The sequence below is a fragment of the Nocardioides sp. Root682 genome (assembly GCF_001427795.1).
In the GTDB taxonomy this organism is placed as follows: Bacteria; Actinomycetota; Actinomycetes; order Propionibacteriales; family Nocardioidaceae; genus Nocardioides.
The window spans coordinates 1,407-115,248 of sequence record NZ_LMHJ01000005.1 but is presented as its reverse complement, the minus strand read 5'-3'; the positions used below and the strand labels follow the sequence as shown (position 1 = coordinate 115,248).

Annotated in this window: 109 protein-coding genes and 4 pseudogenes (1 of these 113 running past the window's edge); 38 read left to right on the top strand and 75 right to left on the bottom strand. The window is 67.7% G+C overall.

What is annotated here, in order from left to right; translation table 11 throughout:
• The 4 genes from ASD84_RS23310 to ASD84_RS23295 all read left to right on the top strand — a co-directional run.
• Positions 1-538, top strand: the final stretch of a protein-coding gene (locus tag ASD84_RS23310; protein WP_200954702.1) for an acetoacetate--CoA ligase. 1,466 nt of this gene lie to the left of the window's left edge; 538 of the gene's 2,004 nt are visible here — the last part of the coding sequence; its start codon lies off the left edge, out of view; its stop codon occupies positions 536-538.
• A 76-nt stretch (positions 539-614) separates the two neighbouring features.
• Positions 615-1,082, top strand: a complete 468-nt coding sequence (locus ASD84_RS23305; protein ID WP_056716470.1) for a tautomerase family protein — start codon at positions 615-617, stop codon at positions 1,080-1,082.
• Positions 1,083-1,214: 132 nt separating this feature from the next.
• On the top strand, positions 1,215-2,432 hold the full coding sequence (locus ASD84_RS23300) for an acetyl-CoA C-acetyltransferase (RefSeq protein WP_056716466.1): 1,218 nt from the start codon (positions 1,215-1,217) through the stop codon (positions 2,430-2,432).
• 120 nt (positions 2,433-2,552) lie between these two features.
• Positions 2,553-3,350: an enoyl-CoA hydratase/isomerase family protein gene (locus tag ASD84_RS23295; RefSeq protein WP_056716463.1), complete on the top strand. Its 798-nt coding sequence runs from the start codon at positions 2,553-2,555 to the stop codon at positions 3,348-3,350.
• A 9-nt stretch (positions 3,351-3,359) separates the two neighbouring features.
• Here the strand turns inward: ASD84_RS23295 and ASD84_RS23290 are convergent, their stop codons facing one another.
• From ASD84_RS23290 to ASD84_RS23240, 11 genes are all read right to left on the bottom strand, one after another.
• A complete protein-coding gene (locus tag ASD84_RS23290) occupies positions 3,360-3,830 on the bottom strand; it encodes a hypothetical protein (RefSeq protein WP_056716460.1) in 471 nt (156 codons plus the stop codon).
• Positions 3,827-4,369 (bottom strand): hypothetical protein, encoded by a 543-nt coding sequence (locus tag ASD84_RS23285; RefSeq protein ID WP_056716458.1) that lies wholly within the window; start codon positions 4,367-4,369, stop codon positions 3,827-3,829. The genes ASD84_RS23290 and ASD84_RS23285 overlap by 4 nt, the downstream gene beginning before the upstream one ends.
• Positions 4,330-5,655 (bottom strand): MCE family protein, encoded by a 1,326-nt coding sequence (locus ASD84_RS23280; protein ID WP_056716455.1) that lies wholly within the window; start codon positions 5,653-5,655, stop codon positions 4,330-4,332. Before ASD84_RS23280 ends, ASD84_RS23285 begins: the two co-directional genes overlap by 40 nt.
• Positions 5,655-6,866, bottom strand: coding sequence for an MCE family protein (locus tag ASD84_RS23275; RefSeq protein WP_056716451.1), 1,212 nt, complete (start codon positions 6,864-6,866; stop codon positions 5,655-5,657). The genes ASD84_RS23280 and ASD84_RS23275 overlap by 1 nt, the downstream gene beginning before the upstream one ends.
• A complete protein-coding gene (locus ASD84_RS23270; RefSeq protein WP_162251589.1) occupies positions 6,863-7,933 on the bottom strand; it encodes an MCE family protein in 1,071 nt (356 codons plus the stop codon). Before ASD84_RS23270 ends, ASD84_RS23275 begins: the two co-directional genes overlap by 4 nt.
• Positions 7,934-7,941: 8 nt before the next feature.
• Complete coding sequence (locus tag ASD84_RS23265; RefSeq protein ID WP_056716442.1) at positions 7,942-8,931, bottom strand: MCE family protein; 990 nt, start codon at positions 8,929-8,931, stop codon at positions 7,942-7,944.
• Positions 8,928-9,956, bottom strand: coding sequence for an MCE family protein (locus ASD84_RS23260; protein ID WP_162251588.1), 1,029 nt, complete (start codon positions 9,954-9,956; stop codon positions 8,928-8,930). The genes ASD84_RS23265 and ASD84_RS23260 overlap by 4 nt, the downstream gene beginning before the upstream one ends.
• Positions 9,957-9,958: 2 nt before the next feature.
• Positions 9,959-11,143, bottom strand: coding sequence for an MCE family protein (locus tag ASD84_RS23255; protein ID WP_056716436.1), 1,185 nt, complete (start codon positions 11,141-11,143; stop codon positions 9,959-9,961).
• A 4-nt stretch (positions 11,144-11,147) separates the two neighbouring features.
• Positions 11,148-11,951 (bottom strand): MlaE family ABC transporter permease, encoded by an 804-nt coding sequence (locus tag ASD84_RS23250; RefSeq protein ID WP_056716433.1) that lies wholly within the window; start codon positions 11,949-11,951, stop codon positions 11,148-11,150.
• A 1-nt stretch (position 11,952) separates the two neighbouring features.
• The gene (locus ASD84_RS23245; RefSeq protein ID WP_414858612.1) at positions 11,953-12,711 is read right to left on the bottom strand and encodes an MlaE family ABC transporter permease; all 759 of its coding nucleotides are present in this window, start codon (positions 12,709-12,711) and stop codon (positions 11,953-11,955) included.
• A 334-nt stretch (positions 12,712-13,045) separates the two neighbouring features.
• The gene (locus ASD84_RS23240) at positions 13,046-13,576 is read right to left on the bottom strand and encodes a TetR/AcrR family transcriptional regulator (RefSeq protein WP_156392263.1); all 531 of its coding nucleotides are present in this window, start codon (positions 13,574-13,576) and stop codon (positions 13,046-13,048) included.
• A gap of 123 nt (positions 13,577-13,699) precedes the next feature.
• Here ASD84_RS23240 and ASD84_RS23235 point away from each other — a divergent pair, with 123 nt between their 5' ends.
• A complete protein-coding gene (locus ASD84_RS23235; RefSeq protein WP_056716427.1) occupies positions 13,700-14,527 on the top strand; it encodes an oxidoreductase in 828 nt (275 codons plus the stop codon).
• A gap of 20 nt (positions 14,528-14,547) precedes the next feature.
• Here ASD84_RS23235 and ASD84_RS23230 read toward each other — a convergent pair whose 3' ends face one another.
• From ASD84_RS23230 to ASD84_RS23210, 5 genes are all read right to left on the bottom strand, one after another.
• Positions 14,548-15,336 (bottom strand): enoyl-CoA hydratase/isomerase family protein, encoded by a 789-nt coding sequence (locus ASD84_RS23230; protein WP_056716422.1) that lies wholly within the window; start codon positions 15,334-15,336, stop codon positions 14,548-14,550.
• 114 nt (positions 15,337-15,450) lie between these two features.
• Positions 15,451-16,215, bottom strand: coding sequence for a methyltransferase family protein (locus ASD84_RS23225; RefSeq protein ID WP_200954701.1), 765 nt, complete (start codon positions 16,213-16,215; stop codon positions 15,451-15,453).
• Positions 16,199-18,205, bottom strand: coding sequence for a fatty acid desaturase (locus tag ASD84_RS23220; protein ID WP_056716420.1), 2,007 nt, complete (start codon positions 18,203-18,205; stop codon positions 16,199-16,201). Before ASD84_RS23220 ends, ASD84_RS23225 begins: the two co-directional genes overlap by 17 nt.
• Positions 18,206-18,298: 93 nt before the next feature.
• Entirely contained in the window at positions 18,299-19,573 is a 1,275-nt protein-coding gene (locus tag ASD84_RS23215; RefSeq protein WP_056716417.1) for a PucR family transcriptional regulator, read from the bottom strand.
• Between the two features lie 82 nt (positions 19,574-19,655).
• Positions 19,656-21,200 (bottom strand): MFS transporter, encoded by a 1,545-nt coding sequence (locus ASD84_RS23210; RefSeq protein WP_056716416.1) that lies wholly within the window; start codon positions 21,198-21,200, stop codon positions 19,656-19,658.
• A gap of 85 nt (positions 21,201-21,285) precedes the next feature.
• On the opposite strand from ASD84_RS23210, the gene ASD84_RS23205 reads away from it, so the two are divergent.
• Positions 21,286-21,942 carry a TetR/AcrR family transcriptional regulator gene (locus ASD84_RS23205; protein ID WP_056716413.1) on the top strand — a complete coding sequence of 219 codons (657 nt, stop codon included), beginning with the start codon at positions 21,286-21,288 and terminating at the stop codon, positions 21,940-21,942.
• On the opposite strand, the gene ASD84_RS23200 is transcribed toward ASD84_RS23205, so the two are convergent.
• The 3 genes from ASD84_RS23200 to ASD84_RS23190 are packed head-to-tail and all read right to left on the bottom strand — an operon-like array spanning position 21,928 to position 24,612.
• On the bottom strand, positions 21,928-22,827 hold the full coding sequence (locus ASD84_RS23200) for an alpha/beta fold hydrolase (RefSeq protein ID WP_056716411.1): 900 nt from the start codon (positions 22,825-22,827) through the stop codon (positions 21,928-21,930). The genes ASD84_RS23205 and ASD84_RS23200 overlap by 15 nt on opposite strands.
• A complete protein-coding gene (locus tag ASD84_RS23195) occupies positions 22,824-23,726 on the bottom strand; it encodes a M24 family metallopeptidase (protein ID WP_056716409.1) in 903 nt (300 codons plus the stop codon). Before ASD84_RS23195 ends, ASD84_RS23200 begins: the two co-directional genes overlap by 4 nt.
• Before the next feature lie 37 nt (positions 23,727-23,763).
• Positions 23,764-24,612, bottom strand: a complete 849-nt coding sequence (locus tag ASD84_RS23190) for an SDR family NAD(P)-dependent oxidoreductase (protein ID WP_056716406.1) — start codon at positions 24,610-24,612, stop codon at positions 23,764-23,766.
• A 70-nt stretch (positions 24,613-24,682) separates the two neighbouring features.
• Between ASD84_RS23190 and ASD84_RS23185 the strand changes: the two genes are divergently transcribed.
• Positions 24,683-25,744 (top strand): AraC family transcriptional regulator, encoded by a 1,062-nt coding sequence (locus ASD84_RS23185; RefSeq protein WP_200954700.1) that lies wholly within the window; start codon positions 24,683-24,685, stop codon positions 25,742-25,744.
• Here the strand turns inward: ASD84_RS23185 and ASD84_RS23180 are convergent.
• Complete coding sequence (locus ASD84_RS23180) at positions 25,734-26,327, bottom strand: TetR/AcrR family transcriptional regulator (protein WP_056716403.1); 594 nt, start codon at positions 26,325-26,327, stop codon at positions 25,734-25,736. The genes ASD84_RS23185 and ASD84_RS23180 overlap by 11 nt on opposite strands.
• 147 nt (positions 26,328-26,474) lie before the next feature.
• Between ASD84_RS23180 and ASD84_RS23175 the strand changes: the two genes are divergently transcribed.
• Positions 26,475-27,707, top strand: coding sequence for a serine hydrolase domain-containing protein (locus ASD84_RS23175; protein ID WP_056716398.1), 1,233 nt, complete (start codon positions 26,475-26,477; stop codon positions 27,705-27,707).
• Positions 27,708-27,755: 48 nt separating this feature from the next.
• Here the strand turns inward: ASD84_RS23175 and ASD84_RS23170 are convergent, their stop codons facing one another.
• Genes ASD84_RS23170 through ASD84_RS23155 form a run of 4 tightly spaced genes read right to left on the bottom strand, consistent with a single transcriptional unit; the run spans position 27,756 to position 33,066 of the window.
• The gene (locus ASD84_RS23170; RefSeq protein WP_056716395.1) at positions 27,756-29,261 is read right to left on the bottom strand and encodes an aldehyde dehydrogenase family protein; all 1,506 of its coding nucleotides are present in this window, start codon (positions 29,259-29,261) and stop codon (positions 27,756-27,758) included.
• The gene (locus tag ASD84_RS23165) at positions 29,258-29,659 is read right to left on the bottom strand and encodes a hypothetical protein (RefSeq protein WP_156392261.1); all 402 of its coding nucleotides are present in this window, start codon (positions 29,657-29,659) and stop codon (positions 29,258-29,260) included. The genes ASD84_RS23170 and ASD84_RS23165 overlap by 4 nt, the downstream gene beginning before the upstream one ends.
• Positions 29,652-31,604, bottom strand: coding sequence for a primary-amine oxidase (locus ASD84_RS23160; protein ID WP_056716388.1), 1,953 nt, complete (start codon positions 31,602-31,604; stop codon positions 29,652-29,654). Before ASD84_RS23160 ends, ASD84_RS23165 begins: the two co-directional genes overlap by 8 nt.
• A gap of 22 nt (positions 31,605-31,626) precedes the next feature.
• Positions 31,627-33,066: an APC family permease gene (locus ASD84_RS23155; protein WP_056716387.1), complete on the bottom strand. Its 1,440-nt coding sequence runs from the start codon at positions 33,064-33,066 to the stop codon at positions 31,627-31,629.
• Positions 33,067-33,350: 284 nt separating this feature from the next.
• Here ASD84_RS23155 and ASD84_RS23150 point away from each other — a divergent pair, with 284 nt between their 5' ends.
• Both ASD84_RS23150 and ASD84_RS23145 read left to right on the top strand, forming a co-directional pair.
• Positions 33,351-34,805, top strand: a complete 1,455-nt coding sequence (locus ASD84_RS23150) for an APC family permease (protein WP_056716384.1) — start codon at positions 33,351-33,353, stop codon at positions 34,803-34,805.
• A complete protein-coding gene (locus tag ASD84_RS23145) occupies positions 34,802-35,560 on the top strand; it encodes an IclR family transcriptional regulator (RefSeq protein ID WP_056716381.1) in 759 nt (252 codons plus the stop codon). The genes ASD84_RS23150 and ASD84_RS23145 overlap by 4 nt, the downstream gene beginning before the upstream one ends.
• A gap of 65 nt (positions 35,561-35,625) precedes the next feature.
• Here ASD84_RS23145 and ASD84_RS23140 read toward each other — a convergent pair whose 3' ends face one another.
• The 15 genes from ASD84_RS23140 to ASD84_RS23070 are packed head-to-tail and all read right to left on the bottom strand — an operon-like array spanning position 35,626 to position 50,263.
• Positions 35,626-36,156, bottom strand: a complete 531-nt coding sequence (locus tag ASD84_RS23140) for a hypothetical protein (RefSeq protein WP_056716378.1) — start codon at positions 36,154-36,156, stop codon at positions 35,626-35,628.
• A 15-nt stretch (positions 36,157-36,171) separates the two neighbouring features.
• Positions 36,172-36,720, bottom strand: a complete 549-nt coding sequence (locus ASD84_RS23135) for a hypothetical protein (RefSeq protein ID WP_056716375.1) — start codon at positions 36,718-36,720, stop codon at positions 36,172-36,174.
• A 4-nt stretch (positions 36,721-36,724) separates the two neighbouring features.
• Entirely contained in the window at positions 36,725-38,113 is a 1,389-nt protein-coding gene (locus tag ASD84_RS23130) for an MCE family protein (RefSeq protein ID WP_056716374.1), read from the bottom strand.
• Positions 38,110-39,252 carry an MCE family protein gene (locus tag ASD84_RS23125; RefSeq protein ID WP_056716371.1) on the bottom strand — a complete coding sequence of 381 codons (1,143 nt, stop codon included), beginning with the start codon at positions 39,250-39,252 and terminating at the stop codon, positions 38,110-38,112. Before ASD84_RS23125 ends, ASD84_RS23130 begins: the two co-directional genes overlap by 4 nt.
• The gene (locus ASD84_RS23120; RefSeq protein WP_056716368.1) at positions 39,249-40,454 is read right to left on the bottom strand and encodes an MCE family protein; all 1,206 of its coding nucleotides are present in this window, start codon (positions 40,452-40,454) and stop codon (positions 39,249-39,251) included. Before ASD84_RS23120 ends, ASD84_RS23125 begins: the two co-directional genes overlap by 4 nt.
• Positions 40,454-41,545, bottom strand: coding sequence for an MCE family protein (locus tag ASD84_RS23115; RefSeq protein ID WP_056716365.1), 1,092 nt, complete (start codon positions 41,543-41,545; stop codon positions 40,454-40,456). The genes ASD84_RS23120 and ASD84_RS23115 overlap by 1 nt, the downstream gene beginning before the upstream one ends.
• On the bottom strand, positions 41,542-42,609 hold the full coding sequence (locus ASD84_RS23110) for an MCE family protein (RefSeq protein WP_056716362.1): 1,068 nt from the start codon (positions 42,607-42,609) through the stop codon (positions 41,542-41,544). The genes ASD84_RS23115 and ASD84_RS23110 overlap by 4 nt, the downstream gene beginning before the upstream one ends.
• Positions 42,606-43,922, bottom strand: a complete 1,317-nt coding sequence (locus ASD84_RS23105; RefSeq protein WP_056716358.1) for an MCE family protein — start codon at positions 43,920-43,922, stop codon at positions 42,606-42,608. The genes ASD84_RS23110 and ASD84_RS23105 overlap by 4 nt, the downstream gene beginning before the upstream one ends.
• Positions 43,922-44,764: an MlaE family ABC transporter permease gene (locus ASD84_RS23100; RefSeq protein ID WP_056716354.1), complete on the bottom strand. Its 843-nt coding sequence runs from the start codon at positions 44,762-44,764 to the stop codon at positions 43,922-43,924. Before ASD84_RS23100 ends, ASD84_RS23105 begins: the two co-directional genes overlap by 1 nt.
• Positions 44,764-45,561: an MlaE family ABC transporter permease gene (locus ASD84_RS23095; protein ID WP_056716352.1), complete on the bottom strand. Its 798-nt coding sequence runs from the start codon at positions 45,559-45,561 to the stop codon at positions 44,764-44,766. The genes ASD84_RS23100 and ASD84_RS23095 overlap by 1 nt, the downstream gene beginning before the upstream one ends.
• Before the next feature lie 23 nt (positions 45,562-45,584).
• Entirely contained in the window at positions 45,585-46,829 is a 1,245-nt protein-coding gene (locus ASD84_RS23090) for an acyl-CoA dehydrogenase family protein (RefSeq protein ID WP_056716349.1), read from the bottom strand.
• 4 nt (positions 46,830-46,833) lie between these two features.
• Entirely contained in the window at positions 46,834-47,712 is an 879-nt protein-coding gene (locus ASD84_RS23085) for an SDR family oxidoreductase (protein WP_056716347.1), read from the bottom strand.
• 4 nt (positions 47,713-47,716) lie between these two features.
• Positions 47,717-48,583: a MaoC/PaaZ C-terminal domain-containing protein gene (locus ASD84_RS23080; RefSeq protein ID WP_056716344.1), complete on the bottom strand. Its 867-nt coding sequence runs from the start codon at positions 48,581-48,583 to the stop codon at positions 47,717-47,719.
• 1 nt (position 48,584) lies between these two features.
• Positions 48,585-49,016 carry an SRPBCC family protein gene (locus ASD84_RS23075; RefSeq protein ID WP_056716341.1) on the bottom strand — a complete coding sequence of 144 codons (432 nt, stop codon included), beginning with the start codon at positions 49,014-49,016 and terminating at the stop codon, positions 48,585-48,587.
• A 26-nt stretch (positions 49,017-49,042) separates the two neighbouring features.
• A complete protein-coding gene (locus ASD84_RS23070; RefSeq protein WP_056716338.1) occupies positions 49,043-50,263 on the bottom strand; it encodes a lipid-transfer protein in 1,221 nt (406 codons plus the stop codon).
• 204 nt (positions 50,264-50,467) lie between these two features.
• On the opposite strand from ASD84_RS23070, the gene ASD84_RS23065 reads away from it, so the two are divergent.
• From ASD84_RS23065 to ASD84_RS26060, 4 genes are read left to right on the top strand one after another with little or no spacing between them, the layout of a single operon-like run.
• A complete protein-coding gene (locus ASD84_RS23065; RefSeq protein WP_056716336.1) occupies positions 50,468-51,283 on the top strand; it encodes an alpha/beta fold hydrolase in 816 nt (271 codons plus the stop codon).
• A gap of 8 nt (positions 51,284-51,291) precedes the next feature.
• On the top strand, positions 51,292-53,064 hold the full coding sequence (locus ASD84_RS23060) for an AMP-dependent synthetase/ligase (protein WP_056716333.1): 1,773 nt from the start codon (positions 51,292-51,294) through the stop codon (positions 53,062-53,064).
• On the top strand, positions 53,061-54,176 hold the full coding sequence (locus ASD84_RS23055) for a CaiB/BaiF CoA transferase family protein (protein WP_056716331.1): 1,116 nt from the start codon (positions 53,061-53,063) through the stop codon (positions 54,174-54,176). The genes ASD84_RS23060 and ASD84_RS23055 overlap by 4 nt, the downstream gene beginning before the upstream one ends.
• A gap of 20 nt (positions 54,177-54,196) precedes the next feature.
• Positions 54,197-54,817, top strand: a complete 621-nt coding sequence (locus ASD84_RS26060) for a TetR/AcrR family transcriptional regulator (protein WP_056716328.1) — start codon at positions 54,197-54,199, stop codon at positions 54,815-54,817.
• Between the two features lie 8 nt (positions 54,818-54,825).
• Here the strand turns inward: ASD84_RS26060 and ASD84_RS23045 are convergent, their stop codons facing one another.
• Positions 54,826-55,845: an AraC family transcriptional regulator gene (locus ASD84_RS23045; RefSeq protein WP_056716326.1), complete on the bottom strand. Its 1,020-nt coding sequence runs from the start codon at positions 55,843-55,845 to the stop codon at positions 54,826-54,828.
• Between the two features lie 92 nt (positions 55,846-55,937).
• Here ASD84_RS23045 and ASD84_RS23040 point away from each other — a divergent pair, with 92 nt between their 5' ends.
• Genes ASD84_RS23040 through ASD84_RS23025 form a run of 4 tightly spaced genes read left to right on the top strand, consistent with a single transcriptional unit; the run spans position 55,938 to position 60,629 of the window.
• Complete coding sequence (locus ASD84_RS23040) at positions 55,938-57,449, top strand: flavin-containing monooxygenase (protein WP_056716323.1); 1,512 nt, start codon at positions 55,938-55,940, stop codon at positions 57,447-57,449.
• Positions 57,446-58,333, top strand: coding sequence for an SDR family NAD(P)-dependent oxidoreductase (locus tag ASD84_RS23035; RefSeq protein WP_056716320.1), 888 nt, complete (start codon positions 57,446-57,448; stop codon positions 58,331-58,333). Before ASD84_RS23040 ends, ASD84_RS23035 begins: the two co-directional genes overlap by 4 nt.
• Complete coding sequence (locus ASD84_RS23030) at positions 58,330-59,844, top strand: aldehyde dehydrogenase family protein (RefSeq protein ID WP_056716318.1); 1,515 nt, start codon at positions 58,330-58,332, stop codon at positions 59,842-59,844. The genes ASD84_RS23035 and ASD84_RS23030 overlap by 4 nt, the downstream gene beginning before the upstream one ends.
• A complete protein-coding gene (locus tag ASD84_RS23025; RefSeq protein WP_056716315.1) occupies positions 59,841-60,629 on the top strand; it encodes an alpha/beta fold hydrolase in 789 nt (262 codons plus the stop codon). Before ASD84_RS23030 ends, ASD84_RS23025 begins: the two co-directional genes overlap by 4 nt.
• Before the next feature lie 17 nt (positions 60,630-60,646).
• Here ASD84_RS23025 and ASD84_RS23020 read toward each other — a convergent pair whose 3' ends face one another.
• Positions 60,647-62,017: a discoidin domain-containing protein gene (locus tag ASD84_RS23020; protein ID WP_056716312.1), complete on the bottom strand. Its 1,371-nt coding sequence runs from the start codon at positions 62,015-62,017 to the stop codon at positions 60,647-60,649.
• 156 nt (positions 62,018-62,173) lie between these two features.
• Here ASD84_RS23020 and ASD84_RS23015 point away from each other — a divergent pair, with 156 nt between their 5' ends.
• From ASD84_RS23015 to ASD84_RS22980, 8 genes are all read left to right on the top strand, one after another.
• Positions 62,174-63,184, top strand: a complete 1,011-nt coding sequence (locus ASD84_RS23015) for an AraC family transcriptional regulator (protein WP_156392259.1) — start codon at positions 62,174-62,176, stop codon at positions 63,182-63,184.
• A gap of 125 nt (positions 63,185-63,309) precedes the next feature.
• Positions 63,310-64,491 (top strand): lipid-transfer protein, encoded by a 1,182-nt coding sequence (locus ASD84_RS23010; RefSeq protein ID WP_056716307.1) that lies wholly within the window; start codon positions 63,310-63,312, stop codon positions 64,489-64,491.
• Positions 64,492-64,494: 3 nt separating this feature from the next.
• Positions 64,495-64,953: a MaoC family dehydratase N-terminal domain-containing protein gene (locus tag ASD84_RS23005; protein ID WP_056716305.1), complete on the top strand. Its 459-nt coding sequence runs from the start codon at positions 64,495-64,497 to the stop codon at positions 64,951-64,953.
• A complete protein-coding gene (locus ASD84_RS23000; protein ID WP_056716302.1) occupies positions 64,950-65,348 on the top strand; it encodes a MaoC/PaaZ C-terminal domain-containing protein in 399 nt (132 codons plus the stop codon). The genes ASD84_RS23005 and ASD84_RS23000 overlap by 4 nt, the downstream gene beginning before the upstream one ends.
• Positions 65,349-65,360: 12 nt before the next feature.
• Entirely contained in the window at positions 65,361-66,188 is an 828-nt protein-coding gene (locus tag ASD84_RS22995; RefSeq protein WP_056716300.1) for an SDR family NAD(P)-dependent oxidoreductase, read from the top strand.
• Between the two features lie 21 nt (positions 66,189-66,209).
• On the top strand, positions 66,210-67,388 hold the full coding sequence (locus ASD84_RS22990; protein ID WP_056716297.1) for a TetR/AcrR family transcriptional regulator: 1,179 nt from the start codon (positions 66,210-66,212) through the stop codon (positions 67,386-67,388).
• Positions 67,389-67,708: 320 nt separating this feature from the next.
• Entirely contained in the window at positions 67,709-68,296 is a 588-nt protein-coding gene (locus ASD84_RS22985; RefSeq protein WP_056716296.1) for a nucleotidyltransferase domain-containing protein, read from the top strand.
• Positions 68,293-68,694, top strand: a complete 402-nt coding sequence (locus ASD84_RS22980) for a hypothetical protein (RefSeq protein WP_056716293.1) — start codon at positions 68,293-68,295, stop codon at positions 68,692-68,694. The genes ASD84_RS22985 and ASD84_RS22980 overlap by 4 nt, the downstream gene beginning before the upstream one ends.
• Positions 68,695-69,216: 522 nt before the next feature.
• On the opposite strand, the gene ppc is transcribed toward ASD84_RS22980, so the two are convergent.
• The 5 genes from ppc to ASD84_RS22955 form a co-directional block, all read right to left on the bottom strand.
• On the bottom strand, positions 69,217-71,937 hold the full coding sequence (gene ppc / locus ASD84_RS22975; RefSeq protein ID WP_056716290.1) for a phosphoenolpyruvate carboxylase: 2,721 nt from the start codon (positions 71,935-71,937) through the stop codon (positions 69,217-69,219).
• A gap of 211 nt (positions 71,938-72,148) precedes the next feature.
• Positions 72,149-73,147 carry a type I glyceraldehyde-3-phosphate dehydrogenase gene (gene gap, locus ASD84_RS22970; protein ID WP_056716287.1) on the bottom strand — a complete coding sequence of 333 codons (999 nt, stop codon included), beginning with the start codon at positions 73,145-73,147 and terminating at the stop codon, positions 72,149-72,151.
• Complete coding sequence (locus ASD84_RS22965; RefSeq protein ID WP_235531239.1) at positions 73,144-74,070, bottom strand: AAA family ATPase; 927 nt, start codon at positions 74,068-74,070, stop codon at positions 73,144-73,146. Before ASD84_RS22965 ends, gap begins: the two co-directional genes overlap by 4 nt.
• Entirely contained in the window at positions 74,060-74,476 is a 417-nt protein-coding gene (locus ASD84_RS22960; RefSeq protein ID WP_056716278.1) for a ribulose bisphosphate carboxylase small subunit, read from the bottom strand. Before ASD84_RS22960 ends, ASD84_RS22965 begins: the two co-directional genes overlap by 11 nt.
• Positions 74,477-74,487: 11 nt before the next feature.
• Positions 74,488-75,936, bottom strand: a complete 1,449-nt coding sequence (locus ASD84_RS22955) for a form I ribulose bisphosphate carboxylase large subunit (protein WP_056716276.1) — start codon at positions 75,934-75,936, stop codon at positions 74,488-74,490.
• A gap of 115 nt (positions 75,937-76,051) precedes the next feature.
• Between ASD84_RS22955 and ASD84_RS22950 the strand changes: the two genes are divergently transcribed.
• Together ASD84_RS22950 and ASD84_RS22945 are read left to right on the top strand one after the other, a co-directional pair.
• Positions 76,052-76,942 carry a LysR family transcriptional regulator gene (locus tag ASD84_RS22950; protein ID WP_056716273.1) on the top strand — a complete coding sequence of 297 codons (891 nt, stop codon included), beginning with the start codon at positions 76,052-76,054 and terminating at the stop codon, positions 76,940-76,942.
• A 43-nt stretch (positions 76,943-76,985) separates the two neighbouring features.
• Positions 76,986-77,987: a class I fructose-bisphosphate aldolase gene (locus ASD84_RS22945; RefSeq protein WP_235531238.1), complete on the top strand. Its 1,002-nt coding sequence runs from the start codon at positions 76,986-76,988 to the stop codon at positions 77,985-77,987.
• An 81-nt stretch (positions 77,988-78,068) separates the two neighbouring features.
• On the opposite strand, the gene ASD84_RS22940 is transcribed toward ASD84_RS22945, so the two are convergent.
• Together ASD84_RS22940 and ASD84_RS22935 are read right to left on the bottom strand one after the other, a co-directional pair.
• On the bottom strand, positions 78,069-79,262 hold the full coding sequence (locus ASD84_RS22940; RefSeq protein WP_200954699.1) for a GAF domain-containing sensor histidine kinase: 1,194 nt from the start codon (positions 79,260-79,262) through the stop codon (positions 78,069-78,071).
• A 7-nt stretch (positions 79,263-79,269) separates the two neighbouring features.
• Complete coding sequence (locus tag ASD84_RS22935) at positions 79,270-79,962, bottom strand: response regulator (protein ID WP_056716268.1); 693 nt, start codon at positions 79,960-79,962, stop codon at positions 79,270-79,272.
• A gap of 112 nt (positions 79,963-80,074) precedes the next feature.
• Between ASD84_RS22935 and tkt the strand changes: the two genes are divergently transcribed.
• Together tkt and ASD84_RS22925 are read left to right on the top strand one after the other, a co-directional pair.
• Positions 80,075-82,084 carry a transketolase gene (gene tkt / locus ASD84_RS22930; protein WP_056716265.1) on the top strand — a complete coding sequence of 670 codons (2,010 nt, stop codon included), beginning with the start codon at positions 80,075-80,077 and terminating at the stop codon, positions 82,082-82,084.
• Positions 82,084-83,064, top strand: a complete 981-nt coding sequence (locus tag ASD84_RS22925) for a phosphoribulokinase (RefSeq protein ID WP_056716262.1) — start codon at positions 82,084-82,086, stop codon at positions 83,062-83,064. The genes tkt and ASD84_RS22925 overlap by 1 nt, the downstream gene beginning before the upstream one ends.
• 10 nt (positions 83,065-83,074) lie before the next feature.
• Here ASD84_RS22925 and ASD84_RS22920 read toward each other — a convergent pair whose 3' ends face one another.
• From ASD84_RS22920 to ASD84_RS22845, 16 genes are read right to left on the bottom strand one after another with little or no spacing between them, the layout of a single operon-like run.
• Positions 83,075-83,869 (bottom strand): DUF6390 family protein, encoded by a 795-nt coding sequence (locus tag ASD84_RS22920; RefSeq protein ID WP_082574148.1) that lies wholly within the window; start codon positions 83,867-83,869, stop codon positions 83,075-83,077.
• Positions 83,862-84,998 carry a hydrogenase formation protein HypD gene (gene hypD, locus ASD84_RS22915; RefSeq protein WP_056716259.1) on the bottom strand — a complete coding sequence of 379 codons (1,137 nt, stop codon included), beginning with the start codon at positions 84,996-84,998 and terminating at the stop codon, positions 83,862-83,864. The genes ASD84_RS22920 and hypD overlap by 8 nt, the downstream gene beginning before the upstream one ends.
• Complete coding sequence (locus tag ASD84_RS22910) at positions 84,995-85,294, bottom strand: HypC/HybG/HupF family hydrogenase formation chaperone (protein ID WP_235531237.1); 300 nt, start codon at positions 85,292-85,294, stop codon at positions 84,995-84,997. The genes hypD and ASD84_RS22910 overlap by 4 nt, the downstream gene beginning before the upstream one ends.
• Positions 85,295-85,309: 15 nt before the next feature.
• A complete protein-coding gene (hypE, locus tag ASD84_RS22905) occupies positions 85,310-86,422 on the bottom strand; it encodes a hydrogenase expression/formation protein HypE (RefSeq protein ID WP_082574146.1) in 1,113 nt (370 codons plus the stop codon).
• Positions 86,419-87,087 (bottom strand): SIS domain-containing protein, encoded by a 669-nt coding sequence (locus tag ASD84_RS22900; protein ID WP_056716254.1) that lies wholly within the window; start codon positions 87,085-87,087, stop codon positions 86,419-86,421. The genes hypE and ASD84_RS22900 overlap by 4 nt, the downstream gene beginning before the upstream one ends.
• Positions 87,084-87,830: a hydrogenase assembly protein HupF gene (locus ASD84_RS22895; RefSeq protein WP_056716251.1), complete on the bottom strand. Its 747-nt coding sequence runs from the start codon at positions 87,828-87,830 to the stop codon at positions 87,084-87,086. Before ASD84_RS22895 ends, ASD84_RS22900 begins: the two co-directional genes overlap by 4 nt.
• Complete coding sequence (locus tag ASD84_RS22890; protein WP_056716248.1) at positions 87,827-88,120, bottom strand: HypC/HybG/HupF family hydrogenase formation chaperone; 294 nt, start codon at positions 88,118-88,120, stop codon at positions 87,827-87,829. Before ASD84_RS22890 ends, ASD84_RS22895 begins: the two co-directional genes overlap by 4 nt.
• Positions 88,120-90,453, bottom strand: a complete 2,334-nt coding sequence (hypF, locus tag ASD84_RS22885; protein WP_056716243.1) for a carbamoyltransferase HypF — start codon at positions 90,451-90,453, stop codon at positions 88,120-88,122. The genes ASD84_RS22890 and hypF overlap by 1 nt, the downstream gene beginning before the upstream one ends.
• Positions 90,450-91,652: an NHL repeat-containing protein gene (locus tag ASD84_RS22880; RefSeq protein WP_200954698.1), complete on the bottom strand. Its 1,203-nt coding sequence runs from the start codon at positions 91,650-91,652 to the stop codon at positions 90,450-90,452. The genes hypF and ASD84_RS22880 overlap by 4 nt, the downstream gene beginning before the upstream one ends.
• 10 nt (positions 91,653-91,662) lie before the next feature.
• Positions 91,663-92,568, bottom strand: a complete 906-nt coding sequence (locus ASD84_RS22875; RefSeq protein ID WP_056716242.1) for a NifU family protein — start codon at positions 92,566-92,568, stop codon at positions 91,663-91,665.
• Entirely contained in the window at positions 92,565-93,869 is a 1,305-nt protein-coding gene (locus tag ASD84_RS22870) for a hypothetical protein (RefSeq protein WP_200954697.1), read from the bottom strand. Before ASD84_RS22870 ends, ASD84_RS22875 begins: the two co-directional genes overlap by 4 nt.
• 47 nt (positions 93,870-93,916) lie before the next feature.
• A complete protein-coding gene (locus ASD84_RS25620) occupies positions 93,917-94,213 on the bottom strand; it encodes a hypothetical protein (protein WP_200954696.1) in 297 nt (98 codons plus the stop codon).
• A gap of 32 nt (positions 94,214-94,245) precedes the next feature.
• Positions 94,246-95,049 (bottom strand): hydrogenase maturation protease, encoded by an 804-nt coding sequence (locus ASD84_RS22860; RefSeq protein ID WP_056716239.1) that lies wholly within the window; start codon positions 95,047-95,049, stop codon positions 94,246-94,248.
• Positions 95,050-95,065: 16 nt separating this feature from the next.
• Positions 95,066-96,673, bottom strand: a complete 1,608-nt coding sequence (locus tag ASD84_RS22855; protein WP_056716237.1) for a nickel-dependent hydrogenase large subunit — start codon at positions 96,671-96,673, stop codon at positions 95,066-95,068.
• 19 nt (positions 96,674-96,692) lie between these two features.
• Complete coding sequence (locus tag ASD84_RS22850) at positions 96,693-97,652, bottom strand: hydrogenase (protein WP_056716234.1); 960 nt, start codon at positions 97,650-97,652, stop codon at positions 96,693-96,695.
• Between the two features lie 25 nt (positions 97,653-97,677).
• Positions 97,678-98,217 carry a DUF1641 domain-containing protein gene (locus tag ASD84_RS22845; RefSeq protein WP_056716230.1) on the bottom strand — a complete coding sequence of 180 codons (540 nt, stop codon included), beginning with the start codon at positions 98,215-98,217 and terminating at the stop codon, positions 97,678-97,680.
• 264 nt (positions 98,218-98,481) lie between these two features.
• Between ASD84_RS22845 and ASD84_RS22840 the strand changes: the two genes are divergently transcribed.
• The 6 genes from ASD84_RS22840 to ASD84_RS22815 all read left to right on the top strand — a co-directional run bounded on the left by ASD84_RS22840 (position 98,482) and on the right by ASD84_RS22815 (position 103,375).
• On the top strand, positions 98,482-99,543 hold the full coding sequence (locus tag ASD84_RS22840) for an AraC family transcriptional regulator (RefSeq protein ID WP_056716227.1): 1,062 nt from the start codon (positions 98,482-98,484) through the stop codon (positions 99,541-99,543).
• Positions 99,544-99,561: 18 nt separating this feature from the next.
• Positions 99,562-99,930: a hydrogenase maturation nickel metallochaperone HypA gene (locus ASD84_RS22835; RefSeq protein WP_056716223.1), complete on the top strand. Its 369-nt coding sequence runs from the start codon at positions 99,562-99,564 to the stop codon at positions 99,928-99,930.
• 12 nt (positions 99,931-99,942) lie between these two features.
• A complete protein-coding gene (gene hypB, locus ASD84_RS22830; protein WP_056716220.1) occupies positions 99,943-100,779 on the top strand; it encodes a hydrogenase nickel incorporation protein HypB in 837 nt (278 codons plus the stop codon).
• The gene (locus ASD84_RS22825) at positions 100,725-101,618 is read left to right on the top strand and encodes a hypothetical protein (protein ID WP_200954694.1); all 894 of its coding nucleotides are present in this window, start codon (positions 100,725-100,727) and stop codon (positions 101,616-101,618) included. Before hypB ends, ASD84_RS22825 begins: the two co-directional genes overlap by 55 nt.
• A gap of 79 nt (positions 101,619-101,697) precedes the next feature.
• On the top strand, positions 101,698-102,627 hold the full coding sequence (locus tag ASD84_RS22820; protein WP_056716217.1) for a class I fructose-bisphosphate aldolase: 930 nt from the start codon (positions 101,698-101,700) through the stop codon (positions 102,625-102,627).
• Positions 102,628-102,784: 157 nt separating this feature from the next.
• Complete coding sequence (locus ASD84_RS22815; protein ID WP_056716214.1) at positions 102,785-103,375, top strand: hypothetical protein; 591 nt, start codon at positions 102,785-102,787, stop codon at positions 103,373-103,375.
• Here ASD84_RS22815 and ASD84_RS22810 read toward each other — a convergent pair.
• Positions 103,341-104,408, bottom strand: a complete 1,068-nt coding sequence (locus ASD84_RS22810; RefSeq protein ID WP_056716212.1) for an HAD-IIA family hydrolase — start codon at positions 104,406-104,408, stop codon at positions 103,341-103,343. The two genes, ASD84_RS22815 and ASD84_RS22810, sit on opposite strands and share 35 nt — an antisense overlap.
• A gap of 205 nt (positions 104,409-104,613) precedes the next feature.
• Here ASD84_RS22810 and ASD84_RS22805 point away from each other — a divergent pair, with 205 nt between their 5' ends.
• Together ASD84_RS22805 and ASD84_RS22800 are read left to right on the top strand one after the other, a co-directional pair.
• Positions 104,614-105,687, top strand: a complete 1,074-nt coding sequence (locus tag ASD84_RS22805; protein WP_056716210.1) for a class 1 fructose-bisphosphatase — start codon at positions 104,614-104,616, stop codon at positions 105,685-105,687.
• Between the two features lie 11 nt (positions 105,688-105,698).
• Positions 105,699-106,574, top strand: a complete 876-nt coding sequence (locus ASD84_RS22800; RefSeq protein ID WP_056716207.1) for a phosphoribulokinase — start codon at positions 105,699-105,701, stop codon at positions 106,572-106,574.
• A gap of 25 nt (positions 106,575-106,599) precedes the next feature.
• Here ASD84_RS22800 and ASD84_RS22795 read toward each other — a convergent pair whose 3' ends face one another.
• The 10 genes and pseudogenes from ASD84_RS22795 to ASD84_RS25895 form a co-directional block, all read right to left on the bottom strand.
• Positions 106,600-107,316 (bottom strand): HAD-IA family hydrolase, encoded by a 717-nt coding sequence (locus ASD84_RS22795; RefSeq protein WP_056716204.1) that lies wholly within the window; start codon positions 107,314-107,316, stop codon positions 106,600-106,602.
• Positions 107,317-107,318: 2 nt separating this feature from the next.
• Positions 107,319-108,011, bottom strand: coding sequence for a ribulose-phosphate 3-epimerase (rpe, locus tag ASD84_RS22790; RefSeq protein ID WP_235531235.1), 693 nt, complete (start codon positions 108,009-108,011; stop codon positions 107,319-107,321).
• Between the two features lie 112 nt (positions 108,012-108,123).
• Entirely contained in the window at positions 108,124-109,434 is a 1,311-nt protein-coding gene (gene nuoN, locus ASD84_RS22785; protein ID WP_321164051.1) for an NADH-quinone oxidoreductase subunit NuoN, read from the bottom strand.
• 34 nt (positions 109,435-109,468) lie between these two features.
• Positions 109,469-109,825, bottom strand: a pseudogene (locus tag ASD84_RS25925) (NADH-quinone oxidoreductase subunit N); the annotation flags it as partial.
• Positions 109,825-110,394 (bottom strand): proton-conducting transporter membrane subunit, encoded by a 570-nt coding sequence (locus tag ASD84_RS25920; RefSeq protein WP_056914093.1) that lies wholly within the window; start codon positions 110,392-110,394, stop codon positions 109,825-109,827. The pseudogene ASD84_RS25925 and the gene ASD84_RS25920, both read right to left, overlap by 1 nt.
• Positions 110,395-110,422: 28 nt before the next feature.
• Positions 110,423-110,873 (bottom strand): annotated as a pseudogene (locus ASD84_RS25915) (proton-conducting transporter membrane subunit); the annotation flags it as partial.
• Between the two features lies 1 nt (position 110,874).
• The coding region (locus ASD84_RS25910; protein WP_321164050.1) for a proton-conducting transporter membrane subunit at positions 110,875-111,353 on the bottom strand (479 nt) is incomplete at its 3' end.
• Between the two features lie 298 nt (positions 111,354-111,651).
• A pseudogene (locus ASD84_RS25905) lies at positions 111,652-112,605 on the bottom strand (proton-conducting transporter membrane subunit); the annotation flags it as partial.
• A 1-nt stretch (position 112,606) separates the two neighbouring features.
• A pseudogene (locus ASD84_RS25900) lies at positions 112,607-113,211 on the bottom strand (proton-conducting transporter membrane subunit); the annotation flags it as partial.
• A gap of 1 nt (position 113,212) precedes the next feature.
• The coding region (locus tag ASD84_RS25895; RefSeq protein ID WP_414858611.1) for a proton-conducting transporter membrane subunit at positions 113,213-113,790 on the bottom strand (578 nt) is incomplete at its 3' end.
• Positions 113,791-113,842 lie beyond the last annotated feature (52 nt).

Sequence of the window (113,842 nt, the reverse complement as noted above, 5' to 3'; positions counted from 1 at the left end):
GGCCTTCTGGAACGACAACGACATGGAGCGCTACCTCGCGGCGTACTTCGACATCTACCCGGGGATCTGGCGCCACGGCGACTGGGTCACGGTCTCCGATCGCCAGAGCGTCGTGATCCAGGGCCGTTCGGACGCCACGCTGAACCGCGGAGGCGTCCGGATCGGTACGGCCGAGTTCTACAACCTCATCGAGGCGCTGCCTGAGGTCGAGGACAGCCTGGTGGTCCATCTCGAGGACCTCACGGGTGGGCCCGGCGAGCTGATGTTGTTCGTGCAGCTGGCCGAGGGCCACGAGATGGACGCCGACACCGTGAAGGCGCTCAAGACCATCATCCGCAGGGAGCTCTCGCCACGCCACGTTCCCGACCTCGTGGCCGCAGTTCCCGCGGTGCCACGCACCCTCACGGGCAAGAAGCTCGAGACCCCCATCAAGAAGATCCTTGCCGGCGCTCCGCCGGAACGGGTCGTCTCGCCGGGTTCCGTCACCAACTACGACGCCATCGAGGCCTACCGGATCGCGGCCCTGAAGACGGTGTGACGACCCACCCCGACCCGACGGGTCGGCCCCACCAGACCGCGTGACGGGCTGGACCACTCACAAGGAGGAATTTGCAATGCCGTACTGGGAGATCTTCACCCCGAAGGGCGCCTTCACGCCCGAGGACAAGCAGCAGCTGTCCAAGGACCTGACCAAGGTCTACGTCGACTTCGTCAACCTGCCGGAGTTCTACGTCGTCATCCGTTTCCACGAGATGGCCGAGAACGAGATGTACGTCGGTGGCGTTCCGCAGACGAACTTCGTCCGGTTCGTCGTGGACCACATCGCCCGCCAGATGGACGACCCGGAGTTCCGCAAGCTCGCCATGTCCGTCTTCGAGGCGACCATCGCCCCCTACGTGCGTGATCGCGGCTACAACTGGGAGATCCACATCGACGAGACGCCGATCGACCTCTGGCGCGTCCAGGGCCTCATCGGTCCTCCCGAGGAGTCCGAGATGGAGAAGCTCTGGGCGAAGGAGAACCGTCCGATCCCCTACGACGAGACCACCATGCTCCCCCTCGAGCCGGTCCCTGCCTCCTGACCGAGGCTCCCGTGACCGAGGCCCTGGGGCGCGGCACGCACTCCGTGCCCCGGGGCCTCATCCACCCGTTCCATCCCCACCGGTCCACCGACCGACAACGACGCAGCACCCACACGACAAGAGAGTGATCCCATGCCCGAAGCAGTCATCGTCGCCCACACCCGCTCCCCCATCGGACGCGCCTTCAAGGGCTCCCTGAAGGACATCCGCGCCGACGACCTCCTCGCGCAGGTCGTCGAGTCCCTCCTCAACGACCTTCCCGGGCTCGACCGCGACGAGCTCGGTGACCTCCTCCTCGGCTGCGGCCTGCCCGGCGGTGAGCAGGGCTGGAACATGGCTCGTCGCGTCGCGGTGCAGCTCGGCATGGACCGGCTTCCGGGCACGACGATCACCCGCTACTGCTCCTCCTCCCTCCAGACGACCCGCATGGCCTTCCACGCGATCAAGGCCGGGGAGGGCACGGCCTACATCTCGGCCGGCGTCGAGTCCGTGTCGAGCTTCGCCCGCGGAAGCTCCGATCACTTCCCCGGCACCGAGAACCCGTTCTTCGCCGACGCGATGGAGCGGACTGCAGGCCGCAAGGTGAGCAACGCACCGTGGACCGACCCTCGCACGGACGGTCTCGTTCCCGACGTCTACCTCGACATGGGCGAGACCGCAGAGAACGTCGCTTCGGTCACCGGCATCTCCCGGCAGCGCCAGGACGAGTGGGCGTTGCGCTCCCAGCAGCGCGCCGAGGCAGCCATCAAGCGCGGGCACTTCGCGTCCGAGATCACCAGCATCACCCTCGCCGATGGCACGGTCGTGTCCGACGACGACTGCCCGCGGTTCGGCACGACGTACGACGCGCTGGCGGGACTCAAGCCCGTGTTCCGTGAAGGTGGATCGGTCACCGCAGGCAACGCGTGCCCGCTGAACGACGGCGCCGCCGCACTCGTGGTGATGTCGGACGCATGTGCTCGCGAGCTCGGCCTCACCCCGCTCGCCCGGATCATCTCCACCGGAGTCACCGGCCTCTCCCCCGAGATCATGGGCCTCGGTCCGATCGAGGCGACGAAGCAGGCGCTCGCCCACGCGGGCATGAGCGTCGGTGACATCGACCTGGCCGAGATCAACGAGGCCTTCGCGGTACAGGTGCTCGGGTCTGCTGACGAGCTCAAGCTCGACGAGGACACGCTGAACATCAACGGTGGCGCCATCGCCCTGGGCCACCCCTTCGGCATGAGCGGCGCTCGCATCACCGGGACCCTGATCAACAACCTGCGTTCCCAGGACAAGACCATCGGCCTGGAGACCATGTGCGTGGGCGGCGGCCAGGGCATGGCCATGCTCATCGAACGCCTCGCCTAGGACCTGTCCTCATCGGTCATGTTCCCGCTCTCCGGAGCGGGGGCATGGCCGACCTTTTTCTGCGCCGCGAGCGAATGTTCCCGCGAGGCCGGCCGGACCACCACGACAAGGAGAAGCAACATGCCCGAGCACATTCATGACCGGATCACCTACGACCTCGTGGACCGGGTCGCCCGGATCGAGCTGGTGCACACTCGAGCACACAACAGCCTGGACCGGCAGATGGGTCGGGCGCTGCGCACCGCAGCCGACATGGCTGCCGCGGACGCAGCCCGCGGCGACGCTCGCGTCGTCGTCGTGAGCGCCCAGGGCCGGGTGTTCAGCGTCGGCGGCGACCTGGCGGAGTTCGGTAGCGCGGCAGACCGCGGCGCTGCCGTGAAGGCGACCGCCGACGACCTGCATGCCGGGCTGGCCGCCCTCCGGGCGCTGGACGTGCCCGTGGTGTCGGTCATCAACGGCACCGCAGCCGGGGGCGGGCTCGGGCTCGCGCTGAGCGGCGACATCGTGATCGCCGCAGCGGAGGCGAAGCTGGTCCTGGCCTACACCGCGTCCGGCCTGACACCCGACTGCGGACTGACCTGGGTGATCCCGAACCGCATCTCCTGGGTCCGCGCGATGGACCTCGTGCTCACCAACCGCGTCGTGACCGGTGCGGAAGCCGCTGACTGGGGACTGGTCAGCCGAGCCGTCCCCAGCGAACAGCTCGCAACGGTCGTCGAGTCCGTGGTGGCCACGCTGCTCGACGGCGCATCCGACGCCCTTGCCCACGCGAAGCGGCTGATGGCTGAGTCCGCCGGCCGCACGCTGACTGCCCAGCTCGACCAGGAGTCGTCGACGATCGCACGCCTCATCGCGGAGACCGACGGCATCGAGGGCGTGGACGCGTTCCTCGCGAAGCGCACGCCGTCGTACCGCTGACCAAGGCCGTCAGACCGGCTCCAACCCGGAGATCTTCCAGACCTCGTCGACGCGCTCCATGGCCACCTCGACCCTGCTTCCCGAGACCGAGGACCGGTCACCCGTTGCCGTCGTCGTCTGCGTGAGGAAGACGAGCACGACCACCTCGTCGGTGCCGCCGGACACGACGCCCGCGGCACTGACGGAGGCCTTGGTGGTGATGCCGCGGCTCTTGGCCGTCGGCTCGACGACGTCGGCGAGGATCTTGCGATAGTCGTCAGCGAAGTCTCCCGTGGTCTGGTCCAGGGCCCGATCGAGGTCCCGCTCCAACGTGCCCGCGTCGTAGCTCAGCAGGTCCGGGACCCGCGTCCTGGCAGCCGACAGGGCGTCCACCCGTGCCGCCGCCCTCTCGGCGGATCGATGCGCCTGCCATCCGGCGGCGAGCACCGCAGTGAGCCCAACCAGCACCGCGACGACGGCGAGCAGACGGAACGGCTTCATGCCACGAACTCCAGTCCTGAGACGAGCCACTGGTCGCCCTGCTGCTGCAGGTCGACGCGCAGGCGGTAGTTGCGGGGCTCCGCCGCCGCGGTCTTCGTGTTCGACACGGTCCCGGTCGCCGCGACGATCACCGTCGCCCGGCCGTCGTCGAGCTTCACGACGCCGGCGGACACGACGTCCCCGGTTGCCATGACCTTGTTCTTCTTCAACGCGGTGCGCAGGCGGTCGGCCTGGGCCTCGAGCTCGGTCCGGAAGCCCGCTGTGGCGCCGTCCAGGAGGCTCGTCAGGGCCTCGTCAGACGTGTCGTTGCTGACGGCGATCAGGCCGTTCACCTCGGTGGTGGCGGCAGCAGCAGCGTCCTTCGTGTCCGTGAGGTGCTGACGGTCCTCCTGCCAGGCAAGTGCCCGTTCGCCGGCGAGCGCCAGCAGTGCTCCCACCGTCACCGCGGCGAGAACGGGCTTCCACGAGACCCGTGCGCGGATCTCGTCGAGCCGTTCCTTCAGCCCACCGACAGCGGTGCCAGGACCAGGATCTTCCACAGCTCTTCTCCCTTGCCTTCGGTGACGTCGAGGTCGTGTGCATCGTCTTGTCGACCGATCGCGAGGTCGTAGGCCACCGTGCCGCTGGTGTCGGGCCAGACACCCCGGCGGAAGTGCAGGCCGCACGACGCCGGCAGCGGCCCGCGGCGCGTCGAGCTCGGACACGGCAGGTTGCGCGCACCGCGTACGGCGATCGGGTCGTCAGCCGGGATCTCGCAGTGCGCCAGTGGATCTGCGTCCCGGCGGCTGGTGTCGCTCGGCGCACGACGAGCACGAACTGGCGTGTAGCCCGCCTTGCAGCTGGGCGGGTCGTTCAGCGCAGCGCGCAGGTCGAACTCGGCATCGCCCAGGCCGGCACGGGGGTTGATCGCTCCCTGCAGCCGGGCGATGGTCGCCGGATAGACGACGAGGGTCTGCTTGATCCCCGGCAGGTACGTGTTGAGGACGTCGGCGTTGGTCGTCGCGTTGGTGAGGAGCATCGGCAACGTCGGCTGCAGCTCGGTGACGATGTCCGTCGATGCGTCCAGTCCGCCCGGGCCGTCCCGGAGCAGGGCGCTCAGGTCCGCACTGCCGTCGGCCGCCATCGCGGCTGTCAGTGCATTCAGGGCGGAAGCGTGGGTGCGCGTGCTCGTTGCGAGATCGACCTGGGTGGCGAGTACGGGACGAAGGGCGGTGAGCAGGGAGGTCGTGGTCTCGATGTTCGCCTGTGCCTCGGTCAGCAGCTGTCCGGACGAGTCGATGATCCCCGCCAGGTCCGCGGATCGCCCGCCGAGTCCGTCGCCGACCTGGTCGAGCACCCGGCGGGTCTCCTGCTTCGGCACGGACGCCAGCAAGCGGTTGACCGCCTCGAGCACGGGCGTGATCTGAGGCATCTCGACCGCGCGCTCTCTCGGGATCCTGGCTCCGTCCGACAGGAACGGCGCCCGCCCCTCGGCGGCGGCGGGCGGCACCAGGTCGACGTACTGCTCGCCGATCGCCGAGGTGCTGTGCAGCTCGGCCGCCGAGCCCTGGGGAATGTCGGCATCGTTGTCGATGCGCAGCGTCGCCACCGCGCCGTCGTCGGTCACCTCGAGATCGACGACCGTGCCGACCTTGACTCCGCGGTAGGTCACCAGGGCCTTGGGGTAGAGGCCGCTCGCGTCGGCGTAGTCGACCGTCACGTCGTACACACCGATGCCGACCATCGACGGAACCTTGGCGTAGGCAACGAAGGCGAGGCCGAGCGCCAGCGCCGAGAGTGCAGCAAAGATCCGCAGCTGCCACGTGATCAGGCGGGTGAGCAGCATCAGCAGAGTCCCAACAGCGAGAGGAGGCAGCCGTGGGCGGTGCTGCCGCCTTCGTCCTGCCCCAGCGGAAGATCCAGCGGAAGGTCCAGCAGGTTGCCCAGCTGCTCGCCGAGGCGGTCGCCCGGATCGGGACGGGCACCGTCACCCGCGCTGTCCGGAAGGGCCAGCGGGTCCTCGAGCGGGTTTCCGGCCTGGAGCTCGGGAGGGACGCCTCGCAGCCAGGCCTCGTCGAGGGTCGATGTCCGCAGGTCGAGGGTGGTGAAGAGGTTGAAGTAGTCGCCCTTGATGGCGTTGTGGGTGGTCATGGCCGGCCACGGGATCGTCAGGCCCAGCTTCAACGCCTCAGGCAGCGCCTCACTGACCTTGCCGAGGTTGGTGAGGATCGGGCCCAGGGCGTCGAGGTTGGCCATCAGCGCAGGCTCGCTCACCCGAATCACTCGCGCCGCGCGATTGCTGACCCGGGCGGTGTCCGTCACTGCCTTCACCAGGTGCTCGCGCTCCTCCTCGAGGAGCCGGAGGCCGGGACTGATCCGCTTGACGGCGTGCACGAGCTCCGCCTGGTCGCTGCGCAGGCCGGCACCGAGCGCGTCGAGGGATTCGAGGGCCGAGACGATCTCGTTGCGGTTGGAGTCGAGTACGGCGAGCAGCTGGTTCGTATGACGGATCAGGCTCCTGGTGTCGGGAACCCGGCCGGCGAGCGCGGTCGACAGCTCCCCGGTGATGGTGCTGATCTGGGAGAGCCCGCCGTTGTTGAGCAACAGGGCCACGGCACCGAGGACCTGCTCCGTCGCGGGGTACGCGCCCGTCTGCTCGACACCGATCACGTCACCCTCGCGAAGCACGGCGGGCCGGGCCGCGGTCTCCGCGGCGGCTGTCGACACCTCGACGTACTGCGCGCCCAGCAGGGTCTTCTGGCCGATCGAGAACATCGCGTCCGCGGGCAGTGGAGCATCGTCGAGCAGGTGGAGCTCGACGACCGCCTCCCAGCCGTCGACCTCGATCTTGCCGACGGTGCCGATCACCACGTTGTCCTTCTGGACCGTCGAGTTGGGGACGAGGTTCTCGATCTGGTCGAAGTGGACGCTGACGGTGTAGCCGTCGTCACCGACCGCTGTCTGTCCGGGCAGCGTGTTGTCGTTCGGCTGGATCGCACATCCCGAGGTGAGGAGGGTGGCGATGACCGCGACGCCCCAGAGAGCTCTGGCCCTCATGACGGACCGCCCGGTGAACGCTCGAGCAGGTCGAACAACGGGTCGAGCGTGTTCTGGCACTGCTGGGTGGTCCCGCCGATGCCGAGCAACGCGCCGCACAGCAGGTGGCCGATGCTGTCGAACCCGGCGGCGCTCGTACGCGTCATGACCCCGTTGTCCTCGATCGCGTTGTGGAGACCGATGAGGGCGTGCGGGCCGACGTGGAAGATCCCCGCGAGCTCGTTCGACCTGTCGGCCACGGCGGCCATCAGGAGGTTGAGGTCGCGGACCGTGCTGGTGAGTCCCGTGTGATGGCGTCGCGCGTACTTCCTGGTCGTCGCCAGTACGTCGGCGAGGTCTCGCAGGGCACCGCGCAGCGTGCTGCGGTTGTCGGCGAGCACCGTGCCCACCGCAGCCAGCTCGTCCGTGAAGCCTCGAACTGCCGCATCGTTGAGAGCCAGGTTGCGGGTGAAGCGGTCGAGGTTCCGGACCGTGCTGAACAGGTCGGACCGACCGTCCGAGAGGGCTGCCGCGGCATCGTGCAGCTCGATGACCGCCTTGCGGAGCAGTCCTGAGTTCCCGCCCCTCAGGCTCTTCTCGAGCGCGACGATGGTCGTGGCGAGGGCACCGCCCTGCTCGCCCTTCTGCGGTCCGAGAGTCGTCGCCAGATCGGTGAGCTGCGCCTTCACGTCGTCGAAGGTGACGGGCACGGCCGTGCGCTCGATGCCGATCGCGTCGCCGTCCTCGAGCCGGTCGCCGGATGTCCAGACGGGCGCGAGCTGGACGAATCGTCCGCTGACCAGGCTGGGCGCGACGATCGCGGCCCGAGCACCTTCCGGGATCGGCTGGTCTCCGTCGACCTCCAGGGTCACGACGACGTCGTCGCCCTCGTTCTCGATGGCAGCGATCTTGCCGACGCTGACGCCCAGCACCTTCACGTCGTCGTTGACGTTCAGTCCCTCGGCACTGGTGAAGTGCGCGCGGATCGTCGTGTGGCTGTCGTCGTTCCACCAGCTCCACGCACCGACGACGAGCGCAAGGGCGACCAGCGTGGTCAGCATGCGCGGACCGGGTCTGTACGAGCTCACCCGGCGCCTCATCGTCGTGCCCCCGACAGGACGGGAAGGAGCGTGCCCGGTGAGGTGAGGTTCTGGATGTAGATGTCGAACCAGGGTCCGCTCGCGAGGGACTCACCAACGCCCGTGGTGTAGCCACGGAGGCCGGTGATCGTCGCCTGCAGGTTGTCCTTGTTCTTGTTGAGTACGTCGACCACCTTGTCGAGCTCCCTGAGCGCGGGACCCAGCACGTCGTCGGTGTCGCGGATGGTCAGTCGCAGCTGCGCGGACAGCCGTCGTGCGCTGCGCAGCAGGCTTACGACGACGCGCTGCCGGGAGTCCACCTCGGTGAGGAGCGACTGGCCCGCGCCCAGCAACGAGGCGAACTGTCCGTCGCGACTGGCGAGGACTCCGGTCACCCGATCTGCCCGGTCGACCAGCGACGTCAACGCGTCGTCGTTCGCGGCGACTGCCGACGACAGGTTCATGATCCCCTCGAGGGCCGGACCGATGTCCGATGTCGCACCTTGCAGCATCGAGGAGGTCTCCCCCAGCGCATCTGCGAGCTCCTGCTTGTCGATGGCAGCGGTGGTCTCGGTGAGCTGGTTCAACGTGCTCGTCAGGTTGTACGGCGACGAGGTGCGCTCGACCGGAATGGTGCCGCCCGGGCTGAGATCCCCCCGCCCCTGTGGGTCGAGCGCGACAGCTGCCCTGCCCAGCAGCGTCATCGTGACGATCCGGGCCTCTGTTCGATCACCGATCTCGACGTCGCCGTCGGTGATCACGATGTCCGCGACGACGTGCTCGCCGTCGAGCCGGACTGCTCGGACCCTGCCGACCTGGGCGCCGGAGACCAGTACTGCGTCGCCGTTCCTCAGGCCGCCCGCCTCGGCGAACGCGACGTGGAGGACGTCGTTGTTGCCGATCAGCGGCAGCTTGTTGAGGTTGAGCCCGGCGAGCACGACCATGACGAGCGCGAGCGTGCCCACGACTCCCCGGATGGCCAGCCGGTCGCGGCCGTCGTTCCTCATTCCTGGCACCTCGTCACCTCGGACCGGACCCACGGTGTGGTCCCCAGGTCGGTCTGCAGGCGGACGCCGCACAGGAACGTGTTGAAGAAGTTGCCGTAGGACGCCGTGGCCTGCAGCGTGCGGTAGTGGACTGGCAACACGGCCAGGACCTCCTGGAGTGTGGCGGACTGGCGGTTGATCCCCCGGGCCGCGACTGCGAGCGCCTTCAGGTCCTGCCGGAGGTCACCTCTCGCGCCGGCGAGCAGGTGCGTCGTCTCCTGGGCGAAGGTGTCGATCTGGGCCGCGGCGTCGAGCACCTGGGTGTCCTGCTCGTCCAGACCGACCGTCAGCGCCTCGAGACCGTCGACGAGTTCACCCAGGGAGCCGGAGTTCTCGTCAACTGCCCCCACGACGCTGTTGAGGTTGCGGATCACGCGGCCGATCAGTTCTTCACGGCTCCCGATCGTCGTCGTGGCCGCCGCGACATGATCGACGAGGGCAGCGACGGCTGACTGCTGACCCTGCAGCACCTGCACCACCTGGCCGGACAGCTTGTTGATCTCGGAGGGGCTCAGACCGGCGAAGAGGGGCCGGAAGCCATTGAGCAGGGTGTCGAGGTCCAGTGCCGACGCAGTCCGCGACACCGGGATCACCTCGTCCTCGGCGAGCGCAACGGCCTCGGCGCCACTGTCGATGACCTGGGTGAGCTGGACCACTCGGTCGCCCGTCAGGTTGCGGTACTGGATCGCAGCGTGGGTGGCCGTCGTCAGGTCGTGATCGCTGTCGACGTCGAAGCCCACCCGCACGGTGTTGTCGTCCTGGACGTCGATGCTCTTCACCTTGCCGACGTCGACGCCCGCGATCCTCACCTCGTCGCCCGTTGCCAGGCCTGAGACGTCGCGGAACACGGCGACGTACGAGTCCCGGTCCCCCGGGCGGTACTCCCCCGTGACCGCCGAGATCCACACCGCGACCACGGCCGCCAGACACAGGAACGCACTGAACTTGATCAGGTCCGAGCGCTGGCGCTTGCGTTCGATGCTCACCTTCACGGCAGGTTCACTCCCCCGGCGAGCAACCCCAGCAAGGTGTCGAGCGTCGCCTGGCTGGGCGTGGGCTGCGGGCCGACGTACGGATTGGCCCCGGTGCGCAGCGTGGGCGGCGGCTGGGCGGCCTCGGCGGCACTCACCTGCGGAAGGCCGAAGCAGACGGGTCCACGGTCCTCTCCGATGAGGGGCAGGTTCTCGCCGTACCGGTACGGCGAGCGGCCCGGCATCACCCGGGTCTGGGTCGTCAGGCCGTTGCGGGTGCCGCCCACGGCGTCCTCCAGCGGCTTGTTGACCGCGGCGAGGCCGAGCACGACACAGGGCAGCTCGGGTGAGTACCGCTCCAGGGTGCGCGTCACCGGCTCGAGGAGGGTGAGGGAGGTGACGATGCCCTTCTCCGAGCTGCGGAGCAGGAGATCGGCCTCGTCGCTGAAGCTGGTGAGGCTCCGCTCGAACGCGCCGAGCGAAGCGCGTTGCCGCACCAGCGCATCGGAGATCTCACCGGTCTGGGTCAGGGTGGCGATCAGGTCGGGCCGCGCTGCGTCGTACACGTCGAGGACGTCGTCCGCGGCGCGAAGGTCGGAGCTCAGCGTGGGCAGGGCAGCGTTGAACGACACCAGGTACGCATCGGTCCGGGTGATCAGGTCACCGATCAGTGCACCCCGCTCGTCGAGGGCACCGGCGCCCGCTGTCAGCGCTGCGTTGACCTCTGCCGGCCGGGCCACGTCGAGCACCTTGGTGAGGTTCTCGAAGGCCTCGTTGACCTCGACGGTCACCTTGTCGGCCGGGATCACCGCACCCGCCCGGATCCGGTCGCCCGTCCCGTCATCAGCCGCGGTGAGCTGGACGTACTTCGCGCCGAAGGCCGTCGGCGGCACGATCTGCGCCGTCACGTCGGCCGGCACTCGTTCGACGACGTCGCTGTCGATCCTGAGCTGGATCGTGACGGTCTCGCCGGTGCCGTCCACGTCCCCGACGGTCCCGATCTCGACGCCGTGAAGCTTGATGGGTGCCCCCTTGGCCAAGGTGAGGCCGGCCCGGTCCGAGACGACCGTGACCACGACGGTGTCGTCGAAGGCGCCGCGGTACTTGGCGATGGTGCCGGCGATGACCAGTCCGATCAGGGCGATGAACAGGAAGCCGTACACGACCTGGCGGTCGATCCGGTGGGAGTGTGTTGTGGTCATCTCGTCACCCCGCGATGTGGACCGAAGGTCCACCCCAGACAGCGATCGCGAAGATCAGGTCGATGAACATGATCGCGATCAGCGCCGAACGAACGGCCTTGCCGACGGCTTCGCCCACGCCAGCGGGGCCGCCGGAGGCGCGGAAGCCGTGGTAGCAGCAGATCGAGACGATGACGAGCGCCATCAGGATCACCTTCACCATCGCGAGGAACAGGTCGCCCGGAATGAGGAACGTGCTGAAGTAGTGCTGGTAGGTGCCCGGGGCCTGGTCGTACCCGACCGTGACCACGAGGTACGTCGCGAGCCAGCACATCATCAGCGCGATCGCGAACAGCGGTACGACGGCGATCAGTCCCGCGATGATCCGGGTCGTGACGAGGTAGGGCACCGGCGGGACCGCCATCACCTCGAGCGCGTCGATCTCCTCCGAGACCCGCATCGCACCGATCTGCGCGGTGAATCCCGCGCCCACCGTGGCGGTCAGGGCGATGCCGGCGATGATCGGCGCGACCTCGCGGGTGTTGAAGTACGCCGAGAAGAATCCCGACAGCGTGGACACGCCGATGTTGTCGAAGGACGTGTAGGCCTGCAGCCCGACCTCGATCCCCGAAGCAGTGGTCAGGAAGCCGATCACCATGACGGTGCCGCCGATCAGCGCAAGCGCACCGGAGCCGAGCGACACCTCGGCGAGCTGTCGGAGGATCTCCTTCGGATAGTGCCTGAGGGCACGCGGTCCGTGGGCGTACGCGTTGCCGTGGAAGCTGAGCTGATCGCCCAGGTCGCGCAGCGTCTTCGCGGGGGACGCCATGTCAGGCACCCGACTTGATCTGGAAGAACAAGGCCGTGATGACGCTGTTGGCGGCGAAGAGCAACATGAACGCGAACACCACCGTCTGGTTCACGGCCTCGCCCACGCCCTTGGGCCCACCCTTGGCGTTGAGCCCCAGATAGCACGCGGTCAGACCAGCAAGCAGACCGAAGACAGCCGCCTTGATCTCGGAGGCGAGGAAGTCGGGGAGACCGATGAGGAGCGTGAGGTCGGCGAGGTACAGCCCGGGGGTGGCGCCCTGGAGGACGACGGAGAAGAAGTACCCACCGAGCAGGCCGACCACGGTCACCATGCCGTTGAGGGCCACGGCGACGACCGTGGATGCCACGACCCTCGGCACCACGAGTCGTTCGATCGGATCGATGCCGAGCGTGACCAGGGCGTCGATCTCTTCGCGGATCTTGCGCGAGCCCAGGTCGGCACAGATCGCCGTCGCGCCCGCACCGGCCACGACCAGGACGCTGACGATCGGGCCGATCTCACGGACCACGGCCACCCCCGCCCCGGCGCCGGCGAGGTCGACCGCACCGATCTGGATCAGGATCTGGTTGATCTGGAAGACGATGACGACGCAGAACGGGACGGCAACGAGGAGCGCGGGCGCGAAGGAGACAGTGGTGATGAACCACGCCTGCGAGACGAACTCCCGGAAGCGGAACCGTCGCGTGAACATCTGGACGAAGACGGTGCCGACGAAGCCGTAGAAGTCGCCGAAGGTCGAGAAGGTCTTGAACGGCATCGATGACCGCACGGCTTCGCGAGCGACCCGCCGAGCGTCGGGGCTCATGCCATCGGGCCCCCGACGATGCGGTCCCTGGTTCTTCGGATCATTGACGGCCGCCCACACCTCCGGAGACAGTCCGCCAGCAGCTCGTGACATGGTCGTCCCGGCCTTTCGGTCAGCGGTGAGTCTCTGTGGTGACTTCATCGGCTCTTTCCCGTTCGCGCCGCCCTCGCCCTCGGCCGTTCCACAGTAGGAACGGTGTGACCGGCGTCTCTAGAACGATCGCGCCTTGCCGTGGGACCGCCGCGCCAGTGGCGTGCCGGACCGTCCGGCACGCTCCCGGGCCACGTCAGCGATCGGCGAGATTGCGCTCCAGGATGCGCCGGAGATGCTCGCGGGACACAGGTCCGAGGACGCCCTGACTGGCAAGCACCGCGAGTCCGTGGATCCCCGCCAGGACGCTGATCTCCTGAGGCGTGGCCTCGTGCAGTGGCTCTTCGACCGCGCCGTCCAGCAGGAGCACGAACGCCGCAAGGCAGTCGCCGTGGACCATGTCGCTCCTGAACATCAGCTCGAAGATCCCGGGGCGCTCCCGGGCGAAAGCGACGTACTCCATCGCGCGGCTGACGACCAGGTCGTTCCGGGTGGCCTCGAGCTGCGGCACCACGGCCACCAGGAGCTGCCGCAGCGCTCTGTGCCCGCTGGCGGCCACCTCGGCCAGCAACGCATCGCGGCCCGGGAAGTGCCGGAAGGGAGCCGCGGGCGACACGCCCACCCTTCGGGCGACCTCTCGGGCGGTGAAGCCCGCGAGCCCGACCTCCTCGAGGAGCTGGGTGGCGTGCGCGACCAGGAGTTCCCTCGTGGGCTCGTGCTTCGGCATCTCGCTCACGCTAGGAAGTCGCGGCGGGGCGCCGTAGAACAATCGCGCCTGTCCATGGGACACCTGTGCCTCGAACCGCCGTACCGCTGGTCGAGGATCGACGCGGCCCGCAGGATTGTTGCCATGCCACACACCCCTCGCTCGGACCGTCCCGTCGCCCTGGTCACCGGGGCTTCCTCCGGGATCGGCCGCGCGACCGCGCGAGCGCTGGCCGACGCGGGGTTCGCCGTGGCCGGTACGAGCAGGAATGCCGAGAACGCCGTACCGACCGACGGGGTGACCTTCTTCGACCTCGACGTCACCCGGGACGATTCGGTCGACGCCGTGGTCTCCGAGGTGCTCCAGCGGTTCGGGCGAATCGATGTGCTCGTCAACAACGCTGGCGCAGGCACGGCTGGGGCTGCCGAGGAGAACTCGATCAGCCAGACCAGGGCGGCGTTCGAGACGAACGTCTTCGGCACCATCCGGATGACGACAGCGGTTCTGCCGCACATGCGGGCGCAGGGCGCCGGCCGCATCATCAACGTGTCCTCCGTGCTGGGCTTCATCCCGGCGCCGTTCATGGCCGTCTACGCCGCGACGAAGCACGCGGTGGAGGGCTACTCCGAATCCGTTGACCACGAGGTCCGCGAGCACGGTGTACGGGTGCTGCTGGTCGAACCGGGCTACACCAGCACCGGGTTCGAGGACAACACGGTGTGGTCCGACTCCCCCCTCCCCGCATACGCCGACCAGCGCGCCGTCATCCGCGACGTCATCAGCACGGCCATGCGGAAGGCGGACGACCCCGCTGTGGTGGCGAAGGTGATCGTCACCGCTGCCACTGCCGCAAGGCCCCGGGTGCGCTACCCGGCGGGCTCCATGGCATCGCGGGTGAGCGTCCTGCGGCGCCTGGTGCCGTGGCGTGCGTTCGACAGGCAGATCCGCAAGCTCAACCGGCTGGCCGACTGACGTCAGCGGCCGGAGCGTCCTCAGCGGCCCTGGAACTCCAGCTCGGGACGCGGACGACCTGCGGCCATCGCCTCCACGGCCAGACACATGGCCATCTGTGCGTCGTCGCTCTCGAAGAGTGGCATCGAGATGTCGAACATGGCCTGGTCCGCGGCCGCGACACCGCCGACGGACCACGTGCGCAGGAGCGCCTTGTGTGCGGCGTGGGCCCTGGTCGGACCGTGCGCGAACTTTTCGGCCAGCTCCAGCGCCTCCTTCATCAGGAGGTCGTCGGCGACCACGCGGTTGACCACGCCGGCGTCTGCCATCGCCTGGGCAGGGACCCGTTCCGAGGTCAGCGCCCACTCGATCGCACGGCCCCGGCCGGCTCGCTCGGCGACGCGATGGATGCCGCCCATGATGGTCGTGATCGCGATGCCCTGCTCCGGGTGGCCGAAGTGCGCGGACTCCCCGGCAAGGATGATGTCCGCCCGCAGCGCCAGCTCGAACCCGCCTCCCAGGCACATGCCCTGGACGGCCGCGATCACCGGCATCGGCAGCTGCTCCAGGCGGTTGAAGACGTCGAGGTACCGGGTGAACGCCGCGCGGAGCTCGTGGTTGGCCAGGTCCGGCCAGGTCCTGATGTCGCCTCCGAAGCAGAAGTCGGGACCCTCGGCGCGCAGGACCACTGCCCTGGCGCCAGCGCGCTCGATCGCGTCGAGCGACTCGGCCAGCTCGGTCACCATCTGGTCACCGATGCGGTTCTGGGGCGGGTGCTCGATGGTGAGCACGGCAACGTTGCCGTCGAGGTGGTGGGTCAGATGGGACATCGTCTGCTGCTCCTGGTTCGGGACACGTCGGGTCAGGCACCGCGACAGTGAAAGAACCGTATGAGGGTCATCTCCTCCAGATCTAGAACCAGACTGCCAAGTAGTGGAAACGGGTCAGAGGACGAACGGGATGACCCGTCGGGTGCGGGACTCGTAGGCCGCCCACTCGGGGTACCTGCTCATGCTCGCTTCCTTGGCCAGCATGTTCGCCGTGAAGAGCCCGAACCACACCCACGCCAGAACGACGAACGGCAGCCAGTGCCAGACCAGCAGGGCGAAGCCGAGGTAGATCATCATCTCGCCGGTGTAGTTCGGATGCCGTACGAAGCGGAACATGCCGTCGGTGATCAGTCCGCGCTGCACCCGCAGCGTGAAGTACTTCTGCGCGTCGGCCGCGATCATCACCACGGAGCCGAGCACGACCAGCGTGATGCACACGGCGAACCACGGCCTGTCCGCGATCGGGTAGTCGCCTCCACGACCGGAGACCAGCAACCACCCGAACAGCCAGTACCAGCCCAGGACGAGCAGGATCGAGTTGACGGCTCCCGGCACGGTGAGCCGGTGTTGCCAACCATGGTCCGGGAACGTCTTGTCCTTGAGGTACCAGACCAGTCCGTACGAGCCGTGCAGGGCCAGGTAGATCCAGGCTGCATCGCTCGTGGCCGCAGGCGTGCGGTCGTCGTACCACCACATGAGTGCGCCCAGGTAGGGGAACATCAGGCACTTCTGGAAGTTGATCACCGTCGCGAAGGCGACGATGCGCGGTCCCCCGGCCATGTCGAGGACGAGGCGCTGCTGCACTCCGCGGACGAGGCATGCGTAGCGCGGCACCGGTCGGGCCACCCCGGCGCTGGGCAGGTCAGGCGTCGTAGTCAACGTGCACCTCTTCGCTGGTCGGGTGCGACTGGCAGGTGAGGACGTGGCCGGCCTCCACCTCGGTCGGCGACAGTGCGAAGTTCTGTTCCATCGCCACGGATCCGAGCAGGACCTTCGCCTTGCAGGTGCCGCACGCTCCACCGAGGCAGGCGTACGGCGCCTCGAGGCCGGCCTTCAACGCGGACTCCAGGACCGTGTCGCCGGCTGCCAGGGGGACTTCGCGTTGCTGGCCGCGCAGGGTGACCGTGACCGTCGCCGGTGTGAAGTCGTCGGCGACCCTGGGCTTCTGGTAGCCGTGGAACAGCTCCACGTGGACGCGTTCGGGTCGGGTGTCGCGCTCCAGGAGCAGGTCACGGAGGTCGGTCACCATCTCGACCGGTCCGCACAGGAACCACTCGTCGACGGGGACGGCGACCTCGAAGGCGAGCAGCTGCTCGAGCCTCGCCCGATCGACGCGGCCGCGGAGGTGCTCGGGGTGGTGCGGGTCGCGGGAGCGGACGTGGATGACCTGGAGCCGGTCGGCGTACCGCGCCTCGAGGACCTCGAGCTCCTCGCGGAACATGGTGCTGTCCGCGTCCCGGTTGCCGTAGACGAGGGTGAACCGGCTCTCGGTCTCCACGGCGAGCGTGGTCTGGAGGATCGAGAGCGCCGGAGTGATGCCGCTGCCGGCGACGAGCGCGACGTAGTTCTTGGTGGCGAGCGGGTCGAGTGCGGTGCCGAACGACCCGGTCGGCGTCATCAGCTCCAGGCTGTCGCCGGCGCGGAGCTGCTCCAGTGCGAAGGTCGAGAACGCACCGCCGGGGATGTGCTTGACGGCGATCGCGAGGGTGTCGGAGGTGGCCGAGGAGCAGATGGAGTAGTTGCGGCGGACGCCCTCGCCGCCGAGGTCGGTCCGGACGGTGACGTGCTGGCCCGGCTCGAAGGAGAACTCGTCGCGCAGGTCAACGGGCACGTCGAAGCGGATCAGCACGCTGTCGTCGGTCAGCCGGTCGACGCTGGCCACAGGCACGGAGTGGAAGACCGCGGCGCGGGCGGAGGACCGCTTCGGCATCCGGACCGGGAGCAGCCGGGCCAGTTTGCCGTTGAGCTGCTTCCAGTCGCGGTACTCGTCGGCATCGAGCTGCTGGCCGAAGACGGTGCCGATCGCGGCATCCCGCTCGAGGTAGGCCTCCTCGTTGCGGCGCCACGTGGCGACGTACCGGTGGAACGGGATCGAGGGGTGCAGGTGGTGGACCAGGTGATAGTTCTGCGAGAGGAGCAGCGGCGTGAGGATCCACTCGGAGCCGACGCGGTTGCGGGTGGCGCGGTAGCGGTTCTCCTGCTGGGTGTCCTCGAGGTCGTGGTGCGGCAACCAGTCGAACCACCAGGCCAGCACGAACATGCCGATCCGCTCGGGGATCAGGTACAGCACCGCGAAGGTCCACAGGTGGCCGGTGAGTGCGCAGGCGACGATCACCGCGACGGTGGCCGTCATCAGGAACACGGTCTCCAGGACCTCGGCGCGGGGACGGCGCCGTACGTTGCGCACCAGGAAGCCCAGGTACGGGATGTCCATCAACGGGAACCGCAGGGGAAGCTGCCACATCGGGGCACCGCTGACGAAGTGGTCGGGGTCGTTGTCGTCGTCGTTGGTGTTGCGGTGGTGCTCGATGTGGATGAACGCGAACGACTTGAACGAGATCAGCGGCGAGACGAAGAGCATCGCGACCCGACCGAAGGCCACGTTCACCCAGCGGTGCGTGCTCACCGAGTAGTGCGCCGCGTCGTGCAGCACCGTGAAGAGCACGAAGATCGCGGCCGCACTGAGCAGCACGGTGACCGGGACCGGAAGGACGTCGGTCAACGCGGCCCACGTCGAGAAGGCGAAGGTCGCGATGGCACCGAAGAAGATGCCGACCACGGGCCACGAGATCGTCGGGACCCGCTCCCCCGGGTCGGGAAGCGCATGACGAGACGCTGCGGGCGCGGGCTGCTCGATCGTTGCTGACATGCCCGCAACCTACGAAGAGCGCCCCACCCGCAACCAGTGCCGCGCAGCCCACGAGGATGTGCGCTCAGCACATGCCGGCCGGAGGTGGATGGGTCAGGCTCGACCGGGCTCGGGGTCGAGCACCACCCCCCCGAGCACGTCGACCATGCGCAGCGCGGCATGCAGCTCGACCACACGCTCGGAGGACGGGCGGCCGCGACGGTCCTCGGCCCGACGCACCCGCTGCAGCACGGTGTTGCGGTGCACGCCCAGTTCCTCGGCCGCGGCCGCCAACCCACCCTGTGCGTCGAGCACCGCCAGCAGCGCGCGCCGCTCCTCGTCCTCCCGGCGACCGGCGACCGCCAGGGCGCCGAGCTCGGACGCGACGAAGGCACGGGCCAGGTCCAGGTCGCCGCTCATCGTGTCCACGAGGGCGACATCGGCGTACGACGTCACGGGACCTCCGCGGCCCGAGAGCTCGACGATCCGGACGCCGCGCTGGGCCTGGGCGTGGGAGTCTCGAAAGCCCTCAGGGCCCTGCGCCGGCGTACCGATGGAGACCCGGACCGTCCCGGGCACCTGGTCGGCCAACGGGGCGAGGTTCTCCGAACCCACACCGGGCGCACGTGTCGTGGACACCCAGCCCCACAGCGCCCGGACTCCGTCCGGCACGAGCAGCGGATGAGCCGAACCCAGGTGGGCACCGACCGCTGTACCCACGCGCGCCAGGTCGGAGTCGTCACGATCGGTCCAGCAGACGAAGGCGGTCTGCCATCCGGTGAGGCGGTGCGACAGGGCGCGTTCGGCACGCCCCAGGTCGAGCTTGTCGCCCGCGATCAGGGCGCGGACCGCATCGGTCCGGGCCGCGCGGGCCCGGTTCTGCATGCGGTCCAGCTCGGCGACGTACTCCGCGGCGACCTCGCTGCCGATGCGGTCGGTGTAGGCGAAGGCGTAACGCTGCAGGTCGGCGACCACCGCGAGGGCGAGGGCCGGATCGGCCACCAGGTCGGAGATCCCGGCGAGGATGCGCTCACTGAAGTAGCTGTGACCGACGCGGTAGAAGCGCAGCATGATGTCGACGCTGTAGCCCCGTGCCGCCATCGCGCGCGCGTGCTCGAGCGCCGTGACCGGAGCCGTTGCTGCGCTCACGTCGATGCCGTGGCGGACCATCGACAGCGCTGCCTCGAGGTTCGAGGAGCACGACCCCAGCGTCAGGCCACGGAGGTCGTCATCCGCGCTGGCCTCGGGGATCCGCTCGAGGATGTACTCGAGCATGTCGTCGGCGTACGCCGTCACGTTCCCCAGCAGCTGGGTGGCGGTACGGCGGAGCTCGGCCACCACCGACTCGGGCAGGTCCGCCGTACCGCCCGCCCTCACACCCGTGACCATGGCGCGAGACTACCGACGGTCGGGTTCACCCGCGTCTCCTTCGGCCTGACCGTGCCCACCGCCCGACTCTGCCTTCGCCGGGTCAGCGGATGGCCTGCAGGACCCGCGCCTCGTCCGGGAGCTCGTCCTGCTCCTCGGCCTCCCGTGGTTCGAAGCCCCGACCGGGCAGTGCCACGAGTGCCGCGACGGCGCCGACCAGGCAAAGGATCCCCACCGTGATGCAGCCGAGCGCCAGCCCGTCGAGGAACGCGGCGTCGACAGCGCTCGCCAGGCCGGGCACCCGAGCCGCCACGGCGTCGGCGTAGCCGACCGAGTCGAGAGCCCTCTCGGTGTTCACGGCGTCCAGCCGGCCCTCGATGGCCGGTCGGAGCCCGTCCGCGTAGGCGGACGCGAAGAGCGAACCGACGACAGCGACCCCGAGCGTGCCGCCGAGCTCGCGCGTGGCGTCGTTGACGGCTGACCCGACGCCGGCCCTCGACGGGGGCAGGACCTGCATGATCGACTCGGTCGCCGCGGTGCTGACCAGACCTGTTCCCAGCCCGAGCATCACCATCTGGGGAGCAACCACGGTGGCGTAGTCGACGCCGGAGGTCAGCGCGGAGATCCAGAGGAACGCCGCACCCAGGAGCACCAGGCCCGCGGAGACGACCAGCTTGGTCCCGATCCGAGGTGCGAGCTGGCTGCCCACGATCGAGGCAACCGCAATGGCAACGGCGACCGGCAGGAACCGCACGCCGGTCTCGAGAGCTGAGTAGTCACGCACGAACTGGAAGAACTGGGCGATCAGGAAGATGAACCCGAACAGCGCGAAGAAGGCGATGGTGACCGCGCCACAGGCCGCACTGAACCGGCGATCCAGGAACAAGGTCACGTCGATCATCGGGTTGGCCACCGATCGTTCGACCAGCACGAACATCGCCGTGAGCACGGCGGCCACGACGAATCCGATCAAGGTCGCAGCGCTGCCCCAGCCGTGCTCGGGAGCCTCGATGATCGTCCAGGTCAGGCTCCCGACGGCCGCGACCGAGATCAGGAAGCCGGGTCGGTCGATCCGGGGCACCTCCGGGTCACGCGATTCGGGAACGAAGGCGAAGGCGAGGGCCGCAGCGGCGAGGCTGAGCGGCACCAGCGCGAGAAAGACGCTGTGCCAGCTGAAGTGGGCCAACAGGAATCCCCCACTCACCGGGCCGAGCGCGACGCCAGCGCCGACGGCTGCTCCCCACAGGCCGAGCGCGCTGGCGCGTTCGCGGCGCTCGGTGAAGGTGTTCGCGATGATCGACAACGTCGTCGGGAAGATCAGTGCGGCGAACATGCCCATGACGAACCGGATCACGATCAGCGACGTGCTGCTGTCAGCGAGCACCGCCGAACCGCTGCTGGCCGCGAACCCTACGAGGCCGACGATCAGGGCCGGACGACGCCCGAACCTGTCCGAGAGGCTGCCCATGGCCAGCACCAGTGCGGCGAACGCCAGGTTGTAGCCGTCGACGATCCAGAGCAGGTCCTTCGTCGTGGCGTCGAGATCGGTCGCCAGCGTGGGCAGTGCGATGTTCACGATCATCGCGCTCAGGTTGATGGTGAGCGTCGCGAGGCACACGGAGAGAAGGATCAGGGACTTGCGCGGCACGGGCAGCTCCTTAAGTTGCTGTTGTCAACATTGAGCCTGACCGCGGCATGTTGACACTGTCAAGATCAAGGCCCACGATTGCCCTGTGACGCTGCCCACCTCCTCGTACCACCACGGCGACCTGCGGGAAGCACTGATCGAAGCCGCGGTCGCCTCGGCACGCGAGAAGGGTCCCGAAGGACTGGTCCTGCGCGACCTCGCGCGACAGGTCCACGTCTCGCACAACGCTGCCTACCGGCACTTCGCCGACCGGGAGGAGCTCGTCGCCGAGGTCGCCGGACGAGTCATGGGCACCGTGGTCGCCACCATGCAGGCCCGCCTGGCGAGGGTGCGCACGCGCGACCCGGTCCTTCGTGCGCGGCGGCGCCTGGCCGCCACCGGTCGCGGCTACGTCGACTTCGCCGTCACCGAGCCAGGCCTGTTCCGCCTGGCTTGTTCGGCCCTGTCGGCGGTCTCCTCCGCCATCGTCGTCCCTGAACGCGACCCCTTCGTGTTGCTCGGTGGCGTGCTCGACGAGCTCGTCAGCGTCGGCTTCCTGGCACCAGACGCCCGGATCGACGCGGAGATCACGTGCTGGTCTGCCATGCACGGGTTCGCCGTCCTGAACGTCGACGGCCCCATGCAGGGCTCCACGGAGAAGGTGCGCGCCGCCGCCCTCCAGCGGGTACTGGTTGCCATCGACCGGTCCTACGCGGCAACCACCGGAACAGCCGTCGGCCCGCGGGACCTATTCCCGGCCTGATCGTGGCGTCAAGTGGTGGGCACGCAGGTGGCCCAGGACGAGGGGCTCGACCAGGTCCGGGCGCTCGAGGAACGACCAGTGCCCAGCGCCTGGAATGACGTGGATCTGTGCAGACGGGAAGGGCTCCCGTTGCCTCTGGGCCTGGATGGCTGGCAGGTAGACGTCCTTGGGGCCCCAGACCACCAGGCAGGGCAGGTCGCGGTCGCGCAGGGGTTCGACGAGCGCCTCCATCATCGTGGGGGTGGTGGAACGATAGAGCCGCAACACCGCGCGACGGGTCCCCCAGGGCCGGAGGTGGTTGGCGATCCGAGCGACCCAGTCGCCGTGCAGGCCGGGGTTGTCGTGGGCCAGCAGCGCCGTGAGGAGTCGGCGCGACGCGAACCGTTGGACGATCTCTCCCACCATCGGGATCCGCCAGATCCGGGCGACCCGGTGCCACGTGTAGTCCAGCATGACGCCGGTGTTGATCAAGGTGACGCTGGCAACGAGGTCGGGGTGCGCCGCGGCCCAGGTGAGTGACCAGGGGCCGCCGAAGTCATGGGCGACGATGTGGACGCGGGTCAGGCCGAGGGCGTCGATGAGTCCGCCCAGGTGCTTGCCGTAGCCGGGGAGTGTGTAGTCCTGGTCCGCGCGCTTCTCGGCTCCACCGAAGCCAGGCATGTCAGGGGCGATGACCTGCGCAAACCTCGCGGCTGGTCGCATCAGGTCGAGCCAGTCGGAGCCGGCGCCAGGGTTGCCGTGCACGAACACAACGGCCTCGGTTGAATCGCGGGGCCCGCCGCGGAGCACCGGGATGCGGACGTCTCCGACGACGACCTGTTCGGTCCGAAAGTCAGACGTGCCGGGTTCGCTGCGGTCCAGGGACGCAACGAGATGCGCGGTCACGCCGGGTCCGTGGCGTCGAGGTGGCTGGCCCAGTAGCGAACGTGGGGCAGGTCGTCGTCGAGCCAGTAGGCGTCGTCTTCCGTGACGACCATCATCTCCTCGAACTTGACGCCGATGTCGCCCTTGCCGATGTGCGGCTCGATGGCCCACAGGCCCGGCTCGCAGGGGGCGTCGGAGCTCTCGTTCCAGATCGGGGTGGCGTTCCTCGCGGGTCGCAGGAGTGACTCGAAGACGTGGCCGGACAGGTAGGCGATCGCCTGGGGGCTGAAGTTCTGCACCCGGAACGTGGGCAGGCCCACCCCGGGAACCCTGCCGATCTTGTGCGCGACGACCGAGCCCGGGTAGTAGCTGTGGATGTTCTCGTAGCCCTGATCGGCGATCAGCTCGTCGAGGGCCTTGTAGATCGTGCCCTGGGACTCGCCGCGCTTCACCATCTCCAGGATCAGCCGCCGGTAGGGCTCCAGCGCCATCCGGGCGGTGTGGAACTCCTCGTTCTCGTCACCCGGCAGGGTGCAGGAGTAGCCCATGTCCGAGGCAGCTCGTCCGAGGACCGGGCCGATGTCGAGGATGACCGCGTCGCCCTTCTTGAGCTGACGATCAGTGGGGAGGAACTGCTTGCCGAAGTGCGCCATCTTCGGGCTGAGCAGCTGCTTGAGGGCGTTGCCCGAGGGCTTCTCGAAGTTGCGGAACCGGGTGCGGTCGCCGAACCAGGCGAAGCCGTAGTGGAAGAACCGGCTCACACCTCGCTCGCGGAGCCAGTCCTCGAGCATGGTCGCGGCTTCCTTCTCGGTGATGCCGACATACAGCTGTGCCTCGACCGCCGCAGTGGCGTCGTAGGCGAGCCGCTGCACTGCCTTGAACTCGGCGACCTGCGCCTCGGTGAACTCTTCGCGTGACACGGTGGATCCCTTCGATCGATGAGGTGTGGTGGTGGTGCTACTTGCCGACAGACGCCATCCGGCCCTGAGCCCACCGCGCCAGCGGCGGGGCGACCCGGGAGACGCCGTACATCAGGTGGGCTTCGAGGGCGATGGGCGCGACCGCCTTGTCCTGGTGGACGGCCTTGAGGATGTTGTGCGCGACCCGTTCGGGCGTGTACCCGCGCTTCTCGTAGATCGCGGTGACCTTCGCCCGGCGCTGGTCGGTGTCACCGGCTCCGCGCAGCTGGGTGTTGCGGGTGATCGGAGTGTTGATCACCCCCGGACACACCGCGGTCACACCGATGTGGTGGGGCCGCAGCTCGGTCCGGAGCGCCTCCGAGAGGCCGACTACGGCGAACTTGGTTGCGCTGTAGGCGCCCAGGTCCGGATTCGCGAGCAGCCCGGCGACGCTGGCGACGTTGGCGACGTGTCCGCCCCTCCCCTGCTCGATCATGGTCGGCAGGAACGCCTGACATCCGTTCACCACACCCCGGACGTTGATCGACCAGAGCCAGTCCCAGTCCTTCGCGGTGGTGTCCAGGAAGCCGCCCATGACGGCGACACCAGCGTTGTTCACCACGAGGTCGACAGAGCCGAACTGCCCATGGGCTGCTTCGGCAAAGTCGGCCATCTGGGCCTCGTCGGAGACATCGACCCGACGGGTGAGGACTGTGCCACCCAAGCGCTGAGCCCTCTCAGCCGTGGCCGCCAGGCCGTCCTCGTTGATGTCGCAGAGCGCCACGTTGGCCCCGCGGGTTGCGCACAGCAGGGCCAGCGCCTGGCCGATGCCACTACCGGCACCGGTGATGGCGACGGTGCCGCTGGCAAGCCGTGCAGCGTCGACGCGCGGGTTTGAAGGATTCATGTGGACGAGTGTGCGTTTCACCGGCTGCTAGAACTTGACATGAAGCGACATCTTCTTGACACTCGGCGACATGACGACGATCCGTGGGACGTCTCTCCAGGGCTACCAGGAGCTGGTCCAGGAGCTCGGCGGTGACGCGAACACGGTGCTCACCGAGGCCGGCATCTCCCCGGCAGCCGTCGGCAGCCACGACGAGTTCATCGACTACCGGCGTGTCATCCATGCCCTCGAAGGTGCTGCCGCCGCGACCGGCGCCTCCGACTTCGGCCGCCAGCTCGCACTTCGCCAGGGCGTGGAGATCCTCGGCCCCGTGGGCGTGGCCGCGCGCACGGCACCGAACGTCGGGGCAGCGCTCCAGGCCATGGCGCAGTACATGTCGGTCTACAGCCCAGCTGTCAACATCCAGGTCCTCGTTGGAGACGACGGCATTGCCCGGCTCGAGTGGGCCATCCGGGCACACCGGCCACCAGCTCACCGGCAGGGCGCAGAGCTCAGCCTCGCGGTCTCGCTGAGGATCATCCGGCTCCTTGCGGGCGACGACTTCAGACCGATCCTGGTCAATCTCCGGCATGAACCGCTGGGCCCACAGGCGGACTACCGCCGCTACTTCGGTACGTCGGTGCGGTTCTCCGCGCCCGGATACGGCTTCACATTTCCGGCTGGCGTGCTCGAACGGCGACTCTCCTCCGACAGCGCCGTCCACAAGGTGGTGCAGGAGTACCTCGCCACCGTCGTGACCACCCTCGATGACAGCCCCGCGCAACCGGTGCGGATGCTGGTGCGCCGCATGCTGCCGACCGGCGGCCTCGCCCTGGACCTGATCGCTTCACATCTCGCGGTGCATCCGCGCACGCTGCAGCGGCAACTGGTTGCAGAGGGACGCACCTTCGCGGAGATCGTCGACGACGTACGCCGCGACGAGGCGCAGCACTACCTGCGCCACACGCGCATCCCCCTCGGGCAGCTCGCCGGACTCCTCGGCTACAGCGAACAAAGTGTCCTCTCACGCGCGTGCCAACGCTGGTTCGGGACCTCCCCTTCGAACTACCGACGAAAGCTCCAGGATGAGCCTCGGTCGTCCATGGTCCTCACAGCGAGGCAGGACCCTGAGGCGGCGGGACTCAGCGGCTGAGCAGCCGATATGAGCTCTGCATCGCACGATCGACTCGCTCCCGGTCACCGGTGACGAGGAGGTCGAGCTGCAGGCCGCGGATCTGTGCGAGGACCAGGGTGGCGACCGGTTCGGCGGCCTGGCGCGTCCAGCCGTCCTCCACGAGGCGCCCGACGAGGAGCTCGATCCAGTCGAGCACGAGAGACTCGGAGAGGTCGGGATCACCCTGGCCGCGCGCGGGGTGCCGGCCGAGCAGCTCGAAGAGCAGGAGGAACTGACGCTGTTCCTTCGGCTCGCACAACAGTTCCCACAGCCTCGCAACCAGCTCTGCGGTCGATTCCGCCGACGCGAGCTCAGGGTCGTTGCTCATCCTCGCCGCGAGGTCGGTGCGGATGTGAACGAGCACGGCGGCGAGCAGCTCCTCCTTGGAGGCGAAGTGACGGAGCAAGGTTGCGTGGGAGACCCCGACCCCCTCGGCGACGGCTCGTAGCGCCAGGTTCGCGATGCCGTGTTCCAGGACGAACTCGGTGACGCCACCGAGGAGCTCCGGGCGGCGGTGCTGGTATCGCACGGCGCGGCCGTCCGGCTGACGATCTGTGCTCACGACGATCCTTCCGCATTCGGCACCAGGGGTTGGTCAACGCCCCCAGATAGGCGTACCGTCTGGTACGTCAACCATTTGGTACGCCTAGTCTGCCACAGCCGCCGTCCGGCCACGCAGCGCGTACAGAGTTCCCGAGGAGAATGCCAGATGCCGCGCAAGAACCGCGCCAACACGATTCCGTTCGTGGCGCGTTACGTAGCCAGCAAGGTCCGCCCGGGCGGAGGGCCGGCGTCGCTGATGGACATCGGGCTCTTCACGGGTGTCCCCCAGCACGACAACTTCGCCCGTGTCCGCGATCTCGCGCCCACCCGACGGATGCCTGCAGCCACCCGGCCCTTCACCTGGCCGACGGGTCCGACCATCGAGCTGCCACCGACCTACCCGTTCCGGGGAGAGGAGCGCTCCAGCGAGCAGTTCCTCATGGACACCGACACCGCGGCACTGCTGGTCCTCGTCGACGGCACGATCCGCTCTGAGCGCTACCTGCTCTCGGGTGGCCCGAACGTCAACTGGCTGTCGATGTCGGTGGCAAAGAGCTTCGTGTCCTGCCTGGTCGGGATCGCCGTGGACGAAGGCAAGATCCGGAGCATCGACGACCCGATCAGCGACTACGTGCCCGTCGAGCCCGGGTCGGCGTACGACGGGGTCCCGATCCGGACCGTGCTGCAGATGTCCTCGGGCGCCCGGTGGAACGAGGACTACAACGACTCCCAGTCCGATGTCCACCAGATCTCCCGGGCCATGCTGGGTCTGGGCGGCGGTCTCGACGGGTTCGTGGCGCGGATGGCGAGGGAGAGCGAGCCTGGGACCGTGTGCCGCTACAACTCCGGGGAGACCCAGGTTCTCGGTGCGCTGATCGCGCACGCAACCGGTCAGAACGTGTCCGACTACATGCACGAGAAGCTCGTGGAGCCGCTCGGCTTCGAGTCGCCCGGCTTCTGGATCACCGACATGCGCGGCGTCGAGATGTCGTACGCCGGCCTGAATCTCACTGCCCGCGACTTCGCCAAGCTCGGCGAGCTCTACCGCAACCGCGGCGTCTGGCAAGGACGGCGCATCGTGTCCGAGGACTGGGTGAAGGCTTCCACCACCATCGACTCCCCGATCCGCGAACCCGGCCGCCCCATCGTCGGCGACCACGGCTTCGACCTGGGCTACGGCTACCAGTGGTGGATTCCGGCGGGCGGCCGGGGCGACTACAGCGCCATCGGCATCCTCAACCAGCTCGTCTACGTCAACCCCATCACTCGCACCACCATCGTCAAGCTCTCCGCGAACCGGCTGTACGGCACCTCCACCGAGGAGGCAACCAACCGTGACGTCGAGAACGTCGAGTTCCTGCGCACCATCGCCCAGCACGTCGGCAGCTCGACCCCGTGACGTGGTGCCCGGCCCGAGCAGCATGAGCGCGTGCCCGGGCCGGGGGCCTCACAGCAGGACGTTGACCGACTTGGTCTGCGTGTACATGTCGATGGCGCTGGCGCCGAGCTCGCGTCCCCAGCCGGACTGCTTGTAGCCGCCGAACGGGAGGGCAGCGTCGAACGCGTTGTGGCAGTTGATCCACACCGTGCCGGCCTTGATCTCCCGGGCGGTGCGGTGCGCCTTGGAGATGTCCTTCGTCCAGACACTGGCAGCGAGGCCGTAGGGAGTGTCGTTGGCTGCGGCCCGCACGCCCTTCGCGGCGTTGAACGGTGTCGCGACGACGACGGGTCCGAAAATCTCCTCCCGGTAGACGCTGAAGGAGTCATCGACGTCCACCAGCACCGTCGGCTCGACGTAGAACCCCTGGTCCCCGTGGACGTTGCCCCCGGTGAGTGCGCGAGCGCCGTCGGCAATGCCCTGGTCGATGTAGCCCTTGACGCGGGACAGCTGCTCCTGCGAGACCAGCGGACCGATCTCGTTGGTGGGATCCAGCCCGGGGCCGATCTTGCTGGCCCTGGCCACGTCCGCCACACCCTGCATGAACTCGTCGAAGATCGAGTCCTCGACCAGCAGCCGCGAGCCCGACGTGCAGGTCTGGCCATGGTTGAACAGGAAGCCGCTCGCCGTGCCGGGGATCGCCACGTCGAGGTCGGCGTCGGCGTAGACCACCTGCGGGCTCTTGCCACCGAGCTCGAGGGAGACCTTCTTCAGGTTGCCCTTCGCGGCGTCGACGATGAGCTTGCCGACCTCGGTCGAACCAGTGAAAGCGATCTTGTCGACGTCGTCGTGGGCTGCGATCGCCGCACCGGCGTCGCCGTATCCGGTGATGACGTTGAAGACACCGTCCGGTAGGCCGGCCTCGGCCAGCACCTCGGCCAGCAACAACGCGGTCAACGGGGTCTGCTCGGCCGGCTTCAGGATCACGGTGTTGCCGCACGCGAGGGCGGCAGGCACCTTGAACGCCGCCATCAGCAACGGGAAGTTCCAGGGCACGATCGCGCCACAGACGCCGACCGGCTCCCGCAGGGTGTAGGCGTGCCAGGAGGCGCCCGGCGCCCACGGCACCGAGACCGGGATGGTGCTGCCCTCGATCTTGGTGGCCCAGCCGGCGTAGTACGCGAACAGCTCGGCCACCCAGGTGACGTCGACGGCCTCTGCCACCGCAGCAGACTTGCCGTTGTCCAGGCACTCCAGCTGGGCGAACACTGCGGCGCGCTCGCGGATCTTCTCGCTGACCTGGAACAGCAGCCGCTGCCGCTGAGCCGACGTCCACAGGCTCCACTCCCCCTCGAACGCCGAGCGCGCGGCTCGCACGGCGCGGTCGACATCGGCTGCACCGCCCTTGGCCGCTGTGGTGAGCACCTCGCCAGTGGCCGGGTCGACCGTCTCGAAGGTCTCTCCAGAGGCGGCGTCGACCCACTCCCCGCCGATGAACAGCTGCTTCGGCCGGCTGAGGAAATCGCGTACGGCGGGGAGGATTCGCTCTTCGGGGCGGGTGAGTTGTGCGGTCATGATGGGACAACCTTTCGGTGGGTGGTGGTGGACAGCAGGAACCGTGTGACGACTGCGGAGCTCAACGCGATCTCCGCAGCCATGAGGAGGAGAGCGAGCACGCTGAGGCCGCTGCGCCCGGTCGACGACTCGTGGACGGCGGGACCGCAGGCGAAGCAGAACGCCCAGTGGGCGTAGAGCATCACGCCGCTGAGGCCGAGCATGGTCATCCAGGAGTGCAGGGACCCGCCCCGCCAGAGAGACGGAACGCAGGTCAGGCACACCACGGCCATCGCGGCCAGCAGGAGAGAAGTCGTCGTGCTCTGCGACCAGGCGTGGGCGGCGAGCGCGCCGTGGACGCCAGCCGTGGTGACGGAGAGGCCGACCGCGGTGCGGCCGGCTGTCGTCGACCTAGGCATGGCAGTGGCCATGTCCCCCGGAGGTCGAGGCCGGAACGTCCAGGGTGGGGTTGCGGTCGAAGAAGCCCTGCGGCTTCAACGTGAAGCCGGCGTAGTCGACCGGCATCACCGGCCAGTCCTCGGGTCGGGGGAAATGGGTCAGCCCGAAGGTGTGCCACAGCACGATGTCCTGGCCGTCGATGTCGCGGTCGGCGGCGGCGTACGCCGGAAGGCCGGCCCCACCAGGGTGCTGGTTGACGAAGTCGCCGGCGGCGTAGCGCTCGGCGGGGTCGTACCGGGTGACCCACAGGTTCTTGGTCGCGAACGTCGCGCGCTGGTGGATCGACGAGGAGTCGTCGGCCAGCATCACCGGGAGGTTCTCCGGATGCAGGGCGTAGCCGACGTTCTGGCCGAGGCGGTTCTTCACCGTCGGGTTCACCACGTGCCAGACCCGCCCCACGCTGCCGTCATTGAGACGCTGCGCCTCCCGCTCGGAGTGCAGTCGGGTCACCGACCGGCTGAAGGCGTTCCCGAACGGGTTCGAGTCGCTGACCGGGACGCGTACGGCGTCGATCTCCTCGACCGCGTTGTCCACCCCGTCGACCATCATGTCCAGGCGCGCCGAGAAGAGGTGCTGGTGGAAGGGCGCTCCGAGGCCGGGGGCGATCTCGGTGGTGAACTCGCCGTGCTCGTCGGTGAAGGCCGACGTGAACACGATGCCCGTGGCCTTGCACTCGAGCTGGATGGTGCCGTCGAGGTAGAGGTGCCAGTAGAACCCGTAGTCGTAGTTGCCGATCGTCAGGAAGAACGACACCACCAGGCGACGCTGACGTCGGGTCTCGGTCATCCCGTTGAACATGTCGGTGTGCTTCCACAGCACGCCGTAGTCCTCCTCGTGCATGCAGATCGCGTTCTCGATCGAGCGCGGCCGGCCACGCTCGTCAGCCAGCGTGGCGTCGAAGTAGTGGATCTCGCCGAGGCAGTCGCAGCCGAGCTTGAGCGAGTTGGTGTAGCGGGCGTAGACGTACTCGCCCGCGTCGAAGTAGTTCTGCCAGTAGCGCACCGGGGACGGATCGGCGTACGGCACCACCATCTCGGAGATCGATGCGCGGTAGACGACCGGACGCTCGCGCTCGCCGTCCTGGAACGAGAGCTGGTGGAGGGTGAGACCCTCGCGGGCGTCGAACCCGACCCGGAACCTCCACTTCTCCCAGGTGACGACGTCGCCGTCGACCGAGAAGCTCGGGCCCTCGGGCTGGGTGATCTCGATCGGCTTGAGGGTGGTCCGCGGCTCGACGCGGTGCGGCTCGGCGTCCCACTCCCCTCGTTCCGCCGGGACCGGCAGCTCCTGGTGGTCGATGACCTGGGTGACCACCTTGTTGGTGAGGTCGACGTAGGCGACCACGCCGTCGACCGGGTGCGCCCACGGCAGGTCCTGCGGATCGGCCTGGTGGAAGCCGAGGACCCGCACCAGGCGGACGCCGACCTCGTCCTCGTGCCCGAACACGCCGGCCGAGAGCGGCACCGCACGCACGTCGGTCGCGGCGAGCCCGCGCTTCGTCATGGCTTCGAGCCAGCGCGGGTCGGCGAGCAGGATGCCCTCGATGATCTCGAACTCCTCGTCGAGCACCGGCATCTGGCCGTGGGTGGCGGCGTCCAGCACGTCGTGGCGCACGACCGCCCCGGCAGCGACGTCGACGCTCACGTCGTGGCTCGTCCCGCTGTCCGTCGCCAGCAGCAGGCAACGGACCTGTCGTGGCACGACATCGCCTCCACGGAAGGAGAGGACGACGTTCTTGTGTGGTTCCTCCAGGCCGACGTACACGAACCGGGTGTCGGCAGTGACGATGCCGGCGGCGTGGAGTGTCTCCCGCACTGCGTCGATCTCTGCAGCGGTGAGGCGGTCCAGCGGATGGCTCGCCACGGTGGCGGAGGTGGCGGCTCGGAGCTCTTCGGCGGTGGTCATGACAGTTCTCCTTGTGGGGTGATCAGAGGTCGGCGGTGTGGGCGGAGGCGTGCGGCCGCAGTACGGCGACCACGGGGCCAGCGAGGATCGAGGCGAGCAGGATTCCGCCGACGATCCGGGCGAGGCCGGTCCCGCCGACCAGGAGCGGCAGGTTGCTCACCGTCAGGTAGAGGCAGTAGACCAGCGCGACGAGCCCGAGGGACGGGGCAATGAGGGTCTGCCAGGGCCGTACGTCGACCCGCGTGCGGCGGAAGAAGACGACGACGGCCAGGCAGGTGAACAGCATCAGGCCGACGACGCCGACGGTGGCGATGCCCGCCAGCCAGGTGAAGACCTCGAGGACGGGATCGAGGCCGGCGACCACCGCGACGACGATGAGGGTGGCGGCGACGATCGTGACGATCACCGAGGCGACGTGGGGCGACCCATGGCGTTCGTGGCTACGACCGCAGCGAGTCGGCAGCACGCCGCTGTTGCCCAGGGCGAAGACGTAGCGGGCAGTGACGTTGTGGAAGGACAGGACGGCTGCCATGAGGCTCGTGACGAGCAGGACCGACACGAGATCGGACATGAACGTGCCCACGAAGACCTGCGCGGTCTCGGCGACCATGGTGCCGGGGTCGGCGCCGGCCCGCGAGACCGATCCCGCGTCTCCCCAGGCGCTGACGATCGCCCAGCTCGAGAGCGCGTAGAACGAACCGATCAGCAGGAGTGACAGGTACGTCGCGCGCGGGATCGTCCGCGCCGGGTCGCGAGCCTCGTCACGGAACACGACCGTCGCCTCGAACCCGAGGAACCCGGCCAGGGCGAACATGATGGCGATGCCCGGTGCGCCCGACGTGACGGTGCCGGGGTCCAGCAGGCCCGTGGAGAGTCCCTCGCTGCCGCCGCCCTTGGCCACGACGAACAGGTCGATCACCAGGACCACGGCCACCTCAGCCACCAGCAGGACACCGAGCACCTTGCTGGACAGGTCGATGTGGCGATACCCGAGAAGCCCGACGATCCCCAGGATGACAGCGGACCAGACCCACCAGTGCCACGAGAAGCCCAGGTGCGTGTTCACGAGGTCGCCGAGTGCTGCGCCGATGTAGCCGTAGACCGCGACGAGCACCGCGGTGTAGCTGAGCACCGCGAGGAAGGCCGCGCCGAGACCCGCGCTGCGTCCGAGTCCCTGGCCGATGTAGGCGTAGAAGCCGCCGGCATGCGGGATGTGCCGTGACATCGTGGTGAAGCCGACGGCGAACAGCATCAGGATGGCGCTGCAGATGACGTAGGTCAGCGGGAAGCCAGCACGGTTGCCCACCGCGATGCCGATGGGGACGGTGCCGGCCACGACCGTCAGCGGTGCCGCCGCGGCCACCACCATGAAGACGATGGACCCGACTCCGAGGGATCCGCTGAGCCGGTGGGGAGCCGCAGGCGTCGGCTCGGCTGGTGCCTGTCGTACTTCGTTGGTCATGATGCCTCCGGTGGGAACGCGATGTGTTCCGCGTTACTCAAGCCCAGAGGAATCGGCTCGGTCACCAGAAAACGAGCCGAATGAGAAAAGTGGCGGCGACCCTTCCCATCCGCTGCTGGCGCACCGGTGGAACGGAGCTCCAAGTGAGAAAGTGCGGGCTCGAACGAGGACCTTCGAGCCGGTTTCGAGAACCGTCGAGGGCGCCGCGAGCGTAGGGTGACGCCAACCGAAACGAGACCGAGCGACGCCGAGGGAGCGTGATGTCACCGAGGCAGCGACTGGGGGTGATCCTCAACGAATCGCCGTTGTTGGGACTGCACCGTCGTCGGCTCGGCTTCCTCGAGGTACTGGCCCAGTCGGTTGCCGCAATGGCACCCTCGGCAGCGGCCGTGACCATCCCCGCCATCGTGATCGGTCTCACCGGTGGCGCCGCGATCTGGGCGTTCCTGGCGGCCTCGGTGATCGTGATCCTCGTGGGGTACTGCGTCACCCAGTTCGCCCGGAGAATGGCATCGGCCAGTGGCCTGTACAGCTACACGGCCAAGGCGTTGGGCGCCCCGGCAGCTTTCACCACCGGTTGGTCGTTGATGATCGGTTACGCCGGAGCGGCGATGGCCAGCGCGCTCGGCGGTGGCATCTACCTCGGTTCGCTCGCCGGGATGCTCGGCTTCGACCACCCGCAAGGCCAGCTGACCCTCGCGGTGTGCGTGTTGCTGGTCGCCACGGCCGCGGCAGCCTTGATGGTGCGGGGCATCCAGCTGTCGGCGCGCGTCTCCCTGGCTCTCGAGGTCATCTCGGTCGCACTGGTGCTGGCCATCCTCTTGACCCTGCTGCTGTCGGTCGACGATGCATCGACCGGAACGCTGGTCGCGGGTCCGGGCTTCGACGACATCACCCTCGGCATCCTTCTGGCCGTCACGGCCTTCGTCGGCTTCGAGAGCGCGGGCACCCTCGGAGCAGAGGCGCGCAACCCGTTCAGAGCCGTGCCCCGCGCACTCCTCTGGACCCCGGTGGCGCTCGCCGTTCTCTACCTGGTCGCGGTCGGCGCACAGATCTCCTTGTTCGAGGGCCAGCCGACGTCCCTGCTCGACGGCGGCAGTCCGGTGGCGGATCTGACCCGGTTGCAGAACCGGGACGTCCTCACCTTTCTGCTCGACCTCGGCATCTTCACCTCGTGGTTCGCCTGTCTGATGGGCTCGACCAACGCGCTGGTGCGTGTCCTCCTCAGCATGGGCCGTGAGGGCGTCTGCCCGGCCTGGTTGGGTCGGACCCACCGCCGGTTCGGCACGCCGTACGTCGCGATCGCGGTCACGGTGCCGGTGATCGCGACGGTTCCGCTCGTCGTGGTGCAGATCCGCCCGTCGATCGCCGACGTGTTCGTCGACCTGCTCACCCTGTCGGCGTACGGCTACCTGGTGTCCTACGGACTGGTGTGCCTGGCCGTCCCCATCTTCCTCCGCAAGCTGGGCGAGCTCACCCCTGCGCCCGTCGTCGTCGCGGTGATCGCAACAACCAGCATCGTCTTCCTGGTCTGCTGGACGATCCTCAGCTTCGGCTTCGCGCACGGCGCCTTCGCCGTGGTCTACCTCGTGCTCATGATGCTCGGCTGGGCCCATCTCGGCTGGCTTCGTTGGCGACAACCCGGGGTGCTCAGCGAGGTCGGGCTGTACGACGAGCCGCTGGCCGGCGACATGCTCCCGGACATGTTCCCGGCCATGGACCCGCCGGAGCAGCCATGAGCCCGGCGCCTGACCAGTACCTCTCGGGCCGCCAGCCGAAGGCGGTCCAGAGCGCCCTCCAGGTCCTCGAGGAGGTGGCCCGCCGCGGCGCGGGCGTCACCGCGAAGGAGGTCGCGCGCGCATCAGGGATCCCGCCCGCCACGACGTACCGACTGCTGAACATCCTGGTCGCCGAGGGCTACCTGGTTCGGATGCCAGATCTGCACGGCTTCGCGCTGGGGCAGAAGGTCGGTGGGCTCGTCGGCGGCGCCGCAGCCCCGCCGACGGTCTGTCACGCAGCGCGCATGACCCTGCACGACCTTCGCTCGACGATCCGTTTCGGCGTGCACCTGGTGTTGTACGGCGCGACCTCGATCCGCGTTGCCGACGGCGACCCGGACCATCCGTTCACCTCGGCTCCGCTCATCACCCGTTACCTGCACGCGTCGGCGATCGGCAGGCTGCACCTGGGCGATCAGCACGACTGGCGGTCGGTCTGGCCGGAAGCCCGGCTGCGTGCCGCTACGGACCTGACGACGACGGCACCGGCCGCCATCGACGCGCTCCTGCGCGACGTACGGGCCCGTGGTCACGCCACCCAGCGCGGAGAGCTTCGCCTCGACGCGGCCTGTCTCGCCGTTCCGGTCCGCTCGCACACCGGGGCGCTCGTCGCCGCCGTGGCGCTCTCAGCGCCCGTGGCCAGGGCCGACGCCCTCGAGCCTCTCGTGGACCAGGTCCGGGCCTGTGCCGAGCTGCTCGGGCCGCTGGTGTCGTAGGGCGCACACCCGGCCAGTCGGAGCACGAGCACCACCAGAGCCCGGACCTGGTCGCCACCCAGCCCTCAGAATGGCTCGATCGAGTCGACCAGCCACTTGCCGTCGGTGAGTTGGAGACCGACGAGGACCCGGTTCTGGCTCACTGTCAACGGCTGTTCCTTCTTCTTCATGGTCGTCGAGTCGACCAGTACCTGGTCGACGTACACCAGGGACACGGCGTGGTCGTCGTCCTCGACGCGGACCAGCCCGCCGCCCCGAACGAGCGTTCGGGTCACGGCCTTGCTCTCCAGCGCACTCGGTCGCGCGGTGGCCTCGAACACCTCGCTGAACTCGGCACGGAAGTCGTCGGTCATGAGTTCGGTGGCGTCGGCCAGCCCTTCGTCCAGAGTGCGGTAGTCGTAGGACAGTGACTTCTGCGCCGCGAGGACCGCCGCTTGGACGGCGTCCTCAGCGACGTCACCGGGAAGCGAGCCCGGGCGGTAGACACCGTCGGCGTCGACCTCGGGGCGGACCGAGGCTGGTTCGGGTCTGGTCGCGAGATGGATCGTGAGGGCACCGGCGGCGATCACCAGGACGCCCAGGACTGCGCTCAGCATTCGTCGTGTCATCGGTCAGCCCACCTGGTTGATTGCGGAGACGAGCCATGATCCGTCGACCCGCGCCAGCTCGATCCGGGCGCGATAACGCTGGTCCTCGGATCCCTGGGATCGTGATGCGGTCGTGACGTTGAGCGCCACCAGGACCTGGGCGTGCGTGTCGTCGAGGAACTCGATGGCCGCGCCGTCCTCGGGCACGTTCGCGGTCGCCACGACCTCCTTCTCCTTCAGTTGCGCGACCACCTGGTCCCGGCGGGCCGCGTAGCTCTTCTTGAAGTCAGCGGTCGACAACGCCAGCATCTTGTCGATGCTCCGGTCGGGGTCGCGGTGGTCCAGGCTGAAGAAGAGCTCAGCGTGCTCGCGCGCCACCTCGACGACACCCTGGTCCAGGTCGGTCCGTCGGTCCTGCCAGAGGTATGCCGACGTACCGAGGAGCGCGAGCATCACCGCGACCAGCACCGCGATCACCAGGTTCCCCGGCTCTCGCCAGGCCCGGAGCCTCCGGCTGGTCGACTCGACCTCCTCGACCTGGTCGTCCTTCTCGATCTCGTCAATGGCCATCATCGAATCACTCCTCTCCTGCGAGCGGCTGGACGAGCAACCACGCCAGCCCCTCGCGTCCGGCCGGCGGCGGGCCGGCGGTCAGGTTGGTCAGGCGGTAGGACCCGTCGGGTGTCGCGAGGACACCACTGGTCGGATTGAGCAGGGCAGTCCCCGGACGGTTGAGACCGTCGCCGGCGCGCTGGTGTGCGTTCTGTGCACCACGGACGTTGGGGCTGAACGGGTCCGTGGGAGAAGCACTGCAGCCAGCGTCCGGGTTCGGCTCGCTGTCCATGCCCTGGCGCGCTCCCCCGCCCACCTTCGTCCCGTCCGGAAGGTAGCGCTGCGTCCCCTCGTAGCCCTTGGTGCAGGTCTGGTAGGGCGGCGAGCCCGGGAGCTCAGGAAGCTGGAGCGCAAGGTAGGCCGCGTAGACCGGGTCGCCGTTCTCGTCGTAGTGGCACGTGCTCTCGACGGCGGCACCAGTGCGCTCGTCGTACTCGTCGCAGTACCGGACGCCGTTGGCCCCGATCTCCAGCACCCAGGGGAAGACGGTGAGTGTCTTTCGAAGTGCCGGGACCCGGTCGGAGGCGACCGCGGTGAGTGTGAGCAGGTTGTTGAGGAGCACCGGGATCGCGTCCTGATTGGCACTGAGCAGGTTCGTCACCTCGGTGCCGGCGGTGATCCCGTTGGCGAAGACCTGCTCGAACGTCGGGTCGAGCTCTCGGAGCCGGTCGGTGAGCCCGGCCAGCTCCTGCAGGTAGACCGTGGTCTCGGGTCCGACCTCGACCTGGGTGTCGAGCACGGTCCGGGCATTGTCGATCAGGCTGATCAGGCTCTCGACGTTGTCGAGGCTCGCTTCGGTGATCGTGTGGGAGCTGTCGATGAGTCGGCCGAGATCGGGCCCCACTCCGTCGACAGCGAGCGCCAGCTCGTCCAGTGTCGTGGCCAGGTCGCGGAGCGGGATGGATTCGGCAAGACCGGCTGCGTTTTTGAGCAGCTCCGCGAAGTCGGGCGGCGCCGTCGTCCGCTCCAACGAGATGGTGTCGCCGTCGGCGAGCATCGGTCCGTCGGCCGAGCGCGGCGTCAGTGCGACGTAGGGCTCACCGATCGCGGACTTGCTGCTGATCGTCGCGTCGACGTCGGTCGAGATCCTGACGTCCTGATCGATCGCGACCACCACGGTGGTCGCGCTGTCCGGCCCCGGCCGGACCTCGACGACCTTGCCGACGCGGGTGCCGAGCAGGTCGACGTCGGCTCGCGGGTGAATCCCGCCGGGCGCGGTGAACTGCACCTCGACCTGGTACGGCGGGCGCACGATGGAACCGAAGTCGAAGAGCGTGATCGCCCCGTAGACCAGGGCGGACACCGTGACGACCACGAACGCGAGCAGCTGCGCCTTGGTGAGGTTCGACATCATCGGCCGGCACCACCCAACGGCAGCAGCGAAGACAGCCCGGGGAGCACGGTCTGGCCGAGCAGGTTGCCCAGCAGGCCATCGAGCAGGGATGGCGGCGGTGCGTCACCGGGCACCTCCGCAGGGGGCGCGGCGGCCCGCGCCCCGCTCGGGGCGAGCAGCGGGGCCAGCGAATCCAGGTCCAGGGTGAGGCTGCCGTACATCCCCGCGTAGTCGCCCTTCGCCGTCGCGAGGAACGTGTTGGGGAACGGGAAGCTCGCGAACCGCTCGAGCGACAGCGCGAGTTCGTCCCCAACCGTCGAGAGCTGCCTGAGGACCGGCTTGAGGTGTTCGAGGTCCGCCACCGTGTTGGCCTTGCTGCGCTCGATGAGCGGTACGGCGACGCGGGAGAGGCGGGCGAGCGTCTTGAGGGTCCGCGTCAGCTGGGGTCGTTGGCGATCCAGCACGGCGAGCCCGTCCGGGACCGAGTCAAGCGCGGCGGCCAGCACCGTGCGCTGGTCAGCCAGGCGGCTGGCCAAGCTGTCGATCGCGTCCAGGGACGCAGTGATGTCACCACGACGTCCGTTGAGGTGCTGCACCAGGACCCGCAGCTGACGGGTCGTCTCGGCGAAGTCGGAGCCCTCGAGGGCGGTGCTCAGCTCCTGACTGATCGTCTGGACCGTGCCCAGGCTGCCACCGTTGAGGAGCTGCGACAGTGCTCCCAGCACCATCTCGGCATTGGGGTCCACCCGAGTCGACGACTCGGGAACGACGGCGTCCGCGCTCAATGCGCCCAGTCCCTGCTCTCCTGTCGGTGGGTCGAGGGACACGAATCGTTCACCGAGGAGGCTGGTCTCGCGCAGGGTCGCAACGGTGTTGGCCGGCAACGTGACGGTGTCGCGGATGACGCACACCACCTCGGCACGCAGGTCCTCGTCGAGCTCGACGGACTCGACGCTGCCCACGATCGTGTCGTTGGCTCGGCAGGTCTCCTTGGGCACGAGGTTCGTCGCGTCGGTGAAGATCATCGACACCCGGTAGGTGTCCTCCCCGCCGACCGCGCCCGGCAACGGCAGGTCCTTGGCTCCGCTGAAGCCACAGCCGCCGAGCAGGAGGCTGCCAGCAGCGAGGACACCCAGGGAAGCCCGGATCGAGTTCCTCATCGAGGACCTCCCAGCAACCCGGCGAGCGAGTCGCCTCCGGGAACTGAAGCGACGGGCGTCGTACCGCGTTCGAGGATGGCCATCAACAGGCTGCCGATGTCGCCACCCGCGGAGTTGAGCGCCTGGCAGAGCCCCGCGAGCTGGGCTGCCTGTCCGGTGGGGAGGCTTGCGCACAGGACCCCGAAGGTGTGGGCCAGCTGGATGTCGAGGTCGTTGAACAACGCAGCGCGTAGCGATGCGGAGCCCGTGCGGCCGTCCGGCACGGTGAGCTCGGGGTGCGTGGGGTCCCAGTTGACCGGTTCGTAGATGTTCAGGAGGTTCACCAGGCCGACCGGGGCCAGGTCGACGATCTCGGCGAGTTCCGCCTCGCGGCCGGTCAGCACGGTCGTCACGTCCCGCAGCCCGGCGATGGTGGTCGTGAGTTCCTGGCGATTCGTGCGGGTGAACCGGCCCACTGTCTTGAGCGCGCGGGCCAGGTCCTTCGAGGCTGCTGCGATGTCATCGCGCTGGCCATTGAGCTGGGTGCTCACCAACGCCAGGTTCCGAACCAGTGCGGCCACCTGTTCGTCGTTTCCGGCGAGCGTCGCGGCGAGCTTGTCGGCGTTGGTCACGGTCGACTGGATGTCGCCCTGGCCAGCGGCGAGGGTGGACAGGGCACTGGCCAGGTCACGGATGGTCGTGTTCACCAGGCGACCGTTGCCGTCGAGGGCCGTGGACGACGCCCGGATCAGCCGAGAGAGCGCTCCGTCCTTGTTGGCCCCTTTCGGGCCAAGGGCACCCGTGAGGTTGTTGAGGCCCCGGTAGACGTCGTCGAGCTCGAGCGGTACGGCGGTACGCGTGCGGTCGAGCTGCGCATCGTCGGCCAGCACGGCGTCTCCCCGGTTCCACACCGGCGCGAGCTGCACGAAGCGGTCGCCGACGATCGACGGAGGTACGACGAGCGCGTGCACGTCGTCAGGCAGCTTCACCTCCGGGTCATAGGAGATCTCGACCTCGACCTCGGTCCCCTGGACCTCGATGGCGTCGACGGTGCCGACCCTGACGCCCAGCACCTTGACCTGCGCGCCCTCGTAGAGACTGGTCGTGCTGGGGAAGATGGCGGTCAGGTGCCTCTTCTCGTCGCTGTTCCCCGTCGACACGAACGCGACGGCGACGGCGGCGAGCACCAGCAGGGCCCCTGCGCGACGGTTGCGGTTGGTCATCACGGCGCTCCGTCCTCAGAGGTCTTCCCGCTGGCCGGTCCCAGTGGCAGGCAGGGTGTGGTGCTCTTGTTGATCGCCTCGTTGGTCTGGCTGAGCGCCGCGCCCAGCAGCCGGCCGAGGGGGCTGGTGTCGTTGTTGCAGACCGCGAACCCGCGCGGCACCTTGATGCTCGCGTCGAACCAGTGCCCGCTGCCACCGACGTTGGTGAACTCGCGGGCGTAGACCGCAGTCCACTTGAGGGTCTCGTCCAGCTCGTCTCGGTTCTTCCGCAGGACGGCGAGCACGTTGTTGAGGTCCTTCAACGCCGGCCGCAGGGCCGCCTCGTTGTCGGCCACGAGCCCCCGCAGCTGGCGGGCCAGGGTCGACGTGCCGTCGATGACCTTCGCGATCTCGCCCCGGCGCCGGGACAGGACTCCGAGCACGCTGTTCGAGGCGCGCAGCAACTGCCCGATCTCCTCGTCGCGCGAGGCGACGACTCCGGTGACCAGGTCCGCACGGGCGAAGAGCGTTCGGAGCTCTTCGTCGCGGCTCGAGATGACCCGCGAGAGCTGTGAAAGACCCGTGAGGGTCCCGGTCAGCTCCGGCGCCGTCTCCTCCAGCACCGCCGAGATGGCATCGAAGGCATTGGCCACCTGGTCGGTGTCGATCTCCTGGGTCTTCTCGGTGAGCTCCTGGAACACCGGCACGATGTCGAGCGGGGTGGTCGTGCGGGCGAGGGGGATCACGTCGCGTTCGGCCAGGGGACGGGAGCCGGCCGGGTCGAGGCTGAGGTGGTGCTGCCCGAGCAGGGTCTTGATCTCGATCGCTGCTGTGGTCCGGTCTCCCAGCTCGACGCCTTCGACGCGGAACTCGACCTCGACGTGCGAGTCGACGAGGGTGATCGCGGTGACCGCCCCCACCTTGATCCCCGCAACGCGTACCTCCTCGCCCTTCACCAACCCTGACGCATCGGCGAACTCCGCGCGGTAGGTCGTGCCGCCGCCCACAAGGGGCAGGCGCTGGAAGTTCATCGCCAGCGCCATCAGGAGCGCGATCGCGGTCAGCCCCAGTACGGCGACGATGACCGGGTTGCGCTCGGTTGCGGGCTTCATCGGACGTCTCCTCCCGCACAGGCGGTGTCACGCTCGTTGGCGACGATGCTGGGTGTGCGCAACGACGTCGTACTGCCCAGGAGCTTCAGCTGGATGTCGATGCCACACACGTAGAAGTTGAAGAAGGATCCGTACGAACCCGTCCGGGCCTGGGTCCGCATCGTTCGCGGCAGGCGCTTGAGCGAGGCATCCAGGTCGCCGCGATCCGCGGCCAGCTGCTCAGCGATCGAGCCCAGCGCACGTACGTCGGCCCGCAGTGGCCCGCGTACGTCCTTGATGAACCCCGAGGTCGTGTCCAGCAGACCGGCCAGGTCGGGGAGGCTGGCCTCGATCTCAGCCTTGTCCGACGCCAGACCCTGCATCAGGTTGCGGAACTGGACGATCAGCCCCGTGAGTTTCTTGTCGCGCAGGGCGACGGTCTCGAGCACCACGTTGAGGTTGTCGACGACGCTGCCGATCACCTTCTCCTTGTTGGCGATCGTGGTCGTGAGCTGGGCAGTGTCCCGCATCAGCGAACCCAGGTTCGCGGACTCCCCCTGGAAGGCGCGGACCAGCTCGAACGACAGCTTGTTGACGTCGGCGGGCTCAAGTGCCCGGAAGAGTGGCTGGAATCCGTTGAAGAGCTGGGTGAGGTTGAGAGCGGGGGTGGTCTGCTCGACCGGGAAGGTCTTCCCCGTGCCCATCTCGGGGCGGTGGCCCGGCTCCTCGATGACCGCGAGGTAGCGCTGCCCGACGATGTTCTCGTAGCGCAGCTGCAGCTTCGCATCGGGGTAGATCGGGACGGACTCCTCGACGGAGAACGTGAGCTTCGCCAGCGATCGGCCGTCGTCAACGACCAGTTCGAGCGACTCGACCCGACCCACCGCCACCCCGGACAGCCGGACCCGGTCACCGGCGTAGACACCCGTCGCATCGGTGAACAGCGCGGTGTAGGACCGGGAAGGAGCAAACGAGATGTTCCCGATCAGGGTGGCGAGCAGCCCGATCACCAACACGGTGACGGCCGTGAAGACGGTGACCTTGTAGAACGAGGACGGGATCCGGCTGCGGGTGGTCGCGCTCATCGGACGTCCACCTGTCCACCGTGGAGCAGCGGCGCCATCAGCAACGGCACGTAGCCCGGCACGTCGTTCTGGGGCAACCGCAGAGCCTGTGCCGCCAACACTCTGGCGAGGGCGTCCCGCGCCTCCTGGACAGCAGGATCGGGGGCCTCCTCGACGGCGCGGCCACCACGGGCCGGGGGCACGGCGGACGGACCCGGCTGGCTGAACAGCTCCGCCGGTTCCAGCCCGTCGAGACGCTTCGGAAGGTCCGGGCAGTGCGGCTTCCACGAAGGCACGTAGCGGTGCAGGTTGCTCACGTGGGCGTCACTTCCCGGATTGCTCGGAAGGTCCTCGGGATTTCGGTACGGCTGCCTCTTGGTGACGAGGTCGACACGCAGGTTGACGAACGGACCACGGGCACCGGTGGTGTGGGTCCCGAGGTCACCGATCACGTGCAGCGCCTGCAACGTGCACGGCAGAGCAGCGGAGTAGGCGTCCAGCAGGGCAAGCACGGGCCGCGCCCGACCGGACAGTGTCACAAGACGCTCCGTGTTCTCTCGCAGAACGGTGGCGCCGATCGTCGCCGTGCTGATGACCGTGTCGAGGAAGTCGCCGAACTCCTTCTCCTTGGGGATGAGCAGGTCGCGGCTGGTCGCCGCCGCGTTGTCGAGGATGCGCAGCAGTTCCGGGGCACTGTCGGCGTATCGATCGGCGGTCGCCGCGAGCTGGACGAGATCGTGGGTGAGCGTGTCGAGACTCGGGTTGACGCGGTCGAGCAGCTTGTCGAGCTGCACCGCACTCGCGGCGAGGTCGTCGCCCCTGCCTTCGAGTGCCTCGGCGAGCGATCCGAGCACGAGCGACACCTTCTCGGGTGCGAGGGTGCGCAGGATCGGCACCAGGCGCCCGAAGAGCTCGCCGAGCTCGACCGACGTACGGGACTGGGTGATCCGGTCGCCCTCGGCAATCCGTGCGGCACTCGCGTCGGACGGCACCACGAGGTCGACGTACTTCTCCCCGAAGAGGGTCTTCGGGACGATCCGGGCATCGACGTTGGCGGGAATCAGGTCGATGGTCTCGGGATCGAGGGCAAGCTCCACGACCGCGTTGTCGCCGTCCGAGGTGATGCTGCGCACCTCGCCGACCCGTGCTCCTTGCAGCTTGACGTCGGAGAGTGGGTTCAGCTCGAGGCCGGCGTCGGCCGTCGTCAGCTCGACTGCGACGCTGCCCTGCCAGGGCATGTCCTTGCGATAGATCAGGATGCTGCCCAGCACGAGCGAGGCGATCACCAGGAGATAGCCGACGCCCAGGAGCGGCCTGGAGTGTTTGCGCATCATCAGCCCGCTATCCGGACCGTGGTGGTGGATCCCCACAGGGCCAGGCTCAGGAAGAAGTCGGCGATCACGATCATCACCAGCGACATGCGAACGGCGCGCCCGACGGCCGTGCCGACGCCGGCCGGCCCGCCGGAGGCGGAGTAGCCGTAGTAGCAACAGACCAGGGTGAGGATCACCGCGAAGACGAGCACCTTGCCGAAGGAGTAGAGGACGTCGATCGGCGGCAGGAACAAGGTGAAGTAGTGGTCGTAGGTGCCACCGGTCAGTCCGTAGTAGTGGATCGACACGGCCTGGGTCGCGGCGTAGGTGCCGATCAGTCCGATCAGGTACAGGGGGATGACCGCGATGAATGCCGCGACGACGCGGGTGCTGACCAGGTAAGGCACCGACGGAATGGCCATCACCTCGACGGCGTCGATCTCCTCGCTGATCCGCATCGCGCCGAGCTGGGCGGTGAACCCCGCTCCGACCGTCGCCACCAGCGCGTTGGACGCGATGAGCGGCGCAACCTCGCGGGTGTTGAAGTACGCCGAGAGGAAGCCGACGTACGGCTCGATGCCGACCTGGCGAAGTCCCTGGTAACCGACCAGGCCCACCACGCTGCCGACCGCCAGAACCTCGAAGATCATGATCCCGAAGGTGCCGGCAACCAGGACCAGCGCCCCGCGGCCGAAGGCGACCTCGGCCAACAGCCGCATGACCTCCTTGCGGTAGTGCACCAGGGCGTAGGGAACCGACCTGAGGCTTCGGCCGTAGAACGCCACCTGGTCGCCCAGCTCGGAGAGGCCGCTGTAGGTCGAGCGCCAGGAACGCTGCGCCCGTTCGATCAATTGGTTGGCCATCACAGCCCCTTCGGAGGAACGAGCTGGAAGTAGACGAGGGTCAGGACGGTGTTCGCGACGAAGAGCAGCACGAAGGAGATCACCACGGACTGATTGACCGCGTTGCCGACCCCTTGAGGTCCACCCTTGGCTCGCATGCCCTGATGGCACGCGACGATGCCGGCGAGCGCACCGAAGATGAACGCCTTGAACTCGCCGATCCACAGGTCGGGCAGCTGCGCCAGCGCGGTGAAGGCCTGCAGGTACGCGCCCGGCGAGCCGCCCTGCACCAGGACGTTGAAGCCGTACCCGCCGGCCGTACCGACAGCCGTGGCGATCCCGTTGAGCAACGTCGCCACGAAGGCCATCGCCAGCACCCGGGGGACGACGAGCCGCTGGATCGGCGAGATGCCCAGCACCTCGAGCGCGTCCAGCTCCTCCCGGATCTTGCGTGACCCGAGGTCCGCCGCGACCGCGGTCCCGGCGGCGCCGGCAATGATCACGACGGTGGCGATCGGTGCCGCCTGCTGGACGATGCCGGTGACCGCCACCGCGCCGGTGAAGGACTTGGCGCCGAGCTGGTTGAACAGGGACCCGATCTGCATCGAGAGGACCGCCCCGAACGGAATCGTGATCGCGCAGGTCGGAAGCAGCGACACCCGGGTGACGAACCAGGCCTGGTCGAAGAACTCCCGCACCTGGAACGGACGGTCGAACATGGCGCGCAGCACCTGGAGCGTGAAGGCAAAGAACTCCCCCACCGGCACCAGCGGACGGCCCAACGTTCCTGCCATCGCGACCGACCGAATCGCAGCCATGTTCTCCCCCTTCGCCCGGCCGGTCAGCGACCGGCGAGCAGTCCCTTGGCGACGTGGGTGACCTGGATCTCGTTGCTGCCGGCGTAGATCATCAGCGACTTGGCGTCCCGTGCCAGTTGCTCGACGCGGTACTCAGCCATGTAGCCGTTGCCACCGAAGAGCTGCACCGCGTCCATCGCGACCTCGCAGGCCGCCTCGGAGGAGTAGAGCTTCATCGCGGATGCCTCGGTGAGCGTCGGCGTCTTGCCGGCTCGGATGTGCTCGAGAGCGGAGAACACCATGTTCTGCACGTTGATCCGTGCGACCTCCATCCTGGCCAGCTTCAGCTGGATCAGCTGGAGGTCACCGATCGGCTTGCCCCACAGCTCACGGGTGCGCGCGTAGTCGACGGACAACCGCTGGCACTCGTTGATGATGCCCAGCGCGAGCATCGCGATGCCCATCCGCTCGTGGGCGAAGCTCGCCTTGACGCTTTCGCGGTTGTCGCCGCCACCCTGCGACGGGATGCCACCGAGCAACCGCTCGGGGCCGAGCCGGACGTTGTCGAAGAAGAGCTCGCCCGTCGGGGACGACATCATCCCCATCTTCTTGAACGCCTTGCCCTGGTGGAGGCCCTCCATGCCCGTGTCGAGCACGAAGCTCAGCACCGGTCGGGAGCGCTTGTCGTCAGCGCCTTCTTCGAGCTTGGCGTAGACCACGATCACGTCCGCGTCAGGGCCGTTCGTGATGAACGTCTTCTGCCCGTTGAGGATGTAGTCCTCGCCGTCGCGGCGGACGTACGTCTTCATGCCGCCGAGCGCGTCCGAACCGGAGTCCGGCTCGGTGATCGCCCAGGCCCCGACGTGCTCGAACGTGACGAGCTTGGGGAGCCAGCGCTCCTTCTGCTCCAGGGTGCCCTTGCTCGCGATCGTCGCCACCGTGAGCCCGAGCGAGACCCCGATCGACGCCACCGTGCCGAGCGTGACGCCGGCGAGCTCGCTGATGACGATGGCAGCCATCGACTCGACGCCCTCGAGGCCGCCTCCGTCGGACTTCGCTGCAGCCGGCCGCTCCTCGCCGGCGGCCCTGCTCCGCTCCTTGGCGAGCATCTTGGCCACGGCATCACTGGCCATCGCGTCGACGCCGAAGGCCGCGAACAGCTTGCGGATCACGTCGTACGGCGGCAGCTGGCCGGTCTCGAGCTGGTCGATGTGCGGCCTGACCTCCTTGTCGATGAAGTCCCGCACAGCCTCGCGGATCGCGAGATCGTTCTCGGACCAGGCGATCACCTCGTCACGCCCACTCGTCGAGGCGGCCGCGCACGTCGTCGATCGTCCACGCGTCGTCGGTCTCGGTCGTCTTGGTGACCGTCCAGCCGGCGAGCTCCTGGATGCTGCCGCCCTGCACGGCGTAGACCTGCCCGGTCTGCGGGCAGTCCGCACCGGCGAGGTAGGCGACCAGCGGTGAGATGTTCGCGGGGTGGAACGGGTCCACCACGCCTTCCTCGATGGTTGAGCGCATGATGTCGCCGAAGCCGGGCGTGGCCTCGGTGAGCCGGGTGCGAGCCACCGGTGCGATCGCGTTGACCCGGACGCCGTACCGCTCCAGCTCGTCGGCCGCGACCAGCGTCAGCGCCGCAATGGCCGCCTTCGCCGCTCCGTAGTTGGACTGGCCGGCGTTGGGCAGCGTGATGCCGGAGCCCGACGCGGTGTTGATGACCGACGCCAGCGGTTGCCGGCCGCCCTTGCTCTCGGCCTTCCAGTACTCGGCGGCGTGACGCAGCACCGAGAAGTGACCCTTCAGGTGCACCTGGATGACCGAGTCCCACTGGGACTCCTCCATCGTCGGGATGAACCCGTCGCGCAGGATGCCGGCGTTGTTGACGACGACGTCGAGACGACCGAACTCCGCGACCGCCTGGTCAATGAGGCCCTTGGCGCCGTCCCAGCTGGCCACGTTGTCGGTGTTGGCGACGGCCTTGCCGCCGGCGGCCTCGATCTCGTCGACGACCTGCTGGGCCGGACCAGCGTCCGCACCACCGCCCTCGTTGCTGCCGCCGAGGTCGTTGACCACGACGAAGGCACCCTCGCGGGCGAACAGGAGCGCGTGCTCGCGGCCGATGCCGCGGCCTGCTCCGGTGATGACGGCAACCCGTCCATCCAGTGATCCCATGGTTCTACTCCTTGTTGTCGAACTCGGCGAGGCCGTCGGTGAGTACGACGTCGTCGCCGACGCTGGTTTCGAAGGCGTACGACGTGACGCCGTCCGCGGTGCCGGTCTCCCACATGCGCGTGGTCAGGTCGTCGCCGGGGCGGACCATCTTCGAGAAGCGCACCGCGAGCCGGCGAAGGCGTGTGGTGTCGGACTCGCCGACCTCGCTCAGCACGGCCCACGAAGCGAACGCCATCGTGCACAGGCCGTGGGCGATGATCCCCGGAAGGCCACTGTCCAGGGCCACCTGCTCGTCGAGGTGGATCGGCATCGGGTCGCCGGACGCCGGTGAGTAACGGAACGTCTGGTCGTCATCGACGTGCCCACCAATCGATGCGGCGGGCTCCTTGTCGCGCAGGGCCGCGTCGAACTTGTGCGCGGGCGTGAGGTCACCGACCGCTTCCCCGGCATCGATGCCGCGGAAGAAGACGGTCGCGAACTGCTCGTTGACGAGCTCGCCCTCCTCGTTGCGGCACTCCAGGTGAATCGCGGCGCGAGTCCCGTTGGGCAATCCCTCGTAGCCGGTCATCCGGGCACGCGAGACCAACACGTCGCCCGGTCGGATCGCCCGGTGGAAGTGGAAGTCCTGCTCACCGTGCACCGCGAGCCCGAAGTAGCGCGTCGGGACCACGTCCAGGACGGGCGCGAGCATCGACTCGAAGACGGGGACGATCGCGAAGACCGGGCTGGCCACCTCGCCTGCACGGTGGGCTGCGATCGGGTCGTTGGTGGCTTCGGCGTACGCCGCGATCCGCTCGGCAGTGACCTCGAAGGTCTCGGGATCGGTCCAGACGCCAAGGCCGGCGTCATCGAACTCGACGCTGTCAGCCATCTCAGGCCGCCGCCGCGACGAGCTTCTCGAGGCTGTCGGACAGGTTCTGGTTGGCGTCCTTCTCGACGGCCTTGCCGAGCGCACCGACGATGAGCGAGCCCTGGAACTCGGCGTCGATCGAGACCTTGGTGCTCTCGCCGTTCGGCTCGAGCGTGAAGGCGAAGCTGCTCGTCACACCGGCCATGCCGACGCCGTTGATCGCGAGCTCGCGGCCGGCGTCGACCTTCGTGACGGTCCACTCCAGCTTGTTGGCCATGCCGAGCATGACGACCTTCTCGACGAGCTTGGCGCCCTCGGTCAGGGTGGCCGGCGGCTCCTCGAGCCAGCCGGCGTGGATGGTCAGCCATGCTTCCCACGTCTGCGGGTCGGAGATGGCGGCCCAGAGCTTGTCCGAGGCGACGGGCAGGTCCTGCGTGACGGTGATGTGTCCCATGAGGTGCTCCTAAGTGAGATGGGTGGTCAGCGGTTGGCGCGCTGGTAGATGGAGACCACGGCGGAACCGCCGAGGCCGATGTTGTGCTGGAGAGCGGCGGTGACGTTGTCGACCTGGCGCTTGTCCGCGGTCCCGCGCAGCTGCCAAGTGAGCTCGGCACACTGCGCCAGGCCGGTGGCGCCGAGCGGGTGCCCCTTCGAGATCAGGCCACCGGAGGGATTCACGACCCAGCGACCGCCGTAGGTCGTGTCGTCGTTGTCGACGAGCTTTCCGGCTTCGCCCTCGCCGCAAAGGCCGAGCGCTTCGTAGAGCAGGAATTCGTTGGCAGAGAAGCAGTCGTGCAGCTCGATCACCTGGATGTCATCGGCGCCGAGGCCGGCCTGCTCGTAGGCCTGCTTGGCGGCCTGGACGTTCATGTCGTAGCCGATGATGTTCTTCACGGTGCCGTCGAAGGTCGAGGCGAAGTCAGTGGTGAGCGCCTGGCCCACGATCTCGACGGCCTGGTCGGCCAACCCGTGCTTGTCGACGTACTCCTCGCTGGCGAGCACCGCGGCGCCGGACCCGTCGGAGGTCGGCGAGCACTGCAGCTTGGTCAGCGGGTCGTAGATCATCGGGGCGTCCAGGATCTCCTGGAGCGAGTACTCGGTCTGGAACTGCGCGTAGGGGTTGTTCACCGAGTGCTTGTGGTTCTTGTAGCCGATCTTGGCGAAGTGCTCAGCGGTGGAGCCGTACTTCTCCATGTGCTCGCGGCCGGCGGCACCGAACATCCACGGGGCGGGCGGGAAGCGGACCTCGGAGATCTCCGCGAGCGCCTGCATGTGGTTGCCCATCGGCTGCTCGCGGTCGTTGAAGGTGGTGCCGAGCGAGCCCGGCTGCATCTTCTCGAAGCCGAGGGCGAGGGTCACATCCGACTGCCCGTAGCGGATCGCCTGGGCAGCCAGGTAGAGCGCGCTCGAGCCGGTCGAGCAGTTGCTGTTGACGTTGAAGATCGGGATGCCCGTGAGGCCGAGTTCGTACGCCGCCCGGTGACCGGCGGTCGACTCGCCGTAGACGTAGCCGACGAAAGCCTGCTCGATCTGGCTGTAATCGACGCCGGCGTCCTCAAGGGCGCGCGTCCCCGACTCCTTGGCCATCTGCGGGTAGTCCCAGGCCTCGCGACGCCCGGGCTTCTCGAACTTGGTCATGCCGACGCCGACGACGTAGACCTTCTTCGTCGCCTTGCCGCCGGTCTTGCCGATGGAACTCATCTTGGTTCTCCGTTCTGGGGAGTGGGGTGGGGAAAGACTGCATCCTCTACTTACATACCGTCAAGCACGTATGTTAAGTAGTGATGCAGGTCACACGGATGGACTCCCGCGATTTCCGACGGCCTTGCCGATCCTGTCGCCGGACCATTAACATTCCGTCCGGCATGTATGTAACGCTTAGATGACCAAGTGAGGGGACCAACCGTGGCGGACTACGACCACTGGATCGGCGGCACCGGAGAGCCCCTGCTTCTCCTGCACCCCTCCGTGTCCTCCTGGCACATCTGGAAGCCGGTCCTGCCGGCGCTTAGCGCCCACCACCGGGTCTTCGCACCGACCCTTCCCGGTCATGTCGGCGGTCCGCCCTGCCCCGGTCCTCTCGACCTGGGCGTCCTGGCCGATGCCGTCGAACGTCAGCTCGACGTGATGGGGATCGCGACGACGCACGTCGCCGGGAACTCTCTCGGCGCACTCGTCGCCGTCGAACTCGGGCGCCGCGGACGAGCCACGAGTGTCACCGCCTTCAGCCCTCCCGGGGCCTGGCGTGGCTCGTCAACCGCGCTGTTTCTGGCCGCCAAGCTCGGATGCGGTCTGAGTGCGATGCAGTTGCCGCTACCGACGGCCGTGCTCGAGCGCTACCGTCCCGCGCGCCGGATCGGCCTGTTGCCCGTGATGCAGCGCGGGGACCTTCTTTCTTCCGAGGACTTCGTCCGTCTCGCTCGCGCACGGCGAGCGAACAGCCGGTTCGTGCTACGCCTGATGGCCGGCGTGCTCCGGTCAGGAGACCTCGCCCCAGTCCTCGAATGCCCCGGCACGCCGGTCACGATCGCGTGGGGCGATCGTGACCGGGTGCTGCCGTTGTCGCGGTTTGGCCACGCGGCGCGCGACCTGCTCGTCGATGCCCGCTTCTCCCCGCTCCCAGGAGCGGGTCACGTCCCCATGCACGACGAACCCCAACTCGTCATCGACACGATCCTGTCCACCACCATGCCGGCCGCCGTGGCCGACACAGCGAGCTGAGGTACCCGATGAACACCACCCTGTGCGCTCTCTTCCAGGAGACCGCCGCTGCACGCCCGGACAAGGTCGCCCTCCGGACGCTCGATGGCTCGTCGACCCTCACCTGGGCCGAGTACGGCGCCCGCGTGCGCCGGGTGGCGGCCGGACTGGCCGCGCTCGGCGTGGGCCGCGGCGACACCGTCGGGCTGATGCTGGTCAACCGACCGGAGTTCCACGTGGTCGACGCCGCAGCGCTGCACGTGGGCGCGACGCCGTTCTCCGGCTACAACACGAACACCGTCGACATGATCCGCCACCTGCTCGACAACGCCGGCAACCGCGTCGTCGTGTGTGAGGAGCAGTTCCTCAACCGGATCCTGGAGGCGATTCCCAGCTCCAAGGTGGAGCACGTGATCTGTGTCGATGGGGCTCCGGAAGGGACGATGTCGCTGAGCGCTCTCGAGGAGCTTGGCGCCAGCGACGAGGACTTCGACTTCGATGCCACGTGGCGGGCGGTCGAGCCGGACGACGTCGCGACACTGATCTACACCTCGGGCACCACGGGCCCCCCGAAGGGCGTCGAGCTGACCCACGCCAACCTCCGGTACTCCCTCGACGCAGCCAGGCAGCTGATGCCGCAGTCCGAGGACACCCGCCTGATCTCCTACCTGCCCGACGCCCACGCGCTCAACCGCTACCTGGCGCACTACTTCCCGATGGCGTCCGGAGCCGAGGTGACCACGGTTGCCAACTCCAAGGAGCTGCTGGAAGCACTCACCACCGTGCGCCCCACGATCTTCGTGAGCGTCCCGATGCTCTGGTACAAGCTCAAGGCCTCCATCGACACCGGACTCGCGTCCCAGAGTGGTCCTCGCAAGGTGCTCGCCGAGTGGGCGCTGGCGCGTGGGCAACGCGCAGCCCGGGCCCAGCTGGCCCATCGGCGCCTCTCCCCCCTCCACGCGTTGCAGTACGCCGTGGCGCGGCGGCTGGTCCTCGACAAGGTCGCCGCCAAGCTCGGACTGGACCGGTGCACCTTCGCCGTCACCGGCGCCGCACCGATCGCGCCCGAGGCGATGGAGTTCGTCCTCTCCCTCGGGATCCCGCTCTGCGAGGCCTGGGGGATGTCCGAGCTGACCGCCGTGGCGACCTTGAACCGACACGACAACATTCGCCTGGGCACGGTTGGCCAGGTGCTCGACGGTCAGGAGATCAAGGTGGCCGACGACGGAGAACTGCTCGTCAGGGGGCCCAACGTCATGAAGGGCTATCGAGGCGAGCCCGCCAGGACCGCCGAAGCCGTGATCGATGGCTGGATGCACACCGGCGACGTCGGGACGATCGACGAGGACGGCTTCGTGCGGATCATTGATCGCAAGAAGGAGCTCATCATCAACTCGGCTGGCAAGAACATGTCGCCGAGCCACATCGAGAACACCGTCAAGATGGCCTGCCCGCTGCTCGGGTCGGTCGTCGCGATCGGTGACGACCGGCCTTTCGTGGCGGCCCTGCTGACGCTGGACGCGGAGGCGGTTGAAGCCTTCACGACCAGCCAGGGCCTGACGGTGGACGGTATCGCCGAGATGGCCGAACACCCCGCCGTCCTCGAGGCGGTCGCTGCGGGCATCGCCGCAGCCAACGACAAGCTGGCCCGGGTCGAACAGGTCCGCGAGTACGTCGTGCTTCCGGTCGTGTGGGAACCCGCTGGAGACGAGCTGACGCCGACCATGAAGCTGCGGCGCAAGCCCATCCACAAGAAGTACGCCGACGCCATCGACACGATGTACGCCGAGGCGACCCGGTGAACCGTGGCGGCCCCCTCGCTGGCATCCGGGTGGTGGAGCTGATCGGACTGGCACCTGGCCCGTTCGGAGCGATGCTGCTCGCCGACCTCGGTGCCGACGTGGTGCGGATCGATCGGCCACAGGGCGCAATCACGGCCCCCTCGGGCCCACTCGACCGCGGCAAGCGCAAGGTCGAACTGGATGTGAAGGACGCCGACGACCTCCAGACCCTGCTGGCCCTCGTCCGTTCCGCCGACGTACTCATCGATCCCTACCGGCCGGGCGTGACGGAGCGGCTCGGCCTTGGCCCCGAGGCGTTGCTGAGCGCGAACCCGCGACTCGTGTACGCGCGGATCACGGGCTGGGGGCAGGACGGACCGCTCGCTCCCCGGGCCGGGCACGACATCAACTACCTCGCGCTCGCCGGTGCGCTCTCGATGGTCGGACGTGCCGAGTCACCGCCGGTGCCGCCGGCAGCGCTCCTCGGCGACATGGCAGGTGGTGGACTGCTGATGGCATTCGGGATCCTCGCCGCTCTGGTGGAACGACAGGCCTCCGGCCGCGGCCAGGTCGTCGACGCCGCGATCGTCGACGGCGTCTCACTGCTCACCTCGCTGTTCCACGGCCTGCACCACGACGGCACCTGGGGCGACGAGCGCGGCTCGAACCTGCTGGACGGTGGCTCGATCTACGACACGTTCGAGACCTCCGACGGCAAGTACGTCGCCGTGGGAGCGCTCGAACCCCAGTTCTTCGCGATCCTCGAGGCGATCCTCGAGATCGAGGTCGACGACGACTTCCCTGCCTACATCGATCCGCGGGGGTGGCCACGCTGGCGAGCCCTGCTGGCCGACAAGTTCAAGGAACGGACCCGCGCTGAGTGGGCCGCTGCCTTCGAGGACACCGATGCGTGCGTCACTCCGGTCCTGACTCCCTGGGAGGCACCGACGCACCGACACCACCGCGCCCGGGAATCCTTCGTCGAGGTCGACGGCCTCGCGCAACCGGCGCCCGCGCCCCGGTTCGACCGTACGCCGTGCGGGACGCCGCATGGGTTGGAACCCGTCGCCGCCACGCAGGTGCTGGCGTCCTGGGCAGACGACCCGATGGCCCACAATGGACCCGCAGCCTGACGCAGACGAAGGAGACGTTCATGGCCGAAGCAATTGCGACCCGGCAGCGTCGGAAGCAGACCGAGCGCACGGCCGCCACCCGGACGGCGCTGCTGGACGCGACCATCGCCAGCCTCGTCGAGACCGGATATGCCAGCGTCACGACAGCCGAGATCGCCCAACGGGCGGGTGTCACGCGCGGCGCACAGGCCCACCACTTCGGCAACAAGGCCGAACTGGTCACCGCGGCGGTCCGTCACCTGGCCAGCCGCCTCGTGACCGACTTCGCCCGGGAGCACAGGGAGGCGCTGAGCGGAAGTCGCGCGATCGAGCGGATGCTCGACCAGATGTGGGACCTGCACCGGAGCGAGCTCTTCGCCGCTGCCATCGAACTGTGGAACGCTGCCCGTACCGACCCTGAGCTGCGCGTACCGCTGAAGGGTCTCGAGGCAGACGTCATGGAAGCCATCGGCCGAACAGCCACGCTGCTCCACCCGTGGGTCAGTGAAGGTCACGACGCCACCAAGCTGCTCAGCACCACGATGTCGACGATGCGCGGCCTGGCGATGCTCACCTTCGTCCAGGACGACGTGACCCGGGAGTGGCGGGCCGCGCGCCAGCACCTCCTGGAGCTCTGGCTCTCTCGGTCAGCCGACAGCTAGAGCCCAGGTCATCGACCTGCACGAACAGCGCGTGCGTACTGACCTGGCGTGATCCCTCGCCAGCGCCGGTAGGCGTGCGTCAATGATGAGGCAGTGGCGTATCCGAGGCGGTGGGCCACGTCCTCGACGGCCAGGCCCGCACCAAGGAGCTCTTCAGCGAGAAGGCAGTTCACCTCGCCGGCCAGCTCTCGGAACGAGGTGCCCTCGTCGGCGAGCTGTCGCTGCAGCGTCCGGACGCTGACGCCGACCTCACGGGCGACATCGTCCTGGTCGGTGATCTCGGCACGGCGCACGAGGAGGTCGCGCACCTGGCCTGCCAGGCCCAGCCGGGCGTGCCGCCGTTGCAGGACCTCGGCGCACTGTCGCTCACACAGGAGTGCAGTCTGCGGGTTCGACTGCGGCAGTGGGAGGTCGAGGACCTCGCCCGCGAGCACGAGGCTGGTCCGATCGGCATCGAAGATCGGGGTTGCCGCGCAGAGTTGTTCGAAACGGTCACCGTAGCCGCGGTCGGACGAGGCGAGATGCAACTCCTTCACGGGGAGGTTCACCCCGAGCAGGTCCCGTGCGATCGTGACGATGGCCGCCAGGTCACGTTCCATGAGGAAGTCCCGGACTTCGGCGGGAGTCTCGGAGTCGTCCAGGATCAGGTGGACGTTGCCGTCGACGTCGTCGAGTCGAAAGTCGGCAAACGAGAACGACAGCTCGGAGTACCGGACGCCGACCTCCAGAGCACGGCGGGCCGTCGGGCTGCTGATCACTGCCCAGCCCCACACACCGTGGGTGGACGCGTGGTAGCGAGTGCCCGCGGCCAGACCGAGGGCACGGACGTGCCCCAGCCGTGCGACGAGCTCCTGGACCAGGATCAGCTCCTGGCCGGCCTTGATCTCGCCCTCCGGATCGGCGAGGTGATCCAGCTCGATTCCCGTGTGCGCCAGCAGCGGCCCGGCAGGAACGCCGTACTCCCCCGCGAGCTCCACGAGGATCGCTGCGCTGGCGGTGGACCGAGGCAGGCTCCACCGATCGCGCACCTCTGGATCATTCCAGACAGCTGGCGCAAAAGAGCAAGTTTGCGGCGGGAAGTCGTTTAGTGAGGGCCCCCGATCGAAGGGAGCCTTGAAGCATGACCAAACGACCTTCGGTGGCCATCGTCGGCAGCGGCTTCAGCGGCCTGGCTGCGGCCATTGGCCTCAAGCAAGCCGGCTACACCGACTTCACGATCTTCGAACGCACCACCGGGGTGGGCGGGGTGTGGCGGCACAACACCTATCCGGGCGCCGCCTGCGATGTGGCGTCGTCGCTCTACTCCTTCTCGTTCGAACCGAACCCGAGCTGGTCGCGGCCGTTCGCGCCGCAGCCGGAGATCCGTGCCTACCTCGAGCACTGTGTCGAGAAGTACGGGCTGACCGAGCACCTCCGCTTCGAGACCGAGATCGCCAGCGCGGTCTTCGACGAGGAGTCGGGGTCGTGGCTCCTGACCGACACCGACGGCGGCACCTACGACGCGGACGTGTTCGTGCCGGCGTGTGGCCAGCTGACCCGCCCGTCCGTGCCCGACCTGACAGGTCTGGAGAGCTTCACCGGCAACGTTTTCCACTCGGCGGAGTGGGACCACGACGTCGACCTGACCGGCAAGCGGGTGGCCGTCATCGGCAGCGGCGCCAGCGCCGTACAGCTCGTGCCCGAGGTGGCCAAGGTGGCTGGCGAGCTGACGGTCTTCCAGCGCAGCGCGGAGTACCTCATTCCCAAGCCCGACTACGGGCACCGGGCTGCCGAGCACTGGGCCTACCGCAAGGTCCCGGGCGTGCTGAAGTCCTTCCGCGGCGCCTGGTGGGCGGTCGGTGAGGCAGTGAACCCGGCCCTCGTCGGCAACTGGAGCAACCGGGCGCGCGAGGCCTACCTGGCGCCGATCCTGCTGGCGACCAAGGCGCAACTGCGACTGCAGGTCAAGGATCCAGAACTCCGCCGCAAGCTGACCCCGGACTACACGATCGGCTGCAAACGCATCCTGCTGTCGTCGAGCTACTACCCCGCCGTGGCTCAGGACCACGTCGACGTGGTCCGGGACGGCATCACCGAGGTGACGCCCGGCGGCATCGTCACCGCCGACGGCGTCAAGCACGAGGTCGACGTGATCATCTTCGCGACAGGCTTCCAGGCCAAGAACTTCGTGACGCCGATGACCGTGTCAGGGCTGGGTGGCGTCGACCTGAACACCCAGTGGGCCGACGGTCCCGCGGCGTACCTGGGAATGGCGATCAGCTCGTTCCCCAACATGTTCCTGATGTACGGCCCCAACACCAACTTCGGTGGCGGCTCCGTCGTCTACATCCTGGAGAGCCAGGCCCGCTACATCGTCGACGCGGTCCGCAAGCTCGACCGCACCGGTGCCACCTACCTCGACGTCAAGCATGACGTCTACGACGCCTTCAGCGAAGAGGTGCAGGGCCGGTTGTCGAACTCGGTGTGGGCCAAGGGCGGCTGTACGAGCTGGTACGTCAACAGCAACGGTCGTGTCACCAACAACTGGCCCGGGCTGATGAGCGAGTACCGCCGCCGCACCAAGCAGGTTGAGCTCACCGACTACGTCGTGGTCGGCCAGTCCCGGAACATGAACGAGAAGGAAGCATCATGAAGCGCATTGCGATCACCGGCGGCGCCCAGGGCATCGGCGCCGCGACCGCCCGCGAGTTCGCCTCGAAGGGGCATGAGGTCGTCATCGGCGACATCGACGCCACGCTGGTTGCCGAGACCGCAGCCGCCATCGCGTCGGACACCGGCGCGAAGGTCGTCGGACTCCCCCTGGACGTGACCGATGCAGCGGCATTCGCCACCTTCCTCGACGAGGTGGAGGCCGAGCTCGGCGGCCTGGACGTCCTCGTCAACAACGCGGGCATCATGCCGACCGGGCCCTTCCTCGAAGAGACCGAGGGTGTCTCCGACCGGCAGATCGACATCAACGTCCGGGCGGTCGTCATCGGCTCCAAGCTCGCTGGACGGCGGTTCGCCGAGCGCGGACACGGCCAGATCGTGAACGTGGCGTCGGCCGCCGGGCTCGTCGCGGCTCCTGGGGTGGCCGTCTACTGCGCCACCAAGTTCGCCGTCGTGGGGCTCGGTGACGCGCTCGACCAGGAGCTCTCTCCGCTCGGGGTGACGGTGACGACGATCTGCCCCGGGTACGTCAACACCCAGCTGATCGCCGGCGTCAAGCAGCCGTGGCTGGTCCGCAAGATCGCCTTCGTGGAGCCCGAAGCCATCTCGAACGCGATCGTGGCATCGGTCGAGAAGAACCACGGGGGCCTGCGACTGGTGCCCTTCCGTGCCAACGCGATGGTGGCGCCGATGCGACTTCTCCCGGCCGCATTGCGCCACCTCGTGGCGCACGCCACGGGCGTCCATGACGCAGGGGTCAACACCGACGAATCCGCCCGCCAGGCCTACCGTGACCGCACCGAGCACCTCGACCTCGCCACCACGCGGAGCCGACAGACAGCGACGAAGAAGCAGTCGAAAGGATGAGCACCCCCACCGCGAGCCGGTCCAGGTCGAAGCTCAACGTCGACATACGCAACGTCGTCGCCGAGCTTCGCGCCGCCCAACCCGCCTGGGAGGAGCTGGGGGTCGAGGGCCGGGTGAGGGTCGTCCAGCGCTATCGCGACTGGTTGCTCGACCATTCCGACGAACTGTCGGCGCTCGTGCAGCAGGACACCGGGAAGCCGGCCGCCGAGGCACCCCTGGAGGTGATGCTCGCCGTCGACATGGCCAACTACTACACCGCCAAAGCATCGACATTCCTCACCCCGAGGCGCCCACGACCCCACGGGCTGCTCACGGCGACCAAGGCCCTGGAGGTCGAGTACAAGCCCTGTCCCGTGGTCGGCGTGATCTCCCCGTGGAACTATCCCCTCGCCCTGTCCCTGTTCGACGCGATCCCCGCTCTCCTGGCCGGCGCGACGGTGGCGGTGAAGCCGTCCGAGGTCACCGAGTCCGCAGTGCAAGCGGCCGTGGCCGGCTGGTCCGCGATCGGCGCGCCACCGGTGTTCCGTGTCGTCCTGGGTGCCGGTGACGTGGGAAGTGCCGTTGTCGACGAGGTCGACTTCGTCCAGTTCACGGGGTCCGAGCGCACCGGCAGGATCGTGGCACAGCAGGCGGCAGGCAGGCTGATCCCGTTCAGCCTCGAATTGGGCGGCAAGGACCCGGCCATCGTCCTCGCTGATGCCGACCTTGATCACGCCGCCGCAGGCATCGCCTTCGGCGCCCTGTCCAACACGGGACAGATGTGCACCTCCGTCGAAAGGGTGTACGTCGAGGAGGCCGTTCATGACGTGTTCGTCGACAAGCTGGTCGCCGTGGTCGAGAGCCTGCGTCAGAACGCGGACCCGGGCTTCGACACCGAGCTCGGCCCGATGATCGTGCCGGCACAGGCCGACATCGTCGAGCAGCACGTCCAGGACGCGCTGGACAAGGGTGCCCGGCTGCGCACCGGGGGCCAGCGGGTGCTGGGCGGGCGCTTCTTCCAGCCGACGGTGCTCACCCACGTCGATCACACCATGGACGTGATGACCGACGAGACCTTCGGCCCGGTCATCCCGGTCATGTCCGTCAGGGACGCCGACGAGGCGGTCCGGCTCGCCAACGACTCACGCTACGGCCTGTCAGCCAGCGTGTGGACTGCTGACAAGGGCCGCGGCAAGGACCTCGCCCGTCGGCTGGAGGTCGGCGCGGTCGACGTCAACGACGTGCAGGCACACCTCGCCTGCTTCCCGGTCCCCCAGGCCGGTTGGAAGAACTCGGGCATCGGCGCGCGTCTCGGCGGCGAGTACGCCGTACTCAAGTACTGCCGTCCACGAGCCGTGGTCAGCAACCGGGTCGAGCTCTCGCTGATCCAGGCGATGGCGTGGTACCCGTACTCGGCCACCAAGTCCAGGGCCGTCACCGCGATCTTCCAGGCGGTCGCTGGCCGAGACATCCGCCGCAAGCTGCAGGGCATCTCGAGCATGGTGCCGCGGCGCGGCCACGCCGACCAGTGACGACGTCCTACGACCGAACGGGCAGCGGCTCACCCGTCGTACTGGTCCACGGCATCGGCAGCCGGCGACAAGTCTTCGAACCGATCGTCGACCGGCTCGCCGCCGACCATGAAGTGGTGAGCATCGACCTGCCCGGTTTCGGGCGCAGCAAGCTGCCGGCCGGCCTCACCCCCGACCCGGTCGGATACGCGACCTGGCTACGGGACTTCACCACAGACCTGGGCCTCACCCGCCCACACGTCGTCGGCAACTCACTCGGCGGGGCCATCGCCCTGGAGCTCGGGCGCCGGGGCGACGCAGCTGCCGTGACGGCGTTCTCACCGATCGGTTTCTGGGACTCCCCCGGAGAGACGTGGTGCCGAACCCTGGTCGGAGGCGCGCACAGCGTCTTGCAGACCACCTGGCCGGGCGCCTCGGCCGCAACCCGACTCGCCCCGGTCCGGACGCTGGTGATGTCCGCGATGGTCGGCCGTCCATGGCGCATCGATGTCCACGAAGCGCGAGGCGCCCTGGACGCACTCGCCCACGGCCCAGGCTTCCACGACGCGCTCGACGGCTTCAGGAACTACCGCTGGAGCGAGGACTCCGACCTGGGAGACCTCCCCCGGATCCCCGTCACCATCGCCTGGGGCACCCGCGACGTACTCCTCCCGCATCGCACCCAGGCATCAAGAGCCCGGACGACCCTGACGGACGCCACGCACGTGAGCCTCCCCGGCTGCGGACACGTGCCCTTCAGCGACGACCCGGACCTCTGCGCCCGGGTCATCCGCACTTCGACGTGAATCGTCGCGCACCGACCTCAGTGACCGGCGACCGTCATCTCCCACAACGAGTAGTTGCCATAGCCGGAGCCGCGGTACGTCATCTGCACCATGATGAAGCGGGTGCTGACGTCGGCGAGCGGGATGAAGTCATTTCCGCCGTCACCCGACCCGGTGGAGTAGACCGTCCGCCATGCGGCGCCGTCCCACGCCTGGACCGAGTAGTCGTTCGCGTAGGCCTTCTCCCAGCCCAACTGCACGCCAGTGACCGTCTTCGTCGCACCGAGGTCCACATAGATCCAGTTCAGGGCGTGGAAGGAAGCGCTGGACCAGCGCGTGCCATAGCTGCCGTCGACCGCTTTGCTGCCGCCGTACGACGCCGACTGGTTGCTGGAGGTCGTGACCGGCTTGTTCAGTGACAGGTTCGTGTCGCCGTCCAGCCCGATCGCGTAGTCGCGCAGCGGCGGTTCCGCAGGGATCCAGTCGGCGGCAAAGACCAGGTCGATCACGTCACCGATCAGGTCGAGATAGGAGGTCTTCGCGGCTGTGTCGACGCCAGGGAAATAGGTCCGGGAGCAGGCGGTGCCCGAGACGCGCGACCAACTGGCCGGCCCGGCATGGGTCAGGGCATCCATGGTCAGTTCGTAGGCGGCGTTGTCGGCGAGCATGTCGAGGTGGGAGACGAAGCGGCCAGGGCAGAGGTTTCCGACGACGAAGTTGGAGGCGCCGTTCAGCTTCGTCGCGACCCCACCCGGCACGACGAGGTCGGTGTTGCCAGCGCCGATCGTGGTCACCGAGGTGGACACCGCCAGTGGCGTGCGGGTCAGGGCCCTGGTCCAGCTCGAGCCGGGCATGATGTCCCAGGCAATCCCCGGGCAGGAGTGGGTGAAGTCGCAGACGCGTCCGAGGTCGGATCCGTTTACGGGAGCGTCGAGGAACACGGCGTCGTCGACGTAGTCGCCGAGGTCCGGCCAGTACTTCAGCGCCCACGCCGGCAGCAGTCCGCCCTGGCTGTGGCCGACCAAGGAGATCTTGCGCCCGGCCGTGGTGTGCACGGAACGGATCGCGTTGACGACGTACTCGACCGTGGTCTGCATGTCACCGGTGCCGCCGCCCGGCAGCGACACCATGCAGACGGGGTGGCCCTGCGCGCGCAGCACCTTCTGGTAACCCCAGCTCCATGACTGCAACGGGCTCTCGATCGTGCCCGTGATGAGCAGGATCGGTGTCTTCGTCGCGGTGGCGACGTCCGCGGAGCAGGTCAACGCCGAATCGAGGGTGGCAGTGGGCGTCACCAGAGCGGGCCCCGGCAGCGGAGCGGTCTCGGCGGCGACGCCTGGGGCCGTCGTCAAGATCGTCGGGAGCGCGGCCATCAGGGCAAGCACTCGACGTCGGATCGTCGTACTCATGGGGGGTCCTCTCGAACGCGCGGCGTGGGGTGTCCACCCGCTTGCACAGGCTCGCCTCGCGAGATGTCGTTGCGACAGGTGGGAAGCGGCCGGAATGTTGTGCGAATCGGCCAACTGCTTGTACCGGATTAGGCGTGGCCCTACCGTCTGTGACTTGTGAGGCATTGGGAGCTGCCCCGCTCAGCCACTGGCGTACGCCACATGGTCGCGGCCGGGCTGGAGCACGGGATCGATCCGGCTGTGGTGTTGGCCGGCACCGACCTGGTGGCCGCCGATCTCGAGCGACCCGCAGCCCTCGTGGCGACCTGGATGGAGGCCAGAGTCGCTGGCAACCTGGCCGGGTCCGTGGCCGATCCGGCGGCTGTGGGCCTGCGGCTGGGCAGCCGCTTCCACCTCTCGACGTACGGCGTCGCGGGGCTCGCCCTGCTCTCCAGCCCGTCCCTCCAGGCGGCGATGCAGTTCGCGAAGACCTACGCCCCACTGATGCCCGCGCTGTGCCAGATACGTCAATCGCTGCGCTCAGGTCGCGCCACCGTCGAGATCGATGGCAGCCGTCTCATGGACGAGGCTCGCCCCCTGCTCCTGGCTCGCGACCTCAGCGCCACGCTCCTCGCCGTTCGTGAGGTGATCGGGAGCCAGCTTCACCTCACGTCGCTGGACGTCTCCTTCAACGTGACGGATCTGGAGATCTGGCAGTCGACGTTCGGGATTGCCCCTCGACGCGGGGCCTCCCGAACGGCCTACACCTTCGCCTGCCCATGGTCTACCGACCCGCTCCCCCAGTCCGACACTCACGTCTGCGAGTCGGCCACGGCAGAGTGCCACGAACTCCTCTCGGCACGCCGGGCCAGCAACACGGTTGCAAACCGGGTGCTTGACCGGCTCTGGAGCGCCGCTCCTGACCTGCCGGGCATCCGAGAACTGGCGGCGGCGCTGCTCACCACGGAGCGGACGCTGCGCCGCAGACTGGCCGAGGAGGGCACGTCCTTTCGCAAGCTGAGCGACCACGTCCGGTTCAGCATCGCGATCGACCTGCTGGAGTCAGGCGGAGCCAGCGTCCAACAGGTCGCTGGCCACCTCAGGTACGGCGACACGTCAGCATTCACCCACGCCTTCCGGCGGTGGGCGGGCGTGAGTCCCCGAGCCTTCAGGCGCGGGCAGAGTTGAGGGTGGCCGGCCGCCAGGACCCGTAAGTGAATGGTCGCGTGGTTCACAGGTTCCCCGTATTGCGCTCTGCGATCCTCAATGCCTATCGTATGTGAATCATCACTTACATCGTTAGGAGCGAGCGCATGACTTCTCCACGCATCGCCGGAGTCGGGATGGTGCCGTTCAGCACCCCGAGCAAGAGCCAGTCGTACGACGTCATGGGCGAGGCCGCCGCGCGCGCGGCCCTGGCTGACGCCGGGATCGACTACCACCTCGTCCAGCAGGCGTACGTCGGCTACGTGTACGGCGACTCGACCTGCGGCCAGGCGGCCCTCTACGGCCTGGGCCAGACCGGCATCCCGATCGTCAACGTGAACAACAACTGCTCGACCGGGTCTTCGGCACTGTTCCTGGCTCGCCAGGCGGTCGAGAGCGGGATGGCTGACTGCGTCCTCGCTCTCGGCTTCGAGCAGATGCAGCGCGGAGCTCTCGGCAGCGCCTGGAGCGACCGACCGACGCCGTTCGACCGGTTCGACGAGGTCCGTGACCGGATCCAGGGCGTCAGTGAGGCACCGATGGCTGCCCAGTACTTCGGCGGCGCCGGTGCGGCGTACGCCGAGAAATACGGCTTGGCCCACGACACGTTCGCGAAGATCGCGGTGAAGGCACGCACCCACGCCGCCAACAACCCGTTCGCGGTGTTCCGCGACGCCGTGACTGTCGAGGAGGTGCTCGCCTCGCCGCAGATCTACGGTCCGCTGACCCGCCTCCAGTGCTGCCCGCCCACCGGTGGCGCCGCCGCCGCGGTGATCTGCTCCCCCGCCTTCGCGGCCAAGCACGGGATCAAGGCCGATGTCGCGATCAAGGCGCAGGCGATGACCACCGACTTCGCGTCGACCTTCGACACCACGGACATGACCCGGGTCATCGGATACGACATGGCGCAGGCAGCTGCTGACCAGGTCTACGAGCAGTCCGGTGTCGGGCCCGAGGACCTCCGGGTCGTCGAGCTGCACGACTGCTTCACCACCAACGAGCTGCTGACCTACGAGTCGCTGCGGCTCACCCCGGAAGGTACGGCCGAGAAGTTCATCGCCGACGGGGACAACACCTATGGCGGCCGCGTCGTCACCAACCCGTCGGGCGGGCTCCTCTCCAAGGGCCACCCCCTCGGAGCCACTGGCCTCGCCCAGTGCGCCGAGCTCGTCTGGCAGCTCCGCGGTCAGGCGGAGGCGCGACAGGTCGAGGGCGTCAACATCGCCCTGCAGCACAACCTCGGTCTCGGCGGCGCCTGCGTCGTGACCCTCTACGAGAAGGTGGGCTGACCGATGGCTCTCGACACCTCAGTCATCGGCACCGAGATGCCGTCCATCAGCGCGACGATGGAACGCGGCCGGCTGCGCGCCTTCGCCAAGGCCACCGGCCAGAACGAACCGACGTACGTCGACCTCGATGCCGCAACGGCCGCTGGCCACCGCGACCTCCCGGTCCCGCCGTCCTTCCTCTTCGGCATCGAGCTCGAGGCACCCGACCCGTTCGAGTGGCTTGCCGAGCTCGGCGTCGACCTGCGGTTCGTGCTCCATGGCGAGCAGCGCTTCGATTACCACCGCATGGCGTACGCCGGCGAGGAGCTCACCGCCACGTCACGGATCGAGGACGTCTACAGCAAGCGCGGCGGCGCTCTCGACTTCATCGTCAAGAAGACGGCCGTGACCGACACCGACGGTGGTCCCGTCGCCGACCTCACGACCGTGATCGTCGTACGCAACCCGGAGGTGACCGCATGACCGCCACCACGCTCGAGGTCGGCACTGAGCTGCCGGCCCTGCAGCTCCCGCCGATCTCCCGCACCACGCTGGCGCTCTTCGCCGGTGCATCGGGAGACCACAACCCGATCCACGTCGACCTCGACGTAGCGAAGTCCGCCGGGCTGGACGACGTGTTCGCCCACGGCATGCTGTCAATGGCCTACCTCGGCCGCGCGCTGACGGGCTGGTTCCCGCAGCGGCAGGTCCGGTCCTTCGGCGTCCGCTTCGCCGCCATCACCCCGGTGCACGGTCAGCCGACCTGCACCGGCAAGGTCACCTCCGTCGAGGACGGTCTGGCCACGCTCGAGCTCGTCGTCACTCTCGCCGACGGCACCACCACCCTCGTGGGCGACGCCGTCGTCTCACTCGACTGAAGGAACTGAATCATGGGAACTCTTGACGGCAAGGTAGCGATTGTCTCCGGCTCCGGCCGCGGCATCGGGCGCGAGATCGCGCTCAAGCTCGCGTCCGAAGGCGCCAGCGTCGTGGTGAACGACCTCGACGCCGAGCCCGCGAAGGAGACCATCGCAGCGATCGAAGCAGCGGGCGGCAAGGCCACCAGCTGCATCGGCAGCGTCACCGACGACGACTTCGCGGAGCGCTTCGTCGCGACGGCGGTCGACAGCTTCGGCGGCCTCGACATCATCATCAACAACGCCGGCTACACCTGGGACACCGTCATCCAGAAGATGACCGACGAGCAGTGGGACGCCATCCTCGACGTCCACCTCAAGGCGCCCTTCCGGATCCTGCGCGCAGCGCAGCCGGTCATCGCCGCCCAGGTCAAGGCTGCCAAGGAAGCCGGCGAACCGGTCCCCTGCCGCAAGGTCGTCAACATCTCCTCGGTCGCCGGCCTCGGCGGCAACGCCGGTCAGGCCAACTACGCCGCGGCCAAGGCCGGCATCACCGGTCTGACCAAGACGATGGCCAAGGAGTGGGGCCGCTACAACGTCACGGTCAACACCGTCGCATTCGGCCTCATCAAGACGCGCCTCACCGACGCGCCCGCGGGCGACGGCACCATCGACGTCCAGGGCAAGGAGATCAAGGTCGGCGTCAACCCGCAGCTGATCGCCGCCATGGAGACGATGATCCCGCTGGGTCGCGGCGGCACTCCGCAGGAAGCGGCCGGCTCGGTCTACCTGCTGTGCACCCCCGAGTCCGACTACGTCTCGGCCCAGACCCTGGTCTGTGGCGGCGGCTTCATGATCTGAGGAGCACGGTTAACTAGCGTCATGAGCACCGCCAGCCACGACGTACCGGCCCGGGGGACGCGTCCGCGCAACCGTCGGCAACTGATCGTCCAAGCTGCAGCGGAGCTCTTCACCGACCACGGCTTCCCGCATGTCTCCATGGGTGACATCGCGGGAGCCGTGGGGGTCGGCCCCTCGGCCCTCTACCGACACTTCCCGGGCAAGCAGGAGCTGCTCGGGGAGGTCCTCGTCACCCGGATGGCGTCCTTCGCCTCGCGCGTGGCCGACGCAGTCAACGACGACGACCCGCTCCGGGCGCTGGCAGTTGCGACGCTCGAACATCGCGACTTCGGCGTGCTGTGGGAGCGGGAGTCGCGCCATCTCCAAGACTCCGCGCACCGAGCGATCAACCAGGGAGCCCTCGACGTCCTCGGCTCGCTCCACACCATCGTCGACGCCCAACAGCCCGGGCTCGGCCCGCAGGCCGCAGAGTTGCGTTCGTGGACCACCATCGGCGTACTGATGAGCCCGTCGTTCCACCACATCGAACTGCAAGGCAGTGAGCTCGTCGCCCTGCTGGCCGAGATGGTCGGAGCGGCAATGCGCGTTCCTCCCACACCGGATGCGGTCGAGGCAACGACCCACCCGTCCCCTCGCAGCGGGCAGTCCCGTCGTGAGCAGCTCCTCGCCGCCGCCATCCCGCTGTTCGCCGAGCACGGGTACCAGAGCGTCGGCATCGAGGACATCGCCGCCGCCGCAGGACTCACCGGCACCAGCATCTACCGCCACTTCGAGGCCAAGAACGACCTGCTGGTTGCGGCCATGACACGTGGCGCCGAATGGCTCCGCCTCGACCTCAGCCGCGCCCTGGCTCGCACCACCACGCCGGAGGCAGCCCTCAACGAGCTCGCCGCGTCGTACGTCGGTCTGGTGATCGACCAGCCCGGGCTGATCAGCGTGCTGCTGAGCGAGACCGCCCACCTCCCGGACAGCGACCGGACCCGCATCCTCAAGGAGCAGCGCGGCTACATCGCCGAGTGGACCCACCTCATGGCTCTCGTGCATCCGGGCCAGTCGCCCGACGTCGCGCGGGTCCGGGTGCAGGCCGCTCTCTCCATCGCCAACACGTGCGCCCGCAACGCCCGGCTCCGAGCCCTGCCCGGCCTCGCAGGAGAGCTTCAGGCAGCCGTTGGTGCCGCCCTCGCGCTGGCGCAAGTCTGACGACCCGCTGGGCACGGTCGACCGACGACGTCCTCCGGTCCGTGTCCGTCGCGGCACTGGGGCTGTCGTCGTTGGTGAACTCCGCGGTGACGAGAGCAGTCCTGACCGGCACCCGACAGACGGTCCGAATTGGATCGCGGCGTCGTCACTTCTCCCAGAACCACAACGTGAAATGTCGCCTCGTGGCCGAATGGCTCATCGCAACTCGAGTTCTGCCGTCCTAAGGACTGCTCGTCACACCCACCACTCCCCCAAGCGTGCGCCGGTTCCCCAGCACGAATGATTTGAAAATCTAGTCTTATGAGCACTATTCTGTTCATGTGAACTTTGGTGAGCCGTTTGGTGGCGTGGTGCCCGGCGCTCGTGGCGCGGTGTTGTCGGTGCTGTTGCGCACCGGGAAGCCCCTGACCGGCCGGGCCATCCATGCGCTGGTGGCCGAACGCCACAGCCTCGGATCCGTCCAGCAAGCGCTGAAGGACCTGGCGAGCCTGGGGATCATCTCGTCCGAGACGGTTGGGCGAGCGGGCGTTCACCGCATCAACGAGCGCCACGAAACCGTGGCACCCCTGCGCCAACTTGCCAGCCCCATCGACATGCTCACCAGAGTGCTGCGCGACGCAGGACCAGGCGTCGACGCCGTGATCCTTTTCGGTTCCGTGGCCCGCGGCGACGCGCACGCGGGCAGCGACATCGACCTCGCCGTGATCGCACCCGACGACTGGGCCGGACGTGCCGATCTCCAAGAACAGGTCCACGCTCGACTCGGCAACAACTGCGACGTGCTCCATCTGACACCCGAGCAGTTCACCCGCGCCCCGGACGACCGGGAACCAGTGGTCGCAGAGATCCTTCGCGACGGCCTCACTCTCCTCGGCACCGTGCCCCGCAGATCCAGGCGGGCTTCATGAGCGCCGCCGAAAGCAAGAACCACGCCAAACGATATCTCCAGAAGGCCACCGAGTACCTCGCATCAGCAGAGGACAACCTCGACCTCGAACGCGCGACACCCGCTGCCGGCGACGCAATCCACGCCGGCATCAGCGCCAAGGACACCATCCTCACCACGCTCACCGGCACGACCAGCAAAGCCAAGGACCACGCGAAGTCCGCAACGGAGCTTCGACAAGCACTCGGCGCCGCACCGGACGCGGCGAACGCCGAGAAAGCGTTGCGCGAACTGATCGCAGCGAAGGCAGATGTCGAGTACGGCACCACCCTGATCACGTTGGCGAAGGCCGCACCACTCGTGCGACGTGCCCGCACCCTCGTCGATCTCGCCACCCGGATCGTGCGCAACATCCCATAGTCCCACCAGCACGATGCTCGGGCCTCGAGTAGTCCTCGTGACGAAGCCGACCGCAGTGGCCAGGTCCTCACCGCAAGGTCGCGGACAAGGTGGCCGCGTCGATCGGACGGGATTAGATGGGCCCGCCGACGTCGGTTTACATCGCCGCAGGTCAGAGACCATTTCCGGTCGATGAGAGCGGGATTTGAGCTCGCGACCGCGAACCGCAACTTCTTCAAATCTCAAACTGCCTCTGATCTGCGTTTCCGCAGGTCAGAGGCAGTTTTTCGGTCGGGCTGACAGGATTTGAACCTGCGACCCCCTGACACTTGATCGGCGCTGATCGCTTGGTTGTCAGCCTCTGCAGATCAATGCTCTGACCTGCGGAAACGCTGATTCTTCGAAGCGACCGCTTTGCTCTCTCATGCCCGGCGTGGACCCCATCTGCGGAAGTTTACGACCAGTTTTGGACCAGTCGGAGGAGGTACGGGACCTGATAGCCGACCTTCGCCGTCAAGGCCTTGGGGCCGCCGATGTCGCAGATCATCCCGTGTTGCGCATGCCGGCGGCAATGCCGTTGACGGTGAGCAACAGCGCGCGCTCGAGTTGCGGGTGGTCCTCCCCCGCCCGAATTCGCTGCAGCAGATCCAGTTGCAGATGGTGGAGGGGGCGGAGGTAGCTGTCGCGTACAGCGAGTGTCGTCCGAAGCGTCGGTTCCCTGGCCAGAAGTGTGTCGTCGCCAGTGACAGCCAGGACCTGCGCCACGGACAGCTCGTACTCCTCGCAGATCTCGGGCCATACCTCCCGCGCATTCGGCGGCGCGAGGTCGGCGTAGCGGGCTGCGACGGTCAGGTCGGTCTTGGCGAGCATCATGGCGATGTTGTCGATCAATGTCCGGAAGAGGCGCCAGCCGTCGTACATGCGACGCAGTTCCGCCGGCTCACCTACTGCGGCCAGCCCTGACCCGACGCCGAACCATCCCGGCACGATCTGTCGTGACTGCGTCCACCCGAAGACCCACGGGATGGCCCTCAAACCATCCAGGCCCGTTTCCGCCCCAGGACGCCGCATCGGACGAGACCCCATTGGAAGCGCGGCGAGTGCCTCGACCGGAGTCGCTGACAGGAAGTAGTCAGCAAGCTCTGGCTTCTGCACCAACGACCGGTAGCGAAGAAGTGATTCCTCAGACACCACATCCATCACGACATCCCATCGATCCGCGTCGTCCGGGCTCCGGCGGTCTGCATGATGAAGCGCACTCGCCTCGAGCGCGGCGGCGAGCATGAGCTCAAGGTTCTGACGGGCCAGCACCGGCAAGGTGTACTTGTCGCTGATGACCTCGCCCTGTTCCGTGAACTTGAGGGAGGCATCGATCGAGCCTGCGGGTAGGGCCATGATGGCGTCGTAGGTCGGTCCACCGCCACGTCCTACAGACCCGCCGCGGCCGTGGAAGAACCGCAGGCTCACTCCGTGCCGATCCCCTACTTCACGCGCCCTTCGCTGGGCCTGGTGGATCCGCCACTGTGAGCAGACGATGCCGTCGGCCTTGCTTGAGTCCGAGTATCCCAACATGACTTCCTGGCAGTCGCCGCGCGATGCCAACAACCGTCGGTAGCTCGGATCCAGGAACAGCGACTCGAGGATGTCGCTGATCACTTCGAGTTCTTCAGTTGTCTCCAGGAGCGGAACGAAGTCGATTGCTGCGTGACCCTCGCTCACATCAACGAGACCTGCTTCGCGGGCAAGGAGTACCGCGGCAAGGAGGTCGTCAGCACCTCGGGTCATCGAGACGACGTAGCTCTCGACCGCACGAGAGCCGAGATTCTCCACAGCCCAGCGGATGGACCAGAAGGTCTCGACAGTTCGCGCACCGTCAGCATCCAGGCCCGAGTGATGCGGAGCCAACGCTTGCCCAGGCGTCGACAGTTCGTGGCACAGGACCCGGAACCGACCCTGCCTGTCCAGGTCACCGTAGGGACGATCCAGGCCTCCTGCGCTGTCCAGCAACTGGCCAGCAGCGCGGTGATGTTGCTGTGCGTGTTCGCGGACATCCAGGGTGGCAAGCGTGAGACCAGCGACCATGACGGTACGCAAGAGCGTCTCCACGTCGCCGCCCGCAACGACCTCGCCCTGATACCTGCGCACGGAGTCGTGGAGTAGCCGGACGTCATCGACCAGTTCGAGGTCGTCGGCGTAGTCGCGCCCGGGACGATGTGCGCCCCCGTCCGCGACGCGTTGTGAAGTGAGTCCGAGCCGGACGTGGATGCAGGTCAGGAACAGGCGATAGGGCTCCTCGGCGTTGAGGCGTCGGAAGCGTTCTTCCACCTCGGGCAGTAGCAAGAGATGCGCTGCCAGCCTCTCCCGCAAGGCGGTGGACACCGGCGACACCCGCTCGCTCACCGACAGCAGGCGGCGCAGGTTGTCGACCTTGGTCTGCAGGAGCGCGATCCCGTGGACCGCCTGTAGAACGAGCACCTCGCGGGTGATGGCCGGCGTGACCGTTGGGTTGCCGTCGCGGTCGCCGCCGATCCAGGTTCCGAATCGCACCGGGCTGGCCTCCAACGGGAGGGTGGCCCCCACCGCTGCCATCGCGCACTTCAGGTCCTCGACGGCGTCGGGCACGACATCCCCCACCAGGCCGACGAGGTAGTAGAGACCGTTGCGGGCCTCGTCCAGGGGCTCTGGAGGTCGTGCCCTGATCTCGTCTGTCTGCCACAGCAGGTCCACTGCCTCACGCAGTCGCGCGGTGCGCGTTTCCGTCTCCGCCTCCCCGAGGAGCTCGGCGACGCGCCGCATCTTGGTCAACGTGGAGCGACGCGCCACCTCGGTGGGATGGGCGGTGAGCACCGGACGAGCCTCGAGTCGGACGAGAAGATCGGCGATCTCGTCCTGCTTCCATCCTGACTCGACAAGGCGAGCGAGCGCCCGTCTCAACCACGTTCCTTCCTCCGCGGCACGGGCCCGCAACGCCCGACCGCGATGAACCTGCTCAGTGACGTTGACGAGGTGGAAGTACCCAGTGATTGCTCGCGCGAGCTTCACTGCCGTCTCGGGATCGCATCCCTTCATCGTCGTCTGGCTCGGGGAACCGGGCTCAGCCCGGATGCACTCGATCATGTCCAGCAGTTGTCGCCCCTCCACCCGAGCCAAGGTGTCGCCGAGCAGCGAGGTGACCAGCTCGACGTCACGGCGCAAATCAGCCGCTTCGCCCAGTTCAGCCTCCGTACCGGTCAGCCCGGTCCGCGGCGTCCAGCGGCCATGCATCGATCAGCCCGGAAGCGTGGCGCCGACGTGGACGATGAGGTCCGCGAGCCGGTTGGAGTAGCCCCATTCGTTGTCGTACCAGCCGGCGACCTTGACCTGGTTGCCGAGCACCTTGGTGNCGGGACGTTCAGGTCCGAGCGGACCAGGACCCGCTTGCCGGCGACGGTCGCGAGGAAGTCCGGGGCAAGCCCGTTGAAGTCAGTCACAAGCGTCAGAGCGTAGCGCCGACGTGGACGATGAGGTCCGCGAGCCGGTTGGAGTAGCCCCATTCGTTGTCGTACCAGCCGGCGACCTTGACCTGGTTGCCGAGCACCTTGGTGAGCGGGGCGTCGAAGATGCACGACGCCGGGTCCGTCACGATGTCCGAGGACACGATCGGGTCGGTGGAGTAGCGCAGGAATCGTCCGTCGGCGGCTGCCTTCACGATCGCGTTGACCTCCTCGACCGTGGTCTCCCGTGCCGCCTCGAAGGTCAGGTCGGTCAGCGAGCCGGTCGGCGTGGGGACGCGCAGCGCGTAGCCGTCCAGCTTGCCCTTGAGCTCCGGCAGGACCAGGCCGATCGCCTTCGCCGCGCCCGTGGAGGTCGGGACGATGTTGATCGCGGCCGCACGTGCCCGACGGAGGTCGGAGTGGATGTTGTCCTGGAGGTTCTGGTCCGCGGTGTAGGCGTGCACCGTGGTCATCAGGCCCTTGACGATGCCGAGGCCGTCGTTGAGCGCCTTGGCCATCGGGGCCAGACAGTTGGTGGTGCACGACGCGTTGGAGATCACGGTGTGGATGGCCGGGTCGTACAGCTCGTGGTTGACACCCATCACGATGGTGATGTCGTCGTTGGTCGCGGGCGCGGAGATGATCACCTTGCGGGCTCCGCCACCGTCGACGTGAGCGCGCGCCTTCGTGGCGTCGGTGAAGAATCCCGTGGACTCCACAACGACGTCGACGCCCAGGTCGCCCCAGCCGAGGGCAGCCGGGTCACGCTCGGCGAAGGCCCGGATCTCCTGGTCGCCGACGATGATCGCGTCCTCGGTCGCGGACACGTCCGCGTCGAGGCGCCCCAGGATCGAGTCGTACTTCAACAGGTGCGCGAGAGTCGCGTTTCCCGTGAGGTCGTTGACGCCGACGATCTCGATGTCGGCTCCGCTCGCACGCACCGCGCGGAAGAAATTGCGGCCGATCCGGCCGAATCCGTTGATGCCTACACGAATCGTCATTGCACTTCCTGGTCTGTGTGATGGTCCTCGGCCCGTACCGGTTCCGCGGCGACAGGACGAAACAGACTGCTTCCCCTGACGTCGCCCTCGACGAGGGTCACGAGATCGTTCCTGGTGAGGGGCTGGTGGAGCTCCACGAGCCGTTTGGCCTGGCGGAGCCTGCACCGCTCAACGGCATTGCGAACGCTGCGCGCATTGGAGAACCTTGGCTGCCGCATGCGCAGCTCGAGGTACTCCGAGAAGGCATCCCTGGCCGTCGGGGCGAAGCGGAAGTTCTCGCTCTCGACCATCAGATCAGCTATGCGCACCAGCTCCCCGTGGTTGTAGTCCTCGAACGAGATGTGGTGAGGAACCCGCGAGGAAAGGCCCGGATTTGCCGAGAAGAAGGTGTCCATCCGGTCGGGGTAGCCAGCGAAGATCACCACCATGCTGGCTCGCTCGTTCTCCATCTCCTGCAGGAGGATCTCGATCACCTCCTGGCCGTAGTCGCGTTCGTTCTCCGGCCGGTAGAGGTAGTAGGCCTCGTCGATGAAGAGCACGCCACCGGCGGCCCGGGCGATCGCCTCCTTCGTCTTCGGTGCGGTGTGTCCGATGAACTGACCCACCAGGTCGTCGCGGGTGACGGTGTGCACCCGCGGCGTCCTGATGTAGCCCAACGCATGGAGGATCTGCGCCATTCGTTGAGCGACAGTGGTCTTTCCCGTCCCCGGCCCGCCGGTGAAGCTCATGTGTAGCGTGGGTCGCGACGAGCTCAGCCCCAGCTGCTGGCGCGCCCGATCGACGAGCAGCAACGCTGCGATCTCCCGGACCCGGTCCTTGACCGCGGCCAGACCGATCAGGTCCGCTTCGAGCGATGAGAGGGTGTCCTCGACCTGACGGCGCCCGTCGTCGGCATCCAGGTCGAACTCCTCCTCAGCCTCCACTGTGCGCATCCGAGCGCGCGGGGACGCTCCGCACGCCGTAGACCTGGGCACGCCCGGGGCCCTCGGTCCGAGTCAGCTCGAGGTCCGACTCCACTTCCGGACGCTGCACCAGGAATGAGAGCGCCGTGGTCTGGCGACCGAGCCGGGCGTCGTAGGCGAGCACCCGCACGTATCGGTTCGGGAAGGTGGTGCGGCATGCGTTGATCTCTGCCATGACGCCATCAGGCTCGGTGAGATCGAACAAGGGCAGGCCCCACATCTCCCAGTACACGTGGCGCGGGTGCGGGTCGACGGTGTGCTCGATCGAGACCGGCCAACCGTTGTCGAGCGCGTAGCGAACCTGGAGGGCGATCTCGTCGTCGGTCAGGTCGGGCAGGTAGGAGAAGGCTCCGTGGCGAAGGTACATGGTCTCGCTCCTCAGTAGCTCGCGGTCGGCACCGCGTCGGGTGCATCGGTGGACGTGTAGTCGAAGGTGACGTCGCCCCAAGTGGCAAGCGCCGCCTCGAGCGGCTTGCACTGTTCGGCAGCCCGACGCAGCACGTCGGGGCCCTCGCGCAACAGGTCTCGGCCCTCGTTGCGCGCCTTGACGACAGCCTCCAGGGCGACACGGTTGGCTTCGGCGCCCGCAGCGATGCCCAGCGGGTGGCCGATGGTGCCGCCACCGAACTGAAGGATGACGTCGTCGCCGAAGAGGTCGAGCAGCTGGTGCATCTGGCCGGCGTGAATGCCTCCTGAGGCAACCGGCATGACGCCGGGCATGCTCGCCCAGTCCTGGTCGAAGAAGATGCCGTTGCCCCGATTGATCGGGACATGGTCCTCGCGCAGGGTGTCGTAGTAGCCCTGCGTCGTTGCGGGGTCACCCTCGAGCTTGCCGATGACGGTGCCTGCGTGGATGTGGTCGACTCCGATCAGTCGGCACCACTTGGAGATGACCCGGAAGCTGACGCCGTGAGTCTTCTGCCTCGTGTACGTCGAGTGACCAGCGCGGTGCAGGTGCAGCAGGACACCGTTGCGCCGTGCCCAGTACGCCATCGACTGCATCGCCGTGTAGCCGATGGTCAGGTCGATCATGACGACGACGCTGCCGAGCTCCTTGGCGAACTCTGCCCGCTCGTACATCTCCTCCATCGACCCGGCGGTGACGTTGAGGTAGTGGCCCTTGATCTCACCGGTCTCAGCCATGGCCAGGTTGACGCCCTCCATGCTGTAGAGGAACCGGTCACGCCAGCGCATGAAGGGCTGGGAGTTGATGTTCTCGTCGTCCTTGGTGAAGTCGAGGCCGCCGCGGCAGGCCTCGTAGACCACCCGCCCGTAGTTGCGTGCCGACAGGCCGAGCTTCGGCTTGATCGTCGCGCCGAGCAGCGGGCGGCCGTACTTGTTGAGATGCTCCCGCTCCATGACGATGCCGTGCGCCGGACCCTGGAAGGTCTTGACGTAGGCGACCGGGATGCGCATGTCCTCGAGCCGGAGCGCGGTGAGCGGCTTGAACCCGAAGACGTTTCCGATGATGGAGCTGGTGAGGTTGGCGATGGAGCCTTCCTCGAACAGGTCGATGTCGTAGGCGATGTAGGCGAAGTACTCACCCGGCCGCCCGGGCACGTCCTCCACGCGGTAGGCCTTCGCCTGGTAGTGGGAGTTCGCGGTGAGCCGGTCGGTCCAGACCACAGTCCAGGTGGCCGTCGACGACTCCCCCGCGACGGCTGCAGCCGCCTCGATCGGGTCGACGCCGCTCTGCGGAGTGAACCGGAACACGGCGAGGACATCGGTGTCCTTGGGCTCGTAGTCCGCGGCGTAGTAGCCCATCGAGGCATAGCTGTGGACGCCCGGATCCCAGCGGTCCTGCTCGTCCTTCTCGATGACGGCCATGTCGTGCTCCTTGCTGCTGGGGTCGGGGTGACTGCCATCACTCTCGACCCCACCAATCTTCAAGGACAATGGAATTGTGGTTGAGAAGACTTAAGCAACTGCTTAATCTAGGTGAATGAGTGACGTGACCTGGGCGCGCCTACGGACGTTCATGACCGTCGCGGAGACAGGCAGTATCCGCGGCGCCGCCGAGCAGCTGCACGTGACCGAACCAGCCGTCTCGGCCGCAGTGGGGAGCATCGAACGACAGCTGGGTGTCGAGCTGTTGAGCCGGCACGGACGCGGGATTCGACTCACCGAGAGCGGGCTGACCTATGCGCGCTACTGTCGGGCACTGCTCGGCTTGTCCGATGAGGCTGCCGCGGCCGTGCGGACCCCTACGGTGGGCCGGCTCCGCATCGGCGCCGTGGCCACGGCCGGCGAGACCGTGCTCCCCCGGCTCCTCGCGGGCTTCCGCGACCGTTATCCCGAGGTCGATCTGAGCCTTTCCGTCCGGCCCCGCGACGAGCTTTTTGCCGAGCTCGAACGGCACGAGATCGATCTCGCCATCGCCGGGCGCCCACCCCGCGGCTCCGACCTGATCTCGGTGGCGACCCGCCCGAACGGACTCGTCGTCGTCGCCGGGGTCGGATACGACAGGGAGCCCGCCACCGCCACCTGGCTTCTCCGCGGCCAGGGGTCCGGCACCCGCTCGACCTGCCTCGCCCTCTTCGAGCAGCGACAATGGCAGCCGCCCACGTTGACCCTCGGCACCCTCGGCGCGGTACTCGCCGCGGCTCGGGAGCGCCTTGGCCTCACCCTGGTGCATGCGGACGCGGTCGCCTCCGCGCTACGGGACGGCAGCCTGCACGTCGTACCGGTCCCCGGGACGCCGCTGGACCGGCCCTGGCACCTGGTCACCAACCGCACACCGCAGCCGGCCGCCCGCCTGTTCGTGGAGGATGTCTGCGCTGCGGAGACTGGCACGGACCTGCGATTCCACCCCCACAACCAACCGCGCGGGTGACGAGCCAACACGACGCGACCGCCAGCCTGTGGGCATGCGAACTTTGGCCGACACCGCCCTTGCACTTGTCAGTTCCGGACGGGGCATTCTTGCCGCCGACGAGAGCGTTGGCACGATGTCCCAACGCCTCGAGGGGCAGAACATTGCCGCCACTGACGAGAACCGTCGCAGCTATCGTGAACTCCTTGTCTCGGCCCCAGGCCTCTCCGACCTGGTCAGCGGTGTCATCTTGTGCGACGAGACCCTGCGCCAGCACGCGAACACCGTGGACGGCGCTGTGCCCTTCGCCGAGGCCTGTCACAGCTGGGGCATCCTGCCCGGAATCAAGGTCGACACCGGGACCTCTCCCCTCGCCGGCTGGTTCGGCGCAGTGGTCACCGAGGGCCTCGACGGCCTCCGGGGCCGTCTTGCCGAGTACGCCACACTGGGCGCCGCCTTCGCTAAGTGGCGTGCCGTGATCAACGTCGAGGCAGCCTCCGACTACGCCCTCTCGGTGAACGCACACGCGCTCGCCCGCTACGCCGCCCTCTGCCAGGAGCAGGGCCTGGTCCCGATCGTCGAGCCGGAAGTGCTGTGTGCCGGAAGCCACGACATCGAACAGTGCGCGGCAGTCACCGACCGCGCGCTCGAAGCCGTGTTCGCCGAGCTGCAGGCCCAGCGTGTGGATCTCGAAGCGATGGTTCTCAAGCCCAACCTGATCACCCCGGGTCTCGATGCCACGCCGGCGTCGGCTGAGGAGATCGCCGCCGCGACGATCGAGGTGCTCGATCGACGCGTGCCAGCGTCCGTTCCAGGCATCGCCTTCCTCTCGGGCGGCCACGACAACTCGGCTGCCTGTCAGTACCTCGCCGCTCTCAACCTCGCCGCGGGCGAGCCGAGCTGGAACCTGACTTTCTCCTTCGGGCGGGCACTGGTCAGCGATGCGCTGCGCCAGTGGGGGGGTGAGGACACCAACCGCGCGGGGGCACAGGCGGTGCTCCTCGCCAACTGCACGCGGGCAGCCGGAGCGGTCGCCGGCCGCGCACCGGCGCCGTTGTCCGCGTGACCGCCGGGTGGCCGGCCCGCTTGCCACGTCCCTTCCTAGGGCCGGCCACCCAACTCTCTTCTCGGCTCCTACGCGCGCGAGCTACTCGAGCTCGCGCAACGGGAACTCCACGATCACGGCGGTACCTCGCCCTTCGATGGAGTCGATCCGCAGGGTCGCACCGATCAGAGCTGATCGCTCGACGATCGACTCGAGCCCGAAGTGTTCTGCGGCCGACGTTCGCCCTCGTTCGCGCACCGACTGGACATCGAAACCCGCCCCGTCGTCGGTCACTCCCAGCACCGCGGCATCGCCCACCCTGCGCAATGACAGCACCACTCGTTGTGCCTGAGCATGCTTGATGGCGTTGCTGAGGGCCTCCTGTGCGATCCGGAACAGCGCCGCCGCCGCGTGGTCGGGCACGACGTCGAACGCTGTCGGCTCGTCCGAGCGGAACTCCACCTCGACCTGGGGCAGTGAAAGACACAGCGACTCGAGCGCAGCGACCAGGCCGAGGTCCTCGAGGAGCAGCGAGTGCAGACCGGTGATGGCGGCTCGGGTCTCGTCATAGGCCAGGCCAGCCAGTCGGCGGGCCGAGGTGATCTCTTCTAGCGTCCCGGCCAGTCGCGGGTCAGGATCCTGCTGCGTACGCAGTGCCACCGCGAGCCCGGTGTGCGCCGCGCTGAGGTGGAAGGACAGGGAGGCCAGTGCCTGGGTGACCCCGTCGTGAAGGTCGCCGGCAATGCGGCGGCGCTCCGCCTCCTGGGCCGAGATCGCCTGCGCGATCAATCGGTCACGCAGCGAATGATGGTCCTCGGCATCGCCGCGCAACCCTTCGGCGTACAGCCGGATGCCGACCAGATCGGCGAGACGCTGGGCGCGAGCGAGCTCGTCGGTCTCGAAGGGCCGGTGATCGCGCCGGTGTACCGAGATCACCGCGACGATGACGCCCTCCAAGCCGTGTGCGGGGACGCACAGCCGAGACACGACCTCACCGTCACCCAGCCCCAGCAGTGCACGGTGCTGTGGGTTGCGTGGGGAGTCGTCGACGATGGTCACGGAGTTGCCGCCCTGGGCAACCAGGCCGACGACGCCGTAGCCGACAGGGATCCGCAGCTGGCGAGCGGCCGCGTCGTCGCCGGGGTAGGCACCGCCGACTGTGAGGTCGGTGTCGAGCACGACAAAGACCGTCGCGCCGTCGGCCTCGAACAAGTCGGCAAACGCTCGCGCCACGTCGCGCAGGTCGGCCTCGCCGGACGCGACCAGCAGCTCGTGGATCCGGGTCAGGTCCGCCACGATGCCGTCACTGGTACAGACCCTCGCGCAACGCCACGGCGATCGCGCCTCCACGATCGGACACGGCGAGCTTGCGGTAGAGACCGCGAATGTGGGTCTTCACCGTGTCCTCACTGACCACGAGCTTGGCCGCTATGCCCTTGTTCGAGTGGCTGGCGACCAACAGTGCCAAGACCTCGCTCTCGCGCTGGGTCAGGCCCAACCGAGCACCCGGCCAGAACTCGCCCGAGTTGACCCGCGCAGCCGACATCGCGATCCGACCGGCAAGCGTCGGATCGATCACGACGTCCCCCGCCATCACCCGTTGCAGGTGCTCGACGAGCTCGGCGCCGTCAACTCGCTTGAGCACATAGCCGGATGCCTCTGCTCGTAGCGCCTGGTAGGCGTACTGCTCGTCGTCATACACCGTCAGGAACACCACGTGGATTCCCGGCTGGAGCTGCTTCACCTGGCGACAGAGATCCAGACCGCTGTCGCGACCCAGCCGGATGTCGCACAAGATGATGTCCGGAACGGTGTCACGGACGATGGTGACGGCGCCCGCCATGTCCGTCGCCGTGCCGACGACCTCGATCTCGTCACCGAAGTGCGCAAGCATCGCCTGGACACCGTGCAGGACCATCTCGTGGTCATCGGCCATCACGATCCGGATGGGGCCGCTGGCCGTCGGCACAGCGTCCGATTCCTCTTCAGCCTCCATGACGTCACCCTAGTGCGGGAACGGGCCTCGGAGGGCGCCGTGCGCGAAGTCCACCAGTGTCTCCACCCCTGTGGGTGAGTCAGATCGACAGCGGCTTCGGTCTGCTGTGACCATGACCAGCGCCACGACCAGCACCGACCCCGCGCCTGCTGCTACTACGAGCATCGACCAGCTCGCCGTCGACACCATCCGGCTTCTCGCCGCCGACATGGTGGAGGCAGCCAACAGCGGCCACCCCGGAATGCCGATGGGGGCCGCCCCGATGGCGTGGACCCTGTTCTCACGCTACCTCCGCCACGACCCGACGGCGCCGACCTGGCCCGATCGTGACCGCTTCGTCCTGTCCGCGGGCCACGGTTCGGCGCTGCAGTACGCCCTGCTCCACCTGTTCGGCTACGACCTCGGCGAGGCGGACCTGCGGGGTTTCCGCCAGCTGGGCTCGCGCACCCCGGGCCATCCGGAGCACGGAGACACCCCCGGCGTCGAGGCGACGACGGGACCGCTGGGCCAGGGCATCGCCATGGCCGTGGGAATGGCACTGTGCGAGCGCATGCTGGCCGCTCGATACCCCGAGGTGGTCGGACACCGGACCTGGGCGATCGCCGGTGACGGCTGCTTGATGGAGGGGATCAGCCACGAAGCCGCGTCGCTGGCCGGACACCTGAGCCTGGGGCGGCTCACCGTGTTGTGGGACGACAACCGGATCACCATCGACGGAGCCGTCGATCGATCGTCGAGCGACGATCAGCCCGCGCGGTTCCGGGCCTACGGGTGGCATGTCGTCGAGGTTGTCGACGGCACTGACGTCGAGGCGATCGACCTGGCACTGGCCGAGGCCGTGGGTGACCCACGACCCAGCCTCGTCGCGGTGCGTACCGTGATCGGACACGGTGCGCCGGACGTTGCGGGTACTCCGGCAGCACATGGGTCGCCACTGGGCGCCGAGCGACTGGCCGAAGCAAAGCGACGGGTGGGACGGGACGGCGACGCGTCCTTCGTGGTTCCGGACGAGGTGCGCTCAGCCTGCGTCGCACTGGCCACTGCCGGCCGTGGTGCGCGCGCGGACTGGGAGGCCCGACTCGCGGCGCTTCGCGAGGAGGACCCGGCTCGGGGTGCCACCTGGCTGCGAGCCGTTCGCGGGGACCTTCCGGCCGACCTCGACGATGAGTTCTGGGCGGACGTCGCAGAATCGTTGCCGGACAGGCCCACTGCGACGCGCCAGTCGTCCAGGCTCGTGCTCGAGGCCGTGTCCGCGAGGCTTGACCTGGTCGGGGGATCGGCGGACCTGTCCGGATCGACGGGGACCGACGTGGGCGCTCGGTCGGTCCACCCGGACGACTACAGCGGCAGCAGGATCGACTTCGGCATCCGAGAGTTCGCCATGGCCGCCGTCCTCAACGGCATCTCGCTCCATGGTGGGTTGCGCTGCTTCGGAAGCACCTTCCTGGTCTTTGCTGACTACCTCCGTCCGGCGCTGCGACTGTCGGCGCTGATGCGCCAGCCGGTGATCTACGTGTTGACCCACGACTCGGTCGCCGTCGGCGAGGACGGGCCGACGCACCAGCCCGTCGAACATCTCGACTCACTTCGGCTGATCCCGAACGTCCGGGTCCTTCGACCCTGCGACGTGACCGAGACGGCCGAGGCGTGGCGCAGCGCGCTTGAGCACACCGATGGTCCGACAGTCCTGGCCCTCTCCCGCCAAGGCCTGCCCGCCCTCTCGAGCGCGGCAACTCCTGGATTCCTCTCCCGCGACGGATACCGGATCGTGCTCGAGAACACTGACCCCGACGTCGACCTGCTTGCGTCCGGGTCGGAGGTCGACCTCGCCATCGATGCTGCCTGCCTCCTCTCCGACTCGGGACTTGCGGTCCGCGTGATCTCGGTCCCGTGGAGGGAGCGGTACGAGGCTCGTCGTGCCGATGTCCGTCCCGCGACGGTGACCGTCGCGGTCGAGGCCGGGACGACTCTCGGGTGGCGGCACCTGGCTGACGCCGTGATCGGCGTGGACCGCTTCGGAGCCTCCGGGCCGGGACCGGCCGTACTGGCGCACGTTGGCCTGACCGCGGACGCCGTCGCGGCCGCTGCCCGTTCGGCGCTCCAGGCTCAGCGCGGCATGTGATGCCGGAGAAGGTCGTCGCGATGGGGCGCGCACAGGGGCGCGACCGAATCCGCCCGGTCATGCTCGCCGTCGCCGGTGACTCAGCCTCCGGCAAATCCACGTTGTGCCACGGCCTGATGGCTGTGCTCGGGGCCGACCGCTGCCTGTCGGTGTGTGTCGACGACTATCACCGTCACGAAAGGTCCGAACGTGCCGAACTTTCCTTCACAGCCCTTCACCCAGACGGCAACTATCTCGACATCGCCGAGCAGCATCTCCAGCTCCTCGCGCTCGGTCGACCGATCCTGAAGCCGGTCTATGACCACGCCACCGGAACCTTCTCCCGAGCGGAGTACGTCGAGCCGCCCGACTTCGTGATCGTGCACGGCCTTCATCCGCTCCACTCCAAGCTGATGCGGGCGTGCTTCGACGTCACCGTGTACCTGGACCCTTCCGAGGATCTCCGACGCAGTTGGAAGATTGACCGGGACACGGCGATGCGCGGGTACCAGCGCGAGGACGTCATGGCCGAGCTCGCCCGCCGTGAGCCAGAGTCGGAGGCCTTCATCCGACCACAGCGCCGGCATGCCGACCTGGTGGTCCGGTTCGCGCCAGACGCGGGTCCGCAGTCCATGGAGACTGATGCTCTGTCCGCGGACATCCTGCTGCGGCCAACCCTGCAGCATCCGGCACTCGACCGGATCCTCGCCGAGCATCGACAGGCCGCACTGCAGCTACGGATCATCCGCGACCTCGACGGAACGCCCACCGACTGTCTCCACATCCGGGAGCATGCCCCCGGTGAAGAGACACACCGCCTGATGGATGCGATCTGGGCAGGCCTGGGGATCGATCAGGAGCCGCCGGCGGAACTGGGCCTGACAGGCGACGGCCACCGGCGCGAACCGCTGGCAGTCACTCAGCTGGTCGTGCTTCAGCACCTGCTGCATGCGAACACCCAACACCCACCGCACGACGGCGGAGTTCTCACCGGTGCATGACGGGCCGTGATCAGTTCCCGGTCCGTGCAATCCGCGGCGCCATCGTCGAGAGCTGGTGCGCAGTCTGCGCCATCAGCGCGTCCACCTCGGGCTCGCTCAAACGGTCGCAGGCGAAGTCCCAGTGCACCGCAACGTGGTCGCCCGCGGCGAGGTCCTGCACGAACGGGCGAGCGTTGACCCTGTAGCCGATCGTCCGGATCTCGTCGAGGCCCAGCGTCAGGCGAGCGGGGCCATCAGGCCCGGCGTCGTGATACTCGAGTCGGGGCCCGCGCACGACCAAGTGCTCGGCACGGACCTGCTCGATCTGCGCCCACCCGACACGGCATGACTCCAGCACCGTCAGCGGCTCTGGCCCGCGGCCGAGCAAGCGGGACCACGGGTAGACGCCAAGCACGTGGAACGCGTGGCTCGGAGCCGCCTCAACCAGTAGGTCCTCGGTCAGGTGGGTCCAGTAGTGCCCGGCCTGGGGCTTCAGCTCGGCCAGGAGACGCGAGCCGAACTCGGCGCCGTCGACGCCCGCCGAGAGGTCGTTGCCGGTCCAGTAGCCACGGACCACGCGCGGATCAAGCGGGTCGGCGATGCCCAGGAGATCACCGAGCAGACGCTGATAGGGCCATGCGCCCGAGAATCGACGGGCCACGTCTTCAATCTCGGTGACCGCCGCGACCGGGGGCGAGCCGGTCGCGGCGGCGACCAGTGCTGCGGATCCAGCAGGACCGCAGTAGCCCAGCGCGTTCGGTGCGTGCGCGTACTGGGCGAAAATCCGGTGGCCGACGGGCCTGAGCCCGACCTCGCCATCAGCCAACGGGCGCGCCCTGGCCGACCAGCAGCGCCGTCTCACGGTGCAGCCGACCGAAGTTGTAGTAGGCCGCGCAGGCACCCTCAGGCGACACCATGCAGGTGCCGATGGGGGTCTCGGGCGTGCATGCCGTACCGAACACCTTGCATTCCCAGGGCTTGATCGCTCCCTTGAGGACCTCACCACACTGGCACGCCTTCGGGTCAGCGACCCGAACACCCGGCATCGAGAATCGCACCTCGGCGTCGAAGTCGGCATAGTCGTCGTGCACCTTCAGCGCACTCTGCGAGATGAAACCGAGTCCGCGCCACTCGAAGTGGGGTCGCAGCTGGAACGTCTCCCCCATCAGCTTGAGGGCCGCAGTGTTGCCCTCGGGACGGACCACGCGTGCGTACTGGTTCTCCACCTCGCACCGCCCGTCGGCGTACTGCTGCAACAACATGTGCACGGACGCGAGAATGTCGAGTGGTTCGAAGCCGGCCACCACCACCGGCTTTCCGTAGACCTCCGGCACGAACCGGTACGGCCTGATGCCGACGACAGTCGAGACGTGGCCGGGACCGAGGAAGCCCGAAAGCCTGAGGTCGGGGCTCTCGAGGATCGCCTTGATCGGTGGAACGATTGTGACGTGGTTGGAGAACACGCTGAAGTTCTTCACCCCCAGCGTCTTCGCGCGCAGCAACGTCACCGCAGTTGAAGGCACCGTGGTCTCGAAACCGACCGCGAAGAAGACGACATGCTTGTCGGGGTTCTCGACGGCGACCTTGAGAGAGTCCAGGGGTGAGTAGACGAAACGGACGTCTGCGCCTCGTGCCTTGGCATCGAGAAGCGAGCCGCGTGACCCGGGCACACGCATCATGTCCCCGAACGTCGTGAAGATGACGTCGGGCTGCTCGGCGAGCCACATCGCATCGTCGATGCGTCCCATCGGGATGACGCACACCGGGCAGCCCGGACCGTGCACCAGCTCGATGTTCTCGGGCAGCAGGTGCTCGATGCCGTGGCGATAGATGGTGTGCGTGTGACCACCACACACCTCCATGAACTTCCACTCGGTGTCACCAGCGATCTCGGTGATCGACTTGACCAGTGCGCGCGCTGCGCTCGGGTCACGGAACTCGTCAACGAACTTCATGCGCTGATCCCATCTCCAACGTTGGTGCTCTTGAACATGTCAATCTCGTCCAGATAGTCCTGGCCCATCTTCTGGACCTGGTCGAGTGTCAGCTGGGCCTCGCGCTCATCGATCTTGGCCATCGCAAATCCGACGTGGACGAGCACCCAGTCGCCGGGCGTGATGCCCTGCTCGGCGAGGAGCTTGATGCTGATGATGCGCCGTACGCCGCTGACGTCGACGCGAGCAAGGTGCTCGGCCGCATCGACGATCTCGACGACCTGGCCGGGAATTCCCAAACACATCGTGGTCTCCAATCTCCGTTTGGTGCTTCAGCAGATCCGCGGAAGCGGATCGCCGACGAGCATGTCGACGATGCGAGTGCCTCCAAAGGGCGTTCGCATGGCCACGATCCCGGGTGGGTCCGCCAGGATCTCGCCGATGACCGCGGCCTGTGCCCCGCCCGGTTGCGAGCGCAACGCGGCCACGGCGGCCTCGGCCTCTGCGGCAGGGACGATGGCGACGAACTTGCCTTCGTTGGCGACGTAGACCGGATCGATACCGAGCATGTCGCAACAACCCAGGACGGTCGGATCGATGGGCAGCAAACCCTCGTCGAGGACGACACCCACGCCCGCCGTCTGAGCCAGCTCATTCGCGACCGTGCCAAGGCCCCCTCGCGTGGCGTCTCGCATCCAGCGGGTACCGGGTGCGGCTGCGAGGAGCGCTTCGACGAGGCCGTTGACCGCGGCCGAGTCAGACTCGATGTCGGCCTCGATGTCCAGATTGCCGCGTGCCAGCATGATCGCCATCCCGTGATCGGCAATGGTCCCCGACACGATCAGTCGGTCTCCAGGGCGCACCATGTGCGGTGACAGCTCACGTCCGGCCGGAATGACTCCGACTCCAGAAGTGGTGATGTAGAGCCCGTCCGCGGCACCGTTCGGCACCACCTTGGTGTCTCCCGTGACGATCTGGACGCCGGCCACGTCGGCTGCTGCACGCATCTCGGCCGCGAGTTGTTTGAGCTTCTCGATGGAGAAGCCCTCCTCGATGATGAACGCCGCCGATATCCACTGCGGTCGGGCACCGCTGACCGCCAAGTCGTTCACCGTGCCGTTGATGGCGAGATCGGCGATGGAACCGCCCGGGAACTCGTACGGCGACACCACGTATGAGTCCGTCGAGAACGCCAGTCTCTCGCCGCCGGGCAAGGTGAGCACCGCGCCGTCTCCGAGATTCTCGAGCTCAGGGTTGCGGAACGCCTCGACGAAGACATGGTCGACGAGCGCCGCTGATGACTTCCCGCCGGCACCGTGGGCCATCGTTATCACCTCGTCAACCAGCCGCGGGCGCCGCTTTCGGAACTCTTCGACGCGGATCCGGGTGCGATCTTCGGGATCCGGAACCTCGCTCGCCGACGGAGTCAATCGTTCGCTGGTCATGACGCGCTCCCCTTCCGCAGGGCCTCGAGATGGTGCTGTGCGGTTGCCCAGAGTCGATAGCCCACGAGTGCCTGGCTCTCCTGAATTCGGTGGATGCTCTGTGATCGGATGGTGAAGCAGTGGTCGACCTCTTCGGCGACCGCCATCCGGCCGCCGTCGTGACCTGAGAAGCCGATCGTCAACAGCCCGCGCCGTCGTCCCTCCACCAGGGCTGCCATCAGGTCCTCGGAGCTGCCCGAGGTGGAGAGGGCGACGGCGATGTCCCCGGGCCGGGCATGCGCCATCAGCTGGCGCGAGAAGACGACGTCGAAACCGATGTCGTTGCCCAGTGCCGTGATCACGGCCTGATCGGCCGCGAGACAGCGCGCTGCGAGCGGACGCCCGTGAGCTGGACGGGCGAACAACGAGGCCAACGTCTCGGCATCAGTCGATGAACCGCCGTTGCCGAAGGTGTACATCCGACCTCCGGCAGCAAAGCGTTCGGCGATCGCCCGGCCAGCCTCCTCGATCTGAGGCCCCCACTCCTCGAGCGAAGCAGCCTGGAGCCGCGCACTTTCGGTCGCCTTGCCGCGTGCTGACGAAGCAAGGTCGGCCAGAAGCGGTGCCGCGTCGGTTTCCTGAGCATCGATGAAGGGATAGAGGAAGTCCGTGTTCTCACCGCTCATGAGCCGAACTCCTCTCCGAGTCGGGTCAGCGCCGCGCCACCGTGGATCAGGATCAGGTCCCCCGGCACCACGTCGCCGATGACCATCGTGTCGACGTACTCCTCACCTTCGGCGGTGCGCACGAGTGCGCCCGACATGATGTCGGCAGGCGGCGCCACCACCTCGCCGAGTCGGCCCTCGTCGGAGCAGGTGATGCAGACGTCGTCGGCGCACTCGGGCTCAGCCGCCTTCAACAAACCGGGGTGCTCGAAACAGACGTGCGTCAACTCCCACAGCAGGTGGTACATGAGGACGAAGCGACCTGTCGCGGGCGTCATCGGGTCATCCGTCGGCACCCACAGCACGTGGTCGGAGGCGCCGGGAGGCGGGCGTTCGCCGTATCCGATCCAGATCGTCTCGACCCCCCACGCCGGCGCTCGCCGCATCACGTCAGCCACGGCGTTGTCGGCCGCGTCCGCGACCGCGATGACCACGTCCCCGGGCCGGGTGGCTATCCGGGTCTCGGCGACCGTGTCCGCGGCGACCAGGGCCACCGCCGGAAGTGCCCGCTTGCCGACGACGACCGGGTGTACGAACTCGACGGCCACGTGATGGGCGTGCGGTTCCCATTGCGGTGAGATGACCCACAGCGTGGCGCCGGAGTGGAACCGGCGTGCCAGAGCCAACGAGGCACCAGCGAGGTCGGCGGACAGGTCCGCGTCGATCAGGCTGGGTCCGGCAGCGACGTCGTGCACGGTGCTCATGGCGTCGAACCAGCCTGGATCGCTTCAACCACAGCGCTGTTGCCAGACAGCTCGTCGGCTTCCAAGAGGCCCAGATCGACCATCATCGCGACGGTCTCCTTCGCCGACTCCTCGGTGAGGCGGGTCAACGCGTAACCGGCATGCACGATGACGTAGTCACCGACCGCCAGCTCGGGCAAGTAGTCCAGGCACACCTGGCGCACCTCTCCTACAAAATCGGCCAGCGCCACCAGCGCGCCTTCCTCGGTTGACCAGATCCGCTCGATCCGGCCAGGAACTCCTAGACACATCAGCCCACTACCTCTCCTTGTGACGCGATCGCTCGCCCGATCGCGGCTTGTCCGAGCGCGAGCCCGGCGTCGTTGCAAGGCACTCGCCGATGGGTGAGCACCTCCAGGCCGACAGCGGTCAGCCGTTGCTTCAGGACGGCGGTCAGGATCCGGTTGGCGAACACGCCACCCGTCAGCCCGACGACCCCCACATTCCGCCGCTGCGCCTCGGCAACGACGAGTTCCGTCGTGGCCAAGGCCAACGCGTGGTGGAACCCCAGCGCGACCCCGTCCGGGTCATCGCCGCGGGTCCGGCAGGCGATCACGTCCTGCACCGTCGGTCGCCAATCGATGGCGCCGTCGACGATCGGCATCCGCAGGGGTGCAGCGCTGCGGGCACGCCGCGCCATCACCTCCAGCTCGATCGCCGCCTGTGCCTCGTAGCCGACTCTCTGCCGTCCCCCCAGGAGGGCAGCGATGCCGTCGAAGAGGCGCCCAATGCTCGTCGTCTCCACACACGCAGTCCCCGATGCCAATTGGGAGCGCACGAGGGCCACTTCCTGACCGGGCACGTCCGGTGGCAGCCAGTCCCCCGCGACATCCGCACCCATCAGGAGCCCCAATGCGATCCGGAACGGGTTGCGCACGGCCGCCTCACCACCGGGCAGCGTCAGGCTCGCAAGGTGACCGACCCGCTCGAACGTGGCCAGGTCGGGACCCATCGCCAGGATCTCACCGCCCCAGATCTGGCGGTCGCAGCCGTACCCGGTGCCGTCGTAGACGACACCGATGATCGAGGAGCCCACCCGTTCCCGGTCCACCAGAAGCGACGCGAGATGTGCGTGATGGTGCTGCACGGTGAACAAGGGATGACCGTGGGCGTGCGCGTAGTCCTCAGCCCAGCGACGCGTGGCGTAGTCTGGATGCAGGTCGGCCACGACCAGCTCCGGTGCTGCGCCCCGCAGCCGGACCAGCTGCTCGACCGACCGACCGAACGCGTGTTGGCTCTCCAGGCTGCCCATGTCGCCGATGTGCGCCGAGTTGAACGCAAGGTCGTCGCGCACGAGGCAGAAGGTGTTCTTGACCTCGGCTCCGACTGCGAGAACCGTTGGGCCGCTACCGAGCACGGGGGGCAGCACCACCGGAAGCGGCGCATAGCCACGCGAGCGACGGATCGGAACCTCTTCATCGCCCACGACGGTCACGACCGAGTCCTCGCACGGGACGGCGATGTCACGATCGTGCATCAGGTAGCCGTCGACGATCCCGGAAAGCCGCTCGCGGGCATCCTCATTGGTGTAGGCCAGCGGTTCGTCGGCGAGATTTCCGGACGTCATCACGAGCAGACAGGGCGCGCCGTGCGATCCGCGGTGACCTGGAACCGGCTCGAACAGCAGGTGGTGCAACGGCGCGTACGGAAGCATCACGCCGATCTCGTCCAACGCTCCAGCGACCCCAGGGGCGAGCGGGCCATCGGTGCGCCTGGGTAACAGGACAATCGGTCGCGAGGGCTGGCACAGAGCCGATTCCGCGGCTGCGGAGACGTCAACGATGCGGCGCACCTCGTCAAGGTCGCGCGCCATCACCGCGAGCGGCTTGTCCGGCCGGTGCTTGCGCTGTCTCAGCAGCTGCACCGCGGCCTGCGAAGTTGCGTCACACACGAGATGGAAGCCGCCGATCCCCTTGACCGCGACGGTCCCTCCCGCCGCCAGCGTCGCGTGTGCGGCAACGAGCACCTCGTCGTCTCCCAGGACGACGGAGTCGGCGTCGGATCCCGCGACAGGTTCCCACCACAGGCGCGGCCCACAGGCGTGGCAGGACACGGGCTGCGCGTGCTGCCGACGGTCGGCAGGGTCGACGTACTCCGCCTGGCAGGCTCGACACATCGGGAAGTCCCGCATCGTCGTCGCCGGCCGGTCATAGGGCAGATCCGTGATGATGGTGAATCGCGGCCCACAGTTCGTGCACGTGATGAACGGATGGCGGTAGCGGCGGTCGCCCGGATCCCGCATCTCGGCGAGGCACTCATCGCAGACCGCCACGTCCGGCGGAACAAGCGTTCGGGTACCGGACCGCTGTCGGCTCGAGACGATCCGGAACTCTGACGCACCCGATGGTGGACGGTCCTTGACCTGGACGTCGAGGACAAGCGCGAGCGGCGGCAGCTCGCCCAGCAGCGCGCCCATGAATGCATCCAGGTCGGCGGGAGTCCCCTCAGCCTCGATGAAGACGCTCAGCTCGTCGTTGCCCACCTCTCCGGCGATGCCATGGTCGGCCGCGAGTCGCGCCACGAAGGGCCGGAACCCGACGCCCTGGACCACGCCGCGCACCTCGATGCTGCGGCCGGTGTTCATTGTCGGCTCCAGAGCACGACCCGGTTGTTCCCGGAGTCCGCAATCGCCAGCCGGTCGCCTGCGACCGCGAGGCCGTACGGCCAGCACATGGTGTCGCGGTCGACCTGTTCCCACCGGTTCTCGCCGTTCGCGGCGAACGTCGGCTGACCAAGGACCCACGACGGTTCGGCGCACTGGTCTCGGGGATCGCCATCCCACAGGAGCACCCGATTGTTGGAGGTGTCGGCCACGGCCAGTCCGGATGGTGTGCGGACGGCGGCGTACGGAAACCGGAAGCCGGTACCGGTCTGAGGGCGGTAGGGGAACTCGACACCGGTGACCATGTCCGGCTGTCCGAGCACGTAGTCGGCACCGACGTCGCCGTCCGGGTGCTCGTGCCAGCCCAGCAGCCGGTGGTTCCCGGCGTCGGCGATCACAACGCCGCCGCCGTTTCCGGTCACCATGTGCGGCCAGCGGAAGGAGTCCGGGGCGACCGGACCGTCGCGATTCTCCCCACGCGAGGTGAAGTCGGGCTGGCCGAGCACGACGTCTGCCGGCTGGTTCGGATCAGTCGGCACTCCGTCGGTCCAGACGAGCACGCGGCGGTTGTAGGTGTCCGCGACATAGAAGCGTCCGTCGATGAGAGCGATCCCGAACGGCTGGTAGAAGCTCGTCGACGTCGGGGCGCCACCGCGGTTGGGTTCCACGTCGAACATCGAGGACTGACCCAGCACCAGGTCCGGCGGGCGATCTGCTGTGGGCACCGCGTCCCAGATCAGGATCCGGTGATTCCAGGAGTCGGCCACCAGGAAACGACCGTCCGGTGTGCGAAGCAGCGCGGTCGGTAGGTGCATGCCGTGGGCAGGTCCCCGGCCGCCGGCCTGCGGCCCTTCGGAGGTCGCGTCAGGTTGTCCGAGCACGACGTCCGCGGGCTCACCATCGGTCGACGGAATCCGGTTGAAGATCAGCACACGGTGGTTCCCGGTGTCGGATGCGACGAGCAGGTCGTCCTCGAGCCACACGCTGCGTGGAGCGTAGAGAAATGACGCCGTGGGTTCGGCCTGTGGCAGAAGGAGGCTACCCGCAGAGGTGGCCCCCACGACCACCTCGGGGCGCCAGGTCCCGTACGTCGCGGGCGGCGGCCCCGCGGGCGCGAACGGATCCACGCCCAATTGGGCGCCGAGATGTTCGGCGCCCGTCGGGATCACGCGGACCTTCATGCAGTCGACCTCATGCAGACACCCGGATCCAGACGTCGCCGTCCTCGACGCGCAAGGGCAGCTGCTCGAGCTGTGCCCCGGGGAACGTCCGGCACTCACCGCTCAGTGCATCGAAGCAGTATCCGTGGTGGGCGCAGGTCAGGGACCCATCGCTGGTGTCGAGCTCTGCGTCGTCCAAGGACATCGACAGGTGCGCACACTCATTGACGTAGGCCGAGAGCTGGCCCGCCAGGTTGATGACGATCGCATCGACGGCCGGCCCGGACTCGGGGGCCAGGTCGACCCTCGTGATGGCGTCCAGCGTGAACTCACCGATCGGCAGGGTCTTGACCCAGCCCCGTTCAGGGCTCCCCGAACGGATGCCGATCTCGCCGAGCGGGATCAACGTCGGGCCGGGCTCGTTGGGCAGCACCTCAACGCCCACGATCCCAGGGACTTGCGCCTTGAGCGCCTGCTCGACCCCGTTGCGCATCGTCACGGCGGACATCGAGCATCCATTGCACGCTCCGGACAGGCGAACGTACGCGAGTCCGTCCTCGATCCGGACCAGCTCCACGTCTCCACCATGGGACTGCAACTGTGGCCGGACCTGCTCCAGGGCCGTGCGGGCGAGGGTCATCGGATCCGGTCGGATGAGGCCGTGCATCAGCAGAACCATGCGCACGATCGGCTCGTCGACCAACTCGAACAGCAACTCCTTGCCGCGGGGGTCCTCGCGGAGATGACGCACGATGTGGACGAGGGCTGCACGGTGAACGTCGTCCATCGAGGTGCGCAGTGCCTGACCGACCCGCTGACCGGAGGGGTCAGTGACCTCGGCAAGTCCAGCGACCGCGTCGTCAAGAGCTTGGGCGAGCTTCTCGACGTCGGGTTGCTCTGACGCCGACGCAGCCGGTCGCTCGGTCACACTCGTCATGACTCGACTCCCTGCTCGCGGAGCTCCCGGACCAGCTCGACTTCCTCGCCCTGGGGAACGCCGAACCTCGGCCCCTGGCTGCCGGGCACGACCTGCTTGGCGATCTCATCCAGCACACTGCGGACCGTCAGCACGGCGTCCACGTCTCCCTGCTCCTCGAACAGGAACCGTGCTTCGTAGAGCTTTGACTTCGCGTGGTCGAAGACACCGAGATGGGCCAGCGCGTTGCCCTGGTTGGCAAGGATCCTGGCCCGGCCCAAGGGGTCACCCTGCCGCTCGCGCATCTCCAGGACTTCTTCGTAGCGTTCGACTGCTTCGACGATGTTGTCGCCCTGATGGGTGGAGGGGGTGTAGACGAGAGCGTTGGCCAGGTTCATCTGGGCACTGGCCCACTCCTGGGGGAAGTCCTCCTGCGTGAAGACCTCGAGCGCTCCGCGCAACGCCTGCATGGCGATGCCGGCCCTGAGCTGGTCACTGGCCTCGACCATGGGCATGGTCAGGTAGGCGGTGCCGAGATTGAGGTTCGCGCTTGCCCACACCTGGGGCGCGCTGGCCTGACCGACCAGTTGCAGAGCCGAGTAGTACTCGTCGACGGCGTCGGTGAGCGGGCGGCGCCCCGTTGCGGCGAGCTCGTGCAGGCAGAGTCCACGCTGAAGGTGCAGCTCGGCTCGGGCCACCGGGACATCGGTGCCCTGCAGCACTTTGAGCACAGCACCCAGCTCGTTGATCGGGTCCGCTCCCCGCAGCGCATGATCATGCGCGATCACTGCGCCGTTGCCCAGCAGGATCGCTGCCAGTGGCGCGGAGACCGGCTCAGCGGCTTCGGCGGCGTCGTTGAGAACGTCGACGGCTCCGGCCGGGTCGCCCGCTTCGAGCAGAGAGGTGGCACGAGCGGCTCGAATCAAGGCCAGGACTTCGCCGGTCGTCTCCCCCTCCTCGGGAGGGACGTTGCTCAACCCGCAGGCGTAGGCGATGACGTCGACCAGGGGTGCCAGGTCCTGCGGAAGACTCGCTCGCAGGGCATCGCGGTCGACCCCGGTCGGGTCGATCACGTAGCGGTTGAACGCGCCGACCTCGTCGTCGCCGAACGCGGCGTACGCACCATCGAGGTCTCCGGCGTGTGCCAGTTGGTGGGCTGCCAGCGCGGCTGGCCACTCCTGCGGCAGGTTGCCCGAGGCCAATTGCGCGCGCGTCTCGTCGACCGCCGGGTCCGTGCTCGCAGGGATCAGGAGATAGCCCGCCGGAAGCGGGAACAGTCCGAGCGGCTGGGGTCGCTTGAGGTCGCTGAGGCCTTGGCCCATGGAACTCGCCCTTCCATGTTGTGTGTCCCCGGCACGGTGCCGGGTACTTATCCGTTGATCGGTCCGCCCGGGAGATCCCGGAGAGCGATCCGCTTGATCAGGTCAGCACTGATGTGTGCCAGACGTTCTGTCCTGTAGGTCTGGATGCGCCGACGGATGACCTCGTCCTCGAAGACGACCACCACGTCCACGGCCCACTGCCCCCGTTCGGGGACGACCACCGTCTCCACCGCGTACGCCTCATGGCGGCCGCTCGGTTCCTCGGTGCGCCACTTCTTGCGTGCCTGTGCCTTGTCCTCTGCCGACGGCCCGGATTCCGGCTCCGTCGGATCCCAATCCCCCATCGCACCTCCTCCGCCTCGAACACGGCGCCTGGTCACTCAAAGCGCACCGCCAGCGCCCCACGCTGCACATCCCAGTGAATGGCCTTCGGGCCCGGCGACGGGTTGGTGTCGAGGATCTCGCGCAGCAACAGGGCCCTGTCGCCGTGGGTGTTCCGATACTTCAGGAGATGTCCACCGTTGGCTCCGCTGCGGATCGGGACGAGATAGATGCCCTCGCCGTCTCGCATCGCTCCAACGACTCCCGAAGGGAAGTAGCGGGCCACCAGTTCTGCACCAAGGTGCAGGTATCCGCCTGAGGTGACTTCGACCGTCTCGACCTCGGGCGCGGGGAAGTACTCCTTGCGCAACAGGCCGATGACCGCGTCCATCCCCGCCATCGCCTCGGGCGAGAGCTCCTCCCCCGGCGCGACGTCCTTGACCTCGACCAGGAACACCGTGACATCTGTCGGGCACTTGGGTCCCAGCAGCCACCGACCGAAGGAGAGCGCATGGTCCCAACGGAACGAATGCGTGTGCAGGCCCGAGGCTGGCGGCAGCGCCGCGAGCTCCTCTCCCGGCACCCGGAACAGGGTGCCGGGAGGATGGCCGGAGACGGCCGCATCGATGATGACGACGCGGGCCGCTCCTTGCATCTGGAACGCGACGTCCATGCCCGCCGTACCCCCGTCGACGAGGCGCACCCCTTGGGGCACGCCCTGCGCGAACAACCGGCGGATGAGTAGCGGCCCGAGCGCATCGTCACCGCGCAGGATGTTGCCGCAGCCCATCACCAGCAAGTCGCACGGCGGCGGAGCGAACTCGTCGCTCAGCAGCTCGTGGGGCAGCATGTCGGTCATGGCAGAGGTCGACCTCCTAGACCATGCCGTTGACGACGAACTTGTTCAGTTCACGGCCGGTCTTGCCATCGTAGGCGTGAACGGTGCACACCAGGCAGGAGTCGAACGATCGGGCGACGTGACCCAGCTCGACCGGGTCTTCGATGTCGACGATCGGCGAACCGATCAGTGCCGACTCGATGGGCCCACTCGTCGAGTTCGAGTCGCGAGGACCGATGTTCCAGGCGGTCGGCGTGACGACCTGGTAGTTCTCGATCTTTCCGTCCTCGATCACGATCCAGTCCTGGAGACTTCCGCGCGCCGCCTCGGTGGCGCCGAAGCCCTTGCCCGACGACGGCTCTTCCGGCTTGGTGTAGAAGGAGCCGTGGAGGTCGATCTTCGACAGCCAGTCCATGACCCACTTGAGGTACTTCGGGGCCTCGTGCATCCGCGCCATCTGCCGGACGAAGACGGACGGCCCGAGCTTGGCCATCATGTCGATGAACAGCGGGTCGTAGTCCTGGTGCGCTGCGCGGTCCGGGTTGCCAGCCGCCATCCGGCGGGCCAGTGGGCCGGCCTCGAGCGGGACCCGGCCGAGGTCGGGGACGTCGTACCGCGGAGACTTCGCCCACGAGTACTTGCCCGCCTTCCGCGCTTCCGCCACGTCCAGCGGGATGGTCTCGCCCTCCCACGGGTGCAGGGGGCGGTCACCCTTGAAGTACGAGTGGGACACGTCCTCGGAGACCCGAAGGTGGTCGTACTCGTAGTGCTTGCCGTCGGCGTAGATGCCCGATCGGCCGATCAGCGCAGCATTGCGACCCTCCGGCGTGGGGTGGTCGTAGAGCGACGGCTCGAAGTACGTGCCGGAAGCGATGAAGTTTCCGACGCCGCCGCCGTACTTGTGCAAGCCCACGTCGAGGCAGAAACGGATGAAGAAGCCGCAGTCGGAGTTGTACTGCGACTCGTTCTCCTCGACCCAGGCGAGCATGTCCTCCCAGGTCTGGACCTCCAGCCACCTGTCGATCGAGCAGCCCAGCCACTCGGCCTCGAGCCAGTTGTCCCTCCAATGGTTCAGGATCGCCGTCGCACGGGTGATGTCCACGAGCGACGGTGCGCTCATGACCCCACCCGGCACCATGAAGGAGCTGTGCGGCCACTGACCGCCGAACAACGCGTAGACCTCGACAGGCTTGTTCGAGAGGACGACGCCCTTCTGGTAGGCCGTACCGACGTACGGCGCGAACCGGCGGACGCACTCGTCGTACAGCTTCGACTTGGCGTAGTTCTTGTTGACGAGGTCGACGGCGAACAGTGCGTAGAAGTAGCGCGGAATCGACTGGAGGGTCTCGCATGCCTGGGCGATGTTGCGCACCAGTGTGGCGTTCTCCGGGACGTGGGTCTTCCACGCCGTGTCGAGGGCGTAACAGGCCTTGTACAGGTGGCTGCCACCGCAGATTCCGCAGATGCGCGGAGTGACGATGAGGCCGGCCTGCGGGTCCTTGCCCTTGAGGATCATCTCGAAGCCGCGGAACATCGCGGCCTCGGTCCAGGCATCGGTGACGACGCCGTCGGTGATGGTGACGCGGACGTCGAGGTCGCCCTCGACTCGGCCGAGGGGACTGACGAAAAGGTCGGTGCTGGTCATTGGGAACGTCTCTTTCTCGTCAGACGACGAACATGTCTTCCTTGGACCACTGCGGCGCAGCGATCCGAGCGGCGGAGGCCTGGGCCATGTAGGTGAGGTGGTCGGCGCCTTCCGGCACTTCCTTGGGGATGACGCCAGAGATCTTCTGGGTCTTGAAGACCGTTCCCTTGTTCAGGTCGAAGAACGGGAACTCCGGCTCCGTGCACCCCAGGCACGGCATGCCGGCACGCGTCTTGCTCGACTGCCGGTTCCACAGGATCCGGTTGCACGGGCTGTGGGTCATCGGGCCTCGGCAGCCGAACTCATAGAAGAGACATCCGGTGCGGGTGCCTTCACCGAAGCTGACCGTCGACTGCTTGTAGTCGAAGAACTGCACCCGGGTGCAGCCCGTCTGGGTGAAGGTCTTGAAGAAGGTCTGCGGGCGGTGCAGGTCGTCCAGGGCAATGTCGGCGGTGCGGCCAGTGGCGAGCGCAACGATGATCTGCGTGATCCAGTCCGGGTGGGACGGACATCCCGGAATGTTGATAACCGGCAGGCCGGCCTTCGAAGTCCAGTCCGGGCCGAGGAAGCCACCCTTGTCACGCTTGTGGAACTGAAGGCCGGTCGACTGCGAGGGGTTCGGCTCCATGGCCGGGATCCCGCCCCAGCACGCGCAGTCACCGATGGCAACGACGATCGACGCCGCGTTGGCCAGGTCAGTGACCCAGTCCTTCATCTCGCGCTCTGCGAAGACGTCATAGCCCTCCTTCTCGATCACAGTGCCTTCGAAGACGAAGATGTCGAGGGGGCGGTCGCCGTTGGCGCAGTCCCAGAAGATCTTCTGCGCCTGGGCGCCGAGCTCGAGGCCGAGGGACGGGTGCCAGAGGAGTTCGAGTCCGAAGTCGACGATCAGGTCGACGACGTTCGGCTCCTCTGCGTTCAAGAAGGACATGGTGTTGCCGGAGCAAGCACCGCCCTGGAGCCAAAGGACTGAGGACATCGGTGTTTCTGCCTTTCTCTGGGGGTCAGCTCTTGGCGAGCTCGACGCCGATGGACTTGGCAACGGCAGCGAAGTAGCTGACCGCCCGCTGGATGTCGGGGTCTTTGAGGAGCTTCATCGCCGAGAAGAGGCCGTTGACCTGGATGGGATCCGTCTTGGCGGATGCTGCACCGCCGGTCAGGCCACGGCCGATGCGAGAGATCTCGATGATCATGGCCGGGTCGGTGATCCCGGAGTCGATGACGTGGTCGATGAGCCCTGACTCGATGATGTCGGTGATCATCGGCGCGAGCTTGGGAAGGACGCCCGACAGGGCTCCGAGGCTCGCGACCACGTCACCGTTGCCACTGCTGGCGACTCCCCGGAGATCGGTGATCGCCTCGGCCAGGGCTGCGCCGATGGTCTCGCTGCGTCCGACGAGGCCGTCGAGGCCGACGATGAGGATGGCCAGCAGGTCCGCGTGGTCGAGCAGGTTCGTCAGGGCGGCGGCCACCTGAGGCTCGTCGAGACGCTCCATCAACGAGTCGAGCGAAGCCTGCTGATGAACCGTTGTCGGTGCGGTCATGCGCGCTCCTCGGAGTTGTGGTTCCGGGTACAAAGTCCCGGCTTGATGTGATGAACGTCCCATCACGATAGGAACCAAGGACCCGGGCGTGCTATCGAATCAGCGCAAGCGAAATCCGATTCGCGCAGAACATCTGACGCCCAGACGCAACTGTCCTCCCCCGGGACCCCAAAAGGGCAGGGATGCGCACTGACTATCCAATTCGCGCAGAGTTGTGGTCACGAGTGCGCACAAGAAGGGGCTGGACCCCTCACAATCTGAAATGTGACCCGATTGGCGAAGCTCGGCTTCATCAACACCTCCCGGACGACGATGCCGGTTCGCCGACGCATCCGTTCGCGGGGTGTGCCGACTGCACTCGCCGGCGCAGAGGTGTTCTGCACCGGTGACCGGGACGAGGCCGAGACGCTCGCTGGTTACCTGCTCGGGCAACATCAGCTCACGGTTCACGACGACACCGCAGAGAAGCCGTTCCAGGCATCGCTGCATGCGATCCGGCTGCGCGACGTGACGCTCGCCCACCTCGACTACCACCACGCCGCAGACCTCGACTTCGGCGCCACCGGCGACCACTACACCGTACTGATGCCCACGACCGGCCTCATGGAGTGCAAGTACGACGGCGCCACGGTCACCGGTCTGACCTACCAGGCCGTCGTGGTGAACCCACGCACGAACCTGAAGCTCGAGCTCGCCTACGACACACCCTTGTTGATCGTGCGCATTGAGGTGGCCGCGCTGCTGCGCCAGCTCTCACGGATGCTGGGGCGCAGCGTGGACCGGCCCGTGCGGTTCGAACCCGAGATGTTGTTGACGACCGATCCCGCAGTGCGTTGGCATGGTGCGATCCAGTTGCTCTCCAGCGAGGTGATGACGCCGGACTCACTGATCCAGCAAGGGATCGGTGCGGGCCCACTCGAGGAGCTGGTCATCTCCTCGATCCTGTGGGTGCAGGACTCGAACATGCATCACGACCTCACCGGGGTGTCTCACACGGGAGGGCGTGCCGCCGTTCGCACGGCGGTCAACTTCATCGAGGAGCACCTCGCGGACCCCATCACGCTGCGCGACATCGCCGTCTACACCAGCCGCAGCGTGCGCTCCATCCAGCAGGCCTTTCACGATGACCTCCACACCACGCCGATGAACTACGTACGCGACCGCCGGCTCGAGCGGGCACGGAACCAGCTTGCCGACGCCCTGCCGCGCGACGGAGTGACCGTCACCGACGTAGCCGAGAGATGGGGCTTCAACCACCTCGGCAACTTTTCCGCGGCCTACCGGAAACGATTCGGCGAATCCCCTTCCCAGACGCTTCGGCGTTGACCCCGAGGAGCAATCAGCATGCACGAACTGTCCCTGTGCCGATCCATCCACCAGGTGGTCGCGGAGGCTGCGGCCGACCGCACCGTGGCGGCCGTCCATCTCAAGGTCGGCAAGCTGCGGCAGGTGGTGCCGGGAACTCTCACCTACTGCTGGGGCCTTGTCACCGTCGACGGACCGCTCGCCGGGTCGGAACTGGTCGTTGAGTCCGTGCCAGTGGTCGGCACCTGCCGCGCGTGCGGTCGCGACACTGAGGTGGAGCAGGTACTGATGCTGGTCTGCGTTCACTGCGGTGACGCACCCCTTGACCTGGTCAGCGGCGAAGAGTTCCTGATCACCACCATCGACCTCGACGACCCGGCGCCTGCCGGCCGTCGTACTGCCTCCTGAGGAGCACTCACCATGGGACGATTCCACCGACACGACGACTCGGGGCACGGACACGGACACGGGCACGGACACGGTCACGACTCCGACGAGGCGCACGACCACCACCACGACGAGCTGGGCGACCACCACCACGACGAGCTGGGCGACCACTCCGGCTACGAAACCGGGGCGGACCGGATCGTCGTTCTCGAGCGGATCTTCGATGAGAACGATCGCCGAGCGGCCGAGAACCGCAAGCTTCTCGATGACGCCGGGGTGCTCACGATCAACCTGATGTCCTCGCCGGGCGCAGGCAAGACGACGGTCCTGGAACGAACGCTCGGAGCGTTCGCCGCCCCCGAACGCGTCGGGATCATCGAAGGTGACATCGAGACGAGCATCGACGCCGACCGCCTCAAGGCCGCTGGCGCCAGGGTGTCGCTGCTCAACACCGCCGACGGCTTCGGTGGCGAGTGTCATCTCGACGCGCCGATGGTGGCCGACGCGCTGAAGCGCCTCGACCTGGCTGACCTCGACCTGCTGTTCGTCGAGAACGTCGGCAACCTGGTGTGCCCCGCAGAATTCGACGTCGGTGCGCATCGCTCGGTGATGGTCTACGCCATCACCGAGGGCGAGGAGAAGCCACTGAAGTATCCGGTGATGTTCCGGGCTGTCGATGTGGTCCTGGTCAACAAGTTGGATCTCCTGCCTCATCTCGACTTCGACCTCGGGCTGTTCCGCGCCAATCTGGTGCAGGTCAACCCCGGCGTCGAGGTCATCGAGCTGAGCGCTCGGACCGGGGAGGGCCTGGGCTCATGGACAGAGTGGCTCACCGCCGCGCGGACCGCACCGCTCGCGAGCGGGGCCTGAGCGCGGTGGCACGTCCACGGATCGTTCAGGACGAAGGACAAGCCGGGTTCTACTGGAGTACGAGCACCGGTGCGCCGATCTCGCTCACCGACCTCATCGCCGTCGACGACGAACCCGAGCGTCTGCTGCCGACCCACCTCGCCGCGCTCGACGACGCGCTCATCATCGCCACCGGCCAGCTCGGCGAACTGCTCGGCGGTGGACGTAGGCCCGGCCCGGACGAGCATCGAATCCTGCGCGATCTCCACAGGGCTCTCGACCGGCTCTGCCACGAGTACGCCGCCGCCGTGGCCGCCACCGCCGGACAGGTCGACGTCCGTGCGGGTCAGATCATCGGGACTGCGACCCTGGTCAGCATCCTTGCCCGCGAACCGATCGGGCTCCTGGGGCCGGCTCCGCTCGAGGGCTCGCTCGACGATCCGACTGTGGGAGTGGTCGGTGGCTTCGGCGACCTGGTGGTCGCAGACCCCGAGCGGCCCTGGACCGGAGCGCGTTGGGTGGTGCGGACGACTGACGGGCGCCGCCTACCGGCCACGTTGAGCATGCTCCTGCACGACAGCTCGGGGGTGAACAAGGATGCGGCTGTCGATGAGCACCGTGCAGCGATGCGGGCCACCATTGCCGCAGCCGACCTACCCCAGGCTGACCAGCTGGCTGCGGCATGCGCGTTGGACTGGATGCTCTATGACTTCCTCAACGCGCACAGGGACGGACCGGACAGCGGCGCCATCGATCTGCACAACCGGGTCGAGGACGCGGCTCTCGTCGTCGCAGCCAGCGATGCCTCGGTGCGGTGCCGTGCTGTCTACGACCCGTCATTGACTGCGTTGCCAGCCTGATGCAATGCGTCGGGTGTCACCCGTCCAGCCGCCTGGCAGGGTGAGGACACACTTCTTCCGGAGTGCTTACCGTCCAGCCATGGACCGCCTCGACCGCACTCTCGCTGCAATCCGCCGACCAGGCTTCGGCGTCCTGGTCTTCGACGACTATGCGGACGCCGCGCTTCGTGAGCGCGGGATCCGCGCCGACGCCGCAACGGACCTGTTCGAGTTCGCCGTGGATGCCTCGACGCCGAGAGCATCCTTGGGCGGTGTGCTGGCCTCAGCGGGCCAACTGGAGCCACTGCACCCTCTCATGGCTCCACCACCAGATCGGGGAACGATGCTGGGGGTGCGTCTGACCCTGGGAAACGGGACCTCGGACACCGATCGGTCCCTGACCGATGCTCGCCGAGTCGGCGCCAGCTTCGTGGAGATTCGAGCGAACCGCCGCCCGGGACAGTTTCCTCGCGGCGAGGCGCACGTCGACGCTCGGGCGGTGGCGGGCGCGGCCGCACTGGCCCAAGGTGCGGGACTCGTTCCCGTCATCACGGTTGCGCTACCAGGCATGCCGGGCAGCGCAACCGGAGTCACACGCGCAGTGATCGTCAACGCACTGCGGGCGATCTTCCTGGCACTCGAAGACGTTCCGTGCGACCCCGGCCGTTTGGTGTTGCGGATGCCACTCATCAGCCCCGGCCCCCGTTCAACACAATCAATCGCGGCTTCATCAGTCGCGAGCCACACCCTCGACGTGCTCGACGAAGCCGTGCCCACGGCCGTGGCAGCCACATGGTTCCTGTCCGCTGGGCATCCGTTGGCGACCGTCCGGGACCACCTCGTCGCGGTCTCGACGCTTTCGGCCGGATGCGGCCAGGATCGACACCTCGGATTCGCTCTCGGTCGGGCGTTGCTCGAACCGGCACTCGAGGGTTGGACGCGTGGCGGCTCAGCGCGCGCCCGACAGCAGTTGGCTGCAGCGTGCGAGTCGGCCCATCGCGCGATGGTGCCGGCCCTCGCGTCTTCGTGAACTCACCCAGAACCGCGGGAGCACCGCATGCGGGGTGACGACGTTCACCCGTCCGGGTGGCTCGACGGGCGACCCATTTCCCACCCTTGTGCCTTTGTGAATTGCAGGCGCACCCTTCAAGTCAATCTGAAAGTCCACATGACGAAGGGGCCTGTTGATGTCACTACTCACGACCGTCGAAGATCACCTGACCACCCTCGAGGAAAGGCTGACCCGCGCTTCGTCGAAACGGCCGGGGCTGCGCACGGGCGACAACCGGGCCTGTACCGACGACTTCCTGGCGGCGACCACCCAGCACGTGACAGCGGTGACCGAGATCCTCCTGCCGATCGCCCGAAAGCTGGCCCCGGCGAACGGGTCATTCACCAAGGACTACCTGATTTCCGCGAAGCGCCTCGAGCGAGCGCTGGTGATCGCGAAGGCGAAGCAATACGGCCAGGCGCAGAACATCGGACGTGCATGGGACGACGTCTGGGCCATGGTCCGGATCGACCTGGATGCAGTCGTCGCGCTCGAACGCGACCTCGTCGCCCTGTTGTCGGCCACGTTGCCCGATGTCGAGACCCATCGCCTCGGGGAGCGAGTGGCTGCCACCGCACGGCGATCCCCGACGCGGCCCCACCCGCACCTCCCTCACCGCGGGGTCGCCGGCCGAATGGTGCGCACCGTGTTCAGTCGCGCCGACCGGGTCTGGGATGAGTTCGAGGGACGTGTCATCCAGCCTCTGACACCACGTGACGTGAGCTGACTCGCCCCACTCCGAGCTGGTCCTCCAGGTCCTGCCACGGTTCGGGGTCCGGACACAGCTGCCCGCCCGCGTCCACGATCCACCACGCCAGGCCCACTGCCGCTGCCAACTGCTCGTCAGGTTCCAGGTCTCGAGGAGGCTCCGGAATCCCACGCGCGGACATCACGCAGAGACCTGACCTGTATTCCATCGGACGGAGCGCCGGAGCAAGAAGAGCGCGAAGGTCGGCCGCGACGTAGGTCGGTCGAAGCAACGGAGCGGCGAGCGCTACGTCGCGCAGCGACGTCACCCCACTCAGCACCAGCAGCGAATCAAGGCCCGCAGCGTGGGCGCCTGCGACATCGGTGTCGAGCCGATCGCCGCAGACGAGCGTGTCGCGGCGACCCGTGCCCAGCACAGCTCGAGACAGCTCGAACAGTGCTGGCCCTGGCTTTCCGGCCACGAAGTGCGGGTCAGTGCCGCTCGCAGTCCTGACCACGTCCACCAGCGCTCCGTTCCCGGGTAACGACCCGCGATCGCTGGGCACCACCATGTCGCGGTTGGTCACCACCCAACGCATCCCCTCGCGAACCAGGACACTTGCCGTGGCCAAGTCGGTCCAGGACACCTCGGACCCCAGCCCTTGCACGAGCGCAGCGGCCTTGGCAGCTCCGCGAGACCCGACCGTGACGGGTTCGAGGCCGAACTCGATCAGCGCTGCGGTGACACCGGGTCCGCCCACTGCGACGACGGACGTGCCGGCGGCGAGTTCACCGCGGAGGTGCTGTGCAGCCGCCTGGGCGCTGGTCGCCACCGACCACCCGTCCGGTCCGAGCCCCAGGGATCGGAGGTGCTCGGCCACGACGCCTGGCTCCCGTGAAGCGTTGTTGGTCGCAAAGACGACCCGCCGGCCAGAGCCGATCGAATCGTTCAACGAGCTGATCGCCGACGGGACGGCGTCTGCCCCCCGATACACCACTCCGTCGAGGTCGCAGACGACACCTTGATAGGAGCCGAGGAGGGTCGGCGGACGCGATAATGCTCGTTGTCTCACGAGGAGCCGAGGCTACGCAGGAGGCATCCCGTGATGCCTCACCCCTGCAGGTGGGTCTGCCGGTGATCAGGCTCTCAGCACTTGTCCTCGCAACGCCGTCCCTCTCTGAACCGTCACCCGCGTTGTCACCCCTGCGCTGGATGTGGCGCGCGGCCATCGCTGGTGTCCTCAGTGAGACACCTACACGACAGGAGGGGCGACGCGGATGATGACTGACCGTTCGACCTTGGCCCGGTTCCTCATCGAGGAGCGGCGCCGCCACCCCGGATCCAGCGGCGAGCTCAACACGCTGATCCTCGATGTCGCACTTGCCTGCAAGGCCATCTCACGTCAGATCGCTGCCGGCGCTCTCACAGGGATGCTCGGCAAGGCAGGCGCCATCAATGTCCAGGGCGAGCAGCAGCAGAAGCTGGACGTCATCGCCAACGACCTCTTCATCCGAGCAACAGAGTGGGGCGGCCAGGTCGCCGGCATGGCGTCGGAGGAGCTCGAAGACCCCTACTCGATCCCGGCCATCTACCCGCGCGGAAAGTACCTGCTCACCTTCGATCCGCTGGACGGTTCATCGAACATCGACGTGAACGTCTCGGTGGGCAGCATCTTCTCGGTCCTGCGTGCCCCCGAACCGGGCTCAGACGCGACCATGGCCGACTTCCTTCAATGCGGTGAGCACCAAGTGGCCGCGGGCTACGCCATCTACGGTCCGTCGACCGTGCTGGTGTTGTCGGTCGGTCGCGGCGTGCACGGATTCACCTTGGACCCGAACCTGGGCGAGTTCATCCTGACCCACCCCAACATCACCCTGCCGACGTCGACCTCGGAGTTCGCCGTCAACAGCTCCAACCGACGGTTCTGGGAACGCCCCGTCGGCCGATACATCGATGAGTGCCTCGCTGGTGTCTCCGGTCCCCGGGACAAGGACTTCAACATGCGGTGGGTCGCCTCCCTCGTTGCGGAAACCCACCGCATTCTCACCCGCGGAGGGGTCTTCCTCTATCCGCAGGACACCAAGAACCCGGAGGTCAAGGGGCGTCTCCGCCTGCTCTATGAAGCCAACCCGATCGCCTTTCTCATCGAACAGGCCGGTGGTCTCGCGTCGACGGGGCGGGAGCGGATCCTCGACGTCGTGCCGACGGACCTCCATCAACGAGTCGGGCTCATCTTCGGCTGTACCGAAGAGGTCGAACGCATTGTTCGCTACCACGAGGAGCCGGACGACCCCGAGGACGAGAGCTACCCGCTGTACAGCATGCGTGGCCTCTACCGCGCCGCCATCTGAGTAGGAGAACGATGTCGAAAAAGCACCCGATCGTCGCGATCACCGGCTCCTCAGGAGCCGGCACCACCTCCGTCATGCGGACCTTCGAGCAGATCTTCCGGCGCGAGGAGGTGGTTGCGGCGTTCGTCGAGGGGGACAGCTTCCACCGGTTCGACCGAATGGGCATGAAGGACGAGATGGCCAAGGCGATCATCGACCAGAACCACACCTTCAGCCACTTCGGTCCGGAAGCGAACCTCTTCAGTGAGCTCGAGGAACTCTTCCACGGATACGGCGAGTCAGGCACCGGCAAGGTTCGCAGGTACCTGCACGATGAGGGCGAGGCGGCCCCGTACGGGCAGGATCCGGGCACCTTCACCACCTGGTCCGACCTGCCCGGCGAGACCGACCTGCTGTTCTACGAGGGTCTGCACGGGGGCGTGGCGACTGGCGACATCGATGTCGCACAGCATGTCGACCTCCTCATCGGCGTGGTCCCGGTCATCAACCTTGAGTGGGTCCAGAAGATCCAGCGAGACAAGTCCAAACGGGGCTACTCGACAGAGGCAGTCACCGAGACGATCCTGCGGCGGATGCATGACTACGTCACCTACGTCTGCCCGCAGTTCTCGAGAACCGACATCAACTTCCAGCGCGTGCCTGTGGTGGACACGTCCAACCCGTTCATCGCGCGGACGATCCCGAGCCAGGATGAGTCGATGCTCGTGATCCGATTCAAGGATCCCCGCGGGATCGACTTTCCCTACTTGCTGTCGATGCTCCACGACTCGTTCATGTCACGGCCGAACACGATCGTGTGCCCTGGCGGAAAGATGGACCTCGCGATGCAGTTGATCTTCACGCCGATGCTGTGGCGGCTGATGGAGGTCCGCGACCGGGAGCGGTGACGGGCATGACGATGCCGGGCGCCTGTCACCCGCAGGAACGGCCCGGCATCGTCAGTCGATGCTCGAACCATGTCCGGACCTCGGGCCCGTACAGCTCATCCGTGACGATGATCGCCCCGGCCGTCGCGTCCTCCCGGGTGTAGTCGTTCCTTGCCAGGATGCAGCGGAGCCCCGCTCCCGTCGCCGAGATCAGGCCATTGGCTGAATCCTCGATCGCAACCGTTCGGGCCGGATCACATCCAGCGCGGAGCAGGACCTCGCGGTAGACCAGGGGACTCGGCTTCAGGTCCGCGACCTCGGTCCCGGTCATGACGACGTCGAAGCACCCTCCGAAGGCGGATGCCAGGAGCGGCTCCACCCAGGCGCGGGTGCCGGTTGTCGCCACGTGCACGGGCACTCCCGCTGCCCGAATCGCGTGCACAAGTTCAGGGGCCCCCTTGCGGGGTTGGATGGCGCCTGAAGCCACGATGTCCTGGATGAACGTGGTCTTCCTGCGATGTGTCTCGATCGCGAGACGGCCGGCATCAGCCACGGAGTGACCCGATGCCTCGAACCAGCGGGTCAGCCGCTGCACCCCACCCGTGATCTTCACCAGTCGGCCGTAGGTCGCAACGTCCCACCTGTCGGGGAGGCCCATGGCGGTGAACGCCAGGTTGAAGGCAACTCGATGACCGTCTCGTTCGCTGTCGAACAGCGTGCCGTCCACGTCGAAGATCACCGCTTCCAGCGGCTGCGCAGGCACCGTCAGCCTCCGCTCGCCGAACTGGCGGCCAATTCACGGAGCAGCGTGACGCCCTTGGCCTTGCCGTCCGGGTACGAGTAGAGCCAGGACCCCGAGATGAAGACATTGGCGCCTGCCGATGCGGCGCCGCTGATGGTGAGTTCGGTGATGCCTCCGTCCACTTCCAGCTCGATCGGTCGACCGGACTCCTCGATCATTCGCCGAAGACGCCCGATCTTTCGCTCCACGGCAGAGATGTAGGCCTGCCCGCCGAAGCCGGGATTGACGGTCATGGCCAGCACGAGGTCGGTTTCCTCGAGGACACCGTCGAGGACGTGCGCAGGAGTGTGCGGGTTGAGCGCAACGCCGCTCCGGGCTCCCAGGTCCCTGATCGCAGCGAGGGTGCGGTGGAGGTGGACGCAGGCCTCGGCATGGACGATGACGAGCTCACAGCCGGCGTCGACGTACTGCCGAAGGAGCAGGTCTGGATTGACGACCATGAGGTGGGCCTCGAACGGCACGTCCGTGACCGAGCGCGTCGACGCGATCACGTCCGGGCCGAAGGTGAGATTCGGGACGAAGACACCGTCCATCACGTCCCACTGGATCCGATCGACGCCCGCTTCGTCGAGCTCCGCGATCTCCTCCCCCAGCCGGCTGAAGTCTGCAGGGAGGACGGAGGGGACGATCAGGGGAGCTCGGCTCGTGACGGACACGGGCACCGCCTTTCTTGGGAAGTCGTGTACCCATGACACCGCCGCAGTCGACGATGCACACGCTCCTGCCGGGTGGAACAGGGGGTGAGATCCCTCGAGATGGGATCCGCGGCTAGCGGAGGAACCCGGCAGACGATCCGATCACTGCCATGACCGGTTGCGGGAACAGTCCCAGCGCCACCGTCGCGACGAGGCAGACCACGACGGCACCGAAGGTGGCGGGAGCCCGCGGAACGCTGTGCGTTGCTTCCTCGACCAGTCCCTCTGTGAAGTACATCTGCCTGATGTGGCGCAGGTAGACGAACCCACCCACGAGACTGCACGCAAGAGCCACCAGGACGACCGGCCAGGCGCCTGCGGACATGGCGGAGGTGAAGACTGCCCACTTGCCGATGAAGCCGGCGGTGAGGGGGATGCCGGCCATCGAGAGCAGGAAGAACGCGAAGGCACCGGCGACGAGCGGAGAGCGGCGGCCCAGGCCGGCCCAGCGGTCGTAGTGGGTGGCCTCGCCACCGGCGTCGCGTACGAGCGTCACGATGGCGAAGGCCCCGATTGTCGAGAAGCCGTAGGTGGTGAGGTAGAACAGGACGCCCTCGAGCGAGGTGTACTGGCCCTTGGCGAGCTCGTCGGCGCCTTGGACTCCGAGGACGCCGACCAGCAGGAAGCCGGTGTGGGCGACCGAGGAGTAGGCGAGCATCCGCTTGACGTCGTTCTGCACGGCGGCCAGGACGGCACCGAGCACCATCGAGGCGATCGCGACGACCCACAGCATCGGCACCCAGCTCCAGCGCTCGCCTCCGAAGGCGACGTAGAGCAGGCGCAGCAGGGCGCCGAACGCGGCGACCTTGGTGCCGGCGGCCATGAAGGCGGTGACGGCGGTCGGGGCGCCCTGGTAGACGTCGGGCGTCCAGGCCTGGAACGGTGCGGCACCGATCTTGAAGAGCAGGCCCACGGCGAGCAGGGCGATGCCGGCCAGGAGCAGGCCGTGGTTGGGCCCGCCCGCGCGGACGGCTTCGTTGATGCCGGCGAAGGTCACCGAGCCGGAGTAGCCGTAGACCAGCGCGGCGCCGTACAGGAAGAAGCCGGAGGCGAAGGCGCCGAGCAGGAAGTACTTCATCGCTGCTTCCTGGCTGAGCAGGCGACGGCGGCGGGCCAGACCGCACAGCAGGTACAGCGGGAGGGAGAGGACCTCGAGCGCGACGAACATCGTCAGCAGGTCACCCGAGGCGGGGAACAGCAGCATGCCGGCGACCGCGAAGAGCATGAGCGGGTAGACCTCGGTGTGCTCGAGGCCTCGGGTGGAGGCCTCGCGCTCGGTGTCGGTGCCCGGGAGGGCCGCGGCCTGGCCGGTGAAGGCCGAGACACCGCCCTCGAGGCGTCGCTCGGCGAACAGGGCGACCCCGCCGATGGCGAAGACCAGCACCAGTCCCCAGAGGTAGACCGTGGGTCCGTCGACNCGAGACACCGCCCTCGAGGCGTCGCTCGGCGAACAGGGCGACCCCGCCGATGGCGAAGACCAGCACCAGTCCCCAGAGGTAGACCGTGGGTCCGTCGACGATGACGCTGCCCTCGGCACCCACGATGCCGCGACCCTCGCTGCCGCCAGCACCCGTGTGCGGGTCGAGGCCACGACCAATGGTGATGGTGCTGATCAACGCAGCCAGCAGGACGGCGTTGCACAGAACGATCTGTGGGCTCCGACGTCGATGCCGGGCGACGAACGCCTCGATCAGGACGCCGACGCAGGCGCCGCCGAGGACCAGGAGGAGGGGGAGGAGCTCGAAGTACTCGAGCTCGGGCTTGGTGAACTCCATCAGTTCGCCTCCTCTTCGTGCGCCGTGTCGTCGTCGACCGCGCATGCGCTCGCCAGGTCCGAGCAGCCGGTGGCCGGATCGACGGAGGGCGGATCATCGGTCACGCCGACGTGTTCGAGCAGGTCGCCGACCATGGGGTTGGCGGCGTCCAGCAGGGGCGTGGGGTAGAAGCCGAAGAACACCAGCGCCGCCATCAGGGGCGCGACCGCGACGATCTCGCGGAGTCCGAGGTCCTTGGTGCCGTCGAGGTCCGCGGACGTCGGTCCGGTCATCGTGCGCTGGTACGTCCACAACACGTAGGTAGCGGACAGCACCATGTTGATGATGGCGATGGCGGCGATGTACCAGCCGTAGTCGAAGGCGGCCAGCAGCACCAGGAACTCGCTGACGAACGGCGAGAGGCCCGGCAGGCCGAGGGTCGCGAGTCCGGCGATGAGGAACAGGCCGGCCAGGATCGGCGCCACCTTCTCGATGCCGCCCATCTCGCTGATCAGCGAGGTGCCGCGGCGGTCGTAGAGGTAGCCCGCGACGAGGAACAGCGCAGCCGTGCCGAGTCCGTGGTTGACCATGTAGAGGATCGCGCCGGTGCCGCCCTGNGGTGCCGCGGCGGTCGTAGAGGTAGCCCGCGACGAGGAACAGCGCAGCCGTGCCGAGTCCGTGGTTGACCATGTAGAGGATCGCGCCGGTGCCGCCCTGCGTGCTCATGGTGAAGATGCCGAGGGTGATCAGGCCGAAGTGGCTGAGCGAGGTCAGACCGATCAGGCGGAAGACGTCGTCCTGCCCGATGGCGACCAGGGCGCCGTACACGACGGAGATCAGGGCGAGCACGACCACCAGGGGCGTCGCCCACTGCGAGGCCTCGGGGAAGATGCCGAGGCAGAACCGCAGCATCCCGAAGGTGCCGATCTTGTCGAGGATGCAGACCAGCAGCACGCCCGTGCCCGGTGTGGCCTTCTCGGTGGTGTCGGCCAGCCAGGTGTGCAGCGGGAACAGCGGCGCCTTGATCGCGAACGCGATGAAGAAGCCGAAGAACAGCCAGCGACCGGGCNGCCTTCTCGGTGGTGTCGGCCAGCCAGGTGTGCAGCGGGAACAGCGGCGCCTTGATCGCGAACGCGATGAAGAAGCCGAAGAACAGCCAGCGACCGGGCTCGGTGTCGATGTCGAGCTTCTCGAGGTCCTTGAGGAGGTACGACGGCTCGCCCACCTGGGCGGACACGACGTAGAGACCGACCACCGAGGCCAGCAGGATCAGGCCGCCCGCGACTTGGAACATCAAGAACTTCAGCGCTGCCGCGCCGCGGCCCTCGCGACCGAACCCGCCGACCAGGAAGTACGCCGGGATCAGCGTCGCCTCGAACACGACGTAGAACAAGAAGACGTCGGTCGCGCAGAACACCGCTAGCGACAGGCCCTCGAGCGCCAGCGCCCAGGCGACGAACGCCTTCGCGCCCGCACCGTCGGGGTCGTCGGCCTTGACCCACTCGGCGCCGAGGACGACCGGCACGAGCAGCACGGTCAGCAGCACCATCAGCAGGCCGAGGCCGTCGAGCCCGAACGCGTAGTGCACACCGAACACCTCGATCCACACGTGCACCTCCTCGAACTGCCGACCGCCGTCGTTCTCGTAGAAGAACGCAATGGCCACGCCGATGACGAGGGTGACGAGAGCGATGCCCAGACCGAGTGTCTTGCTGAGAGCTGACGGCGCAATCGCAACCGCAATGGCTCCGACGACGGGGAGCCAGACGAGAATGGTGAGGATCGGGACGTCTGTCATCGGGGGCCGCCGCTCGGAAGGAACGAAGGCGAGGGTCGCGGCTGCCGGCTCACTGGTTCACCGCCACCAGGGTCAGGACCAGAATCACGGCACCGCCCAGGATCCCCAGCGCGTAGGTCCGGACGTAACCGTTCTGAATGCGTCGTATGAACTGGCCGGCGCCATGGGTGGCTTCTCCGATTCCCGTCAGGAGACGATCGACGATCGCACGGTCTGCGGTCGTCAGCGCAAACACCGTGCGATTGCCGGGCGTCACCACCAGGGCGTCGTTGATCGCGTCGCCGTACAGGTCGGCGCGCGCCGCCTTCGTCGCGAACGAGACGTCGGCCGGGGCGACCCGGGGGACGTCCTGCTTGCCGACGAGGAACCAGGCCAGGCCGACACCCACTGCGACGACGGCGACGGTGATCAGCGTGATCACGATGACCGGGATCGGGGGCTCGTGGTGCTCGGCGTGGCCGACGACCGGGCTGAGCCACTCGACGATCCAGTTGCTCGCAAGCATCAGGCCGCCGAGGACCGAGAGCGCGGCGAGGACGATCAGCGGGATCGTCATCACCTTGGGGCTCTCGTGCGGGTGCACGCCTCCCCCGTCATCAGTGGAGGCCCAGCGCTTGTTGGTGAAGTACGTCATCAGCATCAGGCGGGTCATGTAGAAGCCCGTGATGCCGGCACCGAGGAGCGCGCAGATCCCGACGATCGGGTTCTCGATGAGGGCGACCTCGATGATCTTGTCCTTGGACCAGAAGCCCGAGAACGGCGGGAAGCCGATGATCGCGAGGTAGCCCATGGCGAAGGTCAGGAAGGTGACGGGGAGCAGCTTGTTGAGCGCGCCGTAGTGGCGCATGTCCACGTCGTCGTCCATCGCGTGCATCACGGATCCGGCGCCGAGGAACATGTTGGCCTTGAAGAAGCCGTGCGTGAGCAGGTGGAAGATCGCGAAGGCGTAGCCCGCGACGCCGAGACCGGCGCCGAGCATCATGTAGCCGATCTGGCTCATCGTNATCGCGTGCATCACGGATCCGGCGCCGAGGAACATGTTGGCCTTGAAGAAGCCGTGCGTGAGCAGGTGGAAGATCGCGAAGGCGTAGCCCGCGACGCCGAGACCGGCGCCGAGCATCATGTAGCCGATCTGGCTCATCGTGGAGCCGGCCAGGGCCTTCTTGATGTCGTCCTTCGCGCAACCGATGATCGCGCCCCACAGGAGCGTCACGGTGGCCACGATGACCACTGCGGTCTGGGCGTTCGGCGCGAGCTCGAAGATGAAGTTGGAGCGGACCACGAGGTAGACACCTGCGGTGACCATGGTCGCGGCGTGGATCAGGGCCGACACGGGGGTCGGGCCCTCCATCGCGTCGAGCAGCCAGGACTGCAACGGCACCTGCGCGGACTTGCCGCAGGCACCGACCAGCAGCAGCACGCCGATCCAGGTCAGCGTGGTCTCGGTGGCACCGCCCGCGACGGCGCTGATCCCGCTGAAGGACGTCGTACCGAAGGTCGCGAACATCAAGAAGATCGCCAGGCCCAGGCCCATGTCGCCGACCCGGTTGATGACGAACGCCTTCTTGGCGGCGGCCGCGGCCGAGGGCTTGTGCTGCCAGAAGCCGATNCCGAAGGTCGCGAACATCACGAAGATCGCCAGGCCCAGGCCCATGTCGCCGACCCGGTTGATGACGAACGCCTTCTTGGCGGCGGCCGCGGCCGAGGGCTTGTGCTGCCAGAAGCCGATCAGGAGGTACGACGCCAGGCCGACCCCTTCCCAGCCGAGGAACAGTCCGACGTAGTTCTCCGCGAGGACCAGCATGAGCATGGCCGCGACGAACAGGTTGAGGTAGGCGAAGAACCGCGACCGGCGCGGGTCGTGCTCCATGTAGCCCACGGAGTACAGGTGGATGAGCGCGCCGACACCGGTGATCAGGAGCAGGAACAACGACGACAGCGGGTCGTAGAGCAGGTCCAGACCGACGTCGAGGTGGCCGGCCTCGATCCAGGTCCACAGGTGCTTCGCGACCTGGCGGTCACCCTCGTCGCGCCCGAGCAGCTGGAGGAACATCACCAGGCTGAGCAGGAACGAGCCGGTGATCGTGGCCAGTCCGATCCAGTGGCCGTAGCCCTTGGTGCGGCGGTTGCCGAGCAGCAGCAGCACGGCGGCACCGAACAGCGGCAGCGCGATGATCAGCCAGAGCAGGTTGAAGACACCGTCGGCATCGCTGGGCGCGACGACGGGGATGTGGGTCTCG

Excerpts from the sequence above, each read along its gene's own strand:
- ASD84_RS23305 (WP_056716470.1), top strand. The coding sequence starts at position 615 with ATGCCGTACTGGGAGATCTTCACCCCGAAGGGCGCCTTCACGCCCGAG.
- ASD84_RS23300 (WP_056716466.1), top strand. The coding sequence starts at position 1,215 with ATGCCCGAAGCAGTCATCGTCGCCCACACCCGCTCCCCCATCGGACGC.
- ASD84_RS23295 (WP_056716463.1), top strand. The coding sequence starts at position 2,553 with ATGCCCGAGCACATTCATGACCGGATCACCTACGACCTCGTGGACCGG.
- ASD84_RS23290 (WP_056716460.1), bottom strand. The coding sequence starts at position 3,830 with ATGAAGCCGTTCCGTCTGCTCGCCGTCGTCGCGGTGCTGGTTGGGCTC.
- ASD84_RS23280 (WP_056716455.1), bottom strand. The coding sequence starts at position 5,655 with ATGCTGCTCACCCGCCTGATCACGTGGCAGCTGCGGATCTTTGCTGCA.
- ASD84_RS23275 (WP_056716451.1), bottom strand. The coding sequence starts at position 6,866 with ATGAGGGCCAGAGCTCTCTGGGGCGTCGCGGTCATCGCCACCCTCCTC.
- ASD84_RS23265 (WP_056716442.1), bottom strand. The coding sequence starts at position 8,931 with ATGAGGAACGACGGCCGCGACCGGCTGGCCATCCGGGGAGTCGTGGGC.
- ASD84_RS23255 (WP_056716436.1), bottom strand. The coding sequence starts at position 11,143 with ATGACCACAACACACTCCCACCGGATCGACCGCCAGGTCGTGTACGGC.
- ASD84_RS23250 (WP_056716433.1), bottom strand. The coding sequence starts at position 11,951 with ATGGCGTCCCCCGCGAAGACGCTGCGCGACCTGGGCGATCAGCTCAGC.
- ASD84_RS23245 (WP_414858612.1), bottom strand. The coding sequence starts at position 12,711 with ATGCCGTTCAAGACCTTCTCGACCTTCGGCGACTTCTACGGCTTCGTC.
- ASD84_RS23240 (WP_156392263.1), bottom strand. The coding sequence starts at position 13,576 with ATGCCGAAGCACGAGCCCACGAGGGAACTCCTGGTCGCGCACGCCACC.
- ASD84_RS23235 (WP_056716427.1), top strand. The coding sequence starts at position 13,700 with ATGCCACACACCCCTCGCTCGGACCGTCCCGTCGCCCTGGTCACCGGG.
- ASD84_RS23230 (WP_056716422.1), bottom strand. The coding sequence starts at position 15,336 with ATGTCCCATCTGACCCACCACCTCGACGGCAACGTTGCCGTGCTCACC.
- ASD84_RS23220 (WP_056716420.1), bottom strand. The coding sequence starts at position 18,205 with ATGTCAGCAACGATCGAGCAGCCCGCGCCCGCAGCGTCTCGTCATGCG.
- ASD84_RS23215 (WP_056716417.1), bottom strand. The coding sequence starts at position 19,573 with ATGGTCACGGGTGTGAGGGCGGGCGGTACGGCGGACCTGCCCGAGTCG.
- ASD84_RS23190 (WP_056716406.1), bottom strand. The coding sequence starts at position 24,612 with ATGAATCCTTCAAACCCGCGCGTCGACGCTGCACGGCTTGCCAGCGGC.
- ASD84_RS23185 (WP_200954700.1), top strand. The coding sequence starts at position 24,683 with ATGACGACGATCCGTGGGACGTCTCTCCAGGGCTACCAGGAGCTGGTC.
- ASD84_RS23175 (WP_056716398.1), top strand. The coding sequence starts at position 26,475 with ATGCCGCGCAAGAACCGCGCCAACACGATTCCGTTCGTGGCGCGTTAC.
- ASD84_RS23170 (WP_056716395.1), bottom strand. The coding sequence starts at position 29,261 with ATGACCGCACAACTCACCCGCCCCGAAGAGCGAATCCTCCCCGCCGTA.
- ASD84_RS23165 (WP_156392261.1), bottom strand. The coding sequence starts at position 29,659 with ATGCCTAGGTCGACGACAGCCGGCCGCACCGCGGTCGGCCTCTCCGTC.
- ASD84_RS23160 (WP_056716388.1), bottom strand. The coding sequence starts at position 31,604 with ATGACCACCGCCGAAGAGCTCCGAGCCGCCACCTCCGCCACCGTGGCG.
- ASD84_RS23155 (WP_056716387.1), bottom strand. The coding sequence starts at position 33,066 with ATGACCAACGAAGTACGACAGGCACCAGCCGAGCCGACGCCTGCGGCT.
- ASD84_RS23145 (WP_056716381.1), top strand. The coding sequence starts at position 34,802 with ATGAGCCCGGCGCCTGACCAGTACCTCTCGGGCCGCCAGCCGAAGGCG.
- ASD84_RS23140 (WP_056716378.1), bottom strand. The coding sequence starts at position 36,156 with ATGCTGAGCGCAGTCCTGGGCGTCCTGGTGATCGCCGCCGGTGCCCTC.
- ASD84_RS23135 (WP_056716375.1), bottom strand. The coding sequence starts at position 36,720 with ATGATGGCCATTGACGAGATCGAGAAGGACGACCAGGTCGAGGAGGTC.
- ASD84_RS23130 (WP_056716374.1), bottom strand. The coding sequence starts at position 38,113 with ATGATGTCGAACCTCACCAAGGCGCAGCTGCTCGCGTTCGTGGTCGTC.
- ASD84_RS23125 (WP_056716371.1), bottom strand. The coding sequence starts at position 39,252 with ATGAGGAACTCGATCCGGGCTTCCCTGGGTGTCCTCGCTGCTGGCAGC.
- ASD84_RS23120 (WP_056716368.1), bottom strand. The coding sequence starts at position 40,454 with ATGACCAACCGCAACCGTCGCGCAGGGGCCCTGCTGGTGCTCGCCGCC.
- ASD84_RS23115 (WP_056716365.1), bottom strand. The coding sequence starts at position 41,545 with ATGAAGCCCGCAACCGAGCGCAACCCGGTCATCGTCGCCGTACTGGGG.
- ASD84_RS23110 (WP_056716362.1), bottom strand. The coding sequence starts at position 42,609 with ATGAGCGCGACCACCCGCAGCCGGATCCCGTCCTCGTTCTACAAGGTC.
- ASD84_RS23105 (WP_056716358.1), bottom strand. The coding sequence starts at position 43,922 with ATGATGCGCAAACACTCCAGGCCGCTCCTGGGCGTCGGCTATCTCCTG.
- ASD84_RS23100 (WP_056716354.1), bottom strand. The coding sequence starts at position 44,764 with ATGGCCAACCAATTGATCGAACGGGCGCAGCGTTCCTGGCGCTCGACC.
- ASD84_RS23095 (WP_056716352.1), bottom strand. The coding sequence starts at position 45,561 with ATGGCTGCGATTCGGTCGGTCGCGATGGCAGGAACGTTGGGCCGTCCG.
- ASD84_RS23085 (WP_056716347.1), bottom strand. The coding sequence starts at position 47,712 with ATGGGATCACTGGATGGACGGGTTGCCGTCATCACCGGAGCAGGCCGC.
- ASD84_RS23080 (WP_056716344.1), bottom strand. The coding sequence starts at position 48,583 with ATGGCTGACAGCGTCGAGTTCGATGACGCCGGCCTTGGCGTCTGGACC.
- ASD84_RS23075 (WP_056716341.1), bottom strand. The coding sequence starts at position 49,016 with ATGGGACACATCACCGTCACGCAGGACCTGCCCGTCGCCTCGGACAAG.
- ASD84_RS23070 (WP_056716338.1), bottom strand. The coding sequence starts at position 50,263 with ATGAGTTCCATCGGCAAGACCGGCGGCAAGGCGACGAAGAAGGTCTAC.
- ASD84_RS23060 (WP_056716333.1), top strand. The coding sequence starts at position 51,292 with ATGAACACCACCCTGTGCGCTCTCTTCCAGGAGACCGCCGCTGCACGC.
- ASD84_RS26060 (WP_056716328.1), top strand. The coding sequence starts at position 54,197 with ATGGCCGAAGCAATTGCGACCCGGCAGCGTCGGAAGCAGACCGAGCGC.
- ASD84_RS23040 (WP_056716323.1), top strand. The coding sequence starts at position 55,938 with ATGACCAAACGACCTTCGGTGGCCATCGTCGGCAGCGGCTTCAGCGGC.
- ASD84_RS23035 (WP_056716320.1), top strand. The coding sequence starts at position 57,446 with ATGAAGCGCATTGCGATCACCGGCGGCGCCCAGGGCATCGGCGCCGCG.
- ASD84_RS23030 (WP_056716318.1), top strand. The coding sequence starts at position 58,330 with ATGAGCACCCCCACCGCGAGCCGGTCCAGGTCGAAGCTCAACGTCGAC.
- ASD84_RS23020 (WP_056716312.1), bottom strand. The coding sequence starts at position 62,017 with ATGAGTACGACGATCCGACGTCGAGTGCTTGCCCTGATGGCCGCGCTC.
- ASD84_RS23010 (WP_056716307.1), top strand. The coding sequence starts at position 63,310 with ATGACTTCTCCACGCATCGCCGGAGTCGGGATGGTGCCGTTCAGCACC.
- ASD84_RS23005 (WP_056716305.1), top strand. The coding sequence starts at position 64,495 with ATGGCTCTCGACACCTCAGTCATCGGCACCGAGATGCCGTCCATCAGC.
- ASD84_RS23000 (WP_056716302.1), top strand. The coding sequence starts at position 64,950 with ATGACCGCCACCACGCTCGAGGTCGGCACTGAGCTGCCGGCCCTGCAG.
- ASD84_RS22995 (WP_056716300.1), top strand. The coding sequence starts at position 65,361 with ATGGGAACTCTTGACGGCAAGGTAGCGATTGTCTCCGGCTCCGGCCGC.
- ASD84_RS22990 (WP_056716297.1), top strand. The coding sequence starts at position 66,210 with ATGAGCACCGCCAGCCACGACGTACCGGCCCGGGGGACGCGTCCGCGC.
- ASD84_RS22980 (WP_056716293.1), top strand. The coding sequence starts at position 68,293 with ATGAGCGCCGCCGAAAGCAAGAACCACGCCAAACGATATCTCCAGAAG.
- ppc (WP_056716290.1), bottom strand. The coding sequence starts at position 71,937 with ATGCATGGCCGCTGGACGCCGCGGACCGGGCTGACCGGTACGGAGGCT.
- gap (WP_056716287.1), bottom strand. The coding sequence starts at position 73,147 with ATGACGATTCGTGTAGGCATCAACGGATTCGGCCGGATCGGCCGCAAT.
- ASD84_RS22960 (WP_056716278.1), bottom strand. The coding sequence starts at position 74,476 with ATGTACCTTCGCCACGGAGCCTTCTCCTACCTGCCCGACCTGACCGAC.
- ASD84_RS22955 (WP_056716276.1), bottom strand. The coding sequence starts at position 75,936 with ATGGCCGTCATCGAGAAGGACGAGCAGGACCGCTGGGATCCGGGCGTC.
- ASD84_RS22950 (WP_056716273.1), top strand. The coding sequence starts at position 76,052 with ATGAGTGACGTGACCTGGGCGCGCCTACGGACGTTCATGACCGTCGCG.
- ASD84_RS22935 (WP_056716268.1), bottom strand. The coding sequence starts at position 79,962 with ATGGAGGCTGAAGAGGAATCGGACGCTGTGCCGACGGCCAGCGGCCCC.
- tkt (WP_056716265.1), top strand. The coding sequence starts at position 80,075 with ATGACCAGCGCCACGACCAGCACCGACCCCGCGCCTGCTGCTACTACG.
- ASD84_RS22925 (WP_056716262.1), top strand. The coding sequence starts at position 82,084 with ATGCCGGAGAAGGTCGTCGCGATGGGGCGCGCACAGGGGCGCGACCGA.
- hypD (WP_056716259.1), bottom strand. The coding sequence starts at position 84,998 with ATGAAGTTCGTTGACGAGTTCCGTGACCCGAGCGCAGCGCGCGCACTG.
- hypE (WP_082574146.1), bottom strand. The coding sequence starts at position 86,422 with ATGACCAGCGAACGATTGACTCCGTCGGCGAGCGAGGTTCCGGATCCC.
- ASD84_RS22900 (WP_056716254.1), bottom strand. The coding sequence starts at position 87,087 with ATGAGCGGTGAGAACACGGACTTCCTCTATCCCTTCATCGATGCTCAG.
- ASD84_RS22895 (WP_056716251.1), bottom strand. The coding sequence starts at position 87,830 with ATGAGCACCGTGCACGACGTCGCTGCCGGACCCAGCCTGATCGACGCG.
- ASD84_RS22890 (WP_056716248.1), bottom strand. The coding sequence starts at position 88,120 with ATGTGTCTAGGAGTTCCTGGCCGGATCGAGCGGATCTGGTCAACCGAG.
- hypF (WP_056716243.1), bottom strand. The coding sequence starts at position 90,453 with ATGAACACCGGCCGCAGCATCGAGGTGCGCGGCGTGGTCCAGGGCGTC.
- ASD84_RS22880 (WP_200954698.1), bottom strand. The coding sequence starts at position 91,652 with ATGAAGGTCCGCGTGATCCCGACGGGCGCCGAACATCTCGGCGCCCAA.
- ASD84_RS22875 (WP_056716242.1), bottom strand. The coding sequence starts at position 92,568 with ATGACGAGTGTGACCGAGCGACCGGCTGCGTCGGCGTCAGAGCAACCC.
- ASD84_RS22870 (WP_200954697.1), bottom strand. The coding sequence starts at position 93,869 with ATGGGCCAAGGCCTCAGCGACCTCAAGCGACCCCAGCCGCTCGGACTG.
- ASD84_RS25620 (WP_200954696.1), bottom strand. The coding sequence starts at position 94,213 with ATGGGGGATTGGGATCCGACGGAGCCGGAATCCGGGCCGTCGGCAGAG.
- ASD84_RS22860 (WP_056716239.1), bottom strand. The coding sequence starts at position 95,049 with ATGACCGACATGCTGCCCCACGAGCTGCTGAGCGACGAGTTCGCTCCG.
- ASD84_RS22855 (WP_056716237.1), bottom strand. The coding sequence starts at position 96,673 with ATGACCAGCACCGACCTTTTCGTCAGTCCCCTCGGCCGAGTCGAGGGC.
- ASD84_RS22850 (WP_056716234.1), bottom strand. The coding sequence starts at position 97,652 with ATGTCCTCAGTCCTTTGGCTCCAGGGCGGTGCTTGCTCCGGCAACACC.
- ASD84_RS22845 (WP_056716230.1), bottom strand. The coding sequence starts at position 98,217 with ATGACCGCACCGACAACGGTTCATCAGCAGGCTTCGCTCGACTCGTTG.
- ASD84_RS22835 (WP_056716223.1), top strand. The coding sequence starts at position 99,562 with ATGCACGAACTGTCCCTGTGCCGATCCATCCACCAGGTGGTCGCGGAG.
- hypB (WP_056716220.1), top strand. The coding sequence starts at position 99,943 with ATGGGACGATTCCACCGACACGACGACTCGGGGCACGGACACGGACAC.
- ASD84_RS22825 (WP_200954694.1), top strand. The coding sequence starts at position 100,725 with ATGGACAGAGTGGCTCACCGCCGCGCGGACCGCACCGCTCGCGAGCGG.
- ASD84_RS22820 (WP_056716217.1), top strand. The coding sequence starts at position 101,698 with ATGGACCGCCTCGACCGCACTCTCGCTGCAATCCGCCGACCAGGCTTC.
- ASD84_RS22815 (WP_056716214.1), top strand. The coding sequence starts at position 102,785 with ATGTCACTACTCACGACCGTCGAAGATCACCTGACCACCCTCGAGGAA.
- ASD84_RS22805 (WP_056716210.1), top strand. The coding sequence starts at position 104,614 with ATGATGACTGACCGTTCGACCTTGGCCCGGTTCCTCATCGAGGAGCGG.
- ASD84_RS22800 (WP_056716207.1), top strand. The coding sequence starts at position 105,699 with ATGTCGAAAAAGCACCCGATCGTCGCGATCACCGGCTCCTCAGGAGCC.
- ASD84_RS25920 (WP_056914093.1), bottom strand. The coding sequence starts at position 110,394 with ATGGTCAACCACGGACTCGGCACGGCTGCGCTGTTCCTCGTCGCGGGC.